Origin of the sequence: Faecalibacterium longum (assembly GCF_040094125.1) — a bacterium.
In the GTDB taxonomy this organism is placed as follows: Bacteria; Bacillota; Clostridia; order Oscillospirales; family Ruminococcaceae; genus Faecalibacterium; species Faecalibacterium longum.
In genome coordinates, this window is record NZ_JBBNIH010000138.1 from 1 (window position 1) to 115343 (window position 115343).

112 protein-coding genes, 2 tRNA genes and 1 pseudogene (1 of these 115 running past the window's edge) are annotated in these 115343 nt (G+C 58.2%); 97 read left to right on the top strand and 18 right to left on the bottom strand.

Annotated elements, in window-relative coordinates; genetic code table 11:
• The 4 genes and pseudogenes from AAAU26_RS07575 to AAAU26_RS07590 form a co-directional block, all read right to left on the bottom strand.
• Positions 1-239, bottom strand: a pseudogene (locus AAAU26_RS07575) (relaxase/mobilization nuclease domain-containing protein); the annotation flags it as partial.
• 251 nt (positions 240-490) lie between these two features.
• A complete protein-coding gene (locus AAAU26_RS07580; protein ID WP_015537049.1) occupies positions 491-946 on the bottom strand; it encodes a DUF3592 domain-containing protein in 456 nt (151 codons plus the stop codon).
• Positions 947-1775: 829 nt separating this feature from the next.
• Positions 1776-3047 (bottom strand): GHKL domain-containing protein, encoded by a 1272-nt coding sequence (locus AAAU26_RS07585; RefSeq protein ID WP_227618426.1) that lies wholly within the window; start codon positions 3045-3047, stop codon positions 1776-1778.
• Positions 3044-3742, bottom strand: coding sequence for a LytR/AlgR family response regulator transcription factor (locus tag AAAU26_RS07590; protein ID WP_005924492.1), 699 nt, complete (start codon positions 3740-3742; stop codon positions 3044-3046). Before AAAU26_RS07590 ends, AAAU26_RS07585 begins: the two co-directional genes overlap by 4 nt.
• A 179-nt stretch (positions 3743-3921) precedes the next feature.
• Here AAAU26_RS07590 and AAAU26_RS07595 point away from each other — a divergent pair, with 179 nt between their 5' ends.
• The 6 genes from AAAU26_RS07595 (at position 3922) to AAAU26_RS07620 (ending at position 8252) form a co-directional block, all read left to right on the top strand.
• Complete coding sequence (locus AAAU26_RS07595; RefSeq protein WP_005924490.1) at positions 3922-4509, top strand: accessory gene regulator B family protein; 588 nt, start codon at positions 3922-3924, stop codon at positions 4507-4509.
• 12 nt (positions 4510-4521) lie between these two features.
• Positions 4522-4695, top strand: coding sequence for a hypothetical protein (locus AAAU26_RS07600; RefSeq protein WP_180806685.1), 174 nt, complete (start codon positions 4522-4524; stop codon positions 4693-4695).
• Between the two features lie 78 nt (positions 4696-4773).
• On the top strand, positions 4774-5055 hold the full coding sequence (locus AAAU26_RS07605; RefSeq protein ID WP_005943373.1) for a hypothetical protein: 282 nt from the start codon (positions 4774-4776) through the stop codon (positions 5053-5055).
• A 203-nt stretch (positions 5056-5258) separates the two neighbouring features.
• The gene (locus AAAU26_RS07610; RefSeq protein ID WP_005934531.1) at positions 5259-5825 is read left to right on the top strand and encodes a hypothetical protein; all 567 of its coding nucleotides are present in this window, start codon (positions 5259-5261) and stop codon (positions 5823-5825) included.
• A gap of 12 nt (positions 5826-5837) precedes the next feature.
• The gene (locus tag AAAU26_RS07615; RefSeq protein WP_223387800.1) at positions 5838-6575 is read left to right on the top strand and encodes a DUF3658 domain-containing protein; all 738 of its coding nucleotides are present in this window, start codon (positions 5838-5840) and stop codon (positions 6573-6575) included.
• A gap of 198 nt (positions 6576-6773) precedes the next feature.
• Positions 6774-8252 (top strand): recombinase family protein, encoded by a 1479-nt coding sequence (locus AAAU26_RS07620; protein ID WP_227618427.1) that lies wholly within the window; start codon positions 6774-6776, stop codon positions 8250-8252.
• Between the two features lie 37 nt (positions 8253-8289).
• Here AAAU26_RS07620 and AAAU26_RS07625 read toward each other — a convergent pair.
• Positions 8290-8369 (bottom strand) — tRNA-Leu (locus AAAU26_RS07625).
• Positions 8370-8475: 106 nt separating this feature from the next.
• Between AAAU26_RS07625 and spoIVB the strand changes: the two genes are divergently transcribed.
• The 18 genes from spoIVB (at position 8476) to AAAU26_RS07715 (ending at position 27512) form a co-directional block, all read left to right on the top strand.
• The gene (spoIVB, locus tag AAAU26_RS07630; protein ID WP_227618428.1) at positions 8476-9711 is read left to right on the top strand and encodes a SpoIVB peptidase; all 1236 of its coding nucleotides are present in this window, start codon (positions 8476-8478) and stop codon (positions 9709-9711) included.
• A gap of 117 nt (positions 9712-9828) precedes the next feature.
• Positions 9829-10587 carry a sporulation transcription factor Spo0A gene (gene spo0A, locus AAAU26_RS07635; RefSeq protein ID WP_158394418.1) on the top strand — a complete coding sequence of 253 codons (759 nt, stop codon included), beginning with the start codon at positions 9829-9831 and terminating at the stop codon, positions 10585-10587.
• 289 nt (positions 10588-10876) lie between these two features.
• The gene (locus AAAU26_RS07640; protein WP_227618429.1) at positions 10877-11611 is read left to right on the top strand and encodes a LytR/AlgR family response regulator transcription factor; all 735 of its coding nucleotides are present in this window, start codon (positions 10877-10879) and stop codon (positions 11609-11611) included.
• Complete coding sequence (locus tag AAAU26_RS07645) at positions 11611-12879, top strand: sensor histidine kinase (protein ID WP_227618430.1); 1269 nt, start codon at positions 11611-11613, stop codon at positions 12877-12879. The genes AAAU26_RS07640 and AAAU26_RS07645 overlap by 1 nt, the downstream gene beginning before the upstream one ends.
• A 125-nt stretch (positions 12880-13004) precedes the next feature.
• Positions 13005-13493 (top strand): hypothetical protein, encoded by a 489-nt coding sequence (locus tag AAAU26_RS07650; RefSeq protein ID WP_207677424.1) that lies wholly within the window; start codon positions 13005-13007, stop codon positions 13491-13493.
• 377 nt (positions 13494-13870) lie between these two features.
• Positions 13871-14071 (top strand): 50S ribosomal protein L31, encoded by a 201-nt coding sequence (gene rpmE / locus AAAU26_RS07655; protein WP_005937210.1) that lies wholly within the window; start codon positions 13871-13873, stop codon positions 14069-14071.
• A gap of 204 nt (positions 14072-14275) precedes the next feature.
• Positions 14276-15001, top strand: a complete 726-nt coding sequence (locus AAAU26_RS07660) for an ABC transporter ATP-binding protein (protein ID WP_431834286.1) — start codon at positions 14276-14278, stop codon at positions 14999-15001.
• A gap of 4 nt (positions 15002-15005) precedes the next feature.
• Positions 15006-15878, top strand: coding sequence for an ABC transporter permease (locus AAAU26_RS07665; RefSeq protein ID WP_227618431.1), 873 nt, complete (start codon positions 15006-15008; stop codon positions 15876-15878).
• A 13-nt stretch (positions 15879-15891) separates the two neighbouring features.
• Positions 15892-17337, top strand: a complete 1446-nt coding sequence (locus AAAU26_RS07670) for a GldG family protein (protein ID WP_227618432.1) — start codon at positions 15892-15894, stop codon at positions 17335-17337.
• An 11-nt stretch (positions 17338-17348) separates the two neighbouring features.
• Complete coding sequence (locus AAAU26_RS07675; RefSeq protein ID WP_227618433.1) at positions 17349-18311, top strand: DUF4340 domain-containing protein; 963 nt, start codon at positions 17349-17351, stop codon at positions 18309-18311.
• 480 nt (positions 18312-18791) lie between these two features.
• Positions 18792-19838, top strand: coding sequence for a spermidine/putrescine ABC transporter ATP-binding protein (gene potA / locus AAAU26_RS07680; RefSeq protein WP_015564143.1), 1047 nt, complete (start codon positions 18792-18794; stop codon positions 19836-19838).
• Positions 19839-19844: 6 nt separating this feature from the next.
• The gene (locus AAAU26_RS07685; protein WP_227618434.1) at positions 19845-20660 is read left to right on the top strand and encodes an ABC transporter permease; all 816 of its coding nucleotides are present in this window, start codon (positions 19845-19847) and stop codon (positions 20658-20660) included.
• A complete protein-coding gene (locus tag AAAU26_RS07690; protein WP_015564141.1) occupies positions 20660-21508 on the top strand; it encodes an ABC transporter permease in 849 nt (282 codons plus the stop codon). Before AAAU26_RS07685 ends, AAAU26_RS07690 begins: the two co-directional genes overlap by 1 nt.
• On the top strand, positions 21505-22737 hold the full coding sequence (locus AAAU26_RS07695) for an ABC transporter substrate-binding protein (protein WP_227618435.1): 1233 nt from the start codon (positions 21505-21507) through the stop codon (positions 22735-22737). Before AAAU26_RS07690 ends, AAAU26_RS07695 begins: the two co-directional genes overlap by 4 nt.
• Before the next feature lie 57 nt (positions 22738-22794).
• Entirely contained in the window at positions 22795-23547 is a 753-nt protein-coding gene (locus AAAU26_RS07700; RefSeq protein WP_227618436.1) for an acyl-[acyl-carrier-protein] thioesterase, read from the top strand.
• A gap of 468 nt (positions 23548-24015) precedes the next feature.
• Positions 24016-25530 carry an IMP dehydrogenase gene (locus tag AAAU26_RS07705; protein ID WP_158394426.1) on the top strand — a complete coding sequence of 505 codons (1515 nt, stop codon included), beginning with the start codon at positions 24016-24018 and terminating at the stop codon, positions 25528-25530.
• 305 nt (positions 25531-25835) lie between these two features.
• Positions 25836-27353, top strand: coding sequence for a nicotinate phosphoribosyltransferase (locus AAAU26_RS07710; RefSeq protein ID WP_227618437.1), 1518 nt, complete (start codon positions 25836-25838; stop codon positions 27351-27353).
• A 75-nt stretch (positions 27354-27428) separates the two neighbouring features.
• Positions 27429-27512 (top strand) — tRNA-Leu (locus AAAU26_RS07715).
• 208 nt (positions 27513-27720) lie between these two features.
• Here AAAU26_RS07715 and AAAU26_RS07720 read toward each other — a convergent pair.
• Both AAAU26_RS07720 and AAAU26_RS07725 read right to left on the bottom strand, forming a co-directional pair.
• Positions 27721-28587: a tRNA 2-thiocytidine biosynthesis TtcA family protein gene (locus tag AAAU26_RS07720; protein WP_149793289.1), complete on the bottom strand. Its 867-nt coding sequence runs from the start codon at positions 28585-28587 to the stop codon at positions 27721-27723.
• A gap of 21 nt (positions 28588-28608) precedes the next feature.
• Entirely contained in the window at positions 28609-29733 is a 1125-nt protein-coding gene (locus AAAU26_RS07725; RefSeq protein ID WP_227618438.1) for a cysteine desulfurase family protein, read from the bottom strand.
• Positions 29734-30091: 358 nt separating this feature from the next.
• On the opposite strand from AAAU26_RS07725, the gene AAAU26_RS07730 reads away from it, so the two are divergent.
• Both AAAU26_RS07730 and AAAU26_RS07735 read left to right on the top strand, forming a co-directional pair.
• Positions 30092-31453, top strand: a complete 1362-nt coding sequence (locus AAAU26_RS07730) for a uracil-xanthine permease family protein (protein WP_227618439.1) — start codon at positions 30092-30094, stop codon at positions 31451-31453.
• A 209-nt stretch (positions 31454-31662) separates the two neighbouring features.
• Positions 31663-32214 (top strand): NADH peroxidase, encoded by a 552-nt coding sequence (locus AAAU26_RS07735; RefSeq protein ID WP_149793292.1) that lies wholly within the window; start codon positions 31663-31665, stop codon positions 32212-32214.
• Positions 32215-32299: 85 nt separating this feature from the next.
• Here AAAU26_RS07735 and AAAU26_RS07740 read toward each other — a convergent pair whose 3' ends face one another.
• A complete protein-coding gene (locus AAAU26_RS07740) occupies positions 32300-32926 on the bottom strand; it encodes a nucleotidyltransferase family protein (RefSeq protein ID WP_227618440.1) in 627 nt (208 codons plus the stop codon).
• A 127-nt stretch (positions 32927-33053) separates the two neighbouring features.
• Here AAAU26_RS07740 and AAAU26_RS07745 point away from each other — a divergent pair, with 127 nt between their 5' ends.
• The 10 genes from AAAU26_RS07745 to yqeB are packed head-to-tail and all read left to right on the top strand — an operon-like array spanning position 33054 to position 42224.
• Positions 33054-33836 (top strand): FAD binding domain-containing protein, encoded by a 783-nt coding sequence (locus AAAU26_RS07745; RefSeq protein WP_227618441.1) that lies wholly within the window; start codon positions 33054-33056, stop codon positions 33834-33836.
• Between the two features lie 10 nt (positions 33837-33846).
• Positions 33847-34320: a (2Fe-2S)-binding protein gene (locus AAAU26_RS07750; protein ID WP_227618442.1), complete on the top strand. Its 474-nt coding sequence runs from the start codon at positions 33847-33849 to the stop codon at positions 34318-34320.
• The gene (locus tag AAAU26_RS07755) at positions 34317-36614 is read left to right on the top strand and encodes a xanthine dehydrogenase family protein molybdopterin-binding subunit (protein WP_227618443.1); all 2298 of its coding nucleotides are present in this window, start codon (positions 34317-34319) and stop codon (positions 36612-36614) included. The genes AAAU26_RS07750 and AAAU26_RS07755 overlap by 4 nt, the downstream gene beginning before the upstream one ends.
• A complete protein-coding gene (yqeC, locus tag AAAU26_RS07760; protein ID WP_227618444.1) occupies positions 36614-37312 on the top strand; it encodes a selenium cofactor biosynthesis protein YqeC in 699 nt (232 codons plus the stop codon). The genes AAAU26_RS07755 and yqeC overlap by 1 nt, the downstream gene beginning before the upstream one ends.
• On the top strand, positions 37312-38352 hold the full coding sequence (gene selD / locus AAAU26_RS07765; protein WP_227618445.1) for a selenide, water dikinase SelD: 1041 nt from the start codon (positions 37312-37314) through the stop codon (positions 38350-38352). The genes yqeC and selD overlap by 1 nt, the downstream gene beginning before the upstream one ends.
• A gap of 24 nt (positions 38353-38376) precedes the next feature.
• Entirely contained in the window at positions 38377-38979 is a 603-nt protein-coding gene (gene yedF / locus AAAU26_RS07770; RefSeq protein WP_227618446.1) for a sulfurtransferase-like selenium metabolism protein YedF, read from the top strand.
• Positions 38976-40115 (top strand): aminotransferase class V-fold PLP-dependent enzyme, encoded by a 1140-nt coding sequence (locus AAAU26_RS07775; protein ID WP_227618447.1) that lies wholly within the window; start codon positions 38976-38978, stop codon positions 40113-40115. Before yedF ends, AAAU26_RS07775 begins: the two co-directional genes overlap by 4 nt.
• Position 40116: 1 nt before the next feature.
• Positions 40117-40347: a putative Se/S carrier protein gene (locus AAAU26_RS07780; protein WP_207677441.1), complete on the top strand. Its 231-nt coding sequence runs from the start codon at positions 40117-40119 to the stop codon at positions 40345-40347.
• A gap of 19 nt (positions 40348-40366) precedes the next feature.
• On the top strand, positions 40367-41419 hold the full coding sequence (locus AAAU26_RS07785; RefSeq protein ID WP_227618448.1) for an XdhC family protein: 1053 nt from the start codon (positions 40367-40369) through the stop codon (positions 41417-41419).
• The gene (yqeB, locus tag AAAU26_RS07790; RefSeq protein WP_227618449.1) at positions 41409-42224 is read left to right on the top strand and encodes a selenium-dependent molybdenum cofactor biosynthesis protein YqeB; all 816 of its coding nucleotides are present in this window, start codon (positions 41409-41411) and stop codon (positions 42222-42224) included. The genes AAAU26_RS07785 and yqeB overlap by 11 nt, the downstream gene beginning before the upstream one ends.
• Positions 42225-42264: 40 nt before the next feature.
• Here the strand turns inward: yqeB and AAAU26_RS07795 are convergent, their stop codons facing one another.
• The 5 genes from AAAU26_RS07795 to AAAU26_RS07815 all read right to left on the bottom strand — a co-directional run bounded on the left by AAAU26_RS07795 (position 42265) and on the right by AAAU26_RS07815 (position 45292).
• The gene (locus AAAU26_RS07795; RefSeq protein WP_227618450.1) at positions 42265-43110 is read right to left on the bottom strand and encodes an SDR family oxidoreductase; all 846 of its coding nucleotides are present in this window, start codon (positions 43108-43110) and stop codon (positions 42265-42267) included.
• A gap of 12 nt (positions 43111-43122) precedes the next feature.
• Entirely contained in the window at positions 43123-43434 is a 312-nt protein-coding gene (locus AAAU26_RS07800; protein ID WP_158394442.1) for an AzlD domain-containing protein, read from the bottom strand.
• Positions 43431-44213, bottom strand: a complete 783-nt coding sequence (locus tag AAAU26_RS07805) for an AzlC family ABC transporter permease (RefSeq protein WP_207677445.1) — start codon at positions 44211-44213, stop codon at positions 43431-43433. Before AAAU26_RS07805 ends, AAAU26_RS07800 begins: the two co-directional genes overlap by 4 nt.
• A 131-nt stretch (positions 44214-44344) precedes the next feature.
• Positions 44345-44584 (bottom strand): GlsB/YeaQ/YmgE family stress response membrane protein, encoded by a 240-nt coding sequence (locus AAAU26_RS07810; RefSeq protein ID WP_158394444.1) that lies wholly within the window; start codon positions 44582-44584, stop codon positions 44345-44347.
• Between the two features lie 27 nt (positions 44585-44611).
• Positions 44612-45292 carry an endonuclease III domain-containing protein gene (locus AAAU26_RS07815; RefSeq protein WP_227618451.1) on the bottom strand — a complete coding sequence of 227 codons (681 nt, stop codon included), beginning with the start codon at positions 45290-45292 and terminating at the stop codon, positions 44612-44614.
• A 176-nt stretch (positions 45293-45468) separates the two neighbouring features.
• Here AAAU26_RS07815 and AAAU26_RS07820 point away from each other — a divergent pair, with 176 nt between their 5' ends.
• The 34 genes from AAAU26_RS07820 (at position 45469) to nrdR (ending at position 83621) form a co-directional block, all read left to right on the top strand.
• A complete protein-coding gene (locus AAAU26_RS07820) occupies positions 45469-46743 on the top strand; it encodes a replication-associated recombination protein A (protein ID WP_227618452.1) in 1275 nt (424 codons plus the stop codon).
• 49 nt (positions 46744-46792) lie between these two features.
• Entirely contained in the window at positions 46793-47173 is a 381-nt protein-coding gene (locus tag AAAU26_RS07825) for a Fur family transcriptional regulator (protein WP_158394447.1), read from the top strand.
• 106 nt (positions 47174-47279) lie between these two features.
• Positions 47280-48671: a tRNA (N6-isopentenyl adenosine(37)-C2)-methylthiotransferase MiaB gene (miaB, locus tag AAAU26_RS07830; RefSeq protein WP_227618453.1), complete on the top strand. Its 1392-nt coding sequence runs from the start codon at positions 47280-47282 to the stop codon at positions 48669-48671.
• Positions 48672-48732: 61 nt separating this feature from the next.
• Positions 48733-49140 (top strand): YlbF/YmcA family competence regulator, encoded by a 408-nt coding sequence (locus tag AAAU26_RS07835; protein WP_015564067.1) that lies wholly within the window; start codon positions 48733-48735, stop codon positions 49138-49140.
• Positions 49141-49251: 111 nt separating this feature from the next.
• On the top strand, positions 49252-51867 hold the full coding sequence (mutS, locus tag AAAU26_RS07840) for a DNA mismatch repair protein MutS (RefSeq protein WP_207677448.1): 2616 nt from the start codon (positions 49252-49254) through the stop codon (positions 51865-51867).
• A gap of 25 nt (positions 51868-51892) precedes the next feature.
• On the top strand, positions 51893-54034 hold the full coding sequence (gene mutL / locus AAAU26_RS07845) for a DNA mismatch repair endonuclease MutL (RefSeq protein WP_227618454.1): 2142 nt from the start codon (positions 51893-51895) through the stop codon (positions 54032-54034).
• Positions 54018-54974, top strand: coding sequence for a tRNA (adenosine(37)-N6)-dimethylallyltransferase MiaA (gene miaA / locus AAAU26_RS07850; protein WP_265104193.1), 957 nt, complete (start codon positions 54018-54020; stop codon positions 54972-54974). The genes mutL and miaA overlap by 17 nt, the downstream gene beginning before the upstream one ends.
• Positions 54975-54980: 6 nt before the next feature.
• Positions 54981-56300, top strand: coding sequence for a biotin/lipoyl attachment domain-containing protein (locus tag AAAU26_RS07855; protein ID WP_227618455.1), 1320 nt, complete (start codon positions 54981-54983; stop codon positions 56298-56300).
• A 111-nt stretch (positions 56301-56411) separates the two neighbouring features.
• Positions 56412-56882 (top strand): cell division protein SepF, encoded by a 471-nt coding sequence (locus AAAU26_RS07860; protein ID WP_158403137.1) that lies wholly within the window; start codon positions 56412-56414, stop codon positions 56880-56882.
• Entirely contained in the window at positions 56866-57687 is an 822-nt protein-coding gene (locus AAAU26_RS07865; RefSeq protein WP_158403136.1) for a YlmH family RNA-binding protein, read from the top strand. The genes AAAU26_RS07860 and AAAU26_RS07865 overlap by 17 nt, the downstream gene beginning before the upstream one ends.
• 33 nt (positions 57688-57720) lie before the next feature.
• A complete protein-coding gene (locus tag AAAU26_RS07870) occupies positions 57721-58470 on the top strand; it encodes a DivIVA domain-containing protein (RefSeq protein WP_227618456.1) in 750 nt (249 codons plus the stop codon).
• A 116-nt stretch (positions 58471-58586) separates the two neighbouring features.
• Entirely contained in the window at positions 58587-61382 is a 2796-nt protein-coding gene (gene ileS / locus AAAU26_RS07875; RefSeq protein WP_158394454.1) for an isoleucine--tRNA ligase, read from the top strand.
• A gap of 73 nt (positions 61383-61455) precedes the next feature.
• Positions 61456-61932 carry a signal peptidase II gene (gene lspA, locus AAAU26_RS07880; protein ID WP_227618457.1) on the top strand — a complete coding sequence of 159 codons (477 nt, stop codon included), beginning with the start codon at positions 61456-61458 and terminating at the stop codon, positions 61930-61932.
• A 3-nt stretch (positions 61933-61935) separates the two neighbouring features.
• Positions 61936-62868 carry an RluA family pseudouridine synthase gene (locus tag AAAU26_RS07885; RefSeq protein ID WP_217209344.1) on the top strand — a complete coding sequence of 311 codons (933 nt, stop codon included), beginning with the start codon at positions 61936-61938 and terminating at the stop codon, positions 62866-62868.
• Positions 62865-63698, top strand: a complete 834-nt coding sequence (locus AAAU26_RS07890) for an HAD hydrolase family protein (RefSeq protein ID WP_227618458.1) — start codon at positions 62865-62867, stop codon at positions 63696-63698. Before AAAU26_RS07885 ends, AAAU26_RS07890 begins: the two co-directional genes overlap by 4 nt.
• Positions 63699-63776: 78 nt before the next feature.
• A complete protein-coding gene (locus tag AAAU26_RS07895; protein ID WP_227618459.1) occupies positions 63777-64112 on the top strand; it encodes a ComEA family DNA-binding protein in 336 nt (111 codons plus the stop codon).
• Positions 64113-64145: 33 nt separating this feature from the next.
• Entirely contained in the window at positions 64146-66443 is a 2298-nt protein-coding gene (gene ppk1 / locus AAAU26_RS07900; RefSeq protein ID WP_227618460.1) for a polyphosphate kinase 1, read from the top strand.
• An 82-nt stretch (positions 66444-66525) separates the two neighbouring features.
• Positions 66526-67065 carry a M23 family metallopeptidase gene (locus AAAU26_RS07905; RefSeq protein WP_227618461.1) on the top strand — a complete coding sequence of 180 codons (540 nt, stop codon included), beginning with the start codon at positions 66526-66528 and terminating at the stop codon, positions 67063-67065.
• Entirely contained in the window at positions 67062-67511 is a 450-nt protein-coding gene (locus tag AAAU26_RS07910) for a site-2 protease family protein (RefSeq protein ID WP_227618462.1), read from the top strand. The genes AAAU26_RS07905 and AAAU26_RS07910 overlap by 4 nt, the downstream gene beginning before the upstream one ends.
• A gap of 48 nt (positions 67512-67559) precedes the next feature.
• Entirely contained in the window at positions 67560-69422 is a 1863-nt protein-coding gene (locus AAAU26_RS07915; protein ID WP_227618463.1) for a TIGR03960 family B12-binding radical SAM protein, read from the top strand.
• The gene (locus AAAU26_RS07920; RefSeq protein ID WP_227618464.1) at positions 69397-70041 is read left to right on the top strand and encodes a TIGR03936 family radical SAM-associated protein; all 645 of its coding nucleotides are present in this window, start codon (positions 69397-69399) and stop codon (positions 70039-70041) included. The genes AAAU26_RS07915 and AAAU26_RS07920 overlap by 26 nt, the downstream gene beginning before the upstream one ends.
• 204 nt (positions 70042-70245) lie before the next feature.
• Positions 70246-70587 (top strand): 50S ribosomal protein L19, encoded by a 342-nt coding sequence (gene rplS, locus AAAU26_RS07925; protein WP_149793326.1) that lies wholly within the window; start codon positions 70246-70248, stop codon positions 70585-70587.
• Positions 70588-70719: 132 nt separating this feature from the next.
• Positions 70720-71262 (top strand): signal peptidase I, encoded by a 543-nt coding sequence (gene lepB, locus AAAU26_RS07930; RefSeq protein ID WP_227618465.1) that lies wholly within the window; start codon positions 70720-70722, stop codon positions 71260-71262.
• Positions 71259-72182: a ribosome biogenesis GTPase YlqF gene (gene ylqF / locus AAAU26_RS07935; protein ID WP_227618466.1), complete on the top strand. Its 924-nt coding sequence runs from the start codon at positions 71259-71261 to the stop codon at positions 72180-72182. The genes lepB and ylqF overlap by 4 nt, the downstream gene beginning before the upstream one ends.
• Complete coding sequence (rnhB, locus tag AAAU26_RS07940; RefSeq protein ID WP_227618467.1) at positions 72179-72823, top strand: ribonuclease HII; 645 nt, start codon at positions 72179-72181, stop codon at positions 72821-72823. The genes ylqF and rnhB overlap by 4 nt, the downstream gene beginning before the upstream one ends.
• Positions 72823-73188, top strand: a complete 366-nt coding sequence (locus AAAU26_RS07945; RefSeq protein ID WP_158394466.1) for a YraN family protein — start codon at positions 72823-72825, stop codon at positions 73186-73188. The genes rnhB and AAAU26_RS07945 overlap by 1 nt, the downstream gene beginning before the upstream one ends.
• Before the next feature lie 97 nt (positions 73189-73285).
• Positions 73286-74746, top strand: coding sequence for a threonine synthase (gene thrC / locus AAAU26_RS07950; RefSeq protein WP_227618468.1), 1461 nt, complete (start codon positions 73286-73288; stop codon positions 74744-74746).
• A gap of 28 nt (positions 74747-74774) precedes the next feature.
• Positions 74775-75458 carry a metallophosphoesterase gene (locus AAAU26_RS07955; protein WP_227618469.1) on the top strand — a complete coding sequence of 228 codons (684 nt, stop codon included), beginning with the start codon at positions 74775-74777 and terminating at the stop codon, positions 75456-75458.
• Between the two features lie 216 nt (positions 75459-75674).
• On the top strand, positions 75675-76991 hold the full coding sequence (tig, locus tag AAAU26_RS07960) for a trigger factor (protein ID WP_227618470.1): 1317 nt from the start codon (positions 75675-75677) through the stop codon (positions 76989-76991).
• A gap of 153 nt (positions 76992-77144) precedes the next feature.
• Positions 77145-77744, top strand: a complete 600-nt coding sequence (gene clpP, locus AAAU26_RS07965; RefSeq protein WP_015564088.1) for an ATP-dependent Clp endopeptidase proteolytic subunit ClpP — start codon at positions 77145-77147, stop codon at positions 77742-77744.
• A gap of 40 nt (positions 77745-77784) precedes the next feature.
• Complete coding sequence (gene clpX, locus AAAU26_RS07970) at positions 77785-79116, top strand: ATP-dependent Clp protease ATP-binding subunit ClpX (RefSeq protein WP_149793333.1); 1332 nt, start codon at positions 77785-77787, stop codon at positions 79114-79116.
• Positions 79117-79342: 226 nt separating this feature from the next.
• Positions 79343-80623, top strand: a complete 1281-nt coding sequence (locus tag AAAU26_RS07975; RefSeq protein ID WP_227618471.1) for an aspartate aminotransferase type Ic — start codon at positions 79343-79345, stop codon at positions 80621-80623.
• A 156-nt stretch (positions 80624-80779) separates the two neighbouring features.
• The gene (gene secF / locus AAAU26_RS07980; RefSeq protein WP_227618472.1) at positions 80780-83113 is read left to right on the top strand and encodes a protein translocase subunit SecF; all 2334 of its coding nucleotides are present in this window, start codon (positions 80780-80782) and stop codon (positions 83111-83113) included.
• Positions 83114-83159: 46 nt separating this feature from the next.
• Positions 83160-83621, top strand: a complete 462-nt coding sequence (nrdR, locus tag AAAU26_RS07985; RefSeq protein ID WP_149793336.1) for a transcriptional regulator NrdR — start codon at positions 83160-83162, stop codon at positions 83619-83621.
• Between the two features lie 408 nt (positions 83622-84029).
• Here the strand turns inward: nrdR and AAAU26_RS07990 are convergent, their stop codons facing one another.
• Both AAAU26_RS07990 and AAAU26_RS07995 read right to left on the bottom strand, forming a co-directional pair.
• Positions 84030-84398 (bottom strand): DUF4363 family protein, encoded by a 369-nt coding sequence (locus tag AAAU26_RS07990; protein ID WP_158394472.1) that lies wholly within the window; start codon positions 84396-84398, stop codon positions 84030-84032.
• 10 nt (positions 84399-84408) lie between these two features.
• Positions 84409-85101 carry a DUF421 domain-containing protein gene (locus AAAU26_RS07995; RefSeq protein ID WP_227618473.1) on the bottom strand — a complete coding sequence of 231 codons (693 nt, stop codon included), beginning with the start codon at positions 85099-85101 and terminating at the stop codon, positions 84409-84411.
• 72 nt (positions 85102-85173) lie between these two features.
• Between AAAU26_RS07995 and AAAU26_RS08000 the strand changes: the two genes are divergently transcribed.
• Genes AAAU26_RS08000 through AAAU26_RS08010 form a run of 3 tightly spaced genes read left to right on the top strand, consistent with a single transcriptional unit; the run spans position 85174 to position 88433 of the window.
• On the top strand, positions 85174-86619 hold the full coding sequence (locus AAAU26_RS08000) for a spore germination protein (protein WP_227618474.1): 1446 nt from the start codon (positions 85174-85176) through the stop codon (positions 86617-86619).
• Positions 86620-87462, top strand: coding sequence for a hypothetical protein (locus AAAU26_RS08005; RefSeq protein ID WP_227618475.1), 843 nt, complete (start codon positions 86620-86622; stop codon positions 87460-87462).
• Entirely contained in the window at positions 87459-88433 is a 975-nt protein-coding gene (locus AAAU26_RS08010; protein ID WP_227618476.1) for a hypothetical protein, read from the top strand. The genes AAAU26_RS08005 and AAAU26_RS08010 overlap by 4 nt, the downstream gene beginning before the upstream one ends.
• On the opposite strand, the gene AAAU26_RS08015 is transcribed toward AAAU26_RS08010, so the two are convergent.
• Genes AAAU26_RS08015 through AAAU26_RS08025 form a run of 3 tightly spaced genes read right to left on the bottom strand, consistent with a single transcriptional unit; the run spans position 88430 to position 92258 of the window.
• Positions 88430-89779: a sensor histidine kinase gene (locus tag AAAU26_RS08015; protein ID WP_227618477.1), complete on the bottom strand. Its 1350-nt coding sequence runs from the start codon at positions 89777-89779 to the stop codon at positions 88430-88432. The genes AAAU26_RS08010 and AAAU26_RS08015 overlap by 4 nt on opposite strands.
• On the bottom strand, positions 89776-90465 hold the full coding sequence (locus AAAU26_RS08020) for a response regulator transcription factor (protein WP_149793343.1): 690 nt from the start codon (positions 90463-90465) through the stop codon (positions 89776-89778). The genes AAAU26_RS08015 and AAAU26_RS08020 overlap by 4 nt, the downstream gene beginning before the upstream one ends.
• The gene (locus AAAU26_RS08025; RefSeq protein ID WP_227618478.1) at positions 90462-92258 is read right to left on the bottom strand and encodes a Na/Pi cotransporter family protein; all 1797 of its coding nucleotides are present in this window, start codon (positions 92256-92258) and stop codon (positions 90462-90464) included. The genes AAAU26_RS08020 and AAAU26_RS08025 overlap by 4 nt, the downstream gene beginning before the upstream one ends.
• A 368-nt stretch (positions 92259-92626) precedes the next feature.
• Here AAAU26_RS08025 and hprK point away from each other — a divergent pair, with 368 nt between their 5' ends.
• The 24 genes from hprK to AAAU26_RS08145 all read left to right on the top strand — a co-directional run.
• Positions 92627-93562, top strand: a complete 936-nt coding sequence (gene hprK, locus AAAU26_RS08030) for an HPr(Ser) kinase/phosphatase (RefSeq protein WP_158400665.1) — start codon at positions 92627-92629, stop codon at positions 93560-93562.
• 25 nt (positions 93563-93587) lie between these two features.
• Positions 93588-94526: a UDP-N-acetylmuramate dehydrogenase gene (gene murB, locus AAAU26_RS08035; protein WP_227618479.1), complete on the top strand. Its 939-nt coding sequence runs from the start codon at positions 93588-93590 to the stop codon at positions 94524-94526.
• A gap of 18 nt (positions 94527-94544) precedes the next feature.
• A complete protein-coding gene (rapZ, locus tag AAAU26_RS08040; RefSeq protein WP_158394482.1) occupies positions 94545-95408 on the top strand; it encodes an RNase adapter RapZ in 864 nt (287 codons plus the stop codon).
• 15 nt (positions 95409-95423) lie between these two features.
• On the top strand, positions 95424-96365 hold the full coding sequence (gene whiA, locus AAAU26_RS08045; RefSeq protein WP_227618480.1) for a DNA-binding protein WhiA: 942 nt from the start codon (positions 95424-95426) through the stop codon (positions 96363-96365).
• On the top strand, positions 96362-99874 hold the full coding sequence (locus AAAU26_RS08050; RefSeq protein ID WP_227618481.1) for a DNA polymerase III subunit alpha: 3513 nt from the start codon (positions 96362-96364) through the stop codon (positions 99872-99874). The genes whiA and AAAU26_RS08050 overlap by 4 nt, the downstream gene beginning before the upstream one ends.
• A 177-nt stretch (positions 99875-100051) precedes the next feature.
• Complete coding sequence (pfkA, locus tag AAAU26_RS08055; protein ID WP_015564104.1) at positions 100052-101026, top strand: 6-phosphofructokinase; 975 nt, start codon at positions 100052-100054, stop codon at positions 101024-101026.
• Between the two features lie 152 nt (positions 101027-101178).
• Entirely contained in the window at positions 101179-103173 is a 1995-nt protein-coding gene (gene ligA, locus AAAU26_RS08060; protein ID WP_227618482.1) for an NAD-dependent DNA ligase LigA, read from the top strand.
• A gap of 130 nt (positions 103174-103303) precedes the next feature.
• On the top strand, positions 103304-104185 hold the full coding sequence (locus AAAU26_RS08065) for an ATPase, T2SS/T4P/T4SS family (protein WP_207675905.1): 882 nt from the start codon (positions 103304-103306) through the stop codon (positions 104183-104185).
• Complete coding sequence (locus AAAU26_RS08070; RefSeq protein ID WP_227618483.1) at positions 104182-104634, top strand: hypothetical protein; 453 nt, start codon at positions 104182-104184, stop codon at positions 104632-104634. Before AAAU26_RS08065 ends, AAAU26_RS08070 begins: the two co-directional genes overlap by 4 nt.
• Before the next feature lie 21 nt (positions 104635-104655).
• Entirely contained in the window at positions 104656-104850 is a 195-nt protein-coding gene (gene spoIIIAC / locus AAAU26_RS08075; RefSeq protein WP_015564106.1) for a stage III sporulation protein AC, read from the top strand.
• Positions 104851-104861: 11 nt separating this feature from the next.
• Positions 104862-105227, top strand: coding sequence for a SpoIIIAC/SpoIIIAD family protein (locus AAAU26_RS08080; RefSeq protein ID WP_015564107.1), 366 nt, complete (start codon positions 104862-104864; stop codon positions 105225-105227).
• Positions 105224-106312, top strand: coding sequence for a stage III sporulation protein AE (locus AAAU26_RS08085; RefSeq protein WP_158394489.1), 1089 nt, complete (start codon positions 105224-105226; stop codon positions 106310-106312). Before AAAU26_RS08080 ends, AAAU26_RS08085 begins: the two co-directional genes overlap by 4 nt.
• Positions 106309-106797: a hypothetical protein gene (locus tag AAAU26_RS08090; protein WP_227618484.1), complete on the top strand. Its 489-nt coding sequence runs from the start codon at positions 106309-106311 to the stop codon at positions 106795-106797. Before AAAU26_RS08085 ends, AAAU26_RS08090 begins: the two co-directional genes overlap by 4 nt.
• A complete protein-coding gene (locus tag AAAU26_RS08095) occupies positions 106794-107297 on the top strand; it encodes a stage III sporulation protein AG (protein ID WP_227618485.1) in 504 nt (167 codons plus the stop codon). Before AAAU26_RS08090 ends, AAAU26_RS08095 begins: the two co-directional genes overlap by 4 nt.
• A 45-nt stretch (positions 107298-107342) precedes the next feature.
• Entirely contained in the window at positions 107343-107963 is a 621-nt protein-coding gene (locus AAAU26_RS08100) for a SpoIIIAH-like family protein (RefSeq protein WP_207675911.1), read from the top strand.
• A gap of 109 nt (positions 107964-108072) precedes the next feature.
• Complete coding sequence (locus AAAU26_RS08105) at positions 108073-108459, top strand: Asp23/Gls24 family envelope stress response protein (protein WP_149793355.1); 387 nt, start codon at positions 108073-108075, stop codon at positions 108457-108459.
• 80 nt (positions 108460-108539) lie between these two features.
• Positions 108540-108974: a transcription antitermination factor NusB gene (gene nusB, locus AAAU26_RS08110; RefSeq protein WP_015564113.1), complete on the top strand. Its 435-nt coding sequence runs from the start codon at positions 108540-108542 to the stop codon at positions 108972-108974.
• Positions 108971-109912, top strand: coding sequence for a tRNA (adenosine(37)-N6)-threonylcarbamoyltransferase complex transferase subunit TsaD (locus AAAU26_RS08115; RefSeq protein ID WP_158403100.1), 942 nt, complete (start codon positions 108971-108973; stop codon positions 109910-109912). Before nusB ends, AAAU26_RS08115 begins: the two co-directional genes overlap by 4 nt.
• Positions 109900-111123, top strand: a complete 1224-nt coding sequence (gene xseA, locus AAAU26_RS08120) for an exodeoxyribonuclease VII large subunit (protein WP_227618486.1) — start codon at positions 109900-109902, stop codon at positions 111121-111123. Before AAAU26_RS08115 ends, xseA begins: the two co-directional genes overlap by 13 nt.
• Positions 111101-111322 carry an exodeoxyribonuclease VII small subunit gene (gene xseB / locus AAAU26_RS08125; RefSeq protein ID WP_227618487.1) on the top strand — a complete coding sequence of 74 codons (222 nt, stop codon included), beginning with the start codon at positions 111101-111103 and terminating at the stop codon, positions 111320-111322. Before xseA ends, xseB begins: the two co-directional genes overlap by 23 nt.
• A gap of 29 nt (positions 111323-111351) precedes the next feature.
• Positions 111352-112242: a polyprenyl synthetase family protein gene (locus tag AAAU26_RS08130; protein WP_227618488.1), complete on the top strand. Its 891-nt coding sequence runs from the start codon at positions 111352-111354 to the stop codon at positions 112240-112242.
• 121 nt (positions 112243-112363) lie between these two features.
• Positions 112364-112837 carry a divergent PAP2 family protein gene (locus tag AAAU26_RS08135; protein WP_158394496.1) on the top strand — a complete coding sequence of 158 codons (474 nt, stop codon included), beginning with the start codon at positions 112364-112366 and terminating at the stop codon, positions 112835-112837.
• 47 nt (positions 112838-112884) lie between these two features.
• Positions 112885-114768, top strand: a complete 1884-nt coding sequence (gene dxs / locus AAAU26_RS08140; RefSeq protein ID WP_227618489.1) for a 1-deoxy-D-xylulose-5-phosphate synthase — start codon at positions 112885-112887, stop codon at positions 114766-114768.
• Positions 114765-115343: the 5' portion of a TlyA family RNA methyltransferase gene (locus AAAU26_RS08145; protein WP_158394498.1), read on the top strand. It continues 225 nt past the right edge of the window; the window shows 579 of its 804 coding nt (coding positions 1-579); it begins with the start codon at positions 114765-114767; the stop codon falls past the right edge of the window. Before dxs ends, AAAU26_RS08145 begins: the two co-directional genes overlap by 4 nt.

A 115343-nucleotide genomic window follows, 5' to 3' on the forward strand; every position in this document is an offset into this window, starting at 1 on the left:
TAGGGCTTGCGTTCCACCTCTCGTGTTCGGATGCTGCCGATTACGATGTGGACATGGATATTTCCCGAATGGTTGTGTCCATCGGGGTGCGTGCAGACGATGGCGGGATGACCGGGGAAGTTGTCCTTGCAGAACTGCAAGCCAAGGGCTTGCGCCCGCTCCATGGTCAGGCCGTTCTCTACTGCGTCCTTCGGGTCGAAGCTGATGATATAATGGTGGGTCTTCACGTCCGCAGACTGTTCGTAAAACAGTATTCAACAAATGACACGGCAACTGGATGTCAGGATTGGTTACTGTTCACTCCGCTAGGCCTAAAAAGCATTAAGTCCCATGACCACACCGCCGAGGTGTTGGCCATGGGACTTTTTGTGTCTGGGAGCGGCACACCTCTATCGAGGTGTAACACACTAGACTTTGTTCCAAAGTCGTGTGCCAAAGGAGATTACGCTCCTTTGAAATTTCCGTCATCATAGAGGAAAGAAACAATCTATTAACTTTCCCATGCAGCAACAATGCTTCTTTCTGGGTTTTGAGGGTCAATAGTCACCTTTATAGGTGTTCCCTTGCTCACGAGAGGCTTGAACCAAAACCAATGGGACTGTCCATAATAAGTGTCTTTTCCAATCTTGTATTGGTACCGAATCACCCAAGGATAAATTACATCTTCATCAGCAAGGTGATAGGTACTCATGTGGAATTTTATGTGAACCCTTTTTACTGCATTAACTTTTCCGGAAACAATCTTTCCGTTTTTCAGCAGGTCTGCTTTGCGGATGTCTGTAATCCATGCTACCCCGATAATTGCCATAGCAATAAGCCACGCAGCTATGAGTGCCCCGATTCCAACTTGCTTATAGGCGATAGAAATCAGAAAAGCAACAAAAATCCCAACAGCACCAAGAATATGGAGCAAATCTTTAGAAAAGAACTTATGGATTTTTTTCATGGAAAGACACTTCCTTTCTCGGTAGACAACATTATTTGTTCTATTGTATCATATGCTCTGTGTTTTTTCAAACCAAGTCAAGTGATTGGTGAAGCGACATGAAATAATTGCATCTCACGACAGGTCACCGAAGATAATTGGATTTTTGCAAAAAAGAGGAGTAGTGTATCGTCGAAGGACGTGTTATACTCAGTCCATGGAATAATTATGAACTTTATTGTTACTCGGCAGGGTTTGGGGCAGGCACGCCCCAACAAGATCACTTGGAAAACTCGCAAGAGTTTGAGAAGTGAAGTCCCGGATGGACAGGAAATTTTCAAGAATTGAAAATTTGTGGCCACGGGACGGTTCTTGCTCTCCACTGCTGCGCTCAAAACGTATTTCCGAAAGTTGTTTCCGAATTGTTAAGACGCAAAAATAAGTAGAGAGTTCCACTGCTCATATATGTGAATCGCCGTTTGCCCCGAACGAAGTTCCTGCCCCTGTTTTGCAGCGGCGTTGACTGGAGAGCCGGTATCACGTTCGGTCGGCTCATGAAATTTTCAAGGTGCAATCTTCCCCGGAAAAGAAAAATACCGCCCACGCAGTACAGGCGAAGGATTTTGTCGGGTGAAACAGACGGCAAAATGATCGGGTGTGTTGCGGGGCGGTAAATCTTCGCAGGAAATAAAACCGCACAGAATCGTTTCTTTACAGAAATCTCTGTGGATTTGTTGGGAATGATAACATAAGTACGAATGCGTGTCAACACTTCAGGATAATGAATACATCAGATGAACGAAACACACAAAGTACAAGCGAAAGCAAGGCTGCGTTTTAGAAGAATGTTTTAATTTTCGCAGTTCAGGCGGACTTGGACGGTAAACACACCGTCCTTCTTCTTTGTGTAGAAGTCGCCATGGTTCTCTTGAACGATACGATTTATGTTCTTTAGTCCGTAACCGTGATACTCTCCGATGCGGATGCTGCGAACGGTATCGCTGTATGGATTCTCAAGCCGGTAAAAGAGACTGCGATACTGCTTGCGCAGCTGTAGATGAATGATTCGCTGTTCTGCTGGCAAGTCGCAGCAGGCTTCAATGGCATTGTCAAATGTGTTTCCGATGATGATGCTCAAAGACAACGATGAGATCGTCAGAACTTCAGGAATCGTCACATCCAGTTTGACTTTGATGTTATTCCTTTCCGCAATTCGTAAGTAATAATTCAAAAGAGCATCAACAACAGGATTTCCGACAGCAGAAATATTTGTGGAACGCTCGAAAACATTCGTGGCGGCCTGTGCGATCTTGTGAAGTTCTTCGGTATCACCGTGTTCTGCAACTGCCTGCATCGCCAGAATGTATTTCTTCACATCATGCTGTAGAGAACGGACTTCTTCCTGACGTTCTTTGAGCTGCTGGTAGTATTCCATTTGAAGGTTGTACTGCTGCTCATTGAACTTGACTTTGAATTTTTCTAGCTCATTTTCCCGGAGAGCTTCCACATAGAACACGATCAGGATGTTTATAAGGAGAAGTACAGCCATAAGGCCGACCATATAATCAGGGAAATAATCATCCGCAGCATGATACTGTGCCACATAACAGACCGCGATACTTGCGATTTGAATCGCAATGATCGGCAACAGCCATAGGATGCGCAGAGCATTTCCCTTTCGGCTGAAAAAATGTGAAATCAGAACTACGAGTGGAATTTGAATCAGGTTTGAAAAAACAATATAGACCAACCGTGCTGCCCCAGCCTGCATCAGAATGTCGGTATCCGGGATACGCAGACCAATCAGGAGCATTGCAAGCACTTCCACCAAAGCAGCCAGTGTAAAGAAGGCTCCGCTTGCGAAAACCGCCTGCCACGGTCGCTCCTCATAGAACAGCAATGCAAGGAGAAATCCGCCAACTAAAAGATAAATCGTGCGCTGCGTTACCCAATCCGGGAATAAACTCAAAGCGCACTGCCCAGCGATCAAGAGTGCAACATATGACGCATAGAACCACCTTGAGACGGGTTCCTTTTTGGGAAACAGCCGACCGATAAAAAGCAGCAACAGGGCAATGTTGGCAAAGCTCCCTGCAAACTCAACGAAATAATAAAGCATCATCTTCCCAAATAAGCGTTGAAGATCTGATTGAACTCCTGACGCTTCCTCCTGCTGATCGGCAGCTGATGTCCGCTGGAAAGAAAAACAGCGGTTCCCGTAGCGTAAACAATGTGTTCCATGTTGACGAGATAACTTTTGTGTGGTGACACAAAGCACCGTTTGGGAAGCTGCTCCAAGGCTTCAGGAATGCTCATTCGCAATGTAAGGTCTTGCTCCTTGCAGTGAATCAGAACTTTATGTCCGTGGCTTTCCAGAAAGTAAATGTCCGATGTTTCCAAGGACATGGTAACACCATCGTATTCGATCGTGAAATGTTTGGAGTTCAGTTCCTGAAGGACGGCATCCATTGCCGCAGCGAACAGCGTCTGATCCAAAGGTTTGACAAGGTAGCGGAATGCAATGCCATATCCCTGCACAGCGTACTCATGCCGCTTCGTGACAAATACCACCAAAGGATGCTTCTCCATCTGAATCAAAGACTGCGCCAGCTGAAAACCGTTGGATGGCATCTCGATATCGAGAAGAAGCAGATCAAAGGATTTCTTCTGCATTTGCAATTCGCTCAGAAGTTCGTTTCCATCCATGTAAGTTTCAATGTCAAAGCAGCCTTGCACATCGTACTGCTGGACGCTTTGAACAATGCCATCAAGGTCTGATTTCTCATCATCGCAGACTGCAACGTGGTACTTCAGCATTTCGACAACCTCCACAAAATAATGTCCTGCTACTATTATAGACTGTGCAAAGGCTCCTTACAAGTAGCCAGACCTACCACTTTTGTCACCAGAACGACCAGTTTTGCCAAACCTCTTGATTTTGCTGAAATTTATGATACAGTGAAGCAAAAATCAGAAGATAAGGTGGCGCAACTGCAATGTGGGAACGCACGCTGTCTCAAAAATCAGTCCGTCTTTTCTGCGAGCAAAAAGTGATAGATGAAGCAAAGGCGGATGCGTATGTCTATGGGTACGAGTTGCTCATATCATCTGTTGTGAGCGTTCTGCTTGTTGTTTTAATCGCTGTTGTGTGTGGTGATGTGCGGTACGCACTTTCATTTTTGATTGGGTTTATCCCACAGCGAATCTACATTGGCGGATACCATGCAACATCGCACACCAGATGCTATTTGGCATTCTCCGGACTGGCACTTATCTGCATTTTGCTAAGTAAGGCAATCGCAGCAAATCACCTTTTCCGTATCCTGACAACAGTAGCTCTTTTGGGCATCTCTATCTTTCTCTCACCTATCGAAGCAAAGAATAAGCCTTTAAGTGAAAAGAAGCGGTCAAGTTACAAGATGGTCGCATCTGTTCTTTCGTCAATAGATTTCCTGCTTGCCATTTTTAATGTGCTTCCGTATACACGTCATGTAGTTTGCTACTATCTCTCCAAATGGGTATTGATTGTATTCTCAACAATTCCTTTGGTTCAACAAAAATTTAATGCCAACTTTTGTAGATAGGGAGGTGATAACATGAAAAAAAACAAATGGGTGCTGCTTCTTATCGCTTTTGTTGCATTTTTGGTATTGGTTTATTTTATTGGTGCTTGCCTTAATGCAACGGCAGAGGCATTGACAATTATTTCGCTCTGCATCGGCATACTGGTCATTTATTTAGTCGTAAAAGCAATCAAATCAAAATCATGATATTTTGTATTCGTATGATTCCGGTGGACACCTTATGGATACTACAAAATCGTACCATCAAGCTGTGGGAGGCTAAGAATGAAAAAAGGCAAAAGCAACTTTTTTCTTATTGCTCCTTTTGCCCTTTGGGGCTGCATTTCAGTATGGACTAGTAATCTTGTCCGATTGACAGATAAAAGCGCAGTACCTTATGCTTGGGCTTCTTTGTTTTTCTCATATGGAATCGTAGCAGTGCATTATATCCAAGTGGCAGTATCCTCCAAAGGCTGTAACAATGCCGAAAACGAAAAAATTGCATGGGTTCAGCTTGGGCTTTCAACTTTGTTCTTGATAGTAGCTGTTGTTCTAGCTATTCAATGAAGGAAAGCAAAGTAATCACCCAAAGCAGTGTAAGGTCACAATATTTTCTATTCCAGCAGTATTCTAGTAGTTTCAGCATTTGTATGGTTCACATTTATTTGCCGAGGAGTATACACCTGAAGGGGAAAATTTAATGAAGGTGATTCCAATGGAGCTTTAGTGTATTGAGTGAAGAAAAAAAATAAATTAGGAGGCAGTATACTATGACTAACAAAATCAAACGGCTGATTTCCATTCTATTGGTCACGGTTTTATTTCTCCTGACCATTCAGCCAGCATTTGCAACTGGAAATAAGAGAAAGATCGATGATTATTCGATAGAAGAACTTCTCAATCTTTCTGTGCAAGAACAAGAGAATCTCGGATTTTATGTTTTGGCCGAGGTTCCAATGCGCATTCCTGTTTCTAATACAGACGGCTCAAGAGTTGTATCGTATATTGATGGAACATGGAGAGTTCTTTATACAAAGGCCAATGGATTGGGCTTTTATATGAGTGGAACTACCGTCGGTATTGGCCCGGATTTAATAAAAAATGTTTCAGGAACGGATTACTACACGAGCTATTCCGATAACATCGAACGAAGCTGCCCATTTTCAACGACAGCACTAGTTCCAGAACAAAGTATATATAATACAACCTATACATATGACTTCTATGATGTTGGAACTTATCTTGATTGCAGCGTTGGGTGTTATTTTGGAGTGGTTGGCTCAAGCAAACCAATCTATTGGAGTGCAACTACACAAGTTACCATCCCGAAATTATGATTTTGACCAGCTATGGATGAAATTGTTTTTGAACCCAGTGATGTCAATATGTTAGCAGCTTTAGGCATCGTCGAAAGTGTAAAGTTGTTTCCGTTTATGTTATCAATGGGAGAACTTCAATATGCTTGCGATTCAGAATATCGTTGCAAACAATTCGTGAATTGCCTTTCAGAATATTATCCTGACAGCCAAATTGAAGCTAGACAACTGTGGTCGAAATATCATGGTACAGCGAATGCGGTTCAATGTGATATGATAAATCATAAGCCACTGCGTGTTTGGGTCAGGAGTTCTGCCGATTGTTGGTGCGGCATTTATTATATTTGTTACTATGCAGCAAAGTATGGTACAAATAGAATTTTGCTTGCATCCAGAGAAGGTCTGAAAGAATTTATGGAAGGGAAAACCGATAAGATCTCACAAAAGTATTTGACGGAAGAAACTATTACTGAGTATGCCAAAAGATGGGGAAAGCTATTAAACGAAAACACCTCCATGCGTATTTGGCATGCGAACGATGTTAAAAGCGTTAACATAGATTATTTCGACCAGAGAATTATTAGTTTAGTATCGAGAATTCCTATTTCGGTTGGTGAACTTACCGCAGACGTATTAAAAGCGATTTCTGCTCCGGTAAGTGACTGGTATGTCATGAAACGCATAGAAGCACTTTTGAAAAAGGGTGTTCTTCAAGTCGTTATTCCAAACAAAATCTTTTATAATACCATCGTCCAGCTAAACGAAGAATAAAGGAATCCGAGCAAGTCGGCCCAACAGTCACCTCATTTCAACGAGAGGGGTGGCTGTTGGGTCAATTGTTCAAAAAGAAAAACTGAAGATAATAAAAAGTCTTGATTTCTCCATCAAAACATGGTATATACATTATACGAAACAGTGCTTTGAAAGAACGCTCCACCGTTCAATGATGTAGAATGAGAGGTGTCCGTCATGACCGCTGTAATCTACGCCCGCTATTCCAGTGATAACCAGCGCGAAGAATCCATCGAAGGCCAGATTCGTGAATGCACGGCCTATGCCGAAAAGAATGACATCACTATCGTCAAGCACTACATTGACCGCGCCATCTCTGCCAAGACGGATAATCGCCCTCAATTCCAACAGATGATAAAGGACAGCGACAAGAAGCTGTTTGATATTGTTCTGGTCTGGAAACTTGACCGCTTTGCCCGGAATCGCTACGACAGTGCCCGGTATAAGACCCAGCTGAAGAAGAACGGTGTCAAGCTCATGTCGGCTACGGAGATCATCTCCGAGGGGCCAGAGGGTATCATTCTGGAATCGGTTCTGGAGGGCTATGCAGAATACTACTCTGCCGACCTTGCCGAAAAGGTTGTCCGTGGACAGACAGAGAACATCCTGAAAGGCCGCTGCAACGGTGGTCGTGGAACGTTTGGATATACGCTGGATTCCGAGCGGAAATTTCACATCGACCCGCTTGCCTCCCCTTTCGTGCTGGAATCGTTCACGAAGTATCGGGATGGCCTCACGATGAAAGAGATTCGGGACTGGCTGAATGAAAACGGCATCAAGAACCCGGTCGGAGGCGAATTTACTTACAACAGCGTGGAGCACATGCTCAAAAACCGGCGTTATATCGGAGAACTGAAATTCCGGGATGTGGTCGTGCCGGATGCGATTCCGCCCATCGTGCCGCTGGAACTGTTCGATGATGTGCAGGAAAAGATTGCCAAAAACAAGAAAGCCCCTGCCCGAAGAAAGGCAGAGGACGATTACCTGCTGACAACCAAGCTGCACTGTGGTTGCTGCGGTGCGCTGATGTTTGGCGAAAGCGGCACAAGCCGGACGGGAGAAGTCCACCGCTACTATAAATGTGCCACGGCCAAAAAGAAGAAGGGCTGCAAGAAGAAAACTGTCCGCAAACAGTGGCTGGAAGATCTGGTGGTGAACCAGACCATGCAGCTTGTCCGGGACGATGCCGCCATGGAATCCATTATCGCCAAGGTCATGGAGCTGCAAGACCGAGAGAACACCAACCTTCCTCTCTATGAGAAACAGCTCCGGGATGCAGAATCGGGTATCCAGAATATGCTCAACGCAATTCAAGCCGGAATCCTCACCAGTTCCACCAAGGAACGGTTGGAACAGCTCGAAGAAACCAAGCGTGAGCTTGAAGCCCGCATTGCGGAAGAAAAGCTGGCAAAGCCAAAAATCAAAGAGGAATTTATCCGTTTCTGGCTGATGCGCTTCCGTAAACTGGACATGAGCCTGAAAGACCAGAGGCAAGCGTTGGTGGATACGTTCATCAATTCGATTTATCTGTACGATGATAAGGTTTTGATAACCTTTAACTATAAAGAAGGTACACAGACCATCACGTTTGAGGAAGCGGCCCAAGCCGCATCAAAGGAAAATGGTTCGGATTTGGATTGCTTTACTGCAAGATAAAAAATGACCCCAAGCCTGAGCTTGGGGCCATTTTTTATGCGGGAGAAGGGGGTCGAACCCTCACTCCGTTGGAACTGGTGCCTAAAACCAGCGCGTCTGCCATTCCGCCACTCCCGCACGGAAACTTTATTTATAGTAGCAAGATTCGCCGCAAAAGTCAACTGCCGAAGGATAATTCCCTCGTTGCCTCCGCATAATAACCCCAAAAACAGCGAGGGAGGCCATGGGCGTGAAGAGAATGCAGCGGGCAAAGCTTGCGGCGGCATATCTGCTGCTGGCTCTTGCGGCAGCTTTGGGCTGGCTGTACAGCTGTCTGCCGGACCGGGTCTATCTGGAGCCGGGACAAGCCTTATATCTCCCCCGCTTTGCATGGGTCGAGCCACAGCGCGGCCATGGGAGCCAGAATGTTGCCAGCACCCGGGCGGTGGGCAGCTACCAGACGACGCTGACGCTGGGCGGGTGGCTCCCCATCAAAACCATCCGGGCGGTGGTGACAGAGCGGCCCAGAGTGACCGTCTGCGGTACACCCTTCGGCGTCAAGATGTTCTCCGAAGGGGCGCTCATCGTGGGATTTTCGGAGATCGGGCAGGCTGGCGGCGGGACATCGAATCCCGCCAAGGAGGCCGGGCTTCGCCTCGGTGACCGGGTCATCTGCATCGGGCAGACCCGCACCGAGAGCAATGAAGCCGTAAAGGAAGCCCTGGACGCTGCCGAGGGACAGTCCGTGGAGGTCGTGTATATCCGCAGCGGTGAGCAGAAGCTGACTACCCTGACCCCGGTGTGGGACGGTGCCGCCGGGCAGTGGCGGGCCGGAATGTGGGTGCGGGACTCCTCTGCCGGTGTGGGTACACTGACCTTTGCTGACGAGGAGCTCGGCGTATTTGCGGGACTGGGCCACCCCATCAGCGACAGCGACACCGGCGAAAGCGTCGCCCTGCGCAGCGGCGAGATCGTTCCCTGCGAGATAACCGGCTGCAGTGCCGGAACGGCCGGAAGCCCCGGTGAGTTAAAGGGCCATTTCCTGAGCGCCCACGCCATCGGCACCATCCGCATCAACGGCGAGAACGGCGTCTACGGCACGACGCGCACCCACTTCTCGGGCCAGCTGCGGGAGATCGCGTTCGCGCAGGAAGTCGTCACCGGCCCCGCTGAGATATGGGCTACCATCGAAGGGGAAGCGCCCCGCGCTTACCGCATCCAGATCGAGCGGGTCAGCGACGCCGACCCCCGCCGGAATCTGGTCATCCGGGTGACCGACCCTTCGCTTCTGTCTGCGACCGGCGGCATCGTGCAGGGCATGAGCGGAAGCCCCATCCTCCAAAATGGGCGCCTCGTGGGTGCTGTGACCCATGTTCTGGTCAATGACCCCACCCGAGGCTACGGGATTTTCGCCCAGACGATGCTCGAACAGGCAAAAAACGCCGTTCAAAGCGGTGCCGAAGCGCAGACCGCAGAATGAACAAGAAGATTTTTTGTGAAAATTCCAGAAAATGTAAAAATTTCCTGTTGCAATCCATGGTAAAATATGGTAAAATCTAGACTGTAAAGGGAACTGCACACATTGGAGGATAGTACGATGGATAAAGTAAGATTTTTGATGTCGGATACCAGTGCGGATGTTACGGCAGCCTGTCGAGAGGCACTGGAGCAAAAAGGCGTAGAAGTGACCGTCGTGGAAAAAGACGGCCTTCAGGTTTTGCAGAAGATGCTTGTGGTGCGGCCGCAGGTGGTTTTGCTGGATGCCTTCATGCCCGGGCTGGATGCTCTGGCCGTCAAGCAGAAATATGTCGCCGCCGGCGAAACGCACACCACGTTTTTCGTCACCGGCGCCTTCCAGAGCGAGGAAATGGTCCAGGAGCTGCTGGATGAGGGCTTCGCCTACTACTTTGTCAAACCCTTCGACGAGAATGTCCTTGCCAGCCGGGTGCTCAAAGTCGCCCACGGCCACCAGAAGCGGCTTATCACGGCCAGCGTGGACAGCGACGAGCTGAAGGTCACGGACATTCTGCATCAGATCGGCGTCCCTGCCCACATCAAAGGCTACCAGTTCCTGCGGGATGCCATCCTGCTCACCATGAACGAGCCGGAGTACATCAATGCCGTCACCAAGCGCCTGTACCCGGAGATCGCCAAGAAAAACGGCACCACCGCCAGCCGGGTAGAGCGCGCCATCCGCCACGCCATCGAGGTGGCATGGGACCGTGGCGATGTGGACACCCTGAACAGCTACTTCGGCTACACCATCCACAACCTGCGCGGTAAACCGACCAACTCGGAGTTCATCGCGATGATTGCGGATAAGATGCGCCTGGATAAGCGGCAGCAGGCGGGTTGAAAAGAATATTTTTCTGCGTCATTTTCCTGTGGTATTTTTCATTTGTTGCCGGGTGCGAAATTATAAATTACGGTTCCCTCATAATATGGTAATAACAGGCCTCCTGCATCAATTTTCCAATGCAGGAGGCTCGTTTTATGTGCAAAAGTGATCGTTGGCGGATCAGCACGGCCACCCGCAGGCGGCAAGCAATCAGCCCAGTGGGCTGCCATCACAACTTGACGAAAAAAGCAAGAATCTCTATACTATAGAACAGAATAAACAAAGAAGGGAACGGATAGATCCCCTTATGCTGAAGATCGCATTTTGTGACGACGAGAACCAAGAGACCAGACGGCTGGAAGCTCTGCTGGAAGAATATGCTGCTGACCGCGGGCAGGACTTTGCCCATACGTCTTATCAAAGCCCGGTCGAGCTGATGGCGGAGGTGGAGAAGGGAACGCGCTTCGACATCATCCTGCTGGATGTCCTGATGCCGGGCGAAAACGGGATGGCTGCGGCCCGGGAGATACGGGAATATGACTCGAATGTGAAGATCATCTTCCTTACTTCAAGCACGGAGTTTGCGGTGGAATCCTACGCGGTGGATGCATGGTATTACCAGCTCAAGCCCATCCGGAGAGAGGACTTTTTCCGCCTGATGGACTCGGCCTGTGCGGCCTGCACCAGGGAGCAGAAGCACAGCCTCATCCTCCGGAGCAAGAGCGGCATCGTCCGCCTGGAGCTGGAAGAGCTGGTCTACTGCGAGGTGATGGGGCGGACGCTCACGTTTCACCTGAACAACGGCGTCGTGCTGGAAAGCATGGGCCGGCTGGACGACCTCTGTGACCAGCTCGTGGAATACCCGAATTTCCTCCGTCCCCACCGCTCCTTCCTTATCAATATGGAGTATATCGCCAACATCGCAGCACGCTCCATTACGATGCAGGACGGAGCCGTGGTGCCGCTGCCCCACGGGAAGTATTCGGAAACGAAGGACCGCTACCTGAGCTATATTTTTGACCGAAAGCAGGTGGTCATGTAGTGAACGCTCTTACTGTACCAAACGGTGTTGCCGTGGCGCTCTTTGGCATCGCACTCTCGGCGGCGTTCTGTGACATCCACTGGACGAAGAAAAACTGCATTATATTGGCGGTCGGCTCAGCAGCCATGCTCTTGATGCAGGCGCTTATTACTTATAAGGGTAGCTGGATGGCGATGCAGGAGGCGTATCCGCTTACCACCCATCTGCCGCTCGCCATCATCCTCAGTGTCCTCAGCGGAAAATGGCTCTGGCCCACCATCTCGGTGCTGGCGGCGTATCTGTGCTGTCAGCTCCGGCGCTGGGTGGCGCTGCTGGTCATTGCGATGGTGCCGGGCATCGACTGGCTGCAGCCCGCCGTCGAGATGGTGGTTACGCTGCCGTTGCTGGCAGTATTGCTGCGCTATGTTGCACCGGCGGCCCGCAGCTTTGCCCGGTATCCGCGCTCGATGCAGCTTCTGTTCGGCGTAGTGCCGCTGGCAGGTTACCTTTTCGATTATGTGACCCGCATCTACACCGACCTTCTCGCCCAGGGCAATCAGGCGGCGGTGGAATTCATGCCCTTCGTGTGCAGCGTGGCGTATATCGTCTTTGTCCTCCGGGTCTCGGCAGAGGAGCGCACCCGCGGCCAGCTGGAACAGACCCGGAACAACCTCAAATTGCAGGTCGGCCAGGCGGTGCGGGAGATCGAGGCCCTGCGCACCTCCCAGCAGCAGACCCGCGCCTACCGCCACGACCTGCGCCACCATCTGCAATACATCTCCGCCTGCATCGAGAACGGCAGGGGAGAGCAGGCACAGGAGTACATCCAAAGCATCTGCTCCGAGATAGAGGCCAGCAAGGTGACGACCTACTGCGAGAACGAGGCTGCGAACCTCATCTTCTCGTCCTTTGCAGGCCGGGCGGAGAACTGTGGTGTGCCGCTCAACATTCAGGCTCATATCCCGCAGCTTATCTCGGTGGCCGAGACAGACCTCTGCGTGCTGCTCTCCAATGCGCTGGAAAATGCGCTCCGGGCCTGCCGCAGGATGAAAGCAGAGAATGGCCCTGCATACATTGAAGTTACTGCCCGGGAAAAGAACGGGCATCTCTTTTTGCAGTTCGTCAATCCCTGTCCGGAGGGAATACAGTTTGAAAACGGCCTGCCGGTGACCCACGCCGAAGGACACGGCATCGGTGTGCGCAGCATCTGCGCTATCGTGGAAAAATATAAAGGGCTTTCGGATTTCTCGGTGCAGGACGGCAGATTCATCCTCCGCGTTTCCCTGTGAGCCGGGTCGATTGAGCGCAGTTTCGGGGCGAATCGTGTCAAACTGTCCGCCGCAGGGGCAGAAAAGAGTATACTGGAACCAGACAAAATGTGCTCTCCGAATATCGCACAAGGAGGAAAAGTTTTATGAAACGTATCACTTCTCTTGCACTCAGCGCGGCACTTCTGGCCTCGCTTTCGACACCGGTGCTGGCCGCGCCGGCCATCTCTGTGGATGCGGCCCCTACGGCAGCTGTACTGGAAGAGGAAAACTCTTTGTGGGAGCTTCCGCAGGCAGATACGCCGGACATGAGCAACACGGTCTGGTCGTTTGCCGGCGGCTACATCGACGGCAGCGAGATGACTCAGGCCGAGATGGACGAGTCTCTGGCGGCATACGGCGGCACGCTGCAGTTCACCTTTGACGCCGCAGGCGGCGCAAAGATGATCCAGGGCGGCGGTACGCTGAACGGCACTTACCAGTATCTCGACGACGGCAGCGTGGGCGTCATCTTCGACTACAACGGCGAGGAGCTGCGCTACGCCTGCATCTTTACCTGGACGGACGAGGGCGAGCTGCTCATGGTCGCCATCTCGGATGTGGAGGGTGCCGACGGCATTTACTTTGTCCAGTAAATTCGTTTCATCGTGTCTTTCAGATGCGATGCAGATAAGCCTTGTCTTGGAACTCTGGCTCTGACGGCTGCTTTTGCGGAAAGCAGCCGTCCTGCGGGAGCCGGAACGCCCATTCCCAGGTGAGGCTGGAGGAATCAGAAACGGCCCGGCAGAGTTTTCTGCCGGGCTTGTTCGTTTTCCGGGGCGGAGAGAAGGACTTTCCAGAAAAAAGTGCAAAAAAGTCAAAATATCCTCTTGCAATTTTTCCGGAGAGTGATATAATATTAAGGCAATCGTTTCCAAGGCCGCTCGAGGGGGTAGCCGATATTGAAGGTTGTGATGGGCACATACATTAAATATGGCCCCAATAAGTCAGAACCAGAAATGAGGTGAAAAGAATGAAACAGGGTATCCATCCGAACTACGTTGACTGCACCATCACCTGCGCATGCGGCAACGTCATTAAGACTCGTTCCACCAAGCCCGAGATCCACGTCGAAGTTTGCTCCAAGTGCCATCCTTTCTACACTGGTAAGCAGAAGCTGGTCGACAGCGGCGGACGTGTTGAGCGCTTCAACAAGCGTTTCGGCCGTAAGTAATTGCAACAATTACAAGGCTTCCAAGAGCGTCGTTCCCTATGCGGGGAGCGGCGCTCTTTTTGCGTCCGGCCGCGAAAACTGCCGCATCAGCGCAAAAGAAACAATATTTGGAAACGCACACAGGTTTATCTTATTTCTGACACATTTTCGGGCTAAAATGATGCAGATATTCCCGGGGACACCCGCAGAGAAGGAGCGTTTTTTGTGATAGAAGTATCCCACCTCACCAAGAAATACGGCAGCCGCCTTGCAGTGGACGACATCTCTTTCACGGTGGAGGACGGCGTCATCTACGGCCTGCTGGGGCCGAACGGTGCCGGCAAGTCCACCATCATGAACATCCTCACCGGTTATCTCGCCGCCACGGAGGGACAGGTGACGGTGGCGGGCCATCCGCTGCCCGAGGAAGCCGACGCCGCCAAAGCCTGCGTGGGCTATCTGCCGGAACAGCCGCCCCTTTACCCGGAGATGACGGTGGCCGAATATCTCGACTTTGCCGCCGAACTGAAAGGCGTCAAGAAAGCAGACCGCTCGGCACAGGTGCAGTCTGCCGCCCGCCGTACCGGTCTGGAAGACGTTCTGCCCCGGCTCATCCGCAGCCTCTCGAAGGGCTACCGCCAGCGGGTGGGCGTGGCGCAGGCGCTGCTGGGCAGTCCGCAGCTCATCATTCTGGACGAACCCACCGTGGGTCTCGACCCGGCGCAGGTCATCGAGCTGCGCCGCCTCATCCGGGAGCTGGGCCGAACCCACACGGTCATCCTGTCCAGCCACATCCTCAGTGAAGTGAAGGCCGTCTGTGATAAGGCGCTCATCCTGTCGCAGGGGCATCTGGCCGCTGTCGTGGACCTTGCCGCTGAAGAGCGCGATTTGGAAGAGCTCTTCCTTGAGCTGACGGCTCTGGAAGAGACTTCGGATAAAAAGGAGGACTGATTCGATGCTTGCCATCTACAAGCGGGAGCTGCGCAGCTTTTTTCACGGAATGATGGGCTATGTGCTCACGGCCTTTCTGCTGGCGGCTTCCGGCATCTATTTTCTGGCCCTGAACCTCGGTTACGGCCTGACGGATTTTGGCTACTATACGCTCTACCGCACGATCTTCATGCTGCTGCTCTATTTCCCGGTGCTGGCCATGCGCTCGCTGGCCGAAGAGCGCCGCGCCCGCACCGACCAGCTGCTTCTCACCAGCCCGGTGTCCGTGTGGGGCATCGTGGTGGGCAAGTATCTGGCACTCTGCACCGTGTTCGCGCTGCCCTGTCTGGCCGACGGCGTCATGATCGTCGTGCTCTGGCTGCTGGGCGGCACGGCCTCGGCCTGCGGGGCAAATTTCGCCGCGCTGCTGTGCTATTTCCTGCTGGGCTGTGCGGCCATTGCCGTCTGCGAGTTCTGCTCCGGCCTCACGGAGAACCAGATCATCGCGGCAGTCATGGGCTTTTCGGCCCTGCTGCTGGCCTATATGATGCCCAGCCTCCGCAGTATGTTCAACGCCGGGAGCGCCGTGGCACTGGTGGTCTTTACGGCTCTGTCGGCGGGAGCCTCCCTTGCGGTGGGCCTGCGCACCCGGAGCTTCACGCTGGGTTGCTTCTGCTTTGCGGCCCTCTGTGCCGGGCTGAGCGCCCTGTTCCTGCTGCGCAGCGCATGGCTCACCGAGGCGTTCAGTGCTGTCTTGAGCGCCCTCTGCCTGTTTGCGCCCTTTGAGGAGTTCGTCAACAACAGCTTTTCCATCCCGACGCTGGTTTATTATCTGACGGTGACGGTGCTCTTCCTCTTCTTTACGGCGCAGGGCATCGAGAAGCGCCGCTGGAACTGAGAGGGGGAAGACTATGAAGAAATTTGAGAAAAAGAGCGCAGGCTCGCTGGAGCGTCTGCGGATGCGCAGCGGCATCTATGCCTCGGCGGTCACGGTGCTGGTGGTCGTGCTGGCCGTCCTGCTCAACCTCATCGTCCGGGCCATTCCGACGAAGTACACCGAGTTCGACCTCTCGGAGGCCGGACTCTACACCCTCAGTGACAGCTCCAAGGACATCGCCCACGCCCTGACGCAGGATGTCACCATCTACTATCTGGCCGAGACGGGCAGCGAGGACGCCATCATCACAAAGCTGCTGGACCGCTACGCCTCCGAGAGCGGCCACATCAAATGGGAGACGAAAGACCCCGCCGTCTACCCGACCTTCGCCGCCCAGTACGGTGTGCAGTCGGCTGAGAACGGCAGTCTCATCCTCGTCTCGGGGGAGAAGAGCGCCGTGCTGGCGGCGTCCGACCTCTACGATTATGACTACTCCGACTACTACACCACCGGCAGCTACAGTGTGACCTTTGGCGGCGAAAATAAGCTCACCGCTGCCATCTATCGCATCACCAGCGGCGAAGAGCTCCACGCCTACTACACGACGAACCACGGCGAACAGCGTCTCACCGACACCCTGACCGATGCGCTGGAAGGCCAGAACCTCTCCGTCAGCCCCCTCGACCTGCTGACGGACACCATCCCGGACGACTGCGACCTGCTCATCATCAATGACCCGCAGCAGGACTTTGCATCGACGGGCGGCCTCGTGGATGAAATGTCGGCCCTGCGCGCCTACCTGAAAAATGGCGGACATCTGATGCTCACCACCGACAGCTATTACTCCACCCCGAATCTTGACGCCCTGATGGCCGAGTTTGGACTGACCCGCACGACCGGCCTTGTGGTGGAAGGGGACAGCGGCCATTACCTGAATGGTTACCCCTACTATCTGCTGCCGGATTACGCCACCGACACCGAGAGCGGCACGCTGGACGGCATCGACACCAGCCGCCGCGTCCTGCTGCAGATGGCGCAGGGCATCACCATCACTGAAACGGAAGGCATCGCCTCGGAAGCTCTGCTGGTCAGTACCGAGAGCTCCTATAGCAAGGCGGCGGGCTATGAGATGACCACCGCCGAGCAGGAAGACGGCGACCCCGACGGCCCCTTTGCACTGGCAGCCTATGCTTCCAATAACAGCACCGGCGCAGAGGTCATCTGGGTCAACTGCGGCAACATGGACAACGAGGCCGTCTACCAGACTGTTCCCGGCAACGTGACCTTCCTGCAGGGCTGCGCAGCCTCTCTGGCCGGGCAGGAGGGGACCACCCTCGTGGAGTCCAAGGCGCTGGAAGCTGCGCCCATCACCATCTCGGGCCACACCGCCGCTGTGCTGGGTCTGGTGTTCGTCCTCATCCTCCCGGCGGCTGTGCTGGCCGTGGGCGCAGTGGTGGTGCTGCTGCGACGCCGCAAGTAAGGAGGCACGCCATGAAAGCAAAACAGCGTACCCTCATCGTTTTGCTGGTGTTCGTCCTTGCCTCCGGGGCGGCGCTGGCCCTGCTGACCCACGCGAAGCAGAAAGCCGAACAGGCCGCCAGTGAGGCCGAGGACGGCAGCATTCCGCTGCTGGATGTGACCACCGCCACGCTGGAAAGCGTCTCCATCCAGTATGGCGGTGAGACGCTGACGCTCCGGCCCTCTGACGACGGCTGGACGCTGACCGAGGACCCGGCCTACCATCTGGATGATTCGGCCTGCAACACCATCCGGACCGCGCTGGCAGGCATGAAGGCCAGGCGCCAGCTCGAGGCGCAGCCCGGCGAGGACTACGGCTTCGACGCGCCCCGGCTTGTTGTAAATGTTTCGGCGGCGGGGGAGAGTACCACCCTTACCGTGGGAGCGGAGAACCCCGTCACCGGGGATGTGTACGTCCGGCGGGAGGGCAGCGACGCTGTCTATACCGTGGACGCGGCAAGGTTCCGCTGCATGGAGCAGACGAAGGCGGAGCTCTTTGGGGCGTTCAGTCCGGCGGGTATCACAGTCTCGGACATCGAGGCTGTGAGCTACACCCTCCAAAGCGGCGAGACGATCAAGCTGCAATCCGTATCCCAGCCCACGGAGGCCGACAGCACCACCTACCAGACCGTCTGGCAGCTCACAGATGAGCCGGATGCTGCGTTGGACACCGACAAGGCGGACGCTCTGCTGGCCGCACTGGCCAGCTATGTCACCGGGCAGGACACTGCCGCCGACCTTTCCGCCTGCGGCTTTGACGCCCCGCTGGTGACAGCAGAGGTGACGACGGCAGACGGCACTGTCACCCTGACGTATGCCATCGGCACCGACGGCTATTATATGATGGTGTCGGGCGACAGCTCTGTCTACACCGTGGACGGCCAGACCGTGCAGGCCCTCTGCCTGACGGCCCGGCAGCTGAAAGCCGACACCTGAGAATTTATCCCAAAAGCACCTGCAGTTCTGCACTGTAGGTGCTTTTATGCTGTATAAGAAAACGCTATATGAAAAATTGATGTAAAACCCGGGTGGGAAAAGCCCCCTCGGAGTCAAAGTTTTGGCAAACATCAGCAGAGTGATTGACATTTTGACAAAGATTGTTTAAGATAGACAAGACAGGGCAGAATAACTGCGCAATGTTACGGTCGTCATGGATGTTGTGCGGGGATGAGTCTGCTCCCACAGCCAGCACATATTGGATGGGCGAGGCGTTTTTGCGTCAGACAAGGAGGGCTTCCGCAGCAATCCTGACGGATTGCAAGGGAGAACGACGCGGTATGACACGAAAAAGGCCGTTCAGACGGTGTGGGATGGTTGTGGGAATAGACTCAAAGTCACCCTAATGCGATAGAAGGATGGGGGAGTAAACCCCTGTCTTTTTTCGTATCTGAGTTACAAGGAGGATATAGGAAAGAAATGAACAACTCGGTGATCGTTTCGCTGCGAGACATCGTAGTGGAATTTGATGGTCAGCGCATCCTGGATGGGCTGAACCTCGACATCCATGACAAAGAGTTTGTGACGCTGCTGGGATCCTCCGGCTGCGGCAAAACCACCACCCTCCGCCTCATCGCGGGCTTTCTGGAACCGACGTCCGGCAAAGTGCTGCTGAAAGGAGAGGACATCACAGGTGTACCGCCCTACAAGCGTCCGGTGAACACCGTGTTCCAGAAATACGCGCTGTTCCCCCACCTGAATGTCTTTGAGAATGTGGCCTTCGGCCTCCGCCTCAAGAAGATGGACGAAGAGACCATCCGCCGCAAGGTGCGGGATATGCTGGAAGTCGTGGGCCTGAAGGGCTTCGAGCGCCGCAGCATCGGCCAGATGTCCGGCGGCCAGCAGCAGCGCGTGGCCATCGCCCGCAGCCTGGTCAATGAGCCGGAGATCCTGCTTCTCGATGAGCCTCTGGGTGCCCTCGACCTCAAGCTGCGCAAGGAGATGCAGCTGGAACTCAAGCGCCTGCAGCGCGAGATGAACATCACCTTCATCTACGTCACCCACGACCAGGAAGAGGCCCTGACCATGTCCGACACCGTTGTCGTCATGAACGGCGGCAAGGTGCAGCAGATCGGCACCCCCGAGGACATCTACAACGAGCCCAAGAACGCCTTTGTTGCTGACTTCATCGGCGACTCCAACATCGTGGACGGCGTGATGCACCGTGATTTCCTCGTCTCCTTCTCGGGCGTCGAGTTCCCCTGTGTGGACCGCGGCTTTGCCCGGGAGGAGAGCGTACAGGTGGTCGTCCGCCCCGAAGATATTGAAGTGGTCTCCCCGGTGGAAGGCCAGCTGGTGGGCGTCGTCAATGACGTCATCTTCAAGGGCGTCCACTTCGAGATGCATGTGGAGTGTGAGGGCCGCGAGTGGCTCATCCATTCCACCCGCGCCTGCACGCCCGGTGAGACCATCGGTATGCGCATCGGCCCCAACGAGATCCATATCATGTCGCGTTCGGAGGGGTGAGGCCGCATGAAGATTTACGATAAGAAACTGGCCTATCCGTACTTTGTATGGATGGTGCTGTTCACGGTGGTGCCGTTATTCATCGTGGTGTATTACGCCCTCACCGACTCCACCGGCAGCTTTACGCTGGACAATCTGGTGACCGTCAGCGGCTATGGCTCGGTGTTCGCCCGCAGCCTGCTGCTGGCCATCATCTCCACCGTCGTCTGCCTCATCATCGCGTTTCCGGTGGGCTATTTCCTCTCCCGGCTGCGCGTCAACAAGCAGCACATCATGCTGATGCTGGTGATGCTGCCCATGTGGATGAACTTTCTGCTCCGTACCTACGCATGGATGGGTCTGTTGAGCATCAACGGCCCTGTGAATGCCGTTCTGGGCGTCTTCGGCCTCGGACCCTACAACATGCTGAATACCTCCGGCGCTGTGGTGCTGGGCATGGTGTACAACTATGTGCCGTATATGATCCTGCCCCTCTACACCAGCATGACCAAAATCGACCAGAGCATCGTGGAGGCGGCGCAGGACCTGGGCGCTTCCACCACCAAGACTCTGTTCCGGGTGCTCATCCCCATGAGCATCCCCGGCATCAGCACCGGCATCACGATGGTGTTCGTCCCGGCGGTGTCCACCTTCGTTATCAGCCGTATGCTGGGCGGCGGTTCCAACCTGCTCATCGGCGATTTGATCGAGATGCAGTTCCTCGGCAACAGCTACAACCTCAATGTCGGCTCTGCCATGAGCCTCGTGCTGATGGTCATCGTGCTGCTCTGCATGAGCTTTACGTCCAGCTTCGACGAGGATGAGATGGAGGGTGTGTCCTGATGAAAACGAAACATCTGCGTCTGATGCAGCGCGCCTATGTCATCCTGTTTTTCTGCTTCATGTACCTGCCCATCGCGTACATGGTCGTGTTCAGCTTCAACCAGAGCAAGGGCTACGCCCTCTTTACCGGCTTTACCTTTAAGTGGTACACCAGCCTGCTCCACAACGAGTCCATCCTGCACGCGCTGTGGGTGTCGCTGTATCTGGCACTGTTCTCGGCGGTCATCGCCACCGTGCTGGGGACTGCGGCGTCTCTGGGCATCGCTTCCATGGGGCGCAAGAGCCGCCTGCTGGTGACGAATATCACCTATATCACCACGGTCAACCCCGAGATCATCACCGGTATCTCCCTGATGATGCTCTTTGTGGCATACCAGCGCTTTGCGTCTGAGCTGGACTTCCTGCCCGACAACATCATGGGCTTTCCCACGCTGCTCATCGCCCATATCGCGTTCAACGTGCCGTATGTCATCTTCAATGTCACACCCAAGCTCAAACAGCTGGACATCAAGCTGTTTGAGGCGGCGCTGGACCTCGGCTGTGACCCCCGGCAGGCATTTTTCAAGGTCATCCTGCCCGAGATCAGTCCGGCCATCCTGTCGGGCTTCCTCATCAGCCTGACCTACTCCATCGACGACTTCATGATCTCCTACTTCAACTGCGGTACGGTGGAGACACTGCCCATCGCCATCTACTCCATGACCCGCAAGAAGGTCAGTCCGGAGATCTACGCGCTGTCCACCATCATGTTCGTGGTCATTCTGAGCATCATCCTCATCTCCAACGCCATGGAGAGCCGCGGTTACCGCCGCGACCAGCGCGCACTGAGAGGGGGAGATGTCAAATGAAGCGTTTCGTCATTCTTCTGCTGACGGCTGTACTGGCGCTGACCATGCCGCTGTCGGCTCTGGCCGCAGGACAGATCGAGGTCACAGAGGACATTTCTGTTTCAGATGACTACGACTGGACCCGCTTCAAGGGCCAGAATGTCACCCTGAACGTCTACAACTGGGGCGAGTATATCTCCAACGGTTCCGACGACAGCGTGGACGTGGTGGCGGCCTTTGAAAAGCTGACCGGCATCAAGGTCAACTATACCACCTTCGACTCCAACGAGTCCCTCTACGCCAAGCTGAAGTCCGGCGCGGCCAACTACGATGTCATAATTCCGTCGGACTATATGGTCGCCAAGATGATAAGCGAAGGAATGCTGATGCCGCTGGACTACAGCAACATCCCGAACTTCCAGAACATCGACGAGGAGTACCGCAACGGGGACTATGACCCCGAGAACGCCTACACCGTGCCTTACACCCTCTGCACCACTGGCATCATCTACAATACAAAGATGGTAGACGAGGCCCCCACCAGCTGGGCAGACCTGTGGGACGAGAAGTATGCAGGCAACATCCTGATGTTCAACAACAGCCGCGACGCCTACGCCATCGGTGCGTTCAAGAGCGGCAGCAGCGTCAACCCCCAGACCACGGAGGGTGTGGATGCTGTGGTGGACGAGCTGAAAGCCCAGAAGCCTCTGGTGCAGGCCTATGTCATGGACGAGATCTTCGATAAGATGATCGGCAGCGAGGCGGCCGTCGGCGTCTACTACTCCGGCGACGCCATCACCATGATTGACGACAACCCCGATCTGGCCTGGGTGTTCCCTGAGGAGGGAACGGTGCTGTCGGTGGACAGCATGGCCATCCCCGCCACCAGTGAGCACGAGGAAGCTGCAGAGATGTTCATCAACTTCATGTGTGCACCGGACGTCGGCAAGGCCAATATCGAGTATATCGGCTACACCACCCCCATGCACTGTGTGTGGGAGCTTCTGGATGAAGACCTCAAGTACAGCGAGATCGCGTACCCCTCCGAGGACATTGCGGCCAAAGAAGAGGTGTTCACTGCCCTGAGCGATGAGGTCAACAGCGAGCTGGACGTGAAGTGGAGCGAGATGAAGAGCTACGACGAGGGCGGCAGCGGGTATCTGTTCCTGATGCTGCTGGCGGCGATGCTGGCTCTGGCCTGCTTCAATATCTGGCGCAAGGTGCGCAGGAAAACGCGCAATATGTATTGAACCTGAGGGGGCTGTGCGGAGGCGTACAGCCCCTTTTTATAAGGAAAGGGAAAGAATATGAGTGAATACAGAAGCTATACGGAGCAGATGACCGTGCTGGACGGCGACAGCGACTTCCGCCGCTGCCTGAAGCCCAGCGCTCTGTTCCGGTATGTGGAGCAGGTGTCGGCAGACCATGCCCGGGCTTACGGCATGGACCACGCCTTTTTCAGGGAGCGCCACAGCGCATTCCTCGTGGGCAAGCAGGCCCTCAGGGTCTGGCGGATGCCCGGCCGTGCGGAGAAGATCAACCTGACCACGGCCTGCGAGGTGTTCAAGAAAGGCACGATGAAGCGGCTGACCACCATCACCAGCGAAACAGGGGAGAAGCTGGCCCTCGTGGACTGCCGCTGGATGATCGTGGACACTGAGGCAGGGCGCATCCTGCGCACCCCCGGCTGGACGATGCCGGACTTCCAGAACGACGACCTGCCCGAAGAACTGCCCCAGATCGTCCACAAGAGCCAGCCGCTGACGGCGGCAGGGGAGAGCCGCGCCAGCTACTCCATGTGTGACCTCAACGGCCATATCAACAACTCCCTCTATCTGGACATCGCCTGCGACGCTCTGCCGCAGGAGGTCGTGGAGGCTGCGCCGCTGTCCTTCGCTTCCATCAAGTACCACCGTGAAGTGCCGATGGGCCAGACCGTGCAGGTGTTCTATGCCCCCTCAGGAAACGGCTGGTATGTGCTGGGCCGGAGGGAAGAGCACGCGGCTTTTGAGTGTTATCTGGAATTCGGAAGCTCTGTCACAGAATCTTTACAAAAATAATTACAGAAAAATTACAAAAAACTATTGCAAAAGTCCTTCAAAAGAGTTACAATATGGTTACAGAAAGGGCAAGACCCTTCTGGATCATGAAATCTTTTTCTTCTTGTTTTTTGGAATATCGGGTGTCCGCCATCCTCCTCCGGCTGTTCTCCTTCGCAGCTGTCGGCCGACACCGCACAGGCGATATTCCGCTTCGTGTGCAAAAGAGCCCGTCTGGTTTCGGACGGGCTTTTTTGCGTCCAAAAATCCGGAGAAATCGGCCCACAGCGAGGGAAAGTATGACCTTAGGTCAATTTGCCTGTTTTTCTGCAAAGGACATTTATAAAGTTTGGCGGGGCAGGGGTTTGTATTCCGCGTGGGTTTGTGGTAAAGTATATACAATCAATTCCTAAGTCGAAAACATGAAATTGTTTTGATGTTGTTTGATATGATCCGCTGCGGATGCGTTAAGAGAAAAGGAGTTTGAATATGGCTTATTTTTACGAAGAACCCTCTCGTACCTTTGGCGAGTACCTGCTGGTGCCGGGCTACTCTTCTGCTGAGAATGTCCCCACAGCTGTCAGCCTCAAGACCCCGCTGGTCAAGTACCGCAAGGGCGAGGAGAACTGCCCGCTGGAAATGAATATCCCCATGATCAGCGCCATCATGCAGTCTGTCTCCGGCGATAAGCTGGCCATCGCGCTGGCCCGTCAGGGCGGCGTCTCCTTCATCTACGGCTCCCAGAGCATCGAGAACGAGGCCGCTATGGTCCGCCGCGTCAAGAGCTTCAAGGCCGGTTACGTCGTTTCCGACTCCAACCTGGCCCCCACTGCCACCCTGCACGATGTGCTGGAGCTGAAAGCCCGCACCGGCCACTCCACCATCGCCATCACCGCCGACGGCACTCCTAACGGCAAGCTGCTGGGCATCGTGGCCTCCCGCGATTACCGCGTCAACCACACCCCCGATGACGCTCCTGTTACCACCTTCATGACCCCCATCGAGAAGCTGGTCACTGCCCCGGAGAACACCTCCCTGCACGACTGCAACAACATCATCTGGGACAACAAGATCAACACCCTGCCTCTGGTGGATGCCGAGGGCAACCTGAAGTATATCGTCTTCCGCAAGGACTACGATTCCCACAAGAAGAATGCCAACGAGCTGCTGGACAAGAACAAGAGCTACGTCGTCGGTGCCGGTATCAACACCCGCGACTACGCCCAGCGCGTGCCTGCTCTGGTGGAGGCCGGTGTGGATGTCCTCTGCATCGACTCCTCTGAGGGCTACTCCGAGTGGCAGAGCCGCACCATCGGCTGGATCCGTGAGCACTACGGCGACACCGTGAAGGTGGGCGCCGGTAACGTCGTGGATGCCGAGGGCTTCCGCTTCCTCGCAAAGGCTGGTGCAGACTTCGTGAAGATCGGCATCGGCGGCGGCTCTATCTGCATCACCCGCGAGACCAAGGGCATTGGCCGTGGTCAGGCTACTGCCGTCATCGAGGTCGCCAAGGCCCGTGACGAGTACTTCAAGGAGACCGGCATCTATGTGCCTATCTGCTCCGACGGCGGCATCGTCCACGACTACCACATCACCCTTGCACTGGCCATGGGCGCTGACTTCGTCATGCTGGGCCGCTACTTTGCCCGCTTCGACGAGAGCCCCACGAACAAGGTGCGTATCAATGGCCAGTATATGAAGGAGTATTGGGGCGAAGGCTCCAACCGCGCCCGCAACTGGCAGCGCTATGACCTCGGCGGCTCCACCAAGCTGAGCTTCGAGGAAGGTGTGGACAGCTATGTTCCTTACGCCGGTCCGCTGGCCGATGGCGTCCAGACCACCCTGTACAAGGTCAAGAGCACCATGTGCAACTGCGGCGCACTCTCCATCCCCGAACTGCAGCAGAAGGCCAAGCTGACCGTCGTTTCCTCTACCTCCATCGTTGAGGGCGGCAGCCACGACGTCGTGCTGAAGAATGCTACCCCCAGCATCATGAACGGCTGAATCTGAAATATCAAAACACCTGCAGCACGAAAAGGCGCTGCGGGTGTTTTTGCATATTCGGGCGGCATCGATGCCCGTGATTTATCCGAGGACAGAAGAGCACTGCCGGAGGTGCTGGTAAAGATTTCGTAAAAAACATTTTTTCTTTCTGTCGTCATTTTTTACCAAAACCTCTTGCGTCTGCCCGCCAAAGATGCTATAGTGGTACAAACATCCTGTCATGACAGGGCAAAACGCGCGGCAGCGCAGAGTTTGTTTGGCTGCACCCGCCGCAGGGGTGCGCGGAAAAAGAGAGGAAACTTTTCATGAGCGAGATCAAAGTTGTGCCGTATATCCCGGATGAGGACTACGACAATCCGGCAATGGTCGTTGATTTTTACGAATTCACTATGGCCAACTGCCTGTTTCTGAACGGCTTTAAGGATACGACCCTTGTGTTTGATATGTTCTTCCGCAAGAACCCGGATAACCAGGGCTACTCCATCAGCGCCGGCCAGCGCAAGCTGACCCGTTTCCTGCTGAACTACCACTTCAATGAGCAGGATGTCCACTGGCTGCGCACCAAGGGCATGAGTGAGGAGTTCTGCGAGTATCTGCGCACGTACCGCTGGAAGGGCGATATGTACGCTCTGCCCGAAGGCACGGTCTGCTACCCCCATGTGCAGATGGTGCGCATCGAGTGCGACCTCGTGGGCGCTATCCTCATCGAGACCTACCTGCTCCAGACCATGAACTTCCACAGCCTCATCGCCACCAAGGCCACCCGCATCACCGGCCTCAACACCCACACCCCCCGCAGCGTCATGGAGTTCGGCACCCGCCGCGCACAGGGCGAGAGCGCAGGCAACGACGGCGCTTATGCTGCCGTTCTGGGCGGCTGCATCGGCACGGCCAACTGTCTGGCCGAGATGAAGTACGGCTCTGAGGTCAAGGCTGTGGGTACTGTGGCCCACAGCTTCATCGAGTTCTTCCCGACCGAGTTCGATGCCTTCAAGGCATTCGCTGATACCTACCCGGATTCCGTCAGCCTGCTGCTGGATACCTACAACATCATGGAGAGCGGTCTGCCCAACCTCATCAAGCTGGACGACTACCTCATTGAGAAATATCCTGATAACCCCAACCGCCGCGTCAAGAGCGCCCGCATCGACTCCGGTGACCTGGCCCGAGGCTCCAAGCGCCTGCGCAAGGCGCTGGATGCAGCAGGGAAGTCCTACATCAAGCTGGTGGCCTCCAACGGTCTGGACGAGAAGAAGATCGCCAACATGGAGCTGTACGAGCACGCACACTTCGACTCCTACGGCGTGGGCGAGAACCTCATAACCTCGGCCTCGGACCCCGTGTTCGGCGGCGTATACAAGCTGGTGGCGGTCAAGCGCCCCGATGGCAGCTATCAGCCCAAGATGAAGTGCTCCGACTCCGCCAGCAAGGCCATCATCCCCGGCAAGAAGATGCCGTGGCGTCTCTACGATGAAAACGGCCAGGCGCAGTGCGACCTTATCGCCATGGACAGCGAGGTCATCGAGGCAGGCAAGCCGGTCACGATGGTCAATCTCGACTCTGATGCCATCGAGCGCACCGTCACCATCGTTCCCACCCGCGTCAAGCAGCTGCTGGTGCCGCATATCCTGAACGGTGAGCTGGCCATCGAGCTGCCCTCCATTGCGGAGAAAAAGGCCTATATCGCCAAGCAGCTCACCGAGGAGACCTGGGAGAGCGAGCTGCGCATCGAGATGCCTCACAAGCACTACGTCAACATGACCCCTGCTGTGGCTGAGTGCCGCTCCAAGATGTACGCAGAGCTGCACGGCGGCAAAGTGTAAACTTGACAAAACAGCATTTCTATTGTATTATATGAGCTGCTGCTTGCAAGATCGTGAGCAGCAGCTCATTCAGAAGCCACTGTGGTGAAATTGGCAGACACGAGGGACTTAAAATCCCTTTCTGGAGACAGAGTGCGGGTTCAAGCCCCGCCGGTGGCATGGAAAAGCCCCGGTAAGTGCAGAAATGCATTTACCGGGGCTTTTTTGTGTATTATAGCAATTCAACTTTTTAATGCAACAGCAACAGCGTTGAATTGCATATCACAGATATGCTGTTATCAGGCTGCGTTATTTTCTTGATTTGCGATAAAACGGGAAGGAAACGATACTGCCGACCGGTATCCGCTCCATCCAAGGGGGTATTTTATTACTCTTCGTTGAATGCTTCCTCCTGCGCATGGAACCGCTCGAGGAAGCTGTGCTCCACACCCTCAGATTTGTAGCCGGGCATGGTATCCAGAGCCACTGCGTGGATGCTGCGGAAGATGCTGTTCTCGATGTTGGGGTTGTCCCGCTTGAGGCGGCGGAGCAGAATTTTCGTCTCCTGCCGCTTGGAGCCACCGCCGCCGTTGTCGCACATGGTGCAGTTCTCGGTAAAGCGGCAGGCGCACTGGATGAATTCCAGCTCATTGTAGCGCTTCCACGCCAGAATATCTTCCTCGCGGATGCAGTACATCGGGCGGATGAGGGTCATGCCGGGGAAGCTGGTGCTGTGGAGCATGGGCGGCATGGCCTGCAGCTGGGAGCCGTAGAACATACTCATAACGGTCGTCTCGATGACGTCGTTGAAGTGGTGGCCCAGTGCGATTTTATTGCAGCCCAGCTCCTTGGCCTTGCTGTAGAGGTGGCCGCGGCGCATCCGGGCGCAGAGATAGCAGGGGTTTTTGTCGGTGTTGTTGGCCACAGAGAAGATGTTGCTCTCGAAGATGGTCACAGGGATGTGGAGCAGCTCGGCGTTGGACTCGATCTTCTGGCGGTTTATCTCATTGTAGCCGGGGTCCATCACCAGGAAGACCAGCTCGAACGGCACATCGCTGTGGCGCTGAAGCTCCTGCATCAGCTTTGCCATCAGCATCGAGTCTTTGCCACCCGAGATGCAGACGGCGATCTTGTCACCGGCCTTGATGAGCTCGTAGCGCTTGACCGCTACGATGAAGGGGGTCCACAGCTCCTTGCGGTATTTTTTGATGATGCTCCGCTCAATGAGCTGGTAAGGTTCCATTTCGCGTTTCATGGCTCTGTCCTTTCTTTTTTCTCACAGCTGGGTCAGCCGGGTGTAGCAGGCGTCAAAGGCGCGGAGAAAGCCGTCCAGCTCCTCCTGCGTGGTCAGGTGGCTCAGACTGATGCGCCACGAGGAGAGGGAATTCTTCCGGTCGCGGCTGACGGCGAACACCGCCCGGGAGGGCAGGCCGTCCGACGAGCAGGCCGACTTGACCGAGACACAGACGCCCTCCGCGTCCAGCTCCCGCTGGAACACGGTGCCTTTGACGTTCTCAACGCTCAGGTTCAGGATGTGGGGGATGGCACTCTCCGGGCTGTTGATGCGGACTTTTGGGTACTTGCTCAGAGCAGTGCGGAGATACAGGTTTGCCTCTTTCACCCGGGCAGAACGCTCTGGCAGCTCATTTACCGCAGAGTTCAGAGCCGTCTCGAGGGAAGCCGCCAGAGCCACCGTAGGCGTGCCGCTGCGGTAGATGGTGGTGCTTTCGCCGCCGTGGATGAGAGGATCAAGCGCCAGCCGCCGCCGCTTGAGCAGCAGGCCGATGCCGTTCAGGCCGTAGAACTTGTGGGCTGTCAGGCTCATGGTGTCCACGCCCTCGAAGGAAACGGGGATCTTGCCCACGGCCTGGGTGGCGTCTACGTGCAGGTGGCAGTTGGGCCAAGCCTGCAAAATTTCCGAAATTTCTTTCACCGGCTGCACGACGCCCAGCTCACTGTCCACCAGTGTTACCGCTACAGCAATGGTGTCGGGACGGAGAAGTTCTTTCAGGTGCTCGAGGTCGATGGTACCGTCTCGCCTGATGTCCACGAGGTCGATTTCATAGCCCTGCTCCTGCAGAGCGGTCAGGGTGCCGCTGACGGACGAGTGTTCCAGCGGGGTGGAGATGATGTGCTTGCCCAGATGGCGGGAGAGTTTTGCCAGCCCCTTGAGAGCAAAGTTGTTGGCCTCGCTGGCTCCCGAGGTATAGATGACCTCGGCGGGCTGTGCGCTCAGCAGCCCCGCGATGCTCTGGGTAGCGTGGTCAATGACCAGTTTTGCGTCCCGGCCTGCCTGATGGCGGGAGTTCGCGTTGCCGGGGCAGCTGCGCTCTACCTCACAAAAACGCTCCAGCACCCGGGAGTCTGCGGGGGTGTTGGCCGAATAATCCAGATATATCATAAGTGTCCTTCTATAATAAGTGGTACAACTGCTGTCGTTTCGGATGCCGCCGGCCCAGTGACCAACTGCGGCAATAGGTTATATTATAGTGCGGAATGCGGCATATTTCAAGGCTGTACGGCCTCCGCCGACAGAAAATCGCCGCAAAATACAGGAAAAAGGTTGTCAGCGTCCTTCTTTTATGCTATACTATGCCGAAGAATGAAAGGAAAGGGGAGAGCGGGATGCTGAAAAAGAAATCGTCTTTTGCACGCATCGGCTGTATTTTCCGTTTCCGATTTGGTCCCGATTTTTGAGGCATTGCCGCTTTCCCGCGGTAGTGCCTCTTTTTTTGGGCCGCAGATAGAAGGAGGAAATAATGAGTCAGAATATTGATTACTCCAAGGGTATTTACGATGCCCGCCAGCTGGGTGCCGGACGGATGCTGATCCTGGGCGTCCAGCACATGTTCGCCATGTTTGGTGCCACCGTGCTGGTCCCCCTGCTCACCGGCCTGAGCGTTTCGACCACCCTGCTCTGCGCAGGTCTGGGTACGCTGCTGTTCCACTTTATCACCAAGGGCAAGGTCCCGGCCTTCCTCGGCTCGTCCTTTGCCTATCTGGGCGGCTTCTCCATCGTGGCCCCCATGCTGGCTGACGCCGACGGCAATCTGACCATCGCCAACACCCAGATGCTGCCCTACGCCTGCGCAGGCGTGGCCTTCTCGGGTCTGGTCTATCTGGCCGTCAGCCTGCTCATCTCCACCTTCGGCATCCGGCGCATCATGCGCTTCTTCCCGCCGGTGGTCACAGGCCCCATCATCATCGCCATCGGCCTCATCCTCGCCCCCTCGGCCATCAGCAACTGTCAGGCAAACTGGCTGCTGGCCTTTGTGGCTCTGGGTACGGTCATCGTCTGCAACATCTGGGGCAAGGGCATGGTCAAGATCCTGCCCATCCTGATCGGAGTTCTCGTCTCCTACGCAGTGGCCCTTGTGACCGGTGCCGTGGACTTTGAGCGCATTGCCTCCGCCGCATGGTTTGGCATCCCTCTCCACAAGGAAGCCATGGGCCTCTTTGCCATCGACGGCAGCCCCGAGTTCATCAGCGCCCTGTTCACCATCATCCCCATCGCTCTGGCTACCATGATGGAGCACGTCGGTGACATCGCCGCCATCAGCGCCACCGTCGGCCACAACTACATCAACGACCCCGGCCTGAACCGCACCCTGATGGGCGACGGCCTCGCCACCACTCTGGCCGGCCTGCTGGGCGGCCCGGCCAACACCACCTACGGTGAGAACACCGGCGTCCTCGCGCTGAGCAAAATTTACGACCCCCTCGTCATCCGCATCGCCGCTGTGCTGGCCATCATCCTGAGCTTCAGCCCCAAGTTTGAGGCCGTTATCAACACCATCCCCACCGGCATTATCGGCGGTATCAGCTTCGTGCTCTACGGCATGATCTCCGCCATCGGTGTCCGCAACGTGGTCGAGAACCGGGTGGACTTCACCAACAGCCGCAACCTCATCATCGCCGCTGTCATTCTGGTGTCTGCTCTGGGCTTCAACTCGGTGGGCGGCCTGACCTTCGTGGTCGCCGGTGTGTCTATCAACCTGTCCGGTCTGGCCATCGCTGCTATCGTGGGCATCCTGCTCAACGCCATCCTCCCCGGCAACGATTACGAGTTCGACGCTGCCGATGGTGCCGATGCTCCTTCCAGCGGCAACCTGCAGGTCTGACCTCGACAGGGAAGCCCCTTCTTCGGCAGAAGTGACAGCTTTTTGAAATGTTCTTTGGGCAATGTGCGAGACTTCAAAATAAATGAGAATAATTCTTAAAATAAGCCTTGACTAACTAGGAATCATTCGCTATAATAGAGTCAGAAACAAGGTCTGCTGTACCAGAGCAGACCCCTAAAAAAGAACAAACCTAATGGAGGATAAATCTTATGAAGAAGTACGTTTGCACCGTCTGTGGCTACATCGCTGAAGGCACCATCCCCGAGCAGTGCCCCGTCTGCAAGGCTCCCGCTTCCGCATTCGTCGAGAAGACCGGCAACACCTATGTCACCGAGCACGTTGTGGGCATCGGCAAGGCTGAGGGCGTTCCTCAGGAGATCGTCGATGGTCTGCGCGCCAACTTCGAGGGCGAGTGCAGCGAGGTCGGTATGTACCTGGCAATGGCCCGCGTGGCCGAGCGTGAGGGCTACCCCGAGATCGCCGAGGCTTACAAGCGCTATGCCTACGAGGAGGCAGACCATGCTTCCCGTTTCGCCGAGCTGCTGGGAGAGGTCGTCACCGACAGCACCAAGAAGAACCTGATGATGCGTGCAGAGGCCGAGTGCGGCGCCTGCGCCGGCAAGATGGACCTGGCTAAGAAGGCTAAGGCTCTGAACCTCGACGCTATCCACGACACCGTCCACGAGATGGCAAAGGATGAGGCCCGTCATGGCCGCGGCTTCGAGGGCCTGCTGAAGCGCTACTTCAACACGGAAGTCTGAGCAAGGGTACTCCAGTTATTGTAATACGCCGCCCCGGCGTGCAGTTTGCAGCTGCTGCCGGGGCGGCTTTTTTGTGGTAAAGCATTTACAAAAGTTTTCGCAGTCGCTCCAGCTCTTCTACGGTATCTGCATCTTCCAGCTCTTCCTGCCGTGCCGCATATACCGCCCGCACAGACTCCGGATGCTGGCGGATGACCACGCCGCCGCCCTTGCCCTCGGGCAGGGAACACAGGGCGCCGAAATAACTGCTTCCGAACAGAACGGGACTTCCCAGCCGCTCCGTGCCGTCCTCGGCACGAAAGCCCAGCCGGAGGATGGCCCGTTCTTTTTCGTCCAGCGCTGAGAAATCGCGCGCCATCGCCTCGAGGCTTTCTTTCCGCAAGAGCGGCTGATCCCCGGGCAGGAAGATGCATCCCGCAAGGCCGGGCAGCTCCGAAAGCAGCGCTTCGAGGCCGAGGCGCACCGTGTCGTTCCGGCCCGGCAGGCTGTGAAGGATGGTTTTCACGCCCGCCTTACACGCGAGTTCAGCCACTTCCGGTGAGCGGGTCACCACCACCCGGGCCGCGAGGGCGGGCGTCTCTGTTACGTCCAGCACCTGGGCGATGAGGGGCGCGCCGCCGAAGTCGGCCAGCAGCTTATTGGAGCCGAACCGCACCGCCCGCCCCGACGCCATGATGACGCAGCCCACCGCTGTGTTTTCTGTGTACTCCATCCCGCAGACCTCCCGAAATTTCCGTTGTTGTTCGTTGCCGAATTGATGCTTTCTGACGGTAGTATTATAGCGGATTTTGTGATAAAATAAAAGAAAAAGGTCACAGGAAAAAGAGAGGATACTGCATATGATGACCATTCGGGAATACAAGCGGGCTGAAAGCCTCGAGGAGGCTTGGCAGCTCAACCAGAAGCGCCCCAACCGTGTCCTCGGCGGCATGATATGGCTCAAGATGGAGAATATCAATGTCGGCACGGCCATCGACCTGTCGGGCCTCGGCCTCGACACCATCGAGGAGACGGACGAGGGCTTTTCCATCGGAGCGATGGTGACGCTGCGCCAGCTCGAGCTGCACCCCGGCCTCGCCGCCTATACGGACGGTGCCGTGCGGGAGTCGGTGCGCCACATCGTGGGCGTCCAGCTGCGCAACCTCGCCACCGTGGGCGGCAGCATTTACAGCCGCTTCGGTTTCTCCGACGTACTCACCATGTTCCTCGCGCTGAACGCTTCCGTAGAGCTTTATAAGGGCGGCGTCGTGCCGCTTGCTGAGTACGCCCAGCGCCCCTACGACCGGGACATCCTCGTGCGTGTCCTCGTGCCGAAGGAGCACTCCCGCTTTGTCTACCAGTCGGTGCGCAACAGCCAGACGGACTTCCCGGTGCTGACCTGCGCTGCCGCAAAATTGGCGGACGGCAGCATCCGCGCCGCCATCGGTGCGCGTCCGGGCAAGGCTGTGCTCTACACCGCAGCGCCTGAGGCGGGGGAGACCGCCGAGAAATTTGCTGCCCGCTTTGCCGCCGAGGTAAAGGCCGACATCAAGACCGAAAGCAATCTTCGCGGCGGCGCCGAATACCGCCGCCATCTGGCTGGCGTGCTGACGAAACGCGCCGTCTGTCGTCTGGAAGGCTGAGGAGGACACCATGCAGATAACACTTACATTGAACGATAAAAAGCTTACCGCCGACGTGGCCCCCGACACTCTGCTCATCGACTTCGTGCGCAGCCACGGTTGTCTGAGTGTCAAGAGGGGCTGTGAGACGTCCAACTGCGGCCTCTGCACGGTCTTCCTCGACGACAAGCCGGTGCTGTCCTGCTCCGTTCTCGCGGCCCGAGCGGATGGCCATAAAGTGACCACGCTGGAGGGTCTGCAGGACGAAGCCGCCGAGTTCGGGGCTTTCATCGCGGATCAGGGTGCAGAGCAGTGCGGCTTCTGCAACCCGGGCTTCATCATGAACGCCCTCGCCCTCTTCCGGGAAAAGGAGTACCCCACCGACGAGGAAATAAAAGAGTATCTTTCCGGCAATCTCTGCCGCTGCTCTGGTTATGAGGGTCAGCTGCGGGGTATCCGGAACTTCCTCGCGTGGAAAAAGGCGAAAAAGGAGACGGCAGAATGAACACAGTCAACAAACCCTTCCGCAAGAAGGATGCCATGCAGCTGGTGACGGGTCAGCCCGTCTATATGGACGACCTCGTCCCCGCCGACTGCCTCATCGTGAAGCTCCTGCGCTCTCCCCACGCCAACGCCATCGTGAAGAGCATCAATACGGCTGTGGCGAAGAAGGTGCCGGGCATTGAGGCCATCTTCACCTGGGAGGACGTGCCGCAGGATGCCCGCCGCTACACCCAGGCCGGCCAGACTTACCCCGAGGCCAGCCCCTATGACCGCCTTCTCATCGACCGCCACGTACGCTTTGTGGGCGACGTGGTGGCCATCGTGGCAGGCAAAGACGATAAATGCGTCGATAAGGCGCTGAAAATGATAAAGGTCGAGTATGAGGTGCTGGAACCTGTGCTCGACTACCACACCGCAAAGGATAACCCCATCCTCGTCCATCCGGAAGACAACTGGGAGAGCCTCTGCCCTGTGGGGGGCGATAACAAGCGCAACCTCTGCGCCCACGACGAGTGCGGCAGCGGCGACATCGACGCCGTGCTGGCCGACTGCGATGTGGTCATCGACCATGTCTACCATACCAAAGCCTGTCAGCAGGCCATGATGGAGACCTTCCGCACCTATTGCAGCATCGACCTCTATGGCCGGCTGAACGTCTTGAGCTCGACTCAAATCGTCTTCCACGCCCGCCGCATCATTGCAAACGCGCTTCACATCCCGAAGTCCATGGTGCGTGTGACGAAGCCCCGCATCGGCGGCGGCTTCGGCGCGAAGCAGACGGCTGTCTGCGAGGTCTACCCGGCCTTCGTGACCTGGAAGACCAGGAAGCCCTCAAAGCTCATCTTCACCCGGGAGGAGAGCCAAATCGCCTCCACGCCCCGCCATGAGATGGAGATCCATCTTCGCCTCGGCGCAAACAAGGATGGCCGCATCCGGGGCCTCGACCTCTACACCCTCTCCAACACCGGCGCTTATGGCGAGCACGGCCCCACGACGGTGGGACTTTCGGGACATAAATCCATCCCGCTCTATAGCAACGCTGAGGCTTTCCGCTTTACCTATGATGTGGTCTATACCAACCATATGTCGGCGGGCGCATACCGCGGCTACGGCGCGACCCAGGGCCTGTTCGCGGTGGAATCTGCCGTCAACGAGCTGGCCGCGAAGCTCCATATGGACCCCTTCAAGATCAGGGAAATGAACATCGTCCACGAGGGCGACGTCATGCCCGCCTACTACGGTGCGGTGAACACCAGCTGCACCCTCGACCGGTGCCTTGCAAAGGTCCACGAGATGATAAACTGGAACGAAAAGTATCCCCGCCGCGACATGGGCAACGGGAAGATCCGTGCCGTCGGCATGGGCATGGCGATGCAGGGCTCCGGCATCTCGGGCATGGACGTGGGCAGCGCGACCCTGAAAGTCAACGACGAGGGCTTCTACACCCTGCTCATCGGTGCCGCTGATATGGGTACCGGCTGCGACACCACGCTGGCCCAAATTGCTGCCGAGGTGCTGGAATGCGGCCTCGACAATATCACGGTCTTCGGTGCGGACACTGACACCTCGCCCTACGATTCCGGCTCCTACGCGTCCAGCACCACCTACATCACCGGCAAAGCCGTTGAGAAGTGCGCGCTGAAGCTGCGGAGCCAGATCTGCAAGCTGGGCGCACAGCTGCTGGATTGCAGCGAAAATGACGTAGAATTTGACGGTAAAACGGTATTTACCTCGGCTGACCCGTCTAAATCTGTCTCGCTGGGTGATATTGCCACGGCTTCCATGTTCGGCCACGACATCCCGCTGGAAGTCACCGAGACCCACATGTCGCCCCTGTCGCCTCCGCCCTACATGGTGGGCGCGGCCGAGGTGGAAGTGGACACCGAGACCGGCGAAGTAAAGCTGCTGGAATTTGACGCCTGCGTGGACTGCGGCACCCCCATCAACCCGAACCTCACCCGGGTGCAGGCCGAGGGCGGTATTTTGCAGGGCATCGGCATGACCCTCACCGAGAACGTCACCTACGACCAGCGCGGCTGGCCCATGGAGAATTCGCTCATGCAGTATAAGATCCCCACCCGTGTGGACGTGGGCAAGGTCCGGGTCGAGTTCGAGAACAGCTATGAGCCCAACGGCCCGTTTGGTGCGAAATCCATCGGCGAAGTGGTCATCAACACGCCGCTTCCTGCCATCTCGGATGCCATCTACAACGCCATCGGCACCCGTTTCTACGAGCTGCCCATCACGCCCGAAAAAATCGCAATGGCAGTGGCCGAAAAAGAGGGTGCGGTCTGATGACCGGCCTCGAGGCTCTGCCATTCCTCGGAGAAACTGGACATGTTATCTCCCTCGTGGGCGGCGGAGGGAAGACAACATTGCTCTATGCGCTGGCCCGCTGGTATTCGGCGCAGGGACAGCGGGTGCTCGTCTCCACCACGACCCACATCCAGCGTCCGGACGCAAACTACGCCACTGATGAGGCGGCGCGGGACGCCCTCTGGCAGGCTGGTACCTACGCCGTGTCGGGGGTGCCTGCCGAAGGCGGGAAGCTGACCATGCCGCCCTATCTGGACGACTGGATGGCCGAGGCCGACACTGTTTTGCTTGAGGCTGACGGAGCGAAGCGCCATCCCTGCAAGGCTCCGGCCGCTCATGAGCCGGTGCTCCTGCGGTCAAGCGACATCGTGATGGTGGCAGCCGGGCTGTCGGCGGTGGGGAAACCACTGCAAGACGTCTGCTTCCGCCTTGAAGCGGCCTGCACCTTGCTGGCCGTGCCGCCCGAGACGCCCCTGACGCCCGCTCTGCTGGCAAAACTGCTGGTAAGTGAAGCAGGTGGAAGAAAGTGCGTCGGCACGCGGAAATTCTACGCCGTCCTCAATCAGGCCGACGACGAGGCCCGCCGTACAGCAGGGGAACAGACACTTGCCATCTTGAAAGAAAATTACGATGTAACAGGATATTTGACACACTTCGAGGAAGAGGAGAGAGCCTGATGGCAAAAGAGGACAAAATCGTCTTCTGCACGGGCGGCGGCTGTACCGCCAAGCTCGGCGCGGGAGTGCTGAGCCATATTCTGGAAAAGCTGCCCCGGGGTGAGAAAGACCCTGACCTTCTCGTGGGCTACGACAGCCGGGACGATGCGGCTGTCTACCGCATCACCGACGACATCGCGCTGGTGCAGACGGTGGACTTCTTCCCGCCGATGGTGGATGACCCCTACACTTTCGGCCAGATCGCGGCGGCAAACGCCCTCAGTGACGTTTACGCCATGGGCGGCGAGGTAAAGACTGCACTGAATCTCGTCTGCTTCCCTGAGAGCATGGATCTGAACATCCTCGGTGAGATCTTACGCGGCGGCGCAGAAAAAGTGGCCGAGGCGGGGGGCATCCTCGCGGGAGGCCACTCCATCGCCGACACCGGTGTGAAGTACGGCCTGTCCGTCACCGGTCTCGTGGACCCCCGCCGCCTCACTGCTAATGATACGGGAAAGCCCGGCGACAAGCTCATCCTCACCAAGGCGCTGGGGGTGGGCCTCATCTGCACAGCCAACCGCGTGGGCGAAGCTGCCCCCGGCGCCATGGACGCCGCCGTGGCCTCCATGACGACTCTGAACAAGTCTGCCGCCGAGATAAGTCGAAGCTATGATGTTCACGCGGCCACCGATGTGACCGGGTTCAGCTTCCTCGGCCACCTCCACGAGATGATGGGCGGGCGGCTGTCCTGCCGTATCGACGGCAGCGCTGTGCCGGTCCTTCCGGGTGCGTGGCAGGCCGCTGACGACTGCCTTTATACCGCCGCCGGTCAGCGCAACCGAAACCACACCGGGCCTTTCGTCCAGTTCGAAAATGTGCCGTTTGCCATGCAGGAAATTTTGTTCGACCCCCAGACCTCGGGCGGACTGCTGCTTGCCGTGGCTCCGGAAGAGGCTGAACACCTCCGGGACGAGCTGCAAAAAGCCGGCCTCCCCGCACAAATCGTGGGAGAGATCACAGAGAAGCAGGACGCCGAAATAGTTGTGTCCTATCCTGAATAAAACATACGATAGAGAGGGAAAACTATGCTGAAAGTTGATGCCAGAGGGGACGCTTGCCCGCTGCCTGTAGTGAAGGCAAAGAAAGCGATTGCTGAACTAAATGGCGCAGGCGAAGTCGAAGTGCTCGTGGACAACGAGATCGCCGTCCAGAACCTCACCAAAATGGCCCAGCAGAAAGGCTACCGGTCTGCCGCCGAAAAGCTGGCCGAGCGGGAATACCGCGTTCTGTTCACCGTGGGTGAGCCTGCGGCAGAAGAAGAGGAAGCTCCGGCCTGCGCCCCTGACGCCCGCACCGATACGGTGGTGGTCCTCGCGTCCGACAAGATGGGCGAGGGTGCTGAGGAGCTGGGCAAGACTCTGCTGAAGGCTTTTATCTTCTCGCTGACCCAGCAGGACAAGCTGCCCAAGACCATCCTCCTCTATAACAGCGGTGCGCACCTCACCTGCGAGGGTTCGCCCATGCTGGACGACCTCAAGGCGCTGGAGGCTGAGGGCGTTGAGATCCTCACCTGCGGCACCTGCCTGAACTTCTACGGCCTGACTGAGAAGCTGGCCGTAGGCGGCGTGACGAATATGTACGTTATCGCCGAGAAGATGCTGAACGCCGGGAACGTGGTCAAGCCGTGATCTACCTCGACAACGCCGCCACCACCCTGCAAAAGCCGCCCTGCGTGGGCCAGGCTATGCTGGATGCACTGGAACATGCGGGCAATCCGGGCCGCGGGGCGCATGAGCCGACCCTTCACGCGGCCCGTATCGTCTACCATGCCCGTGAGACACTTGCAACACTTCTCCATGCGGAAAGCCCGGACTGCATTGCTTTCACGGCCAACGTGACCCAGGCGCTCAATACAGCGCTCTGCGGCCTCGTCCGCCCCGACGACCATGTTATCACAACGGTCTGCGAGCACAACTCAGTACTGCGGCCGCTCTATCGCCTGCGGGAGCAGGGGGCAGAAGTGAGTTTTGTGGAGGTGGACGACACCGGGCGGCTGCGGTATGAGCAGTTCGAAAAATTTCTCCGCCCCAATACCCGCCTTGTCGTGGTGACGCATGCTTCCAACGTCACAGGCAATCTTACGGACCTTGCGTTCGTCTCCGCTTTTGCAAAAAAGCACGGTCTTACGCTTGTCGTGGATGCGGCCCAGACCGCAGGCGCACGGCCCATCGACGTGCAGGCGCTGGGGGTGGATGTTCTCTGTTTCACCGGACACAAGGCGCTGCTGGGTCCGCAGGGGACCGGCGGGCTGTATGTCCGCCCCGGGCTGACCATGGCCCCCCTTGTGGTGGGCGGCAGCGGTATCCACAGTTTCGACGAAACGCATCCTTCTCAAATGCCCACAGCGCTGGAAGCGGGGACGCTGAATGTTCCCGGCCTCGCGGGCCTCGGGGCAGGCGTAGAGTGGATACTTTCGCAGGGCGTCGAGGTTCTGCATGAAAAAGAAATGGCCCTGACACGCCTGTTTTATGAGAAAATCGTCCATGCTCCCGACGTGAAAATTTACGGCAGTTTCGACGAAACAGACCGTGCGCCCATCGTCTCCCTAAACTTCGGGGATGCAGACGCAGCCCGTGCCGCCGACATCCTCTGGGAGGACTACGGCATCTGTGTCCGGGCGGGCGCTCATTGTGCGCCCCTCATCCATAAAGCCCTCGGCACCGTGGAGCAAGGGATGGTGCGATTCAGCTTCTCCCACCAGAACACAGAGGCCGAGGTGCTCAGAGCCGCCGAGGCGGTCTGTGAGCTGGCCGAGGAGGGCTGATATGCGCCGCAAAAGACAATATATCGTTCTTTCGTTTGCCTCTACTGCCCGCGCGATGGGCTGGGAGAAAGAGTGCGCCGCCCGGGGGATCCCGGGGCGGCTCATCCCGCTGCCCAGTGAGATCACGGCAGGCTGCGGGCTCGGCTGGCGGATGCTGCCCGAGGACTGGCAGGCGTGGCAGTCTCAGCTGAACGATGCAGGCTACGATGCTGCCACACCGGTGGAGCAATAAACCATAATGGAGAAATTCTATGTCGATTCGTGAGTTTTTGGACGCTTTGCGCAGCACACAGGGGCAGCATACGCTGGCCTCCGTACTGGAAGGGCCGGAAAGCGGAGCGCGGCTTCTTCTTTGTGAAGGCGTACCCGTCTGGCCCTCAAGACCGGAGGGGCTGCTGGCCCGGAATCTCCCGGCGCTGGCCGGATGTGGTGCAAGCGGCATCCTGACTCTGGAAAATAAGCGGATCTTCGTCGAGAAATTCGGAGGCGCGCCCCGGCTCGTCATCTGCGGCGGAGGCCATGTGGCCGAGTCCGTCGTCCGGCTGGCCGTGATGCTGGGCCTGCCCGTCACCGGTCTCGAGGAGCGGCCGGAGTACGCTGACGCCCTTCGCCGTGCCGGGGCCGAAAAGGTCCTCTGCGGTCCTTATGCCGAAAATCTTACGCAGGTGGAGGGCAGTGCGGAGACCTACTTTGTTGTCGCCACCCGCGCCCACTCCTTCGACGTGGAATGCCTTACCGAAATATACAAGAAACGATTTGCCTACGTTGGTATGCTGGGCAGCCGAAGCCGGTCGGCCCTTGTCCGCCGCCAGCTCATCGAGGCCGGAACTGCCCCGGAAAAGGCTGAGTCACTCCACGCTCCCATCGGCCTCGCCATCAAGGCACAGACAGCGCAGGAAATCGCACTATCCATCCTCGCGGAGATCGTTGAAGTGAAAAATGGCCGTCAGCAGACGGAAGGTTTCCCGCCCGAGCTGCTGAATGCGCTGGATGCCTGCACGGGACAGGGAAAGGCTCCTGTCCTTGTGACCATCGTTTCCCGCCACGGTTCGACCCCCCGGGAGGTGGGAGCAAAGATGTTGGTGCTGCCGGACGGCAGATCCGTGGGCAGTGTGGGCGGCGGCATTATGGAATACCGTGTGCAGCAGCTTGCATCAAAAATGCAGGCAGGCGAGGCTGCACCCTGCCAGCTGGCAGAGTATTCGGCCAGCGCAAAAGAGGACGATGCGGCGCTGGCTGCCTGCGGCGGCTCGATGAACGTGTTCCTGCAGCTGCTCAAGGAGGAAGAAAATAATGAAGCGTGATGACGTCATCCTGGTGCGCGGCGGCGGCGACCTCGCCACCGGCACCATCCATCGGCTGTGGTCGGCGGGATTGAAAGTGCTCGTGCTCGAGGCAGAGCATCCTGCCGCCATCCGCCGCCAGGTCTCGGTGAGTGAGGCCGTGTATGAGGGCGGGGCTGTCGTTGAGGGAATGCGCGCTGCCCTTGTAAAAACGCTGGATGAGGCCGTTGTGGTTTGGCAGCGCGGCGACGTGCCGGTGATGGTGGACCCGAAGGGAGAACTCATCCCGCAGGTGCAGCCTGCCGCGCTCGTTGATGCCATCCTTGCAAAGAAAAATCTTGGAACAACGCGTGATATGGCTCCGCTGACCATCGCGCTCGGCCCGGGTTTTAATGCCGGTGTGGATGTTGATTTCGTGGTGGAGACCAAGCGCGGCCACCGTCTGGGCCGTATCATCCGGGAGGGTGCGGCCATCCCCAACACGGGCGTCCCCGGAGTCATCGGCGGCTATGGCGCTGAGCGTGTCATCCACGCAGAAAAGGCCGGTATCTTCCGGAATGTGTGTGCCATCGGAGATATTGTGTCGGCGGGTGAAACAATCGCAGAAATCGAAACGCCAGACGGCATCCGCACTCCGGTGACGACCCGCATCGCGGGCATCCTGCGCGGTCTGCTGCGGGATGGCTACCCCGTCACGCCCGACTTCAAGGTGGCTGACGTGGACCCCCGCCGGGGGGAGCTGGAAAACTGCTTCCTCATCTCCGATAAGGCGCGCTGCATCGCGGGAAGTGTGCTGGAGCTGATCGCGGCAAATCTGTGGAAATAATAAAAAGGAAAGGGACTGCCCAAGACAGTCCCTTCCTTTTTTACATCAAATATCCAAGCCGGTAATCCCCGAGACACACCCGAAGTGCGCCCCACGTCGAGGAAAACTCGATGCCGTGAGCCCGGAGCTTCCCGGTATCCATCGCGAGGTTGCGGGGGAGATCGGATTCCTCGATCTTTACATCCACCTGCAGTAAATTGGCGAAGCATCGTGCTGTCTCGACCATATCTCCGTCGCACTCGCTGCCGAAGTTGTAGACGCCGCCGGGCAGCTCCATCGCAGGGACGAGGTTCTCGATGACCTCCCGCACATAGCCCACGCCACGGTAGTCATTGCGCGAAAAGCGCAGCACTTCACCGGTCTTTGCCGCTTTCAGGATGTTCAGCGGCAGGTTGCCCCGGATGGGCAGATGATAGCCCGGGAGGTCGTACATCCAGGGCAGGCGGAGAGCCACAGCATCCGGGCAGCGGGCCAGAACCCGGGCCTCGGCCTCGAACTTGTGCTGTCCGTAGACGTTGGAAGGGGAGAGGGGCAGCGTCTCCGCCAGCGCCCCCCGCTGCGTCACGCCTGCATACACCTGGTCGGAGCTGCAGGAGAGCAGCTTTGCGCCCACCTCCTCCGCTCCCTTCGCTATCCACTCGGGCAGCAGGACGTTGGCGCGGAAGGAGTCCTCCGGCTCCTGCTGGCAGTACTGGGTGTTGGAGAGGGCCGCTGTGTGGACGATGACGTCCGGGTGCTCCTTTAAAATGAAGCGCAGTACCGCGTTTTCGTCGGCAGTGCGCAGGGTGTCGGACGGGAAGGCACAGAGCGCAAACTTCCCCCGCCACATATCGAGGATGCGCGCGCCCACAAAGCCGCCTGCGCCGGTCACAAGAACTCGTTTCATAGGGCAGTCACCTCAGTGAACAAGGAACAGTTCCAGCACGAAGACGACGGCGCAGCAGGCCACTGACACCTGGAACAGGCTGGCCCCGAACCATGCCGCCGCAATGCCTACCACCAGCGCCACCGCACCAGCTGCCGGACTCTGGGTGGCGTTGACGATGGCCGGGAAGGTCATGACCGCCAGAGTGACGTAAGGGACGTAGTACAAGAACGACTGGATGAACTGGTTTTTGATGGGCTTCCGGATGAGGGTCAGCGGCAGGATGCGGATGGTGTAGGATACGGCGAACATCACTGCGATGTAAAGCCAGTTGCTGCGAATCATTGTTCAGCCTCCTCACTCTGGGTCTTGACGGGAAATAACAGCGCACCTGCGCAGGAAATGGCCACTGTCAGGATGATGGTGCGGGTGCCGTCCGACAGGGCGGAAATGCCCGGCAGATAGGTGCAGGCAAAGCTCAGCGCAAAGCTGATGGCCACCAGCGCGGCCACGATCTTATCCTTCCGGGCCGGAGGAATGATGATGGCGAGGAACATGCCGTAGAGCGCCACGCTCAGTGCGCTGACGGCCCGCAGGGGCAGCAGATTGCCCGCGATGATGCCCAGCGCCGTACCCGAAGCCCACGCCGGCGCGGCCAGCGCGATGGCACCGTAGGTGTAGAAGGGGTTCAGATAACCCGGCCGGGCGATGGTGATGCCGAACAGCTCGTCAGTGACGTCATAGCCGATGATAAGCCGGTGGAAAAACGGTGTACCGGGGGCGAACCGCTGGGCCAGTGCACAGCTCATCAGCAGATAGCGGGCGTTGGCGATGAGGGTGATGATTGCTACCTCGAGATAGGTCGCGCCGCTGGCAATGAGGGCAAAGGCGGCGTACTCGCCCGCCGAAGCATTGTTGAGCAGGCTGGCCACGAAGCCCTGCAGGGGTGTAAAGCCCGCCGTCCGGGCCGCGATGCCCAGCGAGAACGACACCGCAAAATACCCCAGCGCGATCGGCACACCGTCCCGCATCCCCTCGCAGAACACCTTGCGGCTGAAAGCGTAGGGTTTGGCGGGCTGTGCGGAGCAGAGAGTCTGTTTCGACGACTCATGCGTAGTTTCCATGAGAAAAGCTCCTTTCCAATTTCAAACACAAACCCTATTATAGCATAGTTCGAGAGAAAATGACATCGGTCTGAAACGAAAAAACCACAGCTTTCACCCCTGAAAGCTGTGGCATTTTCAAGATGGACTGCTTACTTGAACAGCTTGCGGCCAGCCCAGATGCAGACACAGGCGCCGATGACCGAGACGATGATCTCACCCACGAGGCCGGTAGCGGACAGGCCCACGAGGCCGAAGAGGATGCCGCCCACAAAGCTGCCCAGGATGCCCAGCACGATGTTGCGCAGGGCGCTGGTCTCACTGCCCATGATGCGGCCTGCAATGGAACCGGCCAGCGCACCGATGAGAAGACTGAAGATAAAACTAAACATAAGAAAAACCTCCTGAAATATGTAAAATCAGACGTTGGATGCTTCCTCCCGCGCGCAGCGGCAGATGTCCGAAAGACAGCATTTTTCGCACTCCGGCTTCCGGGCATTGCAGACGGCCCGGCCATGCATCACGAAACGGTGGCACAGATCACTGCCCTCTTCGGGCGGGACGATCTTCCAGAGCGCCATCTCCACCTTCTGCGGTTCCTTGATGCCGTCCACAAGGCCGATCTTGTTGCACAGGCGGATGCAGTGGGTGTCGGTGACGATGGCGGGCTTGCCGAACACGTCGCCCATGATGAGGTTCGCGCTCTTGCGGCCCACGCCGGGCAGTGCCAGCAGTTCCTCAAAGGTCGTAGGTACCTTGCAGTCGTACTTGTCCCGCAGCATCCGCATACAGGCTGAGATGTCCCGGGCCTTGCTGCGGCCCAGCCCGCAGGGTTTGACGATGGCTTCGATGTCCTCGGGCTCTGCCTCGGCCAGCGCGGCCACCGACGGATATTTTGCAAACAGGTCCTGCACCACGATATTCACCCGGGCGTCGGTACACTGGGCCGCCAGCCGGACGCTCACCAGCAGCTGCCAGGCGTGGTCGTAGTCCAGCGTGCAGCCTGCGTCGGGATACTCCGCCTTGAGCCGCCGGATGACCTCCAGAGCCAGCTCTTTTTTGGCCGTCAGGTCTTCGGCGGAGACATTCTTTCCGCGCATACATTTCCCCTCGTTTCTTGATTGGAATGGCACAAGCATATCATGTTTTGCGAAATTTGTAAATGCTTTGTCGTTTATCTGAGAATCATTTTCATTATTTCTCTTGCCGCGGCGTGCAAAATGCGCTATACTATAAAAGAGAAGGATTCTCATGATCATTTTTGGAGGGAAGACCTATGAACGAACCGCTGGCGCAGCGTCTGCGCCCCAAAACGCTGGCTGATGTCTGCGGCCAGCAGCATCTTCTGGCCGAGGGACAGGTGTTCCGCCGCACCATAGAGAGCGGACGTATCCCCAACATGATCTTCTACGGTCCCTCCGGCACGGGCAAGACCACCGTTGCCCGCATCATCGCCGAGAACAGCGGCATGACCCTCCATAAGCTCAACGGTACTTCCTGCGGCACCGGCGACATCAAAGCAGTGCTGAAGGACATCGGCACGCTGGCCGGGGCAGGGGGCATCCTGCTCTACCTCGACGAGATACAGTACCTCAACAAAAAGCAGCAGCAGAGCCTTCTGGAGTGCATCGAGGACGGTTCTGTCACCCTCATTGCATCCACCACCGAGAACCCTTACTTTTACATCTATAATGCACTGCTGTCCCGCTGTACGGTGTTTGAGTTCAAGTCCCTCTCCGCCGCCGATGTGGAGCGGGGCATCCGCAACGCCCTGAAAAAGCTCTCGGAGTCGGAATCACAGCCTGTCGTGATGGACGAGGACGCCTGCGCCTACCTCGCCGAGAGTGCGGGCGGCGACCTGCGCAAGGCGCTGGGTTGTCTCGATTTCGTGGTGACGGCGGCCCCCGTGGACGAAACTGGAAAGCACATCACCCTCGAGATGATACAGCAGGTCACCCGCCGCACGGCCATGCGGTACGACCGGGACGGCGACGACCACTACGACATTGTGTCGGCCTACCAGAAGTCCATGCGCGGCTCCGACCCCAACGCCGCCCTCCACTACCTGGCTCGTCTGCTGGAAGCGGGCGACCTGCCCTCGGCCTGCCGCCGGTTGATGGTCTGCGCCTGTGAGGACGTGGGCCTTGCATACCCGCAGATCATCCCCATCGTCAAGGCGGCAGTGGACGCAGCCAACATGGTGGGTCTGCCGGAAGCCCGGCTCCCGCTGGCCGATGCTGTCATTCTCGTGGCAACCAGCCCGAAATCCAACAGCGCCCATGATGCCATCAATGCGGCCATCGCCGATGTGCAGGCGGGGCGTACCGGCCCCATCCCGCGCCAGCTGCAGAACAAGCACTTCGACGGCGAGGATGCTGCCGTCAAGGGCCAGAACTACAAGTACGCCCACGACTATGAGAACCACTGGGTGGACCAGCAATATCTGCCCGACCTGCTCAAGGACGTGAAATACTATACGTTCGGCGACAACCGCACCGAACAGGCCGCCCGGGCCTACTGGGCGAAGATCAAGGGGGAAGACAAGCTCTGAACCCGGCCTTTATCCCGATACACACCCCATCATAAAAAGGAGAAAGACCATGCGTTATTCCAAACAGCGCGAGCTGGTACTGCAGAAAGTGGAGCAGCTCTGCGACCACCCTACTGCCGAGGAGATTTTCGACCTCGCAGCCAAGGAATGTCCCGGCCTGAGCCTTGGTACCGTCTACCGCAACCTCAACAGCCTCGTAGATGCAGGCCGCGTCCGCCGCGTCTCCATCCCGGGCAAGGCTGACCGCTTCGACCACACTCTGGGCTGGCACAGCCACCTCTACTGCAACTGCTGCGGCGGCGTCGTGGACGCTGACGTGGACGAAAAGCAGGTGATGAAGCTGGTGCGCAACCAGAAGGGCGTCGTGCAGGACTGTGCCGTGGTGCTGTTCGGCCTGTGCGAGGCGTGCGCCGGCAAGCAGGCTCAGTAAAAATAAACTCTTGCCCTCCAAGGCCAAAAAGGGTATACTATAAAGAGCTTTCTTTATAGTATCAGTATGTCTGCTGCCGGAGGTGTGTCCCCAGCGGCAGAGAAGGATGGTTTCATTGGAGTACATAGCATTTGAACATAACAACGCGGCGGCAGAGCTGGTCAAGCTGGCCTATGACACCCCGCCGCTGGCCTTCGTCCACAGCTACGGCTGCCAGCAGAATGTCAACGACGGCGAGCGCATCAAGGGTGTGCTGATGGACATCGGCTACGGCCTGTGTGACAAACCTGAGGACGCCGACCTCATCCTTTTCAACACCTGCGCCGTCCGTGAGCACGCCGAGCAGCGTGTTTTCGGTAACGTGGGCGCTCTGAAGGGCCTGAAAGAGAAGAAGCACGGCCTCATCATCGGCCTCTGCGGCTGCATGGCCAACCAGAAGCACGTTGTAGAAAAGCTGCGCCAGAGCTACCCCTACGTGGACCTCGTGTTCGGTGTGGACGGCATCGACACGCTGCCCCAGCTCATCGCTCAGAAATTGCAGAAGCACAAGCGGGTGCTCATGGAGCCGGCTCAGCGCCCCGTCATCGTGGAGAATATCCCCATCCGCCGTGAGAGCGAGTTCCGTGCCTGGCTGCCCATCATGTATGGCTGTGACAACTTCTGCACCTACTGCATCGTGCCTTATGTCCGCGGCCGCGAAAAGAGCCGCAAGCCCGGCGACATCCTCGCCGAGTTCAAGAGTCTCGTGGAGGCAGGATATAAGGAGATCACCCTTCTGGGCCAGAATGTCAACAGCTACGGCAAGGGCCTCGAGGAGCAGGTGGATTTCTCCGACCTGCTCAACCTGCTCTGCACCGTCCCGGGCGACTACCACATCCGTTTCATGACCAGCCACCCGAAGGACGCCAGCTTCAAGCTCATCGACACCATCGCGGCCCAGCCGAAGATCTGCAAGCATCTGCATCTGCCGGTGCAGTGCGGATCTGACCGTCTGCTCGTCCAGATGAACCGTCGCTATACCGTGGAGCACTACCTCGAACTCATCGAGTATGCCCGGAAGAAGGTCCCCGGCATTACCTTCTCCAGTGACATCATCGTGGGCTTCCCCGGTGAGACCGAAGAGGACTTCCAGAAGACCCTTGAGCTGGTGCAGAAGGTGGGCTATATGCAGCTGTTCACCTTCATCTACTCCAAGCGCACCGGCACCAAGGCGGCAGATATGCCCGACCCCACCCCTCGCAAGGAGAAGACCGACCGTATGACCCGCCTGCTCAAAGTTCAGGACGACATCGCAATGGCCCTCGTGAAGGCTCAGGTGGGCCAGACCGTCCGCGTCCTCGTGGAGGGCTATGGCCGCAATGAAGGCACCCTCTCGGGCCGTCTCGACAACAACCTTACCGTCGAGTTCAAGGCTGACCCCGCCCTCATGGGCAGCTATGCAATGGTGCGCCTCACGGGCGCCCGTGCCACCGTCCTGCTGGGCGAATTGGTTGAATAATGATATTCTGGATACACCATCCTAATATATAACACAGGAACGATAAAAGGAGACTATTACAATGGATTGCATCGACCTTTTCAAGCGTGCCGCCATGGCACTTCAGACCGACTCCCGCTATCTGGCTATGGACCAGGCCCGCAAGATGAACGACAAGGACGAGGAACTGCAGAACCTTATCGGTGAGTTCAATCTGGCCCGTATGGACCTGAACAACGAGATCGGCAAGCCCGAGCGCAGCGATGAGCGCATCGCCGAGCTGAACCAGAAGGTGAACGACCTCTACGGCAAGATCATGGCCGACGACGGCATGGTGGCCTACAACGAGGCAAAGCGCGACTGTGAGGCCCTCGTGAACTATATCGACGCCATCATCAACACTGCAATGAACGGCGGCGACCCCATGACCGTGCAGGAGCCTTCCGCTTCCTGCACCGGTAGCTGCTCCACCTGCGGCGGCTGCCACTAAGGCTTAAACCATGAAACACAAAACGCGGCTGTGCAATGCAGGGCCGCGTTTTGCTTGCAACAGGCGGTTTTGGATGGCAAACCGACAACTAGGGGAGGAAGGTGAACGGTCATGGCAGAGCTTTCGCCCATGATGCAGCAATATCTGGAGATCAAAAAACAACATAAGGATGAGATTCTATTCTACCGCATCGGTGACTTCTACGAGATGTTCTTCGACGATGCGCTCACAGCTTCGCGGGAGTTGGATCTGACCCTCACGGGCAAGCAGTGCGGCCTTGAAGAGCGTGCGCCCATGTGCGGCGTACCATTCCACAGCTACGAGGGCTATGTGGCCCGCCTCATCTCGAAGGGCTATAAGGTCGCCATCTGTGAGCAGGTGGAAGACCCGGCAAAGGCCAAGGGCCTCGTCAAGCGCGACATCATCCGCGTGGTCACGCCCGGCACCGTCATTGAGAGCAGTATGCTTCAGGATGACAAAAACAACTATATTGCGAGTGTTTTCCTGAAAGGCGGTGCAGCAGGCCTCTGCTTCGCGGACGTTTCCACCGGCACGGCCCATATCACAGAGCTCAAGCGAGAGAAGATCGCCCCGGCGGTCATTGCGGAACTCTGCCGCTACAACCCCAGCGAGGTGCTGATGAATCCGGGCCTGCTGGACTGCCGGGAGATCACTGCCTACATCAAAAAAAATATGAACTGCGCCGTCGAGCTGGTGGAAGAGGAGCGGTACGCCCCGGGCCTCGTGGCCATCTCCCTCGAGAACCAGTTTGGCCGCGACTGGGCCGCAAAGACCGGTATCACAGAAGACGGCCTTGTCCGCTTTGCAATGGCCGCGCTGCTGGAATATCTCCATGATACGCAAATTAAAGGCGTCGAGCGCCTGAAAACGGTCATCACGTATAATGAAGCCCAGTTCATGCGGCTGTCGCAGGTCACCCGGGCCAACCTCGAGCTCACCGAGACGCTGCGGGGCCGCGAAAAGCGGGGAACGCTGCTCTGGGTGCTGGACAAGACCAGCACCGCCATGGGCAAGCGGATGCTCCGCAGCTGGATCGAGCAGCCGCTCATTTCCAGCGCCGCCATCAACCGCCGCCTCAACGCGGTGGAAAGCCTCGTGAACCAGACCATGCAGCGGGGCGATTTGATCGAACAGCTCCACTACATCGCTGACCTCGAGCGCCTGATGACCCGCGCGGTCTACGGCTCCGCCACCCCCAAGGAGATCTACACGATGGCCCAGACCTGTGAGCGCCTGCCGGAACTGCGGGCGCAGGCCGAGAGCTGCAGCTGCCCGGAGTTGACTGCGCTTGCGGGACAAATCGACCTGCTGGACGATGTGAAGACGGCCATCCTTGCCGCCATCGACCCGGAAGCGCCCTCCACCCTCAAGGACGGCGGCGTCATCGCCAAAGGCTACCACCCCGAGGTAGACGAGCTGCGCTCCATCCGCGACAACACCAAGGGCGTCCTCGCTCAGCTGGAAACGCGCCTGCGGCAGGAGACCGGCATCCCCAAGCTGAAAATCGGCTACAATCACGTCTTCGGCTACTACATCGAAGTCAGCAACTCCTATAAATCCATGGTCCCCGAGACCTATATCCGCAAGCAGACCCTCACCTCCGGTGAGCGCTATATCACCCAGGAGCTGAAAGAGCTGGAAAGCAAGATTTTAGGTGCGCATGAGCGTCTCATTGCGCTGGAGCACCGGCTCTTCTCGGAACTGCTGGAAACGATCGGCGGTCAGCTCGACCGCATCCAGCGGACGGCAAATGCTGTGGCCGAGCTGGACGTGCTGGCGGCGCTGGCGCAGGTGGCCGCTGAAAACAACTACTGCCGCCCTGTGGTGGATGACAGCGACGAGCTGACCATCACCGAGGGCCGCCACCCGGTGGTCGAGCAGATGCTGAAAGGCAGCCTCTTCGTCCCCAACGATACCAGGCTCAACTGCACCACTGACCGCTGTCTCATCATCACTGGCCCGAATATGGCAGGCAAATCGACGTATATGCGCCAGAACGCCCTTATCGCTCTGATGGCACAGATCGGCTCCTTCGTCCCAGCGTCCAGCTGTCATGTGGGCGTCGTGGATGCCATCTTTACCCGCATTGGCGCATCGGACGACCTTGCCGCCGGCCAGTCCACCTTCATGGTCGAGATGACCGAGGTGGCCGAAATTCTCAAGAACGCCACACCCAAGAGCCTCGTTGTGCTGGACGAAATTGGCCGCGGCACCTCTACTTTCGACGGCATGAGCATCGCCCGGGCCGTCGTGGAGCACATCTCCGACCCGGCCAAGGGCCTCGGCTGCAAGACCCTCTTCGCCACCCATTACCACGAGCTGACTGACCTGGAAGGGGCCATCGAGGGCGTCAAAAACTACAACATCGCGGTCAAAAAGAGGGGAGAGGACATCACTTTCCTCCGCCGCATCATTCGCGGCCCCGCCGACGACAGCTACGGCATCGAGGTGGCGAAGCTGGCCGGTCTGCCCGGCACCGTGACGCGCCGCGCCCACGAGGTGCTGCGCACTCTGGAAGCGTCTGCTCCGAAGAACAAGGTGGAGCAGATGGATTTCGACGCCCTGCAGGAGTATTCTTCGCCTGCCGTCCCCAGCGAGATGATGGAAAAGCTCGAGGCATTGGACGTTGAGACCCTGACCCCCATCGAGGCACTGAATTTCCTGTATGAGCTGAAAAAGACCCTGAGCGGCAGCCTGAATGGCTGATTTTATTTGAAACGGAGGGAAACGAATGGCAGAGATACACGTTCTCGACAAGCACACGGCAGAACTTATTGCCGCCGGTGAGGTGGTTGAGCGGCCCGCATCGGTCGTCAAGGAGCTTCTGGAAAACTCCATCGACGCCGGTGCGTCTCAAATCACCGTCTCGATCGAGTCGGGCGGCGTTCGTCTGATTGAAATCAGCGACAACGGCACCGGCATCGAGGCAAAATACATCCCCACGGCTTTCATCCGCCATGCCACCAGTAAGATTCGGACGGAAGACGACCTCACCAGTATCCACACGCTGGGCTTCCGCGGCGAAGCGTTGGCCTCTATCGCCAGCGTGGCCCGCGTCGAAGTGCTCACCCGCACCGAGGCCGACGAGTGCGCTTCCCTCTACCGTATTGAGGGCGGGGAAGAGCAGCCCATCGAGCCGGGTGCGCGAGGCGTCGGCACCACCATCCGGGTCTGTGACCTCTTTTTCAATACTCCTGCCCGGATGAAATTCCTCAAAAAGGATTCCAGCGAGGGTACTTTCGTGGCCGACATCATGGGCCATGTGGCCCTGAGCCACCCCGAGGTGAGCTTCAAGTTCATCCGCGAAGGCAAACTGCAGTATGTCACCCCCGGTGACGGCCAGCTCCGCAGCGCGGCTTATGCCGTGCTGGGCCGGGAGTTCAGCCGTGACCTCGTGGAGGTTGATAACCGTGAGGGTGTTTACCGGGTCTGGGGGCTCATCACCCAGCCCCGCAGCTGCCGCGCCAGCCGCAGTATGCAGTATTTCTATATCAATGGCCGATATGTCCGCAACCGCACCATGATGGCGGGCATGGAGATGGCGTTCAAGGGTACCACGATGCAGGGCAAGTTTCCTGGAGGGATCTTGCTTCTTGAGATGCCTGCCGACCTTGTGGATGTCAACGTCCATCCGGCAAAAACAGAAGTCCGCTTTGCCCGGGAAAACGACATCTTCGACCTCGTCTACCATGCTGTCAAGCTGGCGCTGAGCCAGCCTGGTACAGGGGAAAGACAGTTCGTCTTTGACAGTGAGAAAGAGAATAATGTATCCAACAAACATGAAAATAGCGGAAATAAAGAAGAAAATACTGTAAAGAACAATAACTTTACAGGACTTTCAGCGGTGATTTCGGGTCAGGCAGAGCCGGGAAGCCTGCCGCACCCGGAGGAAAAAGCGGCACCGGCAGCGTCTGTGACACCCCGCACGACACAGCCCTCTGCCCCGGAGCGGGACATCCTCCCGCTGCCCGTAAAAGCTCCGGAAAAGGCTGCGCCGGCATCGGAACACACATGGACAACAGTTGCGGCCTTCGAGCCTCTTCCGATGAACGCTGCCCTTCACAGTCCTGAGCCGCCGCAGAAGGAAAGTGTCCTTGAGCCGCCGCCCTTCCGGGCTGCATCCAGTGAGTCACAGCTGGACATCGAGGCAGACATCGACCTGCCGGATGTCACCCGCGATCATATGGCCGCGTGGGAGCCTGTTCCGGATGAACCGGAGCGTCCGCCGCTGCCGGAGGCTTCGGATGAACCTCAGCAGAGCGCAGCCCCGGAGCAGCTGGGCTTTGACGTTCAGGATGGCCCGGAGCCTCTGCGGTATGTGGGCGAGATCTTCCGCACCTATATCCTCGCGGAGCGGGGCGACGAGATCTGCATCATTGACAAGCACGCCGCCCATGAGCGCCAGCTCTTCGAGAAACTGGCCGCCCACTACGGCGATGTCCCCAGTCAGCTTCTCCTGGAGCCGCTGGTGGTGGAGCTCTCCGCCGAGGAAAAGACCGTTCTGCTGGCCAACCTCGACCTGCTGGAAAGCGCCGGCCTCGAGGTGAGCGATTTTGGCGGCAGCTCGGTCTGCCTGCGCTCGGTCCCCGCTGATGTGGAGCAGAGCAGTGCCGAAGATCTGTTGGTCGAGCTGGCGGCAAAGCTGGCCCACGGCAGCCGCGACGCGTTGAACGAGCGGACAGAGTGGGTGCTCCATTCCATCTCCTGCCGCGCCGCCATCAAGGCGGGCGACCACACCTCGCCGCAGGAGCTGATGGCGCTGGCCGAAAAAATTCTTTCCGGCGAAGTGCCGCCTTTCTGCCCCCATGGGCGCCCCTGCGTTCTAAAACTTACCCGAAAGGAGCTGGAAAAGCAGTTTGGCCGAATCGTGTGATAAAAATCAGAAGCATCCGGTGCTGGCCGTCGTCGGCCCCACTGCCACCGGCAAGACCGCTCTCGGCGTGGCGCTGGCCGAAGCTTTCGAGGGCGAAGTCATCAGCGCCGACTCGATGCAGATCTATAAAGGATTAGACGTCGGTACGGCGAAGGTCGCGCCCGACGAGACCCACGGCGTCCCGCACCATGCGGTGGATATTCTGGAGCCGGATGAGCTCTTCAGCGTGGCGGATTTCGTGACGTTGGCCGGAACGCTCGAGGCTGACATTTCCGCCCGGGGCCGTCTGCCCATCCTCGTGGGCGGCACGGGCCTCTATGTCCAGAGCTTTTTGTACGGTGTCCGCTTCGCCGCCGAGAAGACGCCGGACGGCCTGCGGGAACAGCTGGCCGCTGAGCTGGCTGAAAAAGGCCCAGAGGCCATGTACAAAGAGCTGCAGGCTGCCGACCCGGAAGCCGCCGCCGCCATCCATCCGAACAATCAGGTGCGGGTCCTGCGGGCGCTGGAACATTTCCGGGCCACCGGCAAGCGTCTGAGCGAGCAGAAAGCCCAGTCCCTCCCGCTGGAGCGGCCCTATCGTTCACTGGTGCTGGGTCTGGACTTTCCCGATCGCACCCAGCTCTACCGCCGTATCGACCTGCGGGTGGACAAGATGCTGGACGCCGGCCTCCTCGATGAGGCAAAGCTGGTCTATGACCACCGCCAGACCTACCGCACGGCAGCGCAGGCCATCGGCTACAAGGAGTTCTTCTCCTATTTTGAGGGGACGGCCCCGCTGGATGCCTGCACCGAAAAGCTCAAGCAGGCCTCCCGCAACTACGCCAAGCGCCAGCTGACCTGGTTCCGCCATATGGACGGCGTGGTCTGGCTGGACGCCTCTGCGCCGGACGTTACAGCCCGGGCCGTGCAGCTGACCCAAGAATTTTTAGCGAAAGGGTGACCTTTTATGATGGATAGACCACGCTCTGATCCCGGCGCGTCCAGCGCTTTGGGCAAGCTGGCAGGCTTCGTCATCGCCGTCGTGGTGCTGGCGGGCATCTATGTGGGCTATCAGGCCCTGCAGGTGCTCTTCCCGCCCAACACCTATGAGACGGCACTTCTTGCCACCGTGGCGGATACGGTGGACGCCGACGGAGTTCTCCTCTTCGATGAGGTCTATGTTCCCGGCGGCGGAACGCTGGGCTATCTCGCGGCCGACGGCGAGCGCGTCTCGGCGGGGGCTGCAGTAGCGGAGATCTACAGCAGCCCGGAACAGGCGGGCCTCCGCCAGCAGCTCACGAGTCTGAACGACCAGATCGAGCTTCTGCAGCGCTCTCAGAATACCACCGCCACCCAGCTGGATTCTCTGAAAAAAGAGCGGGCGTCCGCGCTTTATGATATGATGGATGCGCTGGACAGCTCTGCCTACGACGAGACAGCCCAGGGCGAAGAAAACTACATCCTCGCTCAGAACAAGCTCTGGGTCATCACGGGTGAAGTCTCGGACTTCTCGGCCCAGATCGCCTCCCTCACTGAGCAGTCGGCGCAGGTGCAGGCCCAGCTGGGAGAGCCGACCCAGATCACCGCCCCTCAGACGGGTTACTTCATCCGTAACTCTGCCACCGGGCGGCTCAACGCCGGGGCAGACGACATCCTCGCGCTGAACACCACCGACCTGCAGGCGTATCTGAACTCTGACCCCGAGCTGCCGCTGGACGGCTGCGCGGGCAAGATCGTCTCGGGCTTTGCGTGGCGGTATGTCGGCCTCTGTTCGGCCAAGGAAGGGGAGAAGCTGCTGGGCGACAACGGCAAGCCCCTGACCCGCTCGGTGAAGATAAAGTTCCCCGGCCAGATGGAAACGCCCCTCAAGGCCTCCGTCTCCGAGGTGACCATCGACGAAGCGACCGGTCTGGCCTGCTTTGTCATCACCTGCGAGATCATCAACGGCGATGTGCTGCGGCTCAACCGGGCCAGCGCCCAGATCATCGTGGGCGAGACCACCGGCCTGCGCGTCCCCATCGACGCTATCCATTACCTGAAAGAGGACGGTACTGAGTCTGAGACACAGGGCGAGAACTACATCCCGGGCGTCTATGTCAAATACGGCAATCTTGCCCGTTTCTGCAAGATCGACCCCGTGGATAATGACCATCCGCTGGTGACGGACGGCGAGTACCGCATCGTCATGCCCAGCAGCTCGGATAAGACAAAAACCGTCAGCGAAGTCCGACTTTACGACGAGATCATCGTCTCCGGACAAAATTTGTATGATGGAAAGCTTTTGTAGTTATTGACATCTGACGCAAAAAATCAGATAATAGAAAAAGCTATTAGCAACTCTTTTTCACAAAGGGGTGCCAGGCAGCGTGAGCTGCCCGAATGAAAGGAGCAAGTTTCTATGTCTTTTGTGGACAGCCTGAAAAAAGGGCTTTTCGGCAGTGAGGACGATTACGACGATCAGTACATGGACGACGGTCCTCAGATGGTGAATAACAACAGCGGTCTCGGCGTCGCAGGCGACGGAGAAGAGGACGAGCCCGAAGAGAGCGCAGCCCCCAAGCGGAACGGCAAGGTGGTCAACATCCATGCTACCACCCAGCTCAAGGTCGTTCTGGTCAAGCCCGAGCACTTTGAGGATGCCAGCACCATTGCAGACCACCTGAACAACAAGCGCACCGTCGTGCTGAATCTGGAATCCACCAACAAGGAAGTTTCCCGCCGTCTGGTGGACTTCCTCTCTGGTGTGGCCTACGCCAACAACGGCCAGATCAAGCGGGTGGCCAACAGCACCTTCATTATTACTCCCTACAATGTAGACATCATGGGCGACCTGCTGGACGAGCTGGAGAACAATGGCGCGTTCTATTGATACCCAGCAAAGCGCCGTGCGGGGCTTCGTCCCGGCGCAGAACGATGAGGAACGCTTCCTCATGCGTCATGTCGAGGACCTGGCCCGCGCCGCCTTTGGCCGGGGCATCGCCCGTTATTCGGCGTTTCTGAGCGACAGGGAACAGCAGCTGGCGCAGGCGGCACTCAACCGTGCCGGTGCGCCGGAGGAAAGCTGCCGCTTCGAGGGCGGCTGGCCCGACGCCGAGCGCCGGGTGCTCTGCCTCGAGCCGGAAGACTGCTACCCTGCAAGCCCTGTCTGCTGCGTCCGGCTCAGGTGTCGTGCGCTGGCCGGGGCGCAGCTGCCCGTCCATAAGGATTATCTGGGCAGCCTGATGGGGTTCGAGCTTCGCCGCGAGGCGCTGGGCGACATCGTCCTGCCGCCGGAGGAGCCGGGTACCGCTTATCTGTTCGCGCTGGAGCCTGCTGCAGCCCTTATCTGTCAGGAGCTGCGCAGTGTGGGCCGCACCGAGGTGACGGCTCAGCAGCTGGCGTTGGACGAAGTACCGGAGTTTGCACAGGCAGAGCGCCAGTTACAGACCGCGACCGTATCGTCGCTGCGTCTGGATGCTGTACTTGCCGCCATGCTGCGGTGCAGCCGGGGCATGGCCGCAGAGCTTGTGGCAGCGGGAAGGGTAGAGATCAACCATCTGCCCGTTTCCAGCGCCCATGCGCCGGTATACGAATCTGATGTGTTCACAGTGCGGGGCAAAGGGCGCTTCCGCCTCACGGCCCTGCCGGGAAAGAGCAAAAAAGACCGACAAATCATTGAGTTCTTCCAATATTGAGAAGGACGACTGGATAAACTGGAGGAGATCATTATGCTGACACCGCAGGACGTGCGCTCTGTCCAATTCGAAAAGAACCTCCGCGGCTACCGTACCGAGGATGTTGACCACTTTCTGGATAAGGTAGAGCAGCAGCTCGAGCAGGATGCGGAGCAGATGGAGGCCCTGCGCAAGCAGGTGGCCGACCTGACTGCCGAGAACGAGACCCTGCGCCGCAATATGCAGAGCTATGAGGCCGACGGCGATATGCTCAAGAGCGCCCTCATCAATGCGCAGCGCATGGGCGAAAACGTCATCCGCGAGGCCAACCAGAAGGCCGAAGACATCCTGCACCGTGCAAATCTGCGCGGCGACGACATCATCCGGGATGCCAACGAGCTGCTGCAGAAGGCCAGCGACCGCGCCGACGAGATCATCAGTGACGCCAACGACAAAAAGCTGGCCGAAGAGCGTGAATATGACCGCGTTCGTCTCGAGGTCACCCGCTTCAAGTCCGACGTGCTGAACCTCTACCGCACCCATGTGGAGTCCCTGAGCCGTCTGCCGGAGTTCCAGCAGAAGGAGGAGGCCCCCGCACAGGATGCCGAGGCTGAGCTGCCCGAAACCGAGGATGCCGATACCACCGAGGAAGCAGCACCCGCTGCGGACGCTGCCGAGACGGAAGACGCCGCCCTCGAGAAGGCCAGCGAGGACTTCTGGGAGAAGGACGAATCTCAGCTCAAGCTCGACCCGCCCCCGGCAGACCCCAACGCTGCCTTTCAGGGCGTGAACTTCAGCGAATAATTCCCGAAGCATCGACAGCAAGGCATCATTTGTGTGCCGTAAAGCTGTTTTGATAAAATAAGCGCGTAGCTGCGCTGTTTGCGATTGCAAAACCAATAGAGGAGAGTGTAAAACCAGTGGCTAAGAATAAGTCTCAGTACGACAGTACTCTGAACCTGCCCAAGACCCTGTTTGAGATGCGCGCCGGCCTGCCCAAGAAGGAACCGGTCATGCTCAAGGATTGGGACGACAACGACCTGTACAACCAGCTCATGAAGCACAACGAGGGCAAACCTCAGTTCATCCTGCACGATGGCCCTCCGTATGCCAACGGCAATATCCACATGGGTACCGCGCTGAACAAGATCATCAAGGACATCATCATCCGTGAGAAGAACATGGAGGGCTTCCAGGCTCCCTATGTACCCGGCTTTGATACCCACGGCCTGCCCATTGAGCTGAAGGCCCTGTCCTCCGTCGGCGAGAAGAAGAAGGACATCTCCAAGCTCGAGCTGCGCCAGATCTGCGAGAAGTTCGCCACCGAGCACATCGACATCATGAGCGACCAGTTCAAGCGTCTGGGCGTTATCGGCGATTTTGAGCATCCCTATCTGACCCTCAAGCCCGAGTTTGAGGCCCGCCAGATCGAGATCTTCGGCGAGATGGCCAAGAAGGGCTATATCTACAAGGGTCTGAAGCCTGTCTACTGGTGCCCCGACTGCCGCACCGCTCTGGCTGAGGCCGAGATCGAGTACGGCGAGGACGAGTGCGACTCTATCTTCGTCCGCTTCCACGTCTCTCAGGACCCCAATGGCGTTCTGGCAAAGCACGGCATCCCGATGGAGAAGACCTACTTCGTCATCTGGACCACCACCACCTGGACCCTGCCAGCCAACGAGGCTATCTGCCTGAACGGCCAGTTCGAGTACTCCTTCGTCAAGATCGGCGACGAGTTCCACATCATGGCCACTGACCTCGTCAAGAGCGTCATGGATGCCTGCCACATCACCGAGTATGAGGTGGTGGGTGAGCCTGTCAGCGGTGCAGAGTTCGAGCTGATGCGCTATAACCACGTCTATCTGCCCAAGGAAGGCTGGGTCATCCTCGGCGACCACGTCACGCTGGAAAGCGGCTCTGGCTGTGTCCACACCGCCGGCGGCCACGGCGTCGATGACTTCAACGTCTGCCAGAAGTACCCCCAGATCCCCATCACCGTCCCTGTGGACGACGGCGGCTATCTGACTGAGCAGGCCGGCAAGTACGCAGGCCAGCGTGTCTGGGCTTCCAACAAGACCATTCTGGCCGACCTGACCGCCGCCGGCGCTGTCATGGGCCAGCTGCACATCAAGCATCAGTATCCGCACTGCTGGCGCTGCCATAATCCCATCATCTTCCGTGCTACCGAGCAGTGGTTCTGCTCCATCGCCAAGTTCCGTGAGGACGTCTACAAGGCCATCGACACCGTGACCTGGATGCCGGATTGGGGCCACGACCGTATGCACGGCATGGTGCGCGACCGCAACGACTGGTGCATCAGCCGTCAGCGCACCTGGGGCGTGCCTATCCCGGCCTTCTACTGCAAGAAGTGCGGCGCTTACCACATCACCGACGCCACCATCAAGGCCGTCAGCGACCTGTTCCGCAAGGAGGGTTCCGACGCCTGGTATAAGTACGACGCTGAGCAGATCATCCCCGCTGGTGAAGTCTGCGAGAAGTGCGGCGCTTCCGAGTGGACGAAGGACACCGACATCATGGACGTCTGGTTCGACTCCGGCTCCACCCATGCTGCCGTTCTGGAAGAGCGCCCCGAGCTGCGCTTCCCGGCCGATATGTATATGGAGGGCGGCGACCAGTTCCGCGGCTGGTTCCAGTCCAGCCTGCTGACCAGTGTCGCAAGCAAGGGCTGCGCACCCTATAAGTCCGTTCTGTGCCACGGCTGGGTCGTGGACGAGCAGGGCAAGCAGATGCACAAGAGCGCCGGCAACGGCGTCGAGCCCAGCGAGATCATCAAGGATTACGGCGCAGACATCATCCGCCTGTGGGTGGCTTCTTCCGACTACACCGTCGATGTGCGTGCCGGCAAGAACATCTTCAAGCAGCTGAGCGAGGCCTACCGCAAGATCCGCAACACCGCCCGCTTCATTCTGGGCAACCTCGACGGCTTCGACCCCAACACCGACTGTGTGGCTGACGACCAGCTGCAGGACATCGACCGCTGGGCTCTGGCTGCGCTGGACGACCTCATCGTCAACACCAACGCTGGCTATGCTGTGTATGACTTCAACAAGGTCTACCACGCTGTCTACAACTTCTGCGTCGTGGCCATGTCCAACTTCTATCTGGACGTCACCAAGGATCGCCTGTACTGCACCAACGGCACTGGCCGCAAGGCTGCGCAGACCGCGATGTACAAGATCCTCGTCGCTCTGGACAAGATCATCGCTCCCATCCTCTGCTTCACCAGCCAGGAGATCTGGGACTTCCTGCCCAAGACCGAGGCTATGAACAAGTACGTTGTCTTCGAGGATATGCCGAAGGCTGGCCAGTACGCAGCTGACGATGCCTTCAAGGCCAAGTGGGCGCAGCTCATTGCTGTCCGCGACGAGGTCAAGAAGGTCCTCGAGCAGGCCCGTGCAGATAAGCAGATCGGCGCTTCTCTCGAGGCTTCCGTCACCCTGTACTGCAATGACGCCGTCTACGACCTGCTCAACAGCATCCCGATGGACGAGCTGGCCGACCTGATGATCGTCTCCCATGTGGAGCTGGTCAAGGGTGAAGGCGGCGCAGCCAGCGCCGTCGAGGGTCTGGGCGTTGCTGCTGCACACGCCACCGGCGACAAGTGCGAGCGCTGCTGGAAGTACTCCGCAGACATCGGCACCCACGCTGCTCATCCCACCCTGTGCGCACGCTGTGCCGCTGTTGTGGAGGGCTAAACCATTTTGTATCTCTGGCGGCGCACCCGGCGCAAAAGGGGGCGCCGCCTTTTTCAAAAAATCAGGAGAAACTATGGCATATGTCATTCTGAATCTGGTCTGTGTGGCCGCGCTGGTGGGAATCGACCAGGCCATCAAGCTCTGGGCTACCCAGTATCTGGCCCCTGTGGAGGCCATCACCGTCATCCCGCATGTGGTGGAGCTGCGCTTCGTGCTCAATCAGGGCATGGCGTTCAGCCTGCTGAGCGGAAAGCAGCTTTTCCTTATCCTCGCCACCAGCGCCGCGCTGCTGCTCGTGGCTTACCTGCTGTTCTTCCACAGCCGCGGCAAGCTCCTGCAGCAGATCGCTTTCATCCTCGTGCTGGCCGGCGGCATCGGCAACCTCATCGACCGTGTGCTGAACGGTGAGGTCGTGGACTACATCAACCCGCTGTTCATCGACTTTGCAGTCTTCAACTTTGCCGACATCCTCGTCTGCGTCGGTGTAGCGCTCTGGGTGCTGGTCATCCTGCTGGAAGAAGTGGAAGATAAGCCCTCGAAGGAGCGGTAAACCATGGAACAGCGTGAATTTATCGTGGAAGCGGAGGCCGCAGGACAGCGCATCGACCGCTTCCTCAGCGGGGAGGACACCGGCCTTTCCCGCAGTGCGCTGCAAGGCCTCGTGGCTGACGGTCATGTGCTCTGCAACGGCAAAAGCATCGCCAAGAGCCTCAAACTCAAGGCGGGGGACACCATCCTGCTGGAAATTCCTGACGCAAAGCCTATCGAGGCTGTGCCGCAGGACATCCCGCTGGACATCGTGTATGAGGACGACCACCTTCTGGTGGTGAACAAGCCCAAGGGCATGGTCGTCCACCCGGCCCCGGGCAACCCGGACGGCACGCTCGTGAACGCCCTGCTCTGGCACTGCAAGGGCAGCCTCTCGGGCATCGGCGGTGAGATACGCCCCGGTATCGTCCACCGCATCGACAAGGACACCAGCGGCCTGCTGGTGGTGGCGAAAGATGACGCCACCCACATCGGCCTGTCCCAGCAGATGGCGGTCCACAGCGTGGAGCGTGCCTACCAGACCGTTGTCTACGGCGGCTTTGCGCAGGACGAGGGCTTTGTGGAAGCAAATCTGGGCCGCTCAAAGACCGACCGCAAGAAGATGGCGGTCTACCCGGCCGGCGAGCCCCACACCAAGTATGCCTACACCGGCTATAAGGTGCTGGAGCGCTTCGGCGGCTTCACCCTGCTGGAATGCCGCCTCAAGACGGGCCGCACCCATCAGATCCGCGTCCACATGGCGTCCATCCAGCATCCCGTGGCGGGCGACCCGGTGTATGGCCCCCACAACTGCATCACCAAGCTCCACGGCCAGTGTCTCCACGCAAAGACATTGGGCTTCATCCACCCCATCACAGGGGAACATCTCCGCTTCGACTCGGAGCTTCCGGAGTATTTCACCCACTTTATTGCATCGCTCAGGAGGGGGACTGTATGACGAAACTTCTCGATTCTACGCTCGTACTCTGCGATCTGGACCATCTCCTTTTGGCCGGTGACGGCAACATGCCGCAGGTCGTGCGGGATGTGCTCCAGCTGTTTTCCAGCCGGGGCGGCAGGCTGACGGTCTTCAGCCAGCGTTCGCCCCGGGCCGTCCGCGCCGTGCTGGGTGGGCTGCGCCTTGCTGCGCCCGCGCTCACCTGCGGCGGTACGCTGGCCTACCGGTTCTCGGAGGGCAGCGGCCAGCCGCTGTGCAGCTTCGCGGGCTGTGAGGAATCCATCTTCAAAAAGCTGCCCGCAGCTGTGGGCCTCGGCATTGCGCTGCAGATGGCCGACGGCTCTACCCGTGTGCTGCGGATGAGCATCGCCCTCGAGCGCCATCTGCGCCGGGAGTTTACCCCCTTTACGCTGTGCAGTCCCGCCGACGTCAAGGGCGAGGACGTGCTGCGCATCCTGCTCTATCAGGACCGTCAGCAGCTGCCCATTCAGGCCCTTCTGGAAAAGGCGCTGGGGGACAATGCCGCCATGCTGCGCTCGGAGCGCACCGGCATGGATGTCATAGTGCTGACACCGGGTGCCGTCTCGGCGGAAGCTATGCTGGGCGCAGTCTGTCTGCCCGTCAACTGCACGGCTGACCAGCTCACCGTCGCCGCCGGGTGCAGCCAGATGCTCGAGCTGGTCCGTCAGGCCAAGCAGAGCGTCGTTCCGGCAGATGCCCCGGTGGAGCTGCGCCTTGCTGCCAGCCAGACGACCCTGACCGACCACGACACCGGCGCAGCCGCAGAGTTTTTCTATGGCCTTGTGCGAAGTGCCGAAGCCGCATCGTAAAGATTGTGTAAAGTCTCCTGCAAATTTTCCGCAGGAGACTTTCTTTTTGGAAGGATTTCGAGTACAATGAGAGAAACTATGTTAAGCCCTGGTGAGCGCCGCTTTCTGGCACTGGCGGCAGCAGCGGCGGTCTGCATTGTCAGTCTGGCGTTCTGGTATGCCGTGCCGCCGTCCCCGGCGCAGGCTTCGCCAGCGGCAGTCGAGCCTCTGCGGGAGTCCTTCCGCGTGGATCTCAACACCGCCGGGGTGGACGCCATGACCACACTGCCCGGCCTCGGGGAGAAGAAGGCGAGAGCCATTCTGGAATATCGTCTTGCCCATGGCCGGTTCCAGAGCCTCGATGAGGTGGCACAGGTGCCGGGCGTTACGCAGGATATGATAGACGAATGGCAGGGCCTCGCCTATGTGAGCTGAGAGGGGAGACCTTCTCGGGAAAAAGGAGTTATCATGAGTGAAGAGAGCATTTTTATCAACCGGGAATTGAGCTGGCTGGACTTCAACCGCCGCGTGCTGGTGCTGGGCAAGGATAAAAATGTCCCGCTGGCCGAACAGCTCAGGTTTCTGGCCATCTACGGCTCTAATCTGGACGAGTTCTTCATGGTGCGCGTCGGCTCGCTCCAGGAGCGCGCCAACCTCATGCGCGGCAAGAAGGAAAAGCGGGAAAACAAGACGAACATGACGGCGGAAGAGCAGCTTGCCGCCATCATGCCCAAGACCGCTCAGCTCCAGGAGGACTGCGACAAATACTACGCCAAAGCGCTGGAAAATCTGGCTGCCTGCGGCTACCGCAAGGTGGATTTCGACAAGCTGAGCAAAGAAGACGAGCACTTCTGGAAAAAGTATTTCCAGAGCGAGCTTTTCCCCATCCTCAGCCCCCAGATCGTGGACAGCCGCCACCCGTTCCCGTTCCTGCGCAATAAGGAGATCTATCTTGGCGTCCTCCTTCACGAAAAACACACCTCGGAGCATACCCTCGGCATCGTACCCATCTCAAGCCAGATGGAGCGGATGCATTTCGTCCGGAAGGACAATGAGACCTGCTTTGCCCTGACGGAGGAGCTGGTGCTCCATTATGCGGCCCTCATCTTCGGCAAGGAGAACGTGCAGGAAAAGTGCCTCTTCCGGGTCACCCGCAACGCCGACATCGACGTGAAAGAGGGCATGATGGACCATGACATCGACTACCGCGAGATCATGGCCGATCTGCTCAAGCGCCGCCGCAAGCTGGCCGCCGTCCGTCTGCAGGTCATCCCCGCCGCACCGCAGGTCGCTCAGCTGCTCTGCAGCCGTCTTGAGCTGACCCACAAGCGGGTCTTCGTCCAGAAGAGTCCTCTTGACCTGAGTTTCTTCTACAAACTCACATCCCGCATGGAGTCCGACGGCCACCCCGAGCTGTTCTATACGCCTGCCCGGCCTATGCTGCCTCCGCAGGACTACGACCTTGCCGCCGAGGTGGAAAAGCACGATGTGTTGTTGAGTTACCCGTACCAGTCCATCCGCCCCTTTATTGCGATGCTGAAAAAGGCCGCGCAGGACCCCGACGTCATCTCCATCAAGATGACGCTCTACCGCATGGCCCGTGAATCTCAAATCGTACAGGCCCTCGTGGAAGCCGCCGAGAACGGCAAGGAAGTCGTGGCGCTGGTGGAGCTGCGCGCCCGCTTTGACGAACAGAACAACATCGACTGGTCGAAGCACCTCGAAGAGGCCGGATGTACGGTCATCTATGGCTTTGACGACTACAAAGTCCACTCCAAGCTGACTCTCATCACCAAAAAGAGCGCCCACGGCTACTCCTACATCACCCAGATCGGCACCGGAAACTACAACGAGAAGACCAGTGAGCTTTATACCGACTACTCCTTCATCACCGCCGACCTCGGCATCGGCGAGGAAGCGTCCAACGTCTTCCAGAACCTTGCCGTGCAGAAACTGACGGAAGAGAGCGAAAAAATGCTGGTGGCACCCCTCCGCTTCAAGAGCGTGCTGCTGGATGAGATGGACCGGGTCATCAACGCTGCCCGTCTGGGCCGCCCGGCTTCCATGATTTTGAAGAACAACTCCATTTCTGACCGTGACATCATCTTAAAGCTTGAGGAAGCCAGCTGTGCCGGTGTCCGCATCGACATGATCGTCCGCGGCATCTGCTGCGTCCGTGCCGGCGTGCCGGGCAAGACCGAAAACCTCCACATCCGCAGCCTCGTGGGCCGCTACCTCGAGCATGGCCGAATCTACAGCTTCTATGACGGCGTGAACACCCGCATCTATATCGCATCCGGCGACTTTCTCACCCGCAACACCGAGTGCCGCGTGGAAGTCGGCGTCCGGGTAGAAGACCCCGTGCTGAAGGAGAAGCTGGACAGTATCCTCCGCCTCCAGCTCAGCGACAACGTCAACGCCCGCGAGATGCAGCCGGACGGCAGCTACCAGAAAGTCAAGCCCGCCCCCGGCGAGCCGCTGGTGAACAGCCAGATGGGAATGTACGACCTTCTCCGTGACGACTGGACGGCCCGCGACAAAGCGCCTGCACCGGCCTCTGTCGTCGAGACGCCGAAGCCCCAGCCCGTCAAGGCTCCGGAAAAGCCTGCCGTACCGGCAGAGGCAGTACCTCAACCCGTAGAACCGGAAAAACAGCCAGTACAGCCGGAAAAGGCCGCTCCCGCCCCGATGCCCATCGTCGTCACCGAGAGCCACCCCCGCCGCACCGGTCTGCTGAGCCGCCTGCTCGAGCACTTCCTGAAATAATCCCCGATGCCGCTGGCCCGCAAGGCCGGCGGCATTTTATATTGTCCTGCCGCATACAGTACAGGAAACAGGAGGGACGCCGATGGGGACAAGACAGCATAAAACAAAAGGATGGGTGATTTTTGCGGTGTTCTGCGCTGTCCTGTTCTGCGTGGCCGCTCTGCGGGCCTGTGCCGCAAAAGCCGCGCCCGAGGGCTGTTCGCTGAAACGGGTAAGACCCGCGCAGACGGCCTGGTTCCCGCTGGGTACGACGGCATGGCGGGTCTCGGACGCCTACGGCTGGCGCACCGACCCCATCACCGGCGAAGAGGCGTTCCATCGCGGCACTGACCTTGCATGTTCGGAAGGCACGCTGGTGCTGGCCGCAATGAACGGCGTCGTCATTGCCGCCCGGCGGAGCGCGACCTACGGCAACTACCTCTGCCTGAGCCACAGCGGCGGGCAGGAGACGCTTTACGCTCATCTGCAATACCTCTTCGTTCGGGCCGGAGAAGTTGTGCAGGCAGGTCAGCCGCTGGGGACAGCGGGGGAGACGGGGCGCTCCACCGGGGCGCACCTTCATTTTGAGCTTCTGGAACAGGGCGTCCGCTATGATGCGGGGGCTCTGCTGGGCCTGCCATGAGGCGGCTCGTCCGGCTGGGGCCGCTGGTGTTCCGTGACCCGCTGCTGCTCTGCGGGGCGCTGTATCTGCTGCTCTGGTTCGACGCCAGCGGCTTCCTGCGCATCGGTCTGTGCGCCGCCATCCTCCACGAAATAGGTCATATCTTTGTCTATCTGCTCCTGTTCCGGCGTTTTCCCGTCATCGAAGTGACCATGACCGGTTTCTGTATGCGGACATGGGGTCAGACCCTCACCCGGGGGCAGACCTTTCTGCTCGCTGCCGCTGGGCCGGGCATGAATGGCCTCTTGGCCACCATCTGGGCAATGAGGATGGAGCAGTGTGCAACCATCCGGGGCAGTGCGTTCCTTGCGGCCAATCTGCTCACCGGGGCGTTCAACCTTCTGCCTATCCCACCGCTGGATGGAGCTCAAATGCTGAGATGTCTGTTGCAATCTTTGACCAAATAGGGTAATATATATAAACATGCAATCCGTGTTGTTAAATGGAGGAACTTGATGTTTGATCCGAAACTGAAAGAAGCGCTGTCCCGGGTGCAGAAGCCGGGCCGTTACACCGGCGGCGAACCGGGCAGCGTCTATAAAAATAAAGACGAGGTAGACGTCCGCTTCGCGTTCTGTTTCCCGGACACCTACGAAGTGGGCATGTCCTTTCTGGGCGAAAAAATCCTCTACGAGCTGCTGAACAGCCACGAAAACTGGTGGTGTGAGCGCGCCTTTATGCCGTGGCTGGATATGAAGGCTGAGATGGAGCGCCTGAACCTGCCCCTCTACACGATGGAGAGCAAAGACCCCCTCACGGCTTTCGACGCTGTGGGCTTTACGCTCCAATATGAGCTGTCCTACACCAACATCCTCGCCATGCTGGATCTGGCGGGCATCCCGTTCTATTCGAAAGACCGCGACGAGAGCTGGCCCCTCATCGTGGCGGGCGGCCCCTGCGCCTGCAACTCCGAGCCCATCGCCGACTTCTTCGACGTCGTCCAGTTGGGCGAGGGCGAAAACCAGCTGCCCGGCATCTGCGCCGAAATCGAAAAGGCCAAGAAAGAGGGCGGCGTCTCCAAGAAAGAGCTGCTGCTCCGCATCGCCAGGATCCCCGGCGTCTATATCCCGGCTTTCTACGACATCGAATACTACGAGGATGGCCGTGTTAAGTCCATCACTCCCAACGAGCCGGGCATCCCGGCGGTCATCACCAAGGCCATCATCAAGAACCTGAACGACTTTGCGCCCCCGACCAACTTCGTCGTCCCGATGGTGGGTGCCATCCAGGACCGCGCCAGCGTCGAGGTGCTGCGCGGCTGTGTGCGCGGCTGTCGGTTCTGTCAGGCAGGCTTCCTCTACCGCCCCATGCGCCAGCGCGACGCCAACCTGCTGAACAAGGCCGCACAGGATCTCTGCGCCAACACCGGCTACGAGGAGCTGAGCCTTTCCAGCCTGTCCACCTCTGACCACAGCCAGCTCGAAGAGCTGCTGGACGATTTGAACGAGTGGGCGCCGAAAGAGCACGTCAGCCTGTCGCTGCCCTCTCTGCGGATGGACAACTTCTCCCAGAGCCTCATTGAAAAAACCACCAAGGTGCGCAAGAGCGGCCTGACCTTTGCCGCTGAGGCCGGGACCCAGCGCCTGCGCGACGTCATCAATAAGAACGTCACCTGGGACGAAATCGAAAAGACCTGCTCGCTGGCCTTTGCCAACGGCTACACCTCCGTCAAGCTCTACTTCATGATGGGCCTTCCCACCGAGACGATGGAGGACATCGAGGGCATCGCCGAGACCGCTCAGAAAGTGGTCGATTTGTTCTACTCCAATCCCAAGCACGCCAAGGGCCGCGGCGTGCAGGTGACCATCAGCTGCGCCTGCTTCGTGCCGAAGCCCCACACCCCTTTCCAGTTCGTCCCGATGGATACCGAAGAGATGCTGCAGGCCAAGCAGAAGCACCTGCTCGAAAGCGTCCACAGCCGCAAAATCAAGGTCAACTACCACGACAGCACCACCAGCTTCCTCGAAGGCGTATTTGCCAAGGGCGACCGCCGCTTGGCTCCCGTCATCCTCGAGGCCTACAAGCGCGGCTGCTATTTTGACGGCTGGGAAGAGTGCTTCAAGTACGACACCTGGATGCAGGTCTTCGAGGACATGGGCATTGACCCCAAGTTCTACTGCCAGCGCGCGATCGGTCTGGACGAAGTGACCCCGTGGAGCCACATGGACTACGGCGTCACCCACGAATATCTGGTGCGGGAGTACAACAAGGCCCTCGCGGCTCAGACCACTCAGCCCTGCAACCGTGCCTGCCACGGCTGCGGCGCAAACCATCTGTTAGGAGGACCGTGCTTTGATTACAGTAAGGATCTCGTTTAAGAAGATGAACGAAGCCTCCTACATCTCCCTGCTGGATATGCAGCGGGTGATGCAGCGGGTGCTCAAGCGCAGCGGCCTGCCGGTGTGGCATACGCTGGGCTTTAATCCCCACATCTATATGACTTTTGCCTGCCCGCTCTCGCTGGGGCAGGAGAGCCAGTGCGAGTGCGTGGATGTCAAGACCGAGGCCGAAAACCCCGATTTTGCCCAGTGGCAGACGGCGCTGAACGCCATCATGCCTGCCGGAATCGAGGTCTACCGCGTGGAACCGGTGAAGATGAAGGCCGACGCCATCGCTTACGCCTGCTACCGCATCCGCTACCCGGCGGACGCCGCGGAAAAGCTTGCACAGTACAATGCCCTCGACAGCGTGCCGGTGGAGAAAAAGAGCAAGCGCGGCGTCAGGATGGTCGAGATGAAGGAGTATGTCCCCACTCTCGAGCTTGAGACGAAAGGGGAGAGCGTAAGCTTTGCGGTCTGCCTGCCTGCCTCGCAGGACCTGAACCTGAATCCCTCGCTGCTGACGGCGGCGCTGGAAGCAAAATTCGGGGTCCCGGCGGCAAACGCCTCTATCCTGCGCACCGAATTTCTGACGGCAGACAAGCAGAAGTTCGAGTAAGAACGGTCTATCAAAGCCAGAGCGAAAATTTTTGCATAAATTTGCCCGAAACACTTGCTTTTACGGGTGGTTTGTGCTATCCTATTAAGGCGTTAGTGTCCGCTGAGACCACAGCGGGGTTAATGACACATATCATTAAACGGGCGGTCCTCTGACGGCAGTTCGCCGTGTATGAACGTCTAAAAACAAATGGAGGAATTCAAAATGGACGCACTGAAGATTATTTCTGAAGGCAGCATCAAGGCTGAGAAGCCCCAGTTCAACGTCGGCGATACCGTCCGCGTTGATGTTCGTATCAAGGAAGGCGAGCGCGAGCGTATTCAGGCTTTCGAGGGTACCGTCATTGCTAAGAAGCACGGCGGCGTCGCAGAGACCTTTACCGTTCGTCGCGTTTCCTACGGCGTCGGCATCGAGCGTGTCTTCCCCATCAACAGCCCCTTCGTCGAGAAGGTCACTGTTGTCCGTAAGGGCAAGGTCCGCCGCGCAAAGCTGTTCTACCTGCGTGGTCGTACCGGCAAGGCTGCCAAGGTCAAGAGCGATATTTGATGATTCCCCGTTTCAAAGCGGGAGAAAAGGGGACAACTCGTTTGTCCCCTTTTTTCTGTTATACGGCGCTTTTGGCGCAGAGACAGAGAAAATAAAAACGGGCAGAAGCCCGGATAAAGAGGTGCATCGGATATGGAACAGTCACAGTCTGCTGTCCGTGGTCAGGGCCTGCTGGAATGGTACGAAGCGCTTATTTCGGCGGCGCTGGTGCTGGTGCTGGTGTTTTCCTTTTTCTTCCGTATCATTCAGGTGGACGGCGAGTCGATGGTGCCTACGCTGGAAAACGGCGATAAACTCGTCGTCTGGGGCGCAGGCTATGAGCCTCAGCGGGGCGATGTGGTCATCGTGGACAGCTACACCAGCTATGGCCGCCCCCTGGTCAAGCGTGTCATCGCCAAAGGCGGCGACACCATCTCCATCGACTATGCCACCGGAACGGTAGAGGTCAATGGAAAGGTGCTGGAAGAGGATTACATCGCAGAGCCGACCTATCTGGGCTATGATGTGGAGTTCCCGTACACTGTGCCTGAGGGGACGGTGTTCGTGATGGGAGACAACCGCAACGCCTCGCTGGACAGCCGCTCGAGCTATGTCGGCTGCATCGACGAACAGGATATACTGGGCAAAGTGCTGCTCTGCTTTTTGCCCATTTCGGATTTTGGAGTGGTAAAATGAACAATCAGGACACCCGGTTTGCAAACCAATATGCCATCCAGTGGTTCCCGGGCCATATGGCCAAGACGCTGCGGATGATGGAGCAGGAGATCCAGCACGTTGACGCAAGCCTTGTACTGCTGGACGCCCGCATCCCACTGTCCAGCCTCAACCCGGAGATCGAGCGCATCACGGCCCGCAAGCCCAAGCTCTATGCGCTGAACAAAGCGGACCTCGCCGACCCCACCGTGACGGAAGAGTGGATACGCTACTTCCACGAGGCAGACGCGGGCTGTGTCGCCATCAGTGCCAAGCAGAAAGGCGGCGCGAACGCCGTCAAGGCCGCGATCGAAAAGGAACTGTCCGGCCTGCTGGCACGCCGCCAGAACCGCGGCATGGCCGGTGCCAAGACGCAGGTCATGCTCTGCGGCATCCCCAATGTGGGCAAATCTACCTTCATCAATACCTTCGCAGGCTCTGCCCGCGCCAAGGCGGCTGACCGTCCCGGCGTGACCAAGGGCAAGCAGTGGGTCAGCACCGAAAAGTTCGACCTGCTGGATATGCCCGGTGTGCTCTGGAAGAAGTTTGATTCTAAGACCATCGCCTCGAATCTGGCCTTCATCGGCTCCATCAAGGATGACATCCTTGATGTCGAGGAGCTGGCCATGAACCTTTTGGATGAGGTGCGCCGCAACTATCCCGACCTCGTGGCCCAGCGCTACAAGCTGGACGCCGAGACGCTGGCTCTGCCGCCCTACGAGCTGATGGAGGCCATCGGCCGCAAGCGAGGTCTGCTGGTGCGGGGCGGCGAGGTGAACACCGAGCGCTGTGCCGTGATGCTGGTGGATGAGTTCCGCGCTTGCAAGTGGGGCCGCATCTCCCTTGAGCGCCCGCCCCAGCGGGACGACATGGCCGACTTTGCCGAGGAGGACGAGGAATGAAGCGCCGGACGGATGAGGAAATCTCCGCGCCGCTCTACGCCTACGATGCCGACATCCGGGCGCAGTATGGCTGCTTTGCGGGCGTAGACGAGGCAGGCCGCGGCCCGCTGTGCGGCCCGGTCTGTGTGGCCGCCTGCATCCTCGACCCCGAGGATCCGGTCTACGGCATCAACGACTCCAAGAAGCTGAACGAGAAAAAGCGGGAGGCTCTTTTCGACCAAATCGTTGAAAAGGCATTGGCTTACAAGATCGTCTTCGTCGGCCCCGACATCATCGACCGCGACAATATCCTGAATGCCACCATGAGCGGGATGCGTCAGGCCGTGGAGGGGCTGGACATCGTGCCGAACCTCGTCCTTGTGGATGGCAACCGCATCCCGGCCGGGCTGACTATGCCCGCACAGCCGGTGGTGAAGGGCGACGCCACCAGCGCCAGCATCGGCGCAGCGTCCATTCTGGCCAAAGTCAGCCGTGACCGCTATATGCTGGAGCTGGACAAGCAGTATCCCCAGTATCAGCTGGCAAAGCACAAGGGCTACGGCACCAAGCTCCACTACGAACTCATTGCCCAGTATGGCATTCAGCCGTTCTACCGCCGCAGCTTCCTCAAAAAGCAGGGCTACTGGCCCGAGGGCAAGTGATGGACCGGGCCGAGACAGGCCGCAGGGGAGAAGCAGCCGCCGCGCGTTTCTACGAAAAACAGGGCGCGGCCCTCATCACCCACAATTATCACACCCGGATGGGGGAGATAGACCTCATCCTGCGGGAACCGGACGGAACACTGGTGTTCTGCGAGGTAAAGACCCGCGCCAAAGACTCTCTGGATACCCCCGCTGCGGCGGTCAACGCCGCCAAGCAGCGCCGTATCATCGCATCCGCCGCATGGTATCTCCAAAGCACCCATCAGAGCGACGAGCCGGTGCGTTTCGACGTGGCCGAAGTCGTCCCTCTTGACAGCGGGCGCTGGATGGTACATATTATAAAGGGCGCTTTTTGCGCGAAATAGCAGGAAGTGCCGGTGGGAAAAGGCAGAAAACGGCTCTGGGCCGCTGCCGCACGACGAGGCCAAGTGATGGGCCTTTTGGCAAAAAGGAGCGATAACGATGAAATTTTTCAGCACGAGAGACCATTCCCGCATTGTGACCGCCTCTCAGGCGATCGCACAGGGCCTGTCGGATGAGGGCGGCCTGTTCGTCCCGGAAAGTTTTCCGCAGGTGGACGTGGAGGCATTGTGCCAGCTGGATTATCCGGAGCTGGCCGCTGCCGTCGTCAGCGAATATCTGACCGACTACTCGAGAGACTTCCTCGCTGAGGCTGCTCGCACGACTTATGGTGAGGCCTTCGGCGGCAAGGCCGGTTATCTGGCCCCGGTGGAGGGCGATACCTATGCCCTTGAGCTGTGGCACGGCCCGACCTGCGCCTTCAAGGATTATGCCCTTCAGCTGATGCCGAAACTCCTCGTGGAGGCAAAGAAGAACCTCTCCCGCACCGAAAAGACCCTCATCCTCGTGGCGACCAGCGGCGACACCGGCAAGGCCGCACTGGACGGCTACCACGACATCCCGGGCGTCGAGATCGCCGTGTTCTACCCCACGGGCGGCACCAGCGAGATCCAGCGTCTGCAGATGGCTACGCAGGAGGGTGCAAATGTCGCCGTTTATGCCGTGCGCGGCAATTTCGACGACGCCCAGACCGGCGTGAAGAAGGTCTTCGGTGATAAAGCCATTGCGGCCAGACTGGCCGAGCGGAACATCCGCCTTTCCAGTGCCAATTCCATCAACTGGGGCCGCCTCGTGCCGCAGATCGTCTATTACTTCGCCGCTTATTCCCAGCTGCTCAAGGCGGGGAAAATTGCCTTCGGCGACAAGGTCGATTTCTGCGTCCCCACCGGCAACTTCGGCGATATTCTGGCCGGCTACTATGCAAAGCAGATGGGCCTGCCCGTCGGCAAGCTGGTCTGCGCCTCCAACCAGAACAACGTCCTGACCGACTTCCTCTCCACCGGCACTTACACTGCAAAGCGGGAGTTCTATAAGACTACTTCGCCCAGCATGGACATCCTCGTGTCCTCGAACCTTGAGCGCCTGCTCTACCACGTCACCGGCAGCGATGCCGAAGTGGCCGGCCTGATGAAGAGCCTGAACGAGACGGGCCGCTACACCGTCCGTCCCGAGACGCTGAAGGCCATTCAGGAGAGCTTCGACTGCGGCTGGAGCAGTGAGGAACAGGTGGCAGGGGAGATCCGCGCCCGCTACGAGAAGGACGGCTACCTCTGCGATACCCATACGGCGGTGGCTTTCCATGTTGCCGCTCAGAAGAAACGGGACGGCGTGCCGATGGTGGTGCTTTCCACCGCCTCGCCCTTCAAGTTCCCGCGCAGCGTGCTGGAAGCTCTGGGCCACACTGCCCCGGAGAACGACTTCGAGGCCATGCAGGCGCTGGAAGAGGCTACCGGCCGCACCGCTCCCGCAAGTCTCGCCGTCCTGCGGCAGAAGGCCGAGCGGTTCAGCACCGTCATCGACCCGGCTCAGATCGCGGAGGTGGCACTGGGCTGTCAGGCATGACGAAAACCAGAACAGGAGTAAATAAACTATGGCACTTTTTGTGCTTGGCGATACCCACCTTTCCCTGGGCGGCTCCAAGCCGATGGACGTTTTCCCCGGCTGGAACGGCTATGTGGAACGGCTGGAGGCCAACTGGCGCAAGCTCGTAAAGCCCGAGGATACCATTGTCCTTGCAGGCGACATCAGCTGGGCCATGCGTCTCACCGATACCCGCAAAGATTTCGGATTTCTGCAGCAGCTGCCCGGCCAGAAGCTCATCATGAAGGGAAATCACGACTATTGGTGGACCACCGCCAACAAGATGAACGCCTACCTGAAAGCCGAGGGCTTCGATACGCTCCACATCCTGCACAACAACTCCTACTCTGTGGAGGGCTACGCCATCTGCGGCACCCGGGGCTGGCTGTTCGATGTGGGGGAGCCTCACGACGAAAAGGTGATGAACCGGGAGATAGGCCGCTTGAAGATGAGCCTCGACGCCGCAGAACCCGGGCTGGAAAAGCTGGTGTTCCTGCATTACCCGCCGGTCTACACCGGCACCAGCGCCCCCGAGATCGTGGCGACGCTGAGAGCCTACGGCATCAGGACCTGCTACTATGGCCATCTGCACGGCAATGCCATCCGCTATGCGGTGCAGGGCGATGTGGACGGCATCCGCTACAAGCTTGTCAGCGCTGACGGTCTGCGGTTCTGTCCCTACCGCATCAACTGAGGCAGAGACCAAAATAGCAGAAATGACAAAAAGTCAAAATTTGGGGTGGCAATTCTATCACGACCGTGCTATAATAAGTTGTGACGCGATTGTTGCACCCAATTTGAGCGCGCGCGTCCCCGCATTTCGCAAACAGCAAGGACGCGGTGCGCGGTTGCAGGCGGCAGTTTTCCCGCTGCCCCAACGCAATAGAATATTTGAGTGGAGGATACACAAATGAATTTCATCAAGTGCGAAAAGCTCGAGAAGAGCATGGCAGAGCTGCAGTTCTCCATCGACGCTGAGGCTTTCAAGGCTGCAGTTGCCGATGTTTTCAAGAAGGAGGGCAAGAAGTACCCTGTTCAGGGCTTCCGCAAGGGCAAGGCTCCCAAGGCTCTCATCGAGAAGATGTACGGCGCTGATGTCTTTACCTACGACGCCATCAACGAGCTGTTCCCCGCAGCTTACGAAGAGGCTGTCAAGGCTGCCGGCATCGAGCCGGTCGGCCGTCCTGAGGTCAGCGTTGACTCCGCCAGCGAGGCTGAGGGCGCTACCCTGACCGTCAAGGTCGCTGTCAAGCCCGAAGTCAAGATCGGCGCATACAATGGTCTGACCGTTGAGAAGACTGTCCATACTGTTTCTGACGAGGCTGTTGATGCCGAGCTGAAGCGTGTGCAGGAGCGCAACGCCCGTGAGCTGACCCGCGAGGGTGCTGCTGAGAACGGCGACATCGTGGACATCGACTTCGAGGGCTTTGTGGATGGCGTCGCATTCGAGGGCGGCAAGGCTGAGCACTACAGCCTGACCCTGGGCAGCGGCAGCTTCATCCCCGGCTTCGAGGACCAGATCGTCGGCCACGCTGCTGGCGAGGAGTTCGACGTCAACGTCACCTTCCCCGAGCAGTACCAGGCTGCTGAGCTGGCTGGCAAGCCCGCTGTCTTCAAGATCAAGCTGCACGAGGTCAAGTACAAGGAGCTGCCCGCTCTGGACGACGAGCTGGCTAAGGACTGCTCCGAGTACGACACTCTGGATGAGTTCAAGGCTTCCATCCGCAAGAACAATCAGGAGCAGCTGGACAAGCAGGATGACCTGGCTGTCGAGAACGCTCTGGTCGATCAGGTCATCGACGGCATGGAGGCTGAGATCCCCCAGGCTATGTACGATGTCCGCATGGACGAGCTGGTCAACGACTTTGCTTTCCGCATGGAGCAGCAGGGCCTGCGCCTCGAGGACTACCTGAAGTATATGGGTCAGTCCATCGACCAGTTCCGCGCTTCCTTCATGCCTCAGGCTGAGAAGCAGGTCAAGATCCGTCTGGCTCTGGAGGCTGTTGCAGCTGCCGAGAACATCGAGGCTTCTGAGGACGAGCTGAACGCAGAGGTCAAGCGCATCGCTGACCAGTACAAGATGGAAGAGGACAAGGTCCGCGAGCTCATCAATGTCGATGAGGTGAAGCACGACCTGGCCATCAACAAGGCTATCGACTTCATCAAGAGCCACGCTAACGTCGTGGAGAAGGCCGCTGAGGCCGAGAAGACCGAGGACGCTCAGTAATTCTGGCGCACAAGGTCACACAGGGCAGGGAGTAATCCCGGCTCTGTGTAAGCTAAGGTTGTTGAAATTGACCGATACGGCTACGGCCCATGTGCGCTTGCCGTATCGGTCAATTTTGCAAATACAATAATTTTCATTCAGGAGGCGAACCCTATGAGTTTTGTTCCTTACGTTGTCGAGCAGTCGGCGCACGGGGAGCGTTCCTACGATATTTTCTCCCGTCTGCTGAACGACCGCATCATTGTGCTGAGCGAGGATGTCAACGATACCTCTGCCAGCCTTGTCGTGGCACAGCTGCTGTATCTGGAAGGGCAGGACCCCGATAAGGACATCAGCCTGTATATCAACAGCCCCGGCGGCTCCATCAGCGCAGGTATGGCCATCCACGATACCATCCAGTATATCAAGTGCGATGTCTCCACCATCTGCATGGGCATGGCTGCCTCAATGGGCGCATTCCTGCTGGCCAGCGGCACCAAGGGCAAGCGCTTCGCTCTGCCCAACGCTGAGATCATGATCCACCAGCCGCTGATTGCAGGCGGTCAGGGCGGTGGTCTGTCCGGACAGGCTACCGACATCAAGATCCACGCGGACCATATCATCCGCACCCGCGCCAAGATGAACCGGCTGCTCAGCGAGTACACCGGCCAGCCGCTGGAAAAGGTGGAGCAGGATACCGAGCGCGACAACTTCCTTTCTGCGCAGGAGGCCAAAGAATACGGCCTCATTGATGAGGTCATCACCCACCGCTGAGCGGCAGAAAGCAATACACCCAGGATAAGGAAAAACGGTTATGGCTAATAACAATTCCGGCAGAGATAAAAACGAAAAGGATCTGGTCTGCAGCTTCTGCGGCAAACATCAGGACGAAGTGGAGCGGATGATCATCGGCCCCGGCGTGAACATCTGCAGCGAATGCATCGGCCTCTGCGCCGACCTGCTCTCGGACAAGCCGGATCATCCGGGCAGCAACAGCTCCCGCCCCAGCCGTGGCAGCGCCAGCCGGGCGCGTATCCAGCCCGCAGATGATCTCGCCATCAACATCAAGACCCCCGCAGAGATCAAGGAGGGTCTGGACCAGTATGTCATCGGTCAGGACGAGGCCAAGCGTGTGCTGGCCGTCTCGGTCTACAACCATTATAAGCGCATCCTGAGCGGCAAGGGCGCAGACGTTGAACTGCAGAAGTCCAACGTCCTGCTGCTGGGACCCTCCGGTGTCGGCAAGACCCTGCTGGCCCAGACGCTGGCCAAGATGCTGGGCGTTCCCTTCGCCATCGCAGACGCTACCACCCTGACGGAGGCCGGCTATGTGGGCGAGGACGTCGAGAACATCCTGCTCAAGCTCATCCAGGCCGCAGACTTCGACGTCCAGAAAGCTCAGATCGGCATCATCTATATTGATGAGATCGACAAGATCACCCGCAAGAGTGAGAATCCCTCCATCACCCGCGACGTGGGCGGTGAAGGTGTGCAGCAGGCTCTGCTGAAGATCTTGGAAGGCACCGTCAGCAATGTCCCCCCGCAGGGCGGCCGCAAGCACCCCCAGCAGGAGTTCATCCAAATCGACACCACCAACATCCTCTTCATCTGCGGCGGTGCGTTCGACGGTCTGGATAAGTATATCCTCCGCCGCACCGACAAGTCCGCACTGGGCTTTGGCAGTGCGCTGAAGGATAACTCCAGCGAGGCTGAAAAGGCCCTGCTGCGGAAGGTCGAACCCCACGACCTCGTCAAGTTCGGCCTCATCCCCGAGCTTATCGGCCGTCTGCCGGTCATCACCGTGCTGGACGACCTGGACGAGGATGCACTGGTGCGCGTGCTGAAGGAGCCTCGCAACAGTCTGGTCAAGCAGTATAAAGAACTGCTGTCGATGGACAATGTGGAGCTGGACATCACCGACGAGGCTCTCCATGCCATCGCCCGCAAGACCATTGAGCGCAAGACCGGCGCCCGCGGCCTGCGCAGCGTGATGGAGAACATCCTCATGCCCATCATGTACGATGTGCCGAACGACCCCACCATCATCCGCGTCACCATCGACGAGGACACCGTGGAGGGCGGCGAAGCGCACATGGAGTACGGTGCGGTGCGCAAGCGCTATAAGAGTCAGACTTCCCTGAGCTGAGCGTCAGCGCACAGCAGGGAAGAGCAGCCCCGCTGAAAGCTTTTTGCTTTTTGGCGGGGCTTTTTTGTGCCATCTGACTTGTTTCCGAGACCAAATTGTAGTAAACTATAAAAGTCTGGAATTGCAAGGAGAATACCGGGACGGCCCACTGGCATGGGACTGCTCTGCGGATGGCAGCGCCGGACATTTTGTGGGAAACAGAAAGTACAATAAAGGAGTGTGTGTTATGGCAAATTATTTTGAGATGACCCGCGACGAACTGACTGCTGAGAAGGCAGCTCTGGAAGAAAAGTACAAGAAATTTCAGGCAATGGGCCTGAAGCTGAATATGGCCCGCGGCAAGCCCGGCCCTCACCAGATGGACCTGGCAATGGGTCTGCTGCAGATGACCGATTACACCACCGACGCCGGCACCGATGCCCGCAACTACGGCGACCTTGAGGGTCTGCACGAGGCCCGTGAGCTGTTCGGCGATGTGATGGGTGTCAAGCCTGAGGAAGTCTTTGTGGGCGGCAACTCCAGCCTGCAGATCATGTACAACCTCATCTCTATGGGCTATTGCTTCGGCTTCCCCGAGTCTCCCTGTCCCTGGTCTCAGGTAGAGAAGCGCAAGTTCCTCTGCCCGGTACCCGGCTATGACCGCCACTTCGCCATCACCGAGGAATTCGGCTTCGAGCTCATCAACGTTCCCATGACCCCGACCGGCCCTGATATGGACGTTGTTGAGAAGCTGGTAGCTGAGGATGATACCATCAAGGGCATCTGGTGTGTGCCTCAGTATTCCAACCCCGACGGCTACACCTACAGCGACGAGACCATCGACCGCTTCGCCAAGATGAAGACCGCCGCTCCCGACTTCAAAATTTTCTGGGATGAGGCTTACATCGTCCACCACCTGACGGACGAGATCATCGAGACTCCTGTCCTGCTGAACGAGTGCAAGAAGTACGGCACTGAGGACCGTGTCTTCATGTTCACCTCTACCAGCAAGATCACCTTCCCGGGCGCAGGCGTTTCTGCGCTAGCCTGCAGCGAAGCTATGATGAAGTACATCTGCAAGCGCTTCTCGGTCATGATCATCAGCTATGATAAGATGAACCAGCTGCGCCATGTCCGCTTCCTCAAGAACAAGGAAGGCGTTCTGGCCCATATGGCAAAGCACCGCCGCCGTCTGGTACCCTGCTTTGATGCCGTCAAGACGGCCTTCAACGAGGAGCTGACTCCCTGCGGAGACATCGCCCACTGGACGAACCCCAAGGGCGGCTACTTCATCAGCCTCTACGTCATGCCCGGCTGCGCCAAGCGTGTGGCCCAGCTGTGCAAGGACTGCGGCCTGACCCTCACCGGCGCAGGTTCCGCTTACCCCTATCACAAGGACCCGGACGATGCCCATCTGCGCATCGCGCCCACTTATCCCAGCCTGGACGAAGTGGAGACTGCGTCCGACCTGCTCTGTGTCTGCGTCCGTCTGGCCGCAGTCGAGAAGCTGCTGGCTGAGAACGCCTGATTCATCGCACAAGATCCCCGCTGTGCTGCCGTTCTGACGGCGCAGCGGGGATTTGGAAGTTGTTTTCATAGCCAGAGTGCGCCAAAAGGCAGTTCAGGCGGTGTGCAATGGTTATGAAAACAGCTTCTTATTATATTTGGAGGTTTCCCGATTCATATGAAAACTAAAGGCAAAGCATGGCAACTTGTCCTCACTGTGCTTTTGATCGCGGCGTTCGTCTATACGGCATTCTTTGGCGTCGCAGTCAAGTACGGTGATGTGACCACCACCTACATCAAGGGCGCGAAAGACATCCGCTTCGGTGTGGACATCAAGGGAGGCGTCAACGTCACCTTCGTCCCCTCTGACGGCTACGACGCCACCGACGACCAGCTCGAGGCAGCTCAGCTGGTCATCGAGAACCGTCTGGTCGCCCTCAACGTGACCGACTATGAGCTGTATGTGGACAATAACTCCGACAGCCTCATCCTCGAGTTCCCGTGGCAGTCGGGCGAGACGGAGTTCGACCCCGAAGCCGCCATTGAGGAGATCGGCACCACCGCCTATCTGACCTTCCGCGAGGGGAGCAGTGCAGACGGTGAGCTCGTCCTCGATGGCTCGATGGTGGAGAGCGCAGCTGCCCAGTATGGCCCCGTCAACGGCAGCAGCTCCGAGTACTATGTGGCGCTCAAGTTTACCGATGAGGGCGCCAAGGCATTCGGCGACGCGACCACCCGCCTGTATCAGACGGGCGGCACCATCAGCATCTGGCTGGATGACGAGAATGTCAGCACCGCCAGCGTCAACGCCGCCATCACCGACGGCTCTGCCATCATCACCAGTTCTGCGTCGAACCCCTTCACGCAGGAGGACGTCGTCAAGATGGCCCGCCAGATCAACTCCGGCTCTCTGCCCTTTGCGCTGACGGTGGACAGCTACTCCACCATCAGCCCGAGTCTGGGCGAGAACAGCCTGAGCGCCATGGTGCTGGCCGGCGTCATCGCCTTCGCCCTCATCGTGGTTCTGATGACGGCTCTGTACCGTCTGCCCGGCTTCCTGGCCTGCATCGCTCTGGCTGGTCAGGTGGCGGCTACGCTGGCCTTCGTCTCCGGTTACTTCCCGGTGTTTGAGAGCTTCACCCTGACCCTGCCCGGCATCGCCGGCATCATCCTCGCCATCGGCATGGGCGTTGACGCCAACGTCATCACTGCCGAGCGCATCAAGGAAGAGCTGCGCAGCGGCAAGAGCCTCGACGGCGCCCTCAAGAGCGGCTTCGCCCGCGGCCTGACTCCCATCATCGACGGCAACGTGACCATCGTCATCGTCGCCATCGTGCTGATGGGTGCCTTCGGCCCGTCTGACGGCTTCTTCGCCAAGGCCCTGCACTTCGTCTTCTTCGCCTTCGGCCCCTCGACCGCAGGCACCATCTACGCCTTCGGTTACACGCTGCTCACCGGTGTGCTGCTCAACTTCGTGTTCGGTATCTTCGCTACCCGTACCATGATCCGGGGCGCTGCCGCTATCAAGGCTCTGCGTGACCCCCGCCTCTACGGTGCCGATGCTCCCGGCAAGACCCCGGCAGAGAAGAAGCAGGTCAACTTCGTCGGCCTGCGCAAGCGCTTCCTGACCTTCTCCGCCTGCCTGATGGCAGCTATCGTCCTCTGCGCTGTGGTGCTGGGCGTCCATCTGGACACCGAGTTCACCGGCGGTGCGATGATCACTCTGAGCTACGAGAACAGCTTTGAGATGTCTGCCGTCCAGAAGACCGCCTCCGAAGCGCTGGGCAGCAACGGCCTGACCCTGCAGACCGGCGAGAACGTCGCGACAGGGGAGCAGACCCTGAAAATTTCGATGCCCGGCACCGAGACTGTCACCACCGACGAAGTGCAGACCCTGCTGGACTCCCTGAATGAGAGCTACCCGGATAACTCCTTTGCACAGCTCTCTCTGAGCAATGTCAGCGCCGCAATGGGTACCAAATTCCTCCAGAAGAGTCTGGTGGCCGTGGTGTTCGCACTGGTGCTCATCCTCGCCTACATCGCCTACCGCTTCAAGAATATCGGCGGCCTCACCGGCGGCATGATGGCTGTTCTGGCCCTGCTCAATGACCTGATGGTGGTGTTCGGCATCTTCGTGCTGCTGCGCGCCCCGCTGGACGGCAACTTCATCGCCGCCATGCTCACCATCCTCGGCTACTCCATCAACGATACCGTCGTCGTCTACGACCGTATCCGTGAGAACCGCGGCCTGCTGGGCAAGAAGGCCAGCTTCGAAGAGCTGGTCAACCATTCCGTCAACCAGTCTGCCCGCCGCACGATCATTACCACCGTCACCACGGTGATGGCTCTGGGTGTGATGTGCATCGTCTCCAAGCTGTACGGTCTGGACAGCATCTTCACCTTTGCCTTCCCCCTGATGATGGGTATGCTCAGCGGCGTGTACACTTCGCTGTGTGTCTCCACTTCCGCATGGGTGGCTTGGAGCGAGCGCAAAAACGCAAAGAAAAACTGAGCTTCTATCCTGACGCAAATCTGTCCTGAATCTAGGAGGAACGACCATGAAATGCCCCTATTGTGGCGCTGAGGAATCCAAAGTCATCGACTCCCGCCCTACCGAAGACAGCGAGCGCATCCGCCGCCGCCGGGAGTGCCTGAACTGCCATATGCGGTTCACGACCTACGAGGTCGTGGAAACGGTGCCGCTCATCGTCATCAAAAAGGATAACTCCCGTGAGCCGTTCGACCGGCAGAAGCTGCTCAACGCGATGCTTCGGGCCTGCGCCAAGCGTCCGGTGAGCTACGAGTCTCTGGAACGCGCCGTCAGCAGCATCGAGCAGACCCTAATGAGCACCTATGACCGCGAGGTGACGAGTGTGCGCATCGGTGAGCTGACCATGCAGGAACTGAAGAAAATCGACGAGGTGGCCTATGTCCGCTTTGCCTCGGTCTATCAGCAGTTTGCGGACGTCGAAAGCTTCTTCAATGAGCTGAAAAAGCTGATGGGCGACCGTAAGAAATAAAGTGTAAAAAGCACGAGCACCCCATTCTCTGCCGCAGGGCAGGGGATGGGGTGATTTTTTGTGCCCTCATGCCTGGCGGGCTTCATCGATGTGGCATGGCCGAACAGCGCGAAACAACTGTTGTGGGTGGTCCTTTGCCAGCTTGGGGGCATGTGCTTTTTATCGTGGCAGAAGGCAAACGAGGGGGCATGATTTCGCACTATATAAAAAATCATATAGCCTGGAACCACCGATGCGAATTTGAACAAAACAAAATTATTACACTATAAAATATCGGTGACAAAGCAAAAAACGCGAAATAACTATAAATGAAATCCTTCTTATAAGACTGATTTTGGACTAGAGCAGAATGACTATATTTCGAATAATATGGATTACACGAAATATAACTACGTCTGAACGATTTAATTATACAAGCCTCCGCGACAGCCATTCCAGCGTCTCCACCTGAACCTGCGCCCGGCGCAGTTCACCAAATGCTTCCTCGGGGGCGCTCAGTTCGAGATGTCCGTCCGCGGCGCGAAGGGCGGCTTCCAGTTCCGTGAAGTCCTGTGTGCGGAGCAGGTGATTCATCCCTTCCCGCATTTTGTCGCAGAGTTCAGCGCCCTCGGCCAGTGCCTGCCGCGCGGAAGGAAGGTCCTCGTCCCGGATAGCCTCCATGGCGTCGTCGATGTCGTCCGAAATATCCTCTGCAAACTTCTGCACCCGCCAACTGCTGTAAAAGGCCACCCCCAGCAGCACTGCCACGATGCACAGACACGCATAAATTCGCTTCATCCTACACCTCTCACCGGGAGCTGCCCTTGCGGCGGCTCTCTTTTTTCAGCAGAAAATAGTCTTCCGTCTCGTTGCCCACTAAAAGCAGAATTTCCTCCGGCAGCAGGGTATTGGCCTGCGCTGTCCGCTCGAGCCAGTCCTGGTCTTTGCCGCACCAGTGCAGATTTTCCTCGAGCACCTGTCCGTCCAGCACGAAAGGGATGGTCGCATGGCTGTGCTCCACTTTCAGCTGTAAGTCGGCGAGGGTAGCGGTCTCTTTTTCGGGGCGCAGTGCCGCCGAAAGACTGCCATTCGTCTCCACTACAGCGTAGGAGACGTCCCGGGGATCGAAGATATTTTTGCCACGCAGCGCTTCCATCAAATCAGCAGTCGTCAGCCGGAGAGTGCGCAGAGCGTTCTGGTCGATTTGTCCGTCTAAGATGACCGTCTTGGGGCGGCCCGACATCAGGTTGAAAAATTTCTGGCTGCGGAAGCTCAGCGCCGACCCCAGCAGCTCCAAAGCCGCGATGAGGAAGAGGGGAATGAGGCTGACCGTCACCGGCACTTCTTCCGACTCGATGGAGATGGACGCCAGATTTGAGATGAGGATAGTAGATACCAGCTCTTCGGGCTGCAGTTCGCCCAGCTGACGCTTGCCCATCAGCCGCATGGCGAACAGAACGCAGAGATAGATGAGCAGAGTACGGAAAATCAGAAGCTTCACGAGAAGGCCCTCCTTGTGGGTTGAATAAGCGCCGCCGGCGAGGGAATACTGGCAGGCAAAGGGGGATACCGTATGCTGCAGCTTTCCTCGTCGCTGGAAGAAAATCTGGCGGCGCTCAACGCTAGGTTTGGCGCTTCGGCGGATTTTTATGCCAAGCGCATTGAGCTTTATCACTGCCCGGGGGCCATCGTCCTTTTCGACAATATGGCCAGCCTCGAGTCACTCTGGTCGCTTTTACTGGACGCCGCTACCCGGCATACGCCCAGCCTCGAGCCGGAGCGGATGCCTCACACCGGCACGCAGGTGTATGATTTGCTGATGAACCATTCCGGTCTGCCCGCCGAGGACGGCCCGGTCAAGGACATGGACGACCTCATCCGCCGCATGACCGCCGGAATGGCCGTGCTTCTGCTGGACGGGTGCAAAAAGGGGCTTGTCTTCTCGGTTCAGGGGCTGAAATCGCGCTCGGTGGAAGAGCCCTCCGGGGAAGGAAACCTTCGTGGTTCCCGGGAGGGCTTTGCCGACCTGCTGCGGGTCAACCTGAGTTTACTGCGCCGCCTCATCCGTACCGACACCCTTGTAATGGAGACCGCACAGGCCGACTGTGCCATGAAGACCGAATATGCCATCTGCTACTGCAAAGACAAGGCCAGCAAGACGGCGGTGGCGCGGGTGCGCCGGACGCTCCAGGAGGCAAAGCCGGAGGTTCTGCTGGATTCCAGCTACTTTGTACCGTGGCTTTTCCCGGCCAGGTGGCGGCTGTTCGCCCCGGTGAGCTATACCGAGCGCCCGCCTTCCGCCGCCGCAAAGCTCTGTGAGGGGAAAATCATCATCCTTGTCAACGGCAGCCCCTCGGCGCTGGTGCTGCCGTCCCTTTTCTGCGAGAACTTCGACTGCCTCGACGACTACGCCACCACGGCAGTTTTTTCGTCGTTCCTGCGTGTCCTGAAATATGGCTCATTTTATCTCAGCATCTTCCTGCCGGGAGTTTTTGTCTGTCTGGCGGTCTATCTGCCCGAGCTCATCCCACCGCAGTTATTATTCAAAATCGCGGCGGCAGAAAAGGCGACGCCTCTGCCGCTCTTTGCCGAGATGCTGCTGGTCATCATCTTGTTGGAGATCATCCGGGAGGCCGGGCTTCGGATGCCCCAGACGCTGGGCCACTCGGTGAGCCTTGTGGCAGCGCTCATCATCGGTGACGCCGCCATCGGGGCCGGACTGCTGAGCACGCCGGTCATCCTCGTAGCCAGCATCACGGCCATCTCGGTCTTTGTGACGCCCTCGCTGTACGAACCGGCCACATTGCTGCGATTGGGCGTTACGCTGGCCGCCGGTCTGGCCGGTCCGGTAGGACTGGTGTGTGCGGCTTTGGGCGTGTTGGCCGCACTGACGTCCATCTCCGCGATGGGGGTGCCCTATCTTTCGGGCGCAGTCTTTTCGGGTGACGGCGTCGTCCGCCGCAACTATCGAACGCTGTCCCGCCGCCCATTCACCATCTGGCAAAGGAGGGGTTCCTGAATGCAGCAAAAACAGACATTCTCGGCCCAGACGCTGACACTCAGCGTCGCGGCGGCAGAGCTGGGCCGCGCCATCTTCGGGGCAGGGCAGACCGGCTCCGTCCGTGCCGTCCTGCTGAGCAATGTGCTGGCGGCAGCGGCCTTCGTGCTCCTTGCAGCGCTTGCCTCGGTCAACGCCTCCCGTCTGAACCGCCCGGGCTTTGCAGGAAAGTGCATCTGTGCCGTCTTTCTGCTCTGGTATCTCTTCGAGCTTGTCCGGACGGCTGCAATGCTCCAACAAGCCTGCTGGGAACAGTTTGCGTCTATGGCCTTCATCGGTCTGCTGCCGTTCTTTCTCTGGGCAGGGTGGAGCCTCGGCTGTGAGCTGTACGACCGGATGGCTTCCGTCCTCGGGTGGCTCGTAGTGCTGGGCATCGTATTCTGTGTGCTGGGGCTGGCCGGACAGCTGCAATGGCAGGTGCTCGTGACAGGTGAGACGGCACATTCGTTTGTTCTTCCGGATGCCACTTTTTACCCGGAATATTTCTCCTTTCCGCTTCTCTGTATGAGTAAAAATAATGCGAAAATCAGTAAAAAGCCTATCGTATGGCTTCCAATCATCGCTGCCGTCATTTCCTCAGGTTATGCGCTGGGGCTGGCCCTTCTTTTCGGCGCACCGCAGGCTTACCCGGGCTATGAGCTGCTGCGGGCGTGGAGCTTCGGCGGCATCTCCCGCTTTGATGCCGCGTTCCTGCTCCTCTGGCTGGCGGCGGCGATTTTCCGCTTCGGCTTTATCGTCCGTGCCGTCCGGCTGCTCTGTGAGCGCCTTGCCGAAGGGCCTGTAAATGCGGAGGCTGCACGATGACCCGCCGGAGCTGGCTTCGGCTGATGGCCGCAGGCGTCCTCGTCGTCTGGCTCTGCCTCTTTTTGCATTGGGATAACACCGAAAAAAGCATGATACGCGCCCTTCTCGTCGAGACGAACGGCGACAGCTGGACAGTGGGTCTGCTGTACCAGTTCCCGGAAGCTTCCGCCGATTCCTCCGAGGCCAAAGCCGCTATCCGTCTCTGTATTGGCCGAGGCCCCGAGCTTCCTTCTGCCATTTCTGCCGCTGAGGAAGCCCTGCCCCAGCGGGCGGACTGGCGGCTCTGTGAGTATCTTCTGGCCGGGCAGGATTCGGTACGGCGAACGCTGGCCGCCTGTGAAGAACTGTTTCTCCATCGACCCTACGGGCGGCTGGCGTCCCGCGTGTTTGGGAGAAGTTTTTCGGTAGAGACACTGAAAGAGCGGGCCGATGGATCAGAAGTCCTGCCTGAAAATCTCCTGCAATGCATCAAAAACGCTGCCCAAGCCGCGCCCCGGCTCTATCAGCAGAGCAGCGGCTTCATCCTGCCTGTCGTGGAGCTGGAAGACGAGGATACACATTGCAGGCTCGAAGCCCTCGTTGTTACCCCTGAACAGACCGGCCAGCTGACCGAGTCCCAGACGGAAATGGCGCTCTTATTGCAGGGCAAAAGCTGGACGGATACAGGGGAGCATCGCTTTGCGCTGGAAGCCGGGCCGCTTCGCCTGCGCCGGACTTTCTGCGGCGTGGAGCGGGAAGGGGAGCGCTTCCTTCTCCGGGTGAACGCGCTCTCACGCAATAATGCCCTGCCCGCAGACGCCGAAGCAGAACTGGAAGCTCTCTGTGTGGACACCGTCCGCCGCTGCTGGACGCTGGGACTGGACATCTCCGGATTCGGTGCGCATCAGGCGCTGTGTGACGGTCATTTTGCGCTTACAACAAAAAACGTCTGCCCTGAAATTCGGGCAGACGTGAAGCTCATGAAATTTTAAGAAGCCGTTTCGAAGATCACGGTGATGGTGGTACCCTCGTCCACAACGCTGTCCAGCTTGATGCGGGCGTTGTGGATGCGGGCGATGTGTTTGACGATGGCCAGACCCAGACCGGTGCCGCCAGTGGCTTTGCTGCGGCTCTTGTCCACCCGGTAGAAGCGCTCGAACACGCTGGTCTGCGCCTCTTTCGGGATACCGATGCCGTTGTCCTTCACGGTCAGGGTGCAATGACCGTCCCGGGTGCAGGCCGTGATGATCTGGACTTTTCCACCGGGACGGTTGTAGCGGATGGCGTTGTCGCAGAGGTTCTGGCACAGCTCATCCAGCAGGACGCGGCTGCCTGTCACAGGGGCGCTTTCGCCGAGGTAGGTCAGGGAGATATAGGAGTGCCGGGCGTTGACCTTCTGGCGCTCCACGCACTCGCGGGCCACATCCAACAGATCGACCGTTTCCATTGCAGGCGCAGCACCCGTCTCGCTCACATTGTCGAGGTGGGAGAGCTGCAGAATATCGTTGACCAGCTGGATCATCCGGCTGGCCTCTACATGGATCTTGCGGGCAAAACCCGGCGTATCCTCGGGTTTTGCAATGCCGGTCTCGATGAGCTCTGCATAACCGGAGATGCTGGTCAGAGGCGTTTTTAGCTCGTGACTGACATTGGCCGTGAACTCCTGCCGCATTTTCTCGTTATTTTCCCGCAGCATCCGGTCGGAGTGGATGTTCTCAGCAAAGGGGATAAGCTCCTTGTAGGGGACATTCTCCTGGATGTGGTCGAGGTCATCGGTCATCTTGAGCACAGGCTGGACAAGGCTCTTGGTCAGCAGTCCGGCAATGACAGCGGCTGCGCCCATCATCAGGAAACAGCTCAGCACGATGGCAGGCAGAGCGGCGTCATAAATCGACCAGATAGTCTCAGAGTCCTGCGCCACCCGGAGGATGTCTCCGTTCGTCAGCAGCATGGCGTAATAATAAGTCTCATAGCCCAGCGTCTGGGAGTCGCGGCAGTCGCGGCCCACACCGCTCTTCATGGCCTGCTGTATCTCGGGGCGGCTCAGATGGTTCTCCATCGGCTGGTTGGTGGCCGACTCAAAAAGCACACTGCCGTCCGAGGCGATGAGAGTGATGCGCAGCGAGCCGTCCACATAAGTTTCCAGCTGGCTGGGGGCGTCCACCTGCGCACAGCCGGCAGCCACAAGGTCGGCTTCCCGCTCAAGGGCTGTCCAGGCCTGCTCCCGGAACGCCTTGTGGAACACAAAGATGCAGAGTGCAGCGGTACACACCAGCCCTGCAAATCCCATCAGAAACAGCAGATAACTTATTTTTTCTTCCATGCTGCGTGGTTTCATTGCTCGAGCTCCTCCTCGCTGTCCGTCAGCTTGTAGCCCACTTTCCGTACTGTGCAGATGTACTTTCCGGCGTCGCCCAGCTTTTTGCGCAGGGTGCGGATGTGCATATCCACGGTCCGGCTCTCCACCGAGATGTCAGTACCCCACACCACCTGCAAAATAGTCTCGCGGGTGACGACAAGGTTGGTGTTTTCCAGCAGCAGGCGGAGCAGGCTGTATTCTTTGTAGGTCAGCTCCACCGGTGCGCCGCTGACGGTGACGCTGTGGCGGGCATTGTCCAGCAGGATCTCCCGGAAGCTGTAGACATTGGGCCGAGCCTCGGGCTCTGCCCGGCGGAGAGCTGCCCGCACCCGGCTCAGGAACTCCATGATGCCGAAAGGTTTGGTGATGTAGTCGTCTGCGCCGCAGTCGAGGCCGCGCACGGTGTCCAGCTCGCTGGACTTGGCTGTTATCATGATGATGGGCAGACGCCGCAGGGAAGGGGCGGCGCGGAGCTTTTTCAGGATGGAGAAGCCGTCCTCACCGGGGAGCATCACGTCCAGGATGACCAGTTCCGGCGGCGTAGTGTGGACGGCCTGCCAGAAGGGTTCTGAGGACTCGAAGCCCACGGCCTCGTAGCCGTTGGACTGCAATGCATACTGTTCTAATTCACGGATGGCTGAATCGTCTTCTACGATATAGATCATGCCTGTTTGTCCTCCGTTTCGGTGACGTTTTCGTCGGGGAAGAGATAGCGCTCACGGTAGCGGTTCAGACGGCGCTGGAACTGCTCGCTCTCCTTGGTGGAGGCATGGCCGCTGCGCAGATCGTTGAGGTAGGCGTGGGTGTCGAAGCTGTCCTGTGCCACCTCGATCTGGGCAACTGCCACGTTGCTGCAGTGGTCGCAGACGCGCTCGTAGTTGGTCAGCAGGTCTTCCAGCACGAAGCCATACTCGATGGAACAGCTGCCGGCCTGCAGGCGGGCGACGTGCCGTGCCTTGATGGCACGCACCAGCTCGTCCACGACGGTCTCCAGAGGTTCGATCTTGCTTGCCAGATGCAGGTCATCCTTGCGGAAGGCGTCAGTGGTGCGGTTCAGCACGTCCTGCACGGCGTCCTCAAGCACCTGCAGTTCTTCGCGGGCGTCGGTGGAGAAGTTGATCTCCTTGGTGTGCATCTCCTGTGCGGATTCCAGAAGGTTCACGGAATGGTCGCTGATGCGCTCGAAATCGCTGATGGTGTGGAGCAGAGTATTCACGCTCTGGCTGTCCGCATGGTTCAGCTCACGGCTGGACAGCTTGACCAGATAGGTGCCGAGAGCATCTTCGTACTGGTCAACTTTGCTCTCCTCATCCCGGACTTTCTGGGCCAGCGTATCATCCCAGGTGTGGGTCAGGCTCATGGCCTGCATGACGCCCACACGGGCCAGCTCGGCCATGTCAGCAGTAGCAGAGTGGGCGCGGGCCACGGCCACAGCCGGGGTGTTCAGTAGACGCTCATCCAGCAGAGCAAAGCTCTCTTTTTCGGCGTCGTCAGGGATGGTGAGGATGGCCAGCTTTTCCAGACCATTTGCGAAGGGGAGAAGGATGAGGGTGGCCGCGATGTTGAAGGCGGAGTGGACCACAGCAATGCCCCAGGCGGCGATGGTCTCGTTCACAAAATCAAAGTGGACCACGGCGTTCAGACCGTAGAAACCGGCCAGAAAGACCGTGACACCGATGATGTTGAAGTAGAGGTGGACCATGGCGGCACGGCGGGCATTCTTATTTGCGCCCACAGAAGAAATCAGCGCGGTGACACAGGTGCCGATATTCTGACCCATGATGATGGGGATAGCGCTGCCGTAAGTGATGACGCCGGTAGCGCTCAGCGCCTGCAGGATGCCAACGCTGGCGCTGGAACTTTGGATGACGCCGGTGACCAGTGCGCCCACCAGAACGCCGAGGATGGGATTGGAGAAGCGGACGAAGAGGTTGGTGAACCATGCCTCACCCTGCAGGGGCTCGACGGCATTGGACATGGTAGTCATGCCGGTCATCAGGATGGCAAAGCCGATGAGGATAGTGCCGATGCCCTTTTTCTTCTCATTCTTGCCCATATAGAGCAGGATGCCGATGAAGGCGAGTATGGGGCTGAAAGAGGTGGGCTTGAGTATCTGGATCCAGATGCTGTCGCCCTGCAGGCCGGAAAGGCTCAGCAGCCAGCTGGTGACAGTGGTACCCACGTTGCTGCCCATAATGATGCCGATGGCCTGATGCAGCTCCATGATGCCGCTGTTGACGAAGCCGACCACCATGACGGTGGTAGCACTGGAACTCTGGATGATAGCGGTCACGCACAGACCGAGGAAGAAGCCCTTGAAGGGGTTATCCGTCAGTTTGCTCAGGATCTTCTGCAGATGGCCGCCGGCCTGTTTCTCAAGGGCTTTGCCCATGATGTCCATGCCGAACAGGAACAGAGCCAGACCGCCCAGCAGAGAAAAGACATTGAATAGAGTCATGTTTTACTCCTCACTTGTTGAAGCTTGCGTTTATACATCGACAGCGGCCGTAGAGGACCCGTGCAGGATCATGTCTTAATTTTTTACACGACCTGCACCGGATTTCACCGGTCCTATCCCTGATTATGAGTATACGAGCGGAATGTAAAATCGGAAACCGGCGAAATGTAAAACTCATGTAAAGTAAACTCTATCCCTGCCTCCTATTATATGGTTTTGGCCCCCGGATGCAAGCGCTGGCGTAAAACCAGAAAAGATTCCTGAAAGAATTGTTGTTTTTGCTGTCCGTCTCGATTATAATATAGGGAAGGATAAACTGTGCTGCCTTTTGGTATGGCAGAGCACAGAGGATGCAGGAGGAAAAACGAATGGGGAATTTCGCCGTTTCGCTCAAGCGGCTGGTCGAGAAGGTCAGCCTCGAGGTTATCTACACGCCCTGCGATTTGGATAAGATCAGCGTCGAGATCGCAGAGGTCAACCGTCCCGGTCTGTTTCTGGCCGGTTACTACGATTATTTCGATAAGCTGCGCTTACAGATCATGGGCCTTGCGGAGATGAACTTTCTGGCCGGTCTTACGGCGGAAAAGCGCCGTGAGCGCCTTGACCAGCTGTTCCGCCAGCAGCCTCCGGCCGTCATCCTCTGCCGCAGCGAGGAATTGGAACCCTTCCCGGAGATGCAGGAGCTTGCAAAGCAGCACGGGGTAGCTCTGCTGCGCTCCAACGAGACGACCTGCACCATGATGGGCAGCCTCATCAGCATGCTGAACCTTGAACTGGCTCCCCGCATCACCCGCCACGGCGTGCTGGTGGAAGTTTACGGTGAAGGCATCCTCATTCTCGGCGACAGCGGCATCGGCAAGAGCGAGCTGGCCATCGAGCTGGTCAAGCGCGGTCACCGCCTCGTCGCCGACGATGCCGTGGAGCTGCGCAAGGTCTCCAACCGTCAGATCATGGGTACTGCGCCGGAAAACATCCGCCACTTCATTGAGCTGCGCGGCATCGGCATCGTCAACGTGGCCCGCGTGTTCGGTGTGGGCGCGGTCAAGGTGAGTGAAAGCCTCGACCTCGTCGTCCAACTGGAAGCATGGGACCCCACCAAAAACTATCAGCGCACCGGCTTGGAAAGCGAGTATTATGACATTCTGGGCGTCAACATTCCCAGCACCATCATCCCCGTTTCGCCCGGACGCAACCTCGCAGTCGTGCTGGAAACGGCGGCTATCAATAACCGCCAGAAGAAGATGGGTTATAACGCCGCCAAGGAGCTGCTCATCCGTCTGGGCCTGAACGACACGATGGACTGATTTTCTACCGATAGAGGAAGAACGAATGGAACGATTGAAACAGGCTTTGTCCGCTGCGGGCATTGCATACAAAGAAAATGAGCCGCTCAGCGCACACTGCACTTTCCGTATCGGCGGCCCGGCAGATGTCTTTATCCTGCCGGAAAATGAGGCGCAGCTCTGCGCCGCCATCAAGCTGGCGAAGGAAGCGAATATCAAATATTATCTACTGGGCAACGGTAGCAACATCCTGTTTGAGGATGCAGGCTACCGGGGAGCTGTCATCAATGTATCGGCCATGAAGAGCGCGATCGGCATTCTTGAAAACATCTGTTTCCCGGGCAAAGATCCGGCCCTGACTTACGATGCTGTCGTTGTCGGTGCGGACAAGATGCTCTCGTCGCTCTGCATGACGGCGCTGGAAAACAGCCTCACCGGTCTTGAGTTTGCCTACGGCATCCCGGGTACGGTGGGCGGGGCGGTCTACATGAACGCCGGAGCTTACGGCGGCGAGATGAAGGACGTGCTGGTCTCCGTGCGGTATCTGACCGAAGAAGGGGAGACCGTTGAGATACCGGCAGAACAGCTCGACCTCAGATACCGCCACAGCATTTTCGAAGAAAACGGCGGCTGCATCCTTTCGGCAAAGTTCCACCTTGCAAGAGGCAATGCCGCCGACATCCGCGCCAGGATGGACGACCTGATGGCCCGTCGCAAAGACAAACAGCCTCTCGACAAGCCCAGCGCAGGCAGCACCTTCAAGCGGCCGGTGGGCGCATTTGCGGCAGCCCTCATCGACCAGTGCGGTCTGCGGGGCTACCGCCATGGCGGCGCAGCCGTCAGTGACAAGCACTGCGGCTTTGTGGTCAATCTGGGTGGAGCGACCTGTGCAGATGTGCTGGCTCTGTGCGATGAGGTGCGTGCCATCGTGAAAGAAAAGACCGGCTACGACCTCGAAAAAGAAATTCGTGTGGTGGAAGCATAAAAGAAAGAGGCGTGCAAAATGAATCTTCTCATTGTCAGCGGCCTTTCCGGTGCAGGCAAATCTGTCGCCATGAATGCACTGGAAGACATCGGCTTTTTCTGCATTGATAACATCCCGGCGGCACTGCTGCCCAGCATCACGGCGTTTTCGAAAGCGGGTGACAACCAGCTCAAGCGGGTGGCTCTCTGTATGGACATCCGCGGCTGCCGCACGCCGGAAGAAATCGAAGAAGCTCTTTCTCAGTTGGACGCGCAGAGAATAGAATATGAGATCTTGTTCCTTGATGCCCCGGACGATGTGCTGATGCGCCGCTACAGTGAGACGCGCCGCCGCCATCCGATGAGCATTTCCGACGGTCTTTCCACCCGGGAAGCCTTCCGCAGGGAGCGCGAGATCTTGCAGCCCCTCAAAGACCGGGCAGATTATACCATCAATACCGGCCTGCTCTCCACCTCGCAGAACAAAGAGCGCATCTGCGACCTGTTCAACCAGAACGGCGGCGCGAAGAGCGCCATGCGTCTGACAGTCATGTCCTTCGGCTTCAAGTTCGGCATCCCACCGGAGGCGGATCTTGTTTTGGATGTCCGCTGTCTGCCCAACCCTTTTTATGTCCCGGAACTGAAGCATAAAACAGGTCTTGATGAAGAGGTCGTCGATTTTGTCATGAGCCACCCGGAGGCGCAGGAGCTTTTGAAGCGCTATGAATCGTTTCTGGAATATGCTCTTCCGCTCTACGTCAAGGAAGGCAAAAGCCAGCTCACCATCGCAGTGGGCTGCACCGGCGGCAAGCATCGCTCCATCACATTTGCGCGGAAAATCGCGGAATACTGCGAAAAGCTTGGCTACAAGCCCGGCATCCAGCACCGCGATTCTGTCCGTTGAAAGGATAAACATATCATGAGTTTTGCATCCCAGGCAAGGGAGGAGATCGCCCGGCGCAGTCTGCAGAAGGACTGCTGCGTCCGCGCTGCTGCCTATGGAATTGCCTGCTTCGCCAAGTACTTCGACGCCAGCGGGCTGGTGCTGCAGACGGAACAGGAGCTGACGACGCAGGTGGCTTCCCAGCTGTTTGCGCGCTGCGGCGTACAGGGCGACATCATCGAGAAGCAACGTCCCAGCGGGGTGGTCTATGAGTTCAGCATCCGCGCACCGGAGCAGGTGGCGCGGATGCACGAGCTTTTCGGCACCACCGGCACCGAGACGAGCCTGCAGATAGACCCCAGACTGATTCGCTGCCAGACGTGCGTCAGCGCGTACATCGGGGCAGCTTTTTTGTGCAGCGGCACGGTCACTGACCCGCAAAAGGAATATAACATCGAGTTTCTCACCAGCCGCACGAACCTTGCGCGCGACTTCGAAGCCCTGCTGGCGGAGCACGAGTTTGCACCCCACCGCACCCGCCGCAACGGCGTGAACCTTGTTTACGTCAAGAGCTGCGACAACGTGGAGCGCATCCTTTCCTTTATGGGAGCAGCGGAGGCATCGGCCCAGCTCAGCGCTCAGAAGGCTGTCAAGCAGATGCGCAACCAAATCAACCGCCACACAAACTGCGATACCGCAAACCTGGGCAAGACGGCCCGTGCCAACGCCCAGACACTCAAAGCCATCCGCTTTCTGGAAGAGCAGGGGGCGCTGAAAACGCTGCCCGAGGCGCTGCAGCAGGCAGCAGCCCGGCGGCTGGAATATCCTGATTTATCGCTGACGGCGCTCTGCGGAAGCTTTGACCCGCCCATGAGCAAATCGGGCCTTTCTCACCGGATGAAAAAGCTGGAAGCGCTGGCCGACGCCCTGCGTCAGCGGCTCGAAGAACACACTGAAACAGAGGAGGAAGGAGCATGAGCGATGTGACCGAAGGTAACCGTCAGGGGAGAGACTTCGTTCATCTCCACATCCATACCGAATACAGCCTGCTGGACGGTGCCTGCCGTATCGACCAGCTTATGGACCGCGTCAAGGAGTGTGGTCAGAGCGCCATCGCCATCACAGACCACGGCGTCATGTACGGCTGTGTCCAGTTCTATAAGGCCGCAAAAAAGGCAGGCATCAAGCCTATCATCGGCTGTGAGGTCTATGTGGCCACCCGCACCCGCTTCGATAAAGTCAACAAAATCGACGGCAACAACCATCTTATCCTGCTCTGCAAGAATGAGACAGGCTATAAGAACCTCATCAAGATGGTGTCCGCTGCCTTCGTGGAGGGCTTTTATTCCAAGCCTCGTGTAGATAAGCAGCTTCTTGAGCAGTATCATGAGGGGCTTATCTGCCTGTCTGCCTGCCTCGCAGGCGAGATCCCGCAAGCCATTCTGGCGGGAGACTACGAGAGGGCAAAGTCCACGGCCCTGTGGTATCAGGAGCTGTTCGGCAAGGGCAATTACTACATCGAACTGCAGGACCACGGCCTCGAAGAGGATACTATCGTCCTGCCCCAGCTCATCAAACTGGCGCGGGAGACCGGCATCCCGATGGCAGCCACCAACGACTCCCACTATCTGCGGAAGGATGACGCCAAGATGCAGAGCATCCTGCTCTGCATCCAGACAGGCAAGACCATTCAGGATGCCGACCGGATGGAGTTCCAGACCGACGAATTTTACGTTAAAACGACGGATGAAATGTATGATTTGTTCGCAATGGTGCCGGAAGCCTGTGCCAACACCCAGAAAATTGCGGACCAGTGCAATTTTGACTTCGACTTTGGACACACCAAAATTCCATATTACAAAGCCCCGAACGGGATGGACAATCAGGAGTTTTTCGAGAAACTCTGCTGGGACGGCCTCGAGCGCCGCTACGGCTCGGACGTCCCACAGTCCAATAAGGACCGCCTGACCTATGAGATCGGCGTGGTCAAGTCGATGGGCTATACCAACTACTACCTCATTGTCTGGGATTATATCAACTACGCCAAGAGTCAGGGCATTCCGGTAGGCCCGGGCCGTGGCTCGGGCGCGGGCAGCATCGCGGCTTACTGTGTAGGTATCACCGACATCGACCCCATCCGCTACAACCTCATCTTCGAGCGATTCCTGAACCCCGAGCGCGTCAGTATGCCCGATTTTGACGTCGATTTCTGCTATGAGCGCCGTCAGGAGGTCATCGACTACGTCAACCGGAAGTACGGCGCAGACCATGTGGCCCAGATCGTCACTTTTGGCACCATGGCCGCCCGCAACGCCATCCGCGATGTGGGCCGTGTGATGGGTATGCCCTACCAGAGCGTGGATGTGGTGGCAAAGCAGGTGCCGATGGAGCTGAAAATGACGCTGAAACGCGCCTTGGAGGTCTCACCGGAGCTCAAGCGGATGTACGACAGCGACCCGCAGGTCACAGAACTTATCGACACTGCGCTGAAAGTTGAAGGTATGCCCCGCCACGCCTCCACCCATGCGGCCGGCGTCGTCATTACCCCGGAACCGACAGACTATTATTTGCCCCTGGCCACCAACGACGGCCTGCCTGTCACCCAGTTCAATATGACCGAGATCGAAGAGCTGGGCCTGCTGAAAATGGACTTCCTCGGCCTGCGTACCCTGACGGTCATCCGGGACGCGGAGGCGGCCATCCAGAAAAAAGACCCGTCCTTCTCCATCCGAAAGCTGGATTATGACGATGCAGCGACTTATAAGATGCTGGGTCAGGGTGAAACGGAGGGCGTGTTCCAGCTCGAATCCTCGGGTATGAAACAGGTTCTCGTGGGTCTGCAGCCGCAGAACCTTGAAGATGTCATCGCTCTTATCAGTCTTTACCGCCCCGGCCCGATGGACTCCATCCCGACCTACCTGCGCAACCGCCACGAGCCGGATAAAATCAGCTATAAGACCCCTCAGCTGGCCCACATCCTTGACGTCACCAACGGCTGCATCGTCTACCAGGAACAGGTCATGCAGATATTCCGTGAGCTGGCCGGTTTCTCGTTCGGACAGGCAGATAACGTCCGCCGTGCCATGAGTAAAAAGAAGCACGCGGTGATGGAGGCAGAACGCGAGCATTTTGTCCACGGCTGCACCGAGCCGGGTCACGAATGCCCGGGCTGTGTCGCCAATGGCATCTCCGAGAAAGTTGCCAACGAAATTTACGATGAAATGTCAAGTTTTGCGTCCTACGCCTTCAATAAAAGCCATGCGGCCTGCTACGCTTACGTCGCATTCCAGACGGCTTATCTCAAGTGTCATTACCCCAGCGAGTTTATGGCCGCATTGCTCACCAGTGTGCTTGACAATACCGACAAAGTCATCGAGTATTCGGGCGAATGCGCCCGCCTGGGCATCAAGGTGCTTCCGCCGGACGTCAATATCTCGAACGGCGGCTTCACGGCGGACAACGGCAAGATTCGTTTCGGCCTGAATGCGGTCAAGAATGTGGGCCGCAACCTCATCGAGCGAGTCGTGGAAGAGAGAAAAGAGAAGCCTTATTCGAGCCTCTATGATTTCTGTAAGCGGATGCACGGCACTGAGCTGAACCGCCGGGCTGTGGAATGTCTTATCAAGGCGGGTGCCTTCGACAGTATGGGCGTCAACCGCCACAGCCTTGTGGAAGCCGTAGACGGCATCATCAAGAGCGTGGAGAGCGACTCCCGCCGCAATCTTGAGGGACAGCTGGACCTGTTCTCGGTGATGAGCGGAGAATCTCAGACTGCTGACACCGACAGCTACGAGATAAAGCCCTTCCCGGAGTACAGCCACACCGAACTGCTCCAGCAGGAGAAAGAGGTCAGCGGCCTCTATCTGTCCGGCCACCCGCTGGACGCCTATCGGGAACAGTCGGCACGCTTTGCGTCCAACAGCATCAAGGAGCTCACCGGCGAGGACGCTCACAAGCTGGACGGCAATCATGTCCGTATCGTGTGTACCATCGTCAAAAACCGGATGATGACCACCAAATCCAACACGATGATGGCCTTCACCAGCGTGGAGGACCTGACCGGTACGATGGAGGTCATCGTCTTCCCACGGGTACTGGATACTTTCCGCGATGCGCTCAAGGAGAATGCCGTCGTGGTCATCGAGGGACGCCTCTCCGTGCGTGAAGATGAGCCTTCCAAGCTGATGGCTGAGAACATCTCGCCCATCGAGGGCTATGACCCCAAACGCCCGCAGGCCAACCGCCCCAACCTCATGCGGGATGCCGCCCAGCGGCTCTATGTCCGCCTGCCGTCCCGCAGCTGCCCCGAGTATGCAAAGGTCATCAATCTCCTTGAGATATTCGACGGCGATATGCCCGTCATTTTCTATCTCGAGGATGTCAAGCAGAAGCTCGCCGCGCCCCGGAGACTCTATGCTTCGGGCCATCCACTACTGTTCCAGGAGCTGAAGCGTCTGCTTGGTGAACGCAATGTTGCAACAAAATGACATTTCTGTGCATCAATCATTATGCCCGCGCTGTTTTCAAATGATTAACTTTGTGATATACTTGTCTAAGGCAAGCCATAGCAAATATGTTGCATCGAGTCGGGCCGCATCTGTGGAAGAAGGGGATGCGCGCGCCCCGAGTGGTATGTGAAGAAACAAATTGGAGGGAATCTCTCTATGGAAAAGCAAATCAAGACGATCGGTGTTCTCACCAGCGGCGGCGACGCCCCTGGCATGAACGCAGCTGTCCGTGCCGTGGTCCGTACCGGCCTGCACAAGGGCTTCCGCATGATCGGCATCCAGCGCGGCTATAACGGTCTGCTGAACGGTGAGTGCTTCGAAATGAACCTGCGCAGTGTCTCGAACATCATCTCTGCCGGCGGCACCATCCTTTACACCGCACGCTGCCTTGAGTTCAAGACCAAAGAGGGCCAGGATAAAGGCGCAGCCAAGTGCCGTGAGCTGGGCATCGACGCGCTGGTGGTCATTGGCGGCGACGGTTCTTACCGCGGCGCCCGTGAGCTGGCACACCGCGGCATCCCGATGATCGGCCTGCCCGGCACCATCGACAACGATATTGCCTGCACCGACTACACCATCGGTTACGATACCGCTATGAACACCGCTCTGGAGATGATCGACAAGCTGCGCGACACCACCCAGAGCCATGACCGCTGCAGCGTCGTCGAGGTCATGGGCCGCAACGCTGGTTACATTGCCCTGAACGTCGCCATCGCCTCCGGCGCTATGGCCGTGCTGCTGCCCGAGAAGGAGTTCGATATGCAGCGCGACATCCTCGATAAGATCGTCGAGACCCAGCGCACCGGCAAGCGTCACTTCATCGTCATCGTCGCAGAGGGCATCGGCCACTCTCAGGAGATCGCCAACGAGATCCAGGCCCGCACCGGCATCGACACCCGTGCCACCATTCTGGGCCACGTCCAGCGCGGCGGCTCTCCCACGCTGCGTGACCGTGTGAACGCTTCTGCTATGGGTTATCACGCTGTCTGCCTGCTCGAGCAGGGCAAGTATAACCGCATCGTCGGCATGAAGGGTGAGGAGCTGGTGGATTACCCCGTAGATGAGGCCCTCGAGATGACCAAGAGCATCGACCCGGTCCTCGTGGATGTGTGCAATACGATTTCGATTTGATTTTTTGAACATACGACGGAGCTGTGTTTTCCATGACATCGGAAAGTGCAGCTCCGCTTTTTATATTTACGCAACCCGAAGTTTTGTGGTATACTATCGCAAGAGAATCAAGACGCGGCGCTCTGTCCCGCGTCAGGCAGGAGAGTGGAACTGTGGAACTGGAACAAGCCAAGAAGCGCGTAGAGGAACTGCGCGCTGTTATCGAGAAGAATAACCGCCTTTATTACGACCAGGACGCCCCCGAACTCGAGGACTTTGAATACGACGCCCTGACGCGGGAATTGAAGGAGCTGGAAGCGCAGTACCCGGAGCTGGTCACTCCGGCTTCGCCCACCCAGCATGTCGGCGGCACCCCCAGTGGGCGCTTCGCAAAAGTGACACATGCCGTCAAGATGGAAAGTTTGCTGGATGCATTTTCCTACGATGAACTGCGTGATTTCGACCGCAGAGTGCGTGACGCGGGTATCGAGCCGGAGTATGTCGTTGAAATCAAGATCGACGGTCTTTCTTGCAGCCTTGAGTACGAGAACGGTGAACTGGTCCGTGCTTCTACCCGCGGCGACGGTGTCGTAGGCGAGGACGTCACCGCCAATGTCCGGGCTATCAAAAAGATACCGAAAAAGCTGAAAAATGCCCCTGAGTTTCTCGAGGTGCGCGGCGAGGTTTATATGCCCCATGAGGCGTTCCAGCACCTCTGCGCCGAGCAGGAATTGCAGGGCGCGGCACCCTTCAAGAATCCCCGCAACGCCGCCGCCGGTTCGCTGCGCCAGAAGGACGCCAAGATCACCGGGAGCCGCGGCCTTTCGATTTTTGTTTTCAACGTCCAGCAGGTGCATGGCAAGGAGCTGACTACCCACGCGGAAAGCCTCGATTACCTCAAAAGTCTCGGCCTGCCGGTCTCTCCCCGCTACCACATCGTCCACGACATTGAGGACGCGATCAAGGAAATCGAGCAGATCGGACAGAACCGCTCAAAGCTCGATTTCGACATGGATGGTGCGGTCATCAAGGTCAACAACTTCGCCCAGCGCGACCTGATGGGCTCTACCAATAAGTTCCCCCGCTGGGCCATCGCGTTTAAGTATCCGCCCGAAGTCAAGGAGACGACCTTGCGCAGCATCGAGGTCGCTGTGGGCCGCACAGGCGTATTGACCCCGACCGCCTGCTTCGACCCGGTCTTCCTCGCCGGTACGACGGTGGCCCGCGCGACCCTCCACAACGAGGATTTCATCCGCCAGTTCGGCCTCTGCATCGGCGATACCATTCAGGTGCGGAAAGCCGGCGACATCATCCCGGAGGTCATCGGCGTCGTCCATCACCCGGAGAACGCGGAGCCTTACCGGATGCCGACAGCCTGCCCGTCCTGCGGCGCACCGGTCGTCCATCTCGAGGATGAAGCTGCCCTGCGCTGTGTCAACCCGGAATGTCCGGCCCAGTCTCTGCGCAACATCATCCATTTTGCTTCCCGCGATGCGATGGACATCGACGGCTTGGGAACTGCCGTAGCGACACAGCTGGTGGAAAAGGACCTCGTTCACTCGGCGGCAGACCTTTATGATTTGACGCTCGAGCAGCTGCTGACACTGGAAAAGTTCAAGGAGAAGAGCGCAACGAATCTTCTCCACGCCATCGAAAATTCCAAGCAGAACAATCTTGACAAGCTGCTGTTCGGCTTCGGCATCCGCAACATCGGCGACAAGGCCGCTGCATTGCTGGCTGAGCACTTCGGCACACTGGAAGCCATCCGGGAGGCAGATATTGAAAAAATCAGCGAGATCGACGGTTTCGGAGGCGTGATGGGCCAGAGCGTGGTAGAGTTCTTCGCCAAGGACGGCACCACAGACCTTATCCATCGTCTGGCTGACGCCGGGGTGAACATGGCCTGGAAGGGCGAACCGAAGGGCGACAAGCTGGCGGGAATGACGCTGGTCGTCACCGGCACCCTCGAGACGCTCTCCCGCAATGAGGCAGAGGCTCTCATCGTCAAAAACGGCGGCAAAGCCAGCGGCTCAGTCTCCAAAAAGACGGCTTACGTTGTGGCTGGCACAGCAGCAGGCTCCAAACTGACCAAGGCACAGGCCCTCGGCGTACCTGTGCTGACGGAGGAAGAATTCCTTGCCATGCTGCGGGATGAACCGGAAGCTTAAATAGAATAGACTCAAAAGGCTCATGCAGTGGGTGTCCCCGCTGTGTGGGCCTTTTTTGCGTTCTAAAAACTCTGACGCCGCATACAGTAGGAGCAAGAAGCCAAAATGACGAGACCGAAGGAGAAACAAGATGGACGAGTATTACCGCGCTGTTCGGGCTTTGCCCGCATGGCTGGCACGGCCTTTGAGCGCCCTGCCGCCGGGCATTGCAGAACAGGTACATGAGATACGCCTCCGGGTCGGCTGTGGAGTACAGTTGACCATCGGCGGAAAGCCCTGCTGCCCGGCGGAGCTGCCTGCTTTGCAGAAGCTCCGGCTGACGCCCTTGCAGATGGAAGAGATATTCGTCACCCTCTGCGGCGGGTCGGTACACAGCCACGAGACAGAAATTGCGGTGGGCTATGTCACGCTCAGCTGTGGGTGCCGCGCCGGGCTGGCCGGACAGTTTTACTGCGCACCGGGGCAGAGCGCCGTCTTGCAGGAGCTGCGCTCGGTGAATGTCCGCGTTGCCCGGAACCGGGAATTTCCTCTGCCACAGAAACTCCGGGATATTCTACAGCAGCGATTTATCGGGATGCTCCTGATGGGGGAACCCGACAGCGGCAAAACGACCCTTCTGCGAGGTGTCGCCCGGGAACTTGCAAAACAGAATAGGGCCGTGGCCGTCATCGACGAGCGGAGAGAGATATTCCCCTCGGAGGAAAGCGCGGCGCTTCCGCTCGACATCCTCAGCGGCATACCCAAGGGACAGGCGGTGCAGATGGCTCTGCGCACCCTCTCGCCGCAGGTCATCTTATTGGACGAGCTGGGCGGGATGGACGAGCTTTACGCGCTGGAGCAGGGACTTTTCAGCGGGGTGGAATTTATCGCCACACTTCACGCTGCCAGCTGGGAAGAAGCTGCCCGCCGCCCGCAGGTGCAGTATCTGCAAAAGTGCGGTGCGCTCCATGTGGCAGTGCTTCTGAAAGGCCGCACTGCGCCGGGGCAGCTGAAAGAGGTGCGTGTTTCGTGAAAACGCTTCGAGTCGTCTGTGCGCTGTTCTGGCTGGGCTGCGGCTGGTGCGCAGGGGATGCGGCCTGCCAGAATACGCGGCGGCATCTGGCGGCGCTGGAAAAGACGCTTTTGCTTTTGCAGCGCGTCCGGCAGGAGATAAACTATCGTCACACGGACCTCACCTTGCTTTTCCGCAGACTGAAACAGGAGGGGCTTGTCACGGGCGAAAGCTTCCGGGGCCTTTGTCCGCTGCCCGGTCTGACGCGCCTGGAACGCGACTGTTTCATCGAGTGCTTCTCGGGCCTTGGCCGGATGGAGGCAGAGCAGGAGTGTCAGCGGCTGGCATTTTATCAAGAGCGGTTCACGCTGTTTTTGCAGCAGGCGCAGGAACACGCCCGCCCTCAGCTGGAATTGAGTCACAAGCTGGGATTTGCTGCCGGACTGGCGGCGGCCATCCTCTGCCTCTGATGAAAGATAGGGGGAATGTGTATGGACATCGACCTGATTTTCAAGATCGCGGCCATCGGCATCATCGTGGCGGTGCTCAACCAGCTGCTCATCCGCTCAGGCCGGGAAGACCAGGCCATGATGACCACACTGGCGGGGTTGGTGGTAGTGCTGTCCATCCTGGTCAAGCAGATCAGCGTGCTTTTTGTCACCATCAAGTCCCTCTTTGCGCTATGAGCGCCCTAACGATGCTGGGACTTGCGGTGATGGGGGCTGTGCTGTACACCCTGTTCCAGAAAAGCGCCCCGGCTTTCGGGCTGTTTGTCTCAATGGGAGCCGCTGTCCTTGTGCTGTGGAAAATCAGCGCAGCGGCGCAGACCGTGCTTTCCGGGCTGACAAAACTGGAACAGCGGGCAGGCGGCGACGCCTTTTCCTGTCTGCTGCGGTGTACAGGCATCATCCTGCTGGCCGATTACGCCCACTCGCTCTGCGAGGAGGCGGGGGCTGAATCGCTGGCGTGGTGTACGGCACTGGCCGGCCGGGTGCTGGTGCTTGCGGCAGCGTGGCCCCTGCTGGAAGAGATCGGCCAGAAGATAGGGAGCATCGCAGGATGAAAAGAGACAAGCTTTTCCGTTTGAGTCTGGCAATACTGTTCTTGTGGACGAGCTTTGCACTCGCGGCCCCGGCGGCGATGGCCGCTTCGAGCACAGCTCTGCCGGGCAGTTCTCTCTGGGAGCCCTATTTGCAGCAGAGCCGCATCGACCTCGAAAAGGCGGCATCCTCACCATGGGAAACACTGAAAAGCTTTCTGCCCCGATCCTTCGGCGCACTGGTGCGCCAGACGGCAAGTCGCTATACGTCAGTGCTCCTGTTCCTGACGCTGACAGCGGTGCTGGGGCTTCTTGCCGGGGAATGCACCGATGGGGCCTTGCTGGATCTGGTGGCGGCAGGCGGCTGCGGCGTCCTGCTCTGGGGGAGTCTGCTGGAAGAAGCCCAGAAGCTTTGTGAACAGGTGGAGAGCTGGCGCAGCTTTCTGTTGGGGTTCCTTCCCGTCTATGCCGGTGTCCTCACGATGGGAGGGGAAGGAGCAGCAGGCAGTGCGGCCAGTGGAGCGCTGCTGACGGCACTCTGCTTTCTGGCTCAACTGGCAGCGGCCTTCGTTCAGCCGCTGCTCCACTGCTATCTGATGCTCAGCATGGCCTGCTGCGTCAGCTCTGAACCAGCCCTCGGCGTTTTCTGCAAGGGCGTCGGCAGTGCGCTCCGTCAGGCGCTGGGCTGGGCCGGAAAAATTCTGGTGGCTCTGCTGGGCCTGCAGAGGGCTGCAGCATTCCAGCTGGACCGCTTTTCGCTCCGTACCGGCCAGCTTTTGGCAGGGAGCGTTCCCATCATCGGGCAGACTCTCAGCAGTGCATCGGAATCCATCCTCGCAGGGATACAGCTCCTCAAGAGCGGGCTGGGGCTGGCAGCTCTGTCGGTGCTGGGCGCGGAGTTCGTGCCGCTCTATCTGGGGCTGATGATACAGCTGGCTCTTCTGATGGGATGCAGTCTGCTCTGCAGTCTCACTGGCATCTCCCGCTGCCGCGCATTATTCGACTGTTTTGCCGAGGCGGTGCGCTGTATGGCAGCGGTGGTGGCGCTTTTCTTCGGGCTGGCGGCGGCAGGGGTAACACTGCTGTTCATCGTAGGAGGTGGTTCATGATGCAGGCACTGGAACGGGCAGCGGCGGTCTTCTGTACGGCCTGTATCTGCGCCGAGCTGCTCTCCCGCTTTGTCGGACAGGGCTGGGGGCAGAAGTGCATAAAAGCGGTGGCAGGGCTATATATTCTAGTAGTCTTTGCGGATGCTCTGCCCGGCGCAAAGGCGCAGTTTGCCGCATTGGAACTGCCGCAGGTGCCGGCGGTCTCGGTAGGCAGTCTGGAGGATGCTGTTCTGGCACAGACGGCAGAAGAACTCTCCCGTACGCTCGAAGAACGCTGTCTCAGCGAGGCGGGTGTTTCGCTCAGGCTGAATATCATTCTGAGCCAGACCGCTGAGGGCGTGGAAGCGGCTGAGGTACAGATCGTCCCTCAGGACGCCGTCACTGCCTCGCAGAAGCGGGCAATAGAAGCGCTGCTGGAAGGACAGCTTCAGCTGGGACCGGAATGCATTAAATGGAACAGCCCCAGCGGGGAGGATGTGCTATGAACAACGAGCTTTTTTCACGGCTGAAGGACCTCGCGCAGAAGGAAAAACGCGCCCGGCTGGCGGTTTTGCTGGGCGCGGCGGCCATGCTGCTCATCCTGCTGTCGGAGCTGTTCACCCCTTCAGAGAAGACCGCCGCAACAAGCGCCGCCCCGGCGGATGACAACGTCTACCGCCAGCAGCTCGAGCAGCAGCTTTCCGACCTCATCGCGCAGGTAGAGGGCGCGGGAAAGACCACCGTGATGATAACACTGGAAAGCGGAGAGGAGACCATCTATGCTCTGGACACGCTCTCGGGACAGACCCAGGAACAGCAGACCCATGTGCTGCTGGACGACGGGACCGCGCTGGCACAGACAGTCTGCACCCCCAGAGTGTGCGGGGTGGCCGTGGTGTGCGAGGGCGGGGGAGATGTCCGGGTCGCCGCCCGAATCACCGAGCTGGTGGGGGCGCTGCTGGATGTTCCGTCCAACCGCATCTGCGTAGAGCAGCGCCGGGAATGATTTTTTGCAGCGATGAAATATAAGTTATGCAAGGAGGAGACACAAATGAGAGCTATCACCAAAAACACACGCAGGGTCACAGCGCTGACCCTTGCGGCCGCGCTGGTCGTGGCGGTATACCTTAACTGGCAGTATGCCCGCACCGGCATCGGTGTGGATGAAGAGGCTGTCAACGTCTCAGCGGTGGCTGTGGAGGGTGAGCCTGTGGCAGCACCCGTTACCGATGGGCTGATGACGGAGGCCGAAGCAATATCCAGTGCCAACAAGAATTATGGGGAGGCCCAGCTCGTCAGCGTGGCCAACGACGCAGGCGCAAAATTCTTTGAGGAAGCCCGTCTCAAGCGCCAGAAAGCTCACGATGAAGCGATGGACACGATCCAGAAGACCCTCAAGACCTCGGGCCTTTCCGCCGAGGAGAAAAAAGGTTATACCCAGCAGCTGACTTCCAACCTCGAAGACCTCAACGCAGAAAATGAGATAGAAACGCTGGTCAAGGCGAAAGGCTTTGCCGACTGCCTCTGCTTTTTGCAGTCCGGCCGGGCTGACCTGACCGTGATGACCTCCGGCGACGCGCTGACGGCGGCACAGGTGGCCCAGATACGGGACATCGTGCTCAGCAAGAGCGAGGTGACTGCGCAGAATATTACTGTGGTGGAAGTGAAGTAAGGTGTTGTATAAAACCGGAGAAAATGGTATAATGACATCAAAGGTTTTGCAAAGGGGTACTCTCTTTGCATGGAACGCATAAAATAAAATGGGCATTCGCTCATTTTGGATGGAGGGCCATAGAATGGATTTACAGAACATGGATCTTAAAGGCGGCAGTCTGCAGATCTCCACAGAGGTCATCGGCAAGATCGCCCGCTGTGCAGCGCTGGAGATCGAGGGCGTGGCAGAAGTGTCCTGCGGCAAGCAGAACCGGAAGGTGAAAGACCTTCTCGAGCGCGCCAACGTCCAGTCGCCCGTTACCGTAGAGATGCGAGACGGCACGGCAGAGATCACTCTGGAAATTGTAGCAGCCTTTGGCGCGCGCATCCCGGCTGTGGCTGAAAAGGTGCAGGAAAACGTCAAGTCTGCCGTCCAGAACATGACCAATGTTACGGTCAGCCGCGTTGACCTCGTCATTGCCGGTCTGGCCCCGGCGGCTGAGCCGCAGGCCTGAGCCGAGAAACAAAACGTAAAAGAGAATTGCGGTCGGCCTTCCCGCAAAAGGGAGGGCCTTGCCGCTGTGAGAGGAACATTATGGAAAATATTTTGCCCCGTCGTGAAGCACGCGAAAATGCATTTCTGCTGGCATTTTCTCAGACTTTTGGTGACATTCCCCTGCAGGAGGCTCTGGACAACCACCACGAGTGCGATGAAGAGCATCCGGTGGATGTTTTTGGCCAGCGCCTGCTGCGGGCTTATTATGAGCATTCCGCAGAGGTGGACGACCTCATCAGCGCCCATCTGCGCAACTGGACGATGGAGCGTCTGCCCCGCGTGAGCCTGACGGTGCTCCGTCTGGGTCTGGCCGAGATGCTGTACGGCGACGAGAAAAAGCCTGGCGTCGTCATCAATGAGGCAGTCGAGCTGACCAAAAAGTATGGCGCAGACGAGGATTATCAGTTCGTCAACGGTCTGCTGGGTACGGTGGCACGCGAGCAGGGTCTGGACGCAGAGCCTGAGCAGCTGTGAGCAGCTATACGCTGGGCATCGACACCAGCAATTATGCAACCTCTCTGGCTGTCTTTGATACAGCCGGAGAGGTTGTTTGCGCAAAAAAGCGTTTCCTTCCGGTGAAGGAGGGCCAGCTTGGGCTGCGCCAGAGCGACGCCCTTTTTCACCACACAGCAGCTCTGCCTGAGATGCTGAAAGAACTGAGCGGTGAATTCGATTTGACCAAAATCAGTGCCGTAGGCGTGTCGGAAAAGCCCCGTCCGGTAGAGGGCAGTTATATGCCCTGTTTTCTGGCGGGCGTCAGCGCTGCCGAGGCGTTCGCGCTGGCCCGGGGCATCCCGCTCGTCCGCACGACCCATCAGCAGGGCCATGCGGCGGCGGCACTGTTTGCGGCCAAGGGTGAAGAGTTCTTCCGCGAGAAAACACTGCTGTTCCATATTTCCGGCGGCACGACTGACCTGCTCCTTTGCGATGAAGTGAAGCATATCGAAACGCTGGGGACCAGCTCCGACCTCTACGCCGGACAGGCTGTGGACCGTGTGGGCGTCAAGCTGGGCTTTGGATTCCCGGCTGGCGTCGAAGTCTCTCGTCTGGCCGCGGAATGTGATGTGACGATAAAACCGAAATCCAGTGTCCGAGGCATGGAATGCAGCCTTTCCGGGCTGGAAAACCAGTGCAATGCTTTGTTGACAGCTGGCAAAAGCCCTGCCTATGTCTGTAAGTACTGCCTGCTCTGCGTGGCAGATACCGTGGTCAAGATGACCAAAGCGGCTCAGAAGGAATATCCCGGGCTTGCTGTGGTCTGTGCAGGCGGCGTGATGAGCAGTGACATCATTCGCAGCTGGGTGCAGCAGCGCCTCCCGCAGGTGTATTTCGTACCCGGCCAGTATTCCAGTGACAACGCCATCGGCGTATCTATCCTCGCCGCACGGGAGGCCGGGCTATGGCTGAAGTGATCACCGTCTCGGCCCTGAACCAGTATGTCAAGACGCTGCTGGATGCAAATGACATCCTGTTCGATTTGGCACTGCGGGGCGAGATTGCAAACTTCGTACAGAACGCCCGCAGCGGCCACTGTTATTTTTCTCTCCGGGACGCCAGCGCCAGTGTCAAAGCGGTGATGTTCCGCTCAGATGCGCGGCGGCTAGGCTTCCGCCCGGAAGAGGGCATGAAGGTAGTCGTGCGATGCCGTGCTACTCTTTATGAGCGGGACGGCGCGTTCCAGATCTATGTCAACGAAATGTTCCCGGACGGCATTGGTGCGGCGCAGCTTGCTTTTGAGCAGCTGAAAGCCAAACTCGAGCAGGAGGGACTTTTTGCGGTAGAGCACAAAAAGCCGCTGCCCACGTATCCCAAATGCATCGGCGTCGTCTCCAGCAAGACCGGCGCGGCATTGCAGGACATTCGCAATGTCATTGGTCGGCGCTGGCCTGCGGCGAAACTCCTGCTCTGCCCGGTCAATGTGCAGGGCTTTGAGGCGGCGCAGCAGGTCGCAGATGCCATCGGAAAGCTGGACAAAAGCGGTCGGGTAGACGAAATTATCGTAGCCCGGGGCGGCGGCAGCAGGGAAGACCTCTGGGTCTTCAACGCCGAGGTCATCGCCCGGGCAGCTTACCGCTGCAAAGTGCCGCTTATCAGTGCTATTGGGCATGAGATAGACTTTACCATTTTAGACTTTGTGGCGGACCGCCGTGCGCCGACCCCATCGGCTGCGGCAGAATTAGCCGTGCCGGATCGTGCAGAGCTTCTGCGGGCCCTGTCCCAGCTGGAACAGGGCTGTCAGAGCGCGATGCAGCGCCGTCTGGATGCAGCGTCTGGCCGTCTGATGATGGCCGAGCAGCAGCTTTCCTATGACATGACCCGTCGGAAACTGACCGGTGGGCAGGCAGAGCTTGCCGCAGTGCAGAAAGAACTCGAGGCGGCTGCGCAAAGCTGTATTCAGAAGCGGCAGGCGCAGCTGCGCCACGCCGCAGCACTGGCCGACTCGCTCAGCCCCTACCGGGTACTGGGGCGCGGCTATGCGATGGTATATGACAGCAAAGGCAGGCTGTGTAGTGCAGATGTTCTTGCAACCGGTGATAAGCTCACCCTGCGCGGTGCAGCGCACACAGCAGAATGTACGGTCACGTCCGTGGAGGAACTGAATGAGAGCACCCAAAAGCTTTGAAGACGGCATGGCCCGTCTGGAAACCATCCTGAGCCAGATGCAGAGCGAAGAGACGACCCTTTCTGAGTCGGTCAAGCTCTATGCAGAAGCGGCTTCGCTGATGGAATACTGCCATGCTGCGCTGGAAAAAGCATCGCTTCAAATGGAGGAGATCGATGTTTCCCGCAGCGAAAAGGCAGGACCCGAAACAGAAGAATAAAAGCAAACAGTTTGCAGGGAGGAACCATTATGGAGAGCGCAGAGTATAAAAAGCAGTATGACGAATATCTGGCCCGTGCTGAAAAGGCATTGAGCCAGGCGTGTGAGCGCTATCTGCCTGAGGAATCTGACGTCTGCCGCGCAGCGCGCTACAGCCTGCTGGGCGGCGGCAAGCGCATTCGCGCTGTGCTGGTGCTGGCCGTGTGTGATATGCTCCACGGCAATGCCGAGGCAGCTGAGCAGTTTGCAGCCGCAGTCGAGATGCTGCACTGCTATTCGCTCATCCATGATGACCTGCCCTGCATGGATAACGACGATATGCGCCGCGGCAAGCCCTCCTGCCACAAGGCATTCGGCGAATCCACCGCGATGCTGGCCGGTGACGTCCTGCTGACCGAGGCTTTCGAGGCAGTCGCCGGTGCGCCTGCTCCCGCTTCTGTCTGTGTCCACGCGGCACAGGCGCTGGGCGCAGGTGCAGGCAGCCGAGGCATGGTGTACGGTCAGGAACTCGATTTGAAATATGAGGCGCTTGCCGCTACCGAGGAACAGCTCCGTCTCATCCACCGCCACAAGACCGGCGCACTCATCAATGCAGCCATCCAGATGGGCGGTGCTGCAGCACAGGCCAATGAGGTTCAGCGTAAGGCGCTGGAAGCATATGCTTATGGCATCGGTCTCGTGTTCCAGGTCGTGGACGATGTGCTGGACGTGACCGGAACCGCCGAGCAGCTGGGCAAACCCATTGGCAGCGACAGCGAAAATGGCAAAACGACTTTTGTCACCCTGTTCGGCGTTGACGGTGCCATGCAGCTGGCGGAAAAGCTGAATGACGAGACCTGCACAGCGCTGCGCGACGCATTCGGCGAAAAGAGTGCGTTTTTGGAGCAGCTGGCCCGCACACTGCTGAACCGCCGCAGCTGAGCCGGTCGCATTCTGCGCCGAAATCGTCTCAGAAATCGCACAGGACTACATATCGCAAATGCGCTGCTTTTTGAGACGTCGGCTGTGGGATTGCGATAAAATTCAAGAAGGTGAACAAACTATGCAATTTATCAAAGAATTGTTCTCGGTCAACGAGATATTGACTGTTTCCATCGTGGGCTGGTTCGTTGCACAGGTGCTCAAGACCATCATCAACTTTATCCTGCTGGGCAAGTTCCAGCTCGAGAGGATGTGGGGCGACGGCGGTATGCCAAGTGCCCACAGCGCGACAGTCTGCGCGATGGTCATTGCCGCAGCCCGCAGCGAGGGAGTCAGCTCGGCTATTTTTGCTGTGGCCAGTGTGGTCGCCATCATCACCATGCACGATGCAATGGGTGTGCGCCACGAGACGGGCGAGCAGGCCAAAGTGCTCAACCAGATGATCGAAGAGTGGATCGACATCAGCGAAAAGAACTCTCCGTTTTTGCAGAATATGCATCTGAAGGAGATGGTCGGCCATACGCCCCTGCAGGTCATGGCCGGCATGGTCGTCGGCATCGTGGTCGGCTGCCTGTATCCCATGCACCTTGTCTAAGAAAAAAAAACATCAGGAATTTGAAATGTGAGGAGGACGGTCATTTTATGCATCCTTCATTGCTTCAGAATATTTCACAGCCTCGTGACCTGAAGCGCTTGAACAGCGCACAGATCCAGCAGCTCTGCGGCGAGATCCGTCAGTTTCTGCTGGACAGCGTATCCAAAACAGGCGGACATCTTGCTTCCAATCTCGGCGCGGTCGAGTTGACGGTAGCACTTCATCGTGTCTTTGAGACCCCTCAGGACGCTTTCGTGTTTGACGTAGGACATCAGTGCTACACCCATAAGCTCCTGACCGGGAGGTATAAGCGCTTTGGCACCTTGCGGCAGCTGGACGGACTTTCGGGCTTTCCGAATCCCAATGAGAGCGCCCATGACGCTTTTATCGCCGGACATGGCAATACGGCTCTTTCTGTTGCCATCGGCATCGCATGGGCCAAAAAACTGAAAGGGGAGCCGGGCCATGTGGTGGCCATCATCGGCGACGGTGCGTTCACCGGCGGCATGGTCTACGAGGGGATGAACAATATCGGAAAGCTGGACAATCTCCTGGTCATCCTTAACGATAATAAAATGTCCATTTCCCATAATGTCGGTGCGTTGGCAAGCTATCTGGGCCATCTGCGCACCACAAACGGCTATTTTACGGCCAAGGAAAATATCAACAGTTTCCTGAACGGTGTGCCTGTCATCGGAGCGCCCATCAAAAGCGCTCTTCAGAACAGCAAAAAAGCAATTCGCCGGGCCATGTACCATTCCACGATGTTCGAGGATATGGGGTTTCACTATTTTGGACTCATCGACGGCCACGACGAGCCGGAATTGGAACGCATTTTCCAGACTGTTTGTGCTCAGCCCGGGCCGACATTGCTCCATGTCGTGACGAAAAAGGGCAAGGGCTATGCGCCCGCTGAGTCGAACCCCGGCAATTACCATGGCGTTTCCAAGTTCGACCTGACCGGCATCCCTGACCCCGAGGTCGCTCCGGCCGAGTCGTTCTCGAATGCCTTTGGCCGGACGCTCAGCGCTGCCGGAGACACCGATAAGACCCTCTGTGCCATTACTGCCGCCATGAAATATGGCACAGGTCTGCAGTTTTTCAGTCATGCCCATCCGGAGCGCTTCTTCGATGTCGGCATGGCCGAACAGCATGCCGTGACCTTTGCAGCTGGTCTGGCCAGCAAGGGGATGCTTCCGGTGGTCTGCATTTATTCGACCTTCCTGCAGCGCAGCTACGACCAGATCATCCATGACGTCAACCTTCTGCGTGAAAATGTCGTCTTCGCGGTGGACCGTGCAGGTTTCGTCCCCGGAGACGGTGAGACACACCAGGGCATCTACGACCCGGCTTTTCTCAGCCAGACCGGAATGCCCATCTATTCGCCTTCAAACTACGAAGAACTGCGGCATTGGCTTCCCATCCTGCTGAGCCATGAGATGCAGGGTCCCCGGGCCATCCGTTACCCCCGCGGCGGAGAGAGCAAAGCTCTGGCAAAATACGGCTGCTCGGGCAAGGAATACGATAAACTCATTTTCACACCGGGTGCAAAGGCCGCACTGGTGAGCTACGCCGATGAGGTAGAAGATGTTCTCACTGCCGCAGAGCTGCTGGCCAGAGAGGGCATCTCCTGCGATGTTTATAAGCTGGTGCGCATCTTCCCGTTTGAGGAAGAATTAATTCGTGACCTTTCAGCCTATCCCGTCGTTCTGATGGCCGAAGAGTGCGTGGCCTGCGGCGGCATCGGCGAACACCTTGCCCGCGCCCTGCAGGATGCTGGCTGGCAGGGCCGGTACATCCACCGTGCTGTGAAGAAGCTGTGCCTGCCTCACGCGACGGTGCCTCAAATCAAACAGGCGACCGGGCTGGATGCCGCACATCTGGCCGAGGCTGTGCGGGAAGCGGACCCGAAAGGAGAGAAAACACTTTGAAAATTCGTTTGGACCAATATCTGGTGCAGCACGGCATGATCCAGAGCCGTGAGCGCGCCAAAGCCCTCATCATGGCCGGTGTCGTTTTTGTCAACGAGCAGAAGGTGGACAAGGCCGGCGAGATGATAAAGGAAGACGCCAAGGTCGAGGTGCGCGGCCATGACATCGGCTATGTCAGCCGCGGCGGCCTCAAACTGGAAAAGGCAATGCAGTGCTTTCCTCTGACGCCGAACGGCAAGGTCTGTATGGACATTGGTGCGTCCACCGGCGGCTTTACCGATTGTATGCTGCAGAACGGTGCAGTCAAGGTCTATGCCGTGGACGTCGGCTACGGTCAGCTGGCATGGAGCCTGCGCACTGACGAGCGCGTCGTCAACATGGAGCGCACCAACATCCGCAATGTCACGCTGGACATGCTGGCAGAGCCTGTTGAGTTTTTCAGCGTGGACGTATCGTTTATCTCGCTGCATCATATCTTCCCGGTGGCGCAGGCTATCACGACGCCCGACGCAATGGGTGTCTGCCTCGTCAAGCCTCAGTTCGAGGCTGGCCGCGAGAAGGTGGGTAAAAACGGT

Bases quoted from the DNA above. Each gene is read 5' to 3' on its own strand.
- rapZ (WP_158394482.1), top strand. From the start codon at position 94,545: ATGAATCTTCTCATTGTCAGCGGCCTTTCCGGTGCAGGCAAATCTGTC.
- AAAU26_RS07835 (WP_015564067.1), top strand. From the start codon at position 48,733: ATGGATTGCATCGACCTTTTCAAGCGTGCCGCCATGGCACTTCAGACC.
- AAAU26_RS07795 (WP_227618450.1), bottom strand. From the start codon at position 43,110: ATGAAACGAGTTCTTGTGACCGGCGCAGGCGGCTTTGTGGGCGCGCGC.
- AAAU26_RS08080 (WP_015564107.1), top strand. From the start codon at position 104,862: ATGCTGGGACTTGCGGTGATGGGGGCTGTGCTGTACACCCTGTTCCAG.
- AAAU26_RS07685 (WP_227618434.1), top strand. From the start codon at position 19,845: ATGAAGATTTACGATAAGAAACTGGCCTATCCGTACTTTGTATGGATG.
- AAAU26_RS07675 (WP_227618433.1), top strand. From the start codon at position 17,349: ATGAAAGCAAAACAGCGTACCCTCATCGTTTTGCTGGTGTTCGTCCTT.
- rnhB (WP_227618467.1), top strand. From the start codon at position 72,179: ATGAAGCGCCGGACGGATGAGGAAATCTCCGCGCCGCTCTACGCCTAC.
- AAAU26_RS07810 (WP_158394444.1), bottom strand. From the start codon at position 44,584: ATGTTTAGTTTTATCTTCAGTCTTCTCATCGGTGCGCTGGCCGGTTCC.
- clpP (WP_015564088.1), top strand. From the start codon at position 77,145: ATGAGTTTTGTTCCTTACGTTGTCGAGCAGTCGGCGCACGGGGAGCGT.
- AAAU26_RS07730 (WP_227618439.1), top strand. From the start codon at position 30,092: ATGAGTCAGAATATTGATTACTCCAAGGGTATTTACGATGCCCGCCAG.
- ppk1 (WP_227618460.1), top strand. From the start codon at position 64,146: ATGAGTGAAGAGAGCATTTTTATCAACCGGGAATTGAGCTGGCTGGAC.
- AAAU26_RS07750 (WP_227618442.1), top strand. From the start codon at position 33,847: ATGCAGATAACACTTACATTGAACGATAAAAAGCTTACCGCCGACGTG.
- AAAU26_RS07745 (WP_227618441.1), top strand. From the start codon at position 33,054: ATGATGACCATTCGGGAATACAAGCGGGCTGAAAGCCTCGAGGAGGCT.
- AAAU26_RS08130 (WP_227618488.1), top strand. From the start codon at position 111,352: ATGGAGAGCGCAGAGTATAAAAAGCAGTATGACGAATATCTGGCCCGT.
- AAAU26_RS07590 (WP_005924492.1), bottom strand. From the start codon at position 3,742: ATGCTGAAGTACCACGTTGCAGTCTGCGATGATGAGAAATCAGACCTT.
- AAAU26_RS07870 (WP_227618456.1), top strand. From the start codon at position 57,721: ATGCTGACACCGCAGGACGTGCGCTCTGTCCAATTCGAAAAGAACCTC.
- AAAU26_RS08090 (WP_227618484.1), top strand. From the start codon at position 106,309: ATGATGCAGGCACTGGAACGGGCAGCGGCGGTCTTCTGTACGGCCTGT.
- AAAU26_RS08025 (WP_227618478.1), bottom strand. From the start codon at position 92,258: ATGACTCTATTCAATGTCTTTTCTCTGCTGGGCGGTCTGGCTCTGTTC.
- AAAU26_RS07955 (WP_227618469.1), top strand. From the start codon at position 74,775: ATGGCACTTTTTGTGCTTGGCGATACCCACCTTTCCCTGGGCGGCTCC.
- xseB (WP_227618487.1), top strand. From the start codon at position 111,101: ATGAGAGCACCCAAAAGCTTTGAAGACGGCATGGCCCGTCTGGAAACC.
- AAAU26_RS07695 (WP_227618435.1), top strand. From the start codon at position 21,505: ATGAAGCGTTTCGTCATTCTTCTGCTGACGGCTGTACTGGCGCTGACC.
- AAAU26_RS07700 (WP_227618436.1), top strand. From the start codon at position 22,795: ATGAGTGAATACAGAAGCTATACGGAGCAGATGACCGTGCTGGACGGC.
- AAAU26_RS07640 (WP_227618429.1), top strand. From the start codon at position 10,877: ATGCTGAAGATCGCATTTTGTGACGACGAGAACCAAGAGACCAGACGG.
- AAAU26_RS07595 (WP_005924490.1), top strand. From the start codon at position 3,922: ATGTGGGAACGCACGCTGTCTCAAAAATCAGTCCGTCTTTTCTGCGAG.
- AAAU26_RS07620 (WP_227618427.1), top strand. From the start codon at position 6,774: ATGACCGCTGTAATCTACGCCCGCTATTCCAGTGATAACCAGCGCGAA.
- mutL (WP_227618454.1), top strand. From the start codon at position 51,893: ATGGCAGAGATACACGTTCTCGACAAGCACACGGCAGAACTTATTGCC.
- lspA (WP_227618457.1), top strand. From the start codon at position 61,456: ATGGCATATGTCATTCTGAATCTGGTCTGTGTGGCCGCGCTGGTGGGA.
- AAAU26_RS07665 (WP_227618431.1), top strand. From the start codon at position 15,006: ATGCTTGCCATCTACAAGCGGGAGCTGCGCAGCTTTTTTCACGGAATG.
- AAAU26_RS07735 (WP_149793292.1), top strand. From the start codon at position 31,663: ATGAAGAAGTACGTTTGCACCGTCTGTGGCTACATCGCTGAAGGCACC.
- AAAU26_RS07860 (WP_158403137.1), top strand. From the start codon at position 56,412: ATGTCTTTTGTGGACAGCCTGAAAAAAGGGCTTTTCGGCAGTGAGGAC.
- AAAU26_RS07865 (WP_158403136.1), top strand. From the start codon at position 56,866: ATGGCGCGTTCTATTGATACCCAGCAAAGCGCCGTGCGGGGCTTCGTC.
- AAAU26_RS07805 (WP_207677445.1), bottom strand. From the start codon at position 44,213: ATGGAAACTACGCATGAGTCGTCGAAACAGACTCTCTGCTCCGCACAG.
- ylqF (WP_227618466.1), top strand. From the start codon at position 71,259: ATGAACAATCAGGACACCCGGTTTGCAAACCAATATGCCATCCAGTGG.
- lepB (WP_227618465.1), top strand. From the start codon at position 70,720: ATGGAACAGTCACAGTCTGCTGTCCGTGGTCAGGGCCTGCTGGAATGG.
- AAAU26_RS07975 (WP_227618471.1), top strand. From the start codon at position 79,343: ATGGCAAATTATTTTGAGATGACCCGCGACGAACTGACTGCTGAGAAG.
- AAAU26_RS07605 (WP_005943373.1), top strand. From the start codon at position 4,774: ATGAAAAAAGGCAAAAGCAACTTTTTTCTTATTGCTCCTTTTGCCCTT.
- AAAU26_RS08010 (WP_227618476.1), top strand. From the start codon at position 87,459: ATGACCCGCCGGAGCTGGCTTCGGCTGATGGCCGCAGGCGTCCTCGTC.
- spo0A (WP_158394418.1), top strand. From the start codon at position 9,829: ATGGATAAAGTAAGATTTTTGATGTCGGATACCAGTGCGGATGTTACG.
- AAAU26_RS07780 (WP_207677441.1), top strand. From the start codon at position 40,117: ATGCGCCGCAAAAGACAATATATCGTTCTTTCGTTTGCCTCTACTGCC.
- AAAU26_RS07690 (WP_015564141.1), top strand. From the start codon at position 20,660: ATGAAAACGAAACATCTGCGTCTGATGCAGCGCGCCTATGTCATCCTG.
- AAAU26_RS07650 (WP_207677424.1), top strand. From the start codon at position 13,005: ATGAAACGTATCACTTCTCTTGCACTCAGCGCGGCACTTCTGGCCTCG.
- thrC (WP_227618468.1), top strand. From the start codon at position 73,286: ATGAAATTTTTCAGCACGAGAGACCATTCCCGCATTGTGACCGCCTCT.
- AAAU26_RS08050 (WP_227618481.1), top strand. From the start codon at position 96,362: ATGAGCGATGTGACCGAAGGTAACCGTCAGGGGAGAGACTTCGTTCAT.
- AAAU26_RS07670 (WP_227618432.1), top strand. From the start codon at position 15,892: ATGAAGAAATTTGAGAAAAAGAGCGCAGGCTCGCTGGAGCGTCTGCGG.
- rpmE (WP_005937210.1), top strand. From the start codon at position 13,871: ATGAAACAGGGTATCCATCCGAACTACGTTGACTGCACCATCACCTGC.
- AAAU26_RS08005 (WP_227618475.1), top strand. From the start codon at position 86,620: ATGCAGCAAAAACAGACATTCTCGGCCCAGACGCTGACACTCAGCGTC.
- AAAU26_RS07755 (WP_227618443.1), top strand. From the start codon at position 34,317: ATGAACACAGTCAACAAACCCTTCCGCAAGAAGGATGCCATGCAGCTG.
- AAAU26_RS08015 (WP_227618477.1), bottom strand. From the start codon at position 89,779: ATGAAACCACGCAGCATGGAAGAAAAAATAAGTTATCTGCTGTTTCTG.
- AAAU26_RS08020 (WP_149793343.1), bottom strand. From the start codon at position 90,465: ATGATCTATATCGTAGAAGACGATTCAGCCATCCGTGAATTAGAACAG.
- AAAU26_RS07855 (WP_227618455.1), top strand. From the start codon at position 54,981: ATGATGGATAGACCACGCTCTGATCCCGGCGCGTCCAGCGCTTTGGGC.
- AAAU26_RS08065 (WP_207675905.1), top strand. From the start codon at position 103,304: ATGGACGAGTATTACCGCGCTGTTCGGGCTTTGCCCGCATGGCTGGCA.
- mutS (WP_207677448.1), top strand. From the start codon at position 49,252: ATGGCAGAGCTTTCGCCCATGATGCAGCAATATCTGGAGATCAAAAAA.
- miaB (WP_227618453.1), top strand. From the start codon at position 47,280: ATGGTTTCATTGGAGTACATAGCATTTGAACATAACAACGCGGCGGCA.
- clpX (WP_149793333.1), top strand. From the start codon at position 77,785: ATGGCTAATAACAATTCCGGCAGAGATAAAAACGAAAAGGATCTGGTC.
- AAAU26_RS08105 (WP_149793355.1), top strand. From the start codon at position 108,073: ATGGAGGGCCATAGAATGGATTTACAGAACATGGATCTTAAAGGCGGC.
- potA (WP_015564143.1), top strand. From the start codon at position 18,792: ATGAACAACTCGGTGATCGTTTCGCTGCGAGACATCGTAGTGGAATTT.
- selD (WP_227618445.1), top strand. From the start codon at position 37,312: ATGGCAAAAGAGGACAAAATCGTCTTCTGCACGGGCGGCGGCTGTACC.
- yqeB (WP_227618449.1), top strand. From the start codon at position 41,409: ATGAAGCGTGATGACGTCATCCTGGTGCGCGGCGGCGGCGACCTCGCC.
- AAAU26_RS07740 (WP_227618440.1), bottom strand. From the start codon at position 32,926: ATGGAGTACACAGAAAACACAGCGGTGGGCTGCGTCATCATGGCGTCG.
- AAAU26_RS08100 (WP_207675911.1), top strand. From the start codon at position 107,343: ATGAGAGCTATCACCAAAAACACACGCAGGGTCACAGCGCTGACCCTT.
- AAAU26_RS07910 (WP_227618462.1), top strand. From the start codon at position 67,062: ATGAGGCGGCTCGTCCGGCTGGGGCCGCTGGTGTTCCGTGACCCGCTG.
- AAAU26_RS08000 (WP_227618474.1), top strand. From the start codon at position 85,174: ATGCTGCAGCTTTCCTCGTCGCTGGAAGAAAATCTGGCGGCGCTCAAC.
- AAAU26_RS07905 (WP_227618461.1), top strand. From the start codon at position 66,526: ATGGGGACAAGACAGCATAAAACAAAAGGATGGGTGATTTTTGCGGTG.
- AAAU26_RS07915 (WP_227618463.1), top strand. From the start codon at position 67,560: ATGTTTGATCCGAAACTGAAAGAAGCGCTGTCCCGGGTGCAGAAGCCG.
- xseA (WP_227618486.1), top strand. From the start codon at position 109,900: ATGGCTGAAGTGATCACCGTCTCGGCCCTGAACCAGTATGTCAAGACG.
- nrdR (WP_149793336.1), top strand. From the start codon at position 83,160: ATGAAATGCCCCTATTGTGGCGCTGAGGAATCCAAAGTCATCGACTCC.
- tig (WP_227618470.1), top strand. From the start codon at position 75,675: ATGAATTTCATCAAGTGCGAAAAGCTCGAGAAGAGCATGGCAGAGCTG.
- AAAU26_RS07600 (WP_180806685.1), top strand. From the start codon at position 4,522: ATGAAAAAAAACAAATGGGTGCTGCTTCTTATCGCTTTTGTTGCATTT.
- AAAU26_RS07705 (WP_158394426.1), top strand. From the start codon at position 24,016: ATGGCTTATTTTTACGAAGAACCCTCTCGTACCTTTGGCGAGTACCTG.
- AAAU26_RS07785 (WP_227618448.1), top strand. From the start codon at position 40,367: ATGTCGATTCGTGAGTTTTTGGACGCTTTGCGCAGCACACAGGGGCAG.
- AAAU26_RS07890 (WP_227618458.1), top strand. From the start codon at position 62,865: ATGACGAAACTTCTCGATTCTACGCTCGTACTCTGCGATCTGGACCAT.
- AAAU26_RS07945 (WP_158394466.1), top strand. From the start codon at position 72,823: ATGGACCGGGCCGAGACAGGCCGCAGGGGAGAAGCAGCCGCCGCGCGT.
- AAAU26_RS08085 (WP_158394489.1), top strand. From the start codon at position 105,224: ATGAAAAGAGACAAGCTTTTCCGTTTGAGTCTGGCAATACTGTTCTTG.
- whiA (WP_227618480.1), top strand. From the start codon at position 95,424: ATGAGTTTTGCATCCCAGGCAAGGGAGGAGATCGCCCGGCGCAGTCTG.
- AAAU26_RS07615 (WP_223387800.1), top strand. From the start codon at position 5,838: ATGGATGAAATTGTTTTTGAACCCAGTGATGTCAATATGTTAGCAGCT.
- AAAU26_RS08095 (WP_227618485.1), top strand. From the start codon at position 106,794: ATGAACAACGAGCTTTTTTCACGGCTGAAGGACCTCGCGCAGAAGGAA.
- AAAU26_RS07815 (WP_227618451.1), bottom strand. From the start codon at position 45,292: ATGCGCGGAAAGAATGTCTCCGCCGAAGACCTGACGGCCAAAAAAGAG.
- AAAU26_RS07990 (WP_158394472.1), bottom strand. From the start codon at position 84,398: ATGAAGCGAATTTATGCGTGTCTGTGCATCGTGGCAGTGCTGCTGGGG.
- AAAU26_RS07895 (WP_227618459.1), top strand. From the start codon at position 63,777: ATGTTAAGCCCTGGTGAGCGCCGCTTTCTGGCACTGGCGGCAGCAGCG.
- murB (WP_227618479.1), top strand. From the start codon at position 93,588: ATGGAACGATTGAAACAGGCTTTGTCCGCTGCGGGCATTGCATACAAA.
- yedF (WP_227618446.1), top strand. From the start codon at position 38,377: ATGCTGAAAGTTGATGCCAGAGGGGACGCTTGCCCGCTGCCTGTAGTG.
- spoIVB (WP_227618428.1), top strand. From the start codon at position 8,476: ATGGGCGTGAAGAGAATGCAGCGGGCAAAGCTTGCGGCGGCATATCTG.
- hprK (WP_158400665.1), top strand. From the start codon at position 92,627: ATGGGGAATTTCGCCGTTTCGCTCAAGCGGCTGGTCGAGAAGGTCAGC.
- yqeC (WP_227618444.1), top strand. From the start codon at position 36,614: ATGACCGGCCTCGAGGCTCTGCCATTCCTCGGAGAAACTGGACATGTT.
- pfkA (WP_015564104.1), top strand. From the start codon at position 100,052: ATGGAAAAGCAAATCAAGACGATCGGTGTTCTCACCAGCGGCGGCGAC.
- AAAU26_RS07820 (WP_227618452.1), top strand. From the start codon at position 45,469: ATGAACGAACCGCTGGCGCAGCGTCTGCGCCCCAAAACGCTGGCTGAT.
- rplS (WP_149793326.1), top strand. From the start codon at position 70,246: ATGGACGCACTGAAGATTATTTCTGAAGGCAGCATCAAGGCTGAGAAG.
- AAAU26_RS07720 (WP_149793289.1), bottom strand. From the start codon at position 28,587: ATGAAACGCGAAATGGAACCTTACCAGCTCATTGAGCGGAGCATCATC.
- spoIIIAC (WP_015564106.1), top strand. From the start codon at position 104,656: ATGGACATCGACCTGATTTTCAAGATCGCGGCCATCGGCATCATCGTG.
- dxs (WP_227618489.1), top strand. From the start codon at position 112,885: ATGCATCCTTCATTGCTTCAGAATATTTCACAGCCTCGTGACCTGAAG.
- AAAU26_RS07725 (WP_227618438.1), bottom strand. From the start codon at position 29,733: ATGATATATCTGGATTATTCGGCCAACACCCCCGCAGACTCCCGGGTG.
- AAAU26_RS08135 (WP_158394496.1), top strand. From the start codon at position 112,364: ATGCAATTTATCAAAGAATTGTTCTCGGTCAACGAGATATTGACTGTT.
- nusB (WP_015564113.1), top strand. From the start codon at position 108,540: ATGGAAAATATTTTGCCCCGTCGTGAAGCACGCGAAAATGCATTTCTG.
- AAAU26_RS07825 (WP_158394447.1), top strand. From the start codon at position 46,793: ATGCGTTATTCCAAACAGCGCGAGCTGGTACTGCAGAAAGTGGAGCAG.
- AAAU26_RS07585 (WP_227618426.1), bottom strand. From the start codon at position 3,047: ATGATGCTTTATTATTTCGTTGAGTTTGCAGGGAGCTTTGCCAACATT.
- AAAU26_RS07580 (WP_015537049.1), bottom strand. From the start codon at position 946: ATGAAAAAAATCCATAAGTTCTTTTCTAAAGATTTGCTCCATATTCTT.
- AAAU26_RS07885 (WP_217209344.1), top strand. From the start codon at position 61,936: ATGGAACAGCGTGAATTTATCGTGGAAGCGGAGGCCGCAGGACAGCGC.
- AAAU26_RS07710 (WP_227618437.1), top strand. From the start codon at position 25,836: ATGAGCGAGATCAAAGTTGTGCCGTATATCCCGGATGAGGACTACGAC.
- AAAU26_RS07610 (WP_005934531.1), top strand. From the start codon at position 5,259: ATGACTAACAAAATCAAACGGCTGATTTCCATTCTATTGGTCACGGTT.
- AAAU26_RS07800 (WP_158394442.1), bottom strand. From the start codon at position 43,434: ATGATTCGCAGCAACTGGCTTTACATCGCAGTGATGTTCGCCGTATCC.
- secF (WP_227618472.1), top strand. From the start codon at position 80,780: ATGAAAACTAAAGGCAAAGCATGGCAACTTGTCCTCACTGTGCTTTTG.